Source organism: Allomuricauda sp. ARW1Y1, from assembly GCF_013407935.1.
In the GTDB taxonomy this organism is placed as follows: Bacteria; Bacteroidota; Bacteroidia; order Flavobacteriales; family Flavobacteriaceae; genus Flagellimonas.
Genome location: NZ_JACBZU010000002.1, coordinates 634,072 through 749,414 on the forward strand (window position 1 = coordinate 634,072; position 115,343 = coordinate 749,414).

Annotated in this window: 108 protein-coding genes, 2 tRNA genes and 1 other RNA gene; 45 read left to right on the forward strand and 66 right to left on the reverse strand. The window is 43.6% G+C overall.

Going from position 1 to position 115,343, the window contains the following annotated elements; genetic code table 11:
* Window positions 1-87 precede the first annotated feature (87 nt).
* The 4 genes from GGE08_RS07710 to GGE08_RS07725 form a co-directional block, all read right to left on the reverse strand.
* Window positions 88-687 carry a methyltransferase domain-containing protein gene (locus GGE08_RS07710; protein WP_179384318.1) on the reverse strand — a complete coding sequence of 200 codons (600 nt, stop codon included), beginning with the start codon at window positions 685-687 and terminating at the stop codon, window positions 88-90.
* 21 nt (window positions 688-708) lie between these two features.
* Window positions 709-918 (reverse strand): hypothetical protein, encoded by a 210-nt coding sequence (locus GGE08_RS07715; protein ID WP_179384319.1) that lies wholly within the window; start codon window positions 916-918, stop codon window positions 709-711.
* A 21-nt stretch (window positions 919-939) separates the two neighbouring features.
* Window positions 940-1,104 carry a hypothetical protein gene (locus GGE08_RS07720; protein ID WP_179384320.1) on the reverse strand — a complete coding sequence of 55 codons (165 nt, stop codon included), beginning with the start codon at window positions 1,102-1,104 and terminating at the stop codon, window positions 940-942.
* 224 nt (window positions 1,105-1,328) lie between these two features.
* Window positions 1,329-1,853, reverse strand: coding sequence for a hypothetical protein (locus tag GGE08_RS07725; protein ID WP_179384321.1), 525 nt, complete (start codon window positions 1,851-1,853; stop codon window positions 1,329-1,331).
* Between the two features lie 47 nt (window positions 1,854-1,900).
* On the opposite strand from GGE08_RS07725, the gene GGE08_RS07730 reads away from it, so the two are divergent.
* Complete coding sequence (locus tag GGE08_RS07730) at window positions 1,901-2,095, forward strand: hypothetical protein (protein ID WP_179384322.1); 195 nt, start codon at window positions 1,901-1,903, stop codon at window positions 2,093-2,095.
* On the opposite strand, the gene GGE08_RS07735 is transcribed toward GGE08_RS07730, so the two are convergent.
* The 10 genes from GGE08_RS07735 to GGE08_RS07780 all read right to left on the reverse strand — a co-directional run bounded on the left by GGE08_RS07735 (window position 2,080) and on the right by GGE08_RS07780 (window position 9,534).
* On the reverse strand, window positions 2,080-2,376 hold the full coding sequence (locus GGE08_RS07735; RefSeq protein WP_179384323.1) for a hypothetical protein: 297 nt from the start codon (window positions 2,374-2,376) through the stop codon (window positions 2,080-2,082). The two genes, GGE08_RS07730 and GGE08_RS07735, sit on opposite strands and share 16 nt — an antisense overlap.
* Window positions 2,360-3,436: an RNA-directed DNA polymerase gene (locus GGE08_RS07740; protein ID WP_257023970.1), complete on the reverse strand. Its 1,077-nt coding sequence runs from the start codon at window positions 3,434-3,436 to the stop codon at window positions 2,360-2,362. Before GGE08_RS07740 ends, GGE08_RS07735 begins: the two co-directional genes overlap by 17 nt.
* Window positions 3,437-3,540: 104 nt before the next feature.
* Window positions 3,541-3,909, reverse strand: coding sequence for a hypothetical protein (locus tag GGE08_RS07745; RefSeq protein ID WP_179384324.1), 369 nt, complete (start codon window positions 3,907-3,909; stop codon window positions 3,541-3,543).
* Between the two features lie 9 nt (window positions 3,910-3,918).
* The gene (locus GGE08_RS07750) at window positions 3,919-4,374 is read right to left on the reverse strand and encodes a hypothetical protein (RefSeq protein WP_179384325.1); all 456 of its coding nucleotides are present in this window, start codon (window positions 4,372-4,374) and stop codon (window positions 3,919-3,921) included.
* 11 nt (window positions 4,375-4,385) lie between these two features.
* Complete coding sequence (locus GGE08_RS07755) at window positions 4,386-7,424, reverse strand: CHC2 zinc finger domain-containing protein (RefSeq protein ID WP_179384326.1); 3,039 nt, start codon at window positions 7,422-7,424, stop codon at window positions 4,386-4,388.
* Between the two features lie 164 nt (window positions 7,425-7,588).
* On the reverse strand, window positions 7,589-7,984 hold the full coding sequence (locus GGE08_RS07760) for a hypothetical protein (RefSeq protein WP_179384327.1): 396 nt from the start codon (window positions 7,982-7,984) through the stop codon (window positions 7,589-7,591).
* Window positions 7,965-8,360, reverse strand: coding sequence for a hypothetical protein (locus GGE08_RS07765; protein ID WP_179384328.1), 396 nt, complete (start codon window positions 8,358-8,360; stop codon window positions 7,965-7,967). Before GGE08_RS07765 ends, GGE08_RS07760 begins: the two co-directional genes overlap by 20 nt.
* Window positions 8,361-8,365: 5 nt before the next feature.
* Entirely contained in the window at window positions 8,366-8,632 is a 267-nt protein-coding gene (locus GGE08_RS07770; protein ID WP_179384329.1) for a hypothetical protein, read from the reverse strand.
* Entirely contained in the window at window positions 8,632-9,228 is a 597-nt protein-coding gene (locus tag GGE08_RS07775; RefSeq protein ID WP_179384330.1) for a helix-turn-helix transcriptional regulator, read from the reverse strand. The genes GGE08_RS07770 and GGE08_RS07775 overlap by 1 nt, the downstream gene beginning before the upstream one ends.
* A gap of 51 nt (window positions 9,229-9,279) precedes the next feature.
* The gene (locus GGE08_RS07780) at window positions 9,280-9,534 is read right to left on the reverse strand and encodes a hypothetical protein (protein WP_179384331.1); all 255 of its coding nucleotides are present in this window, start codon (window positions 9,532-9,534) and stop codon (window positions 9,280-9,282) included.
* A 126-nt stretch (window positions 9,535-9,660) separates the two neighbouring features.
* Here GGE08_RS07780 and GGE08_RS07785 point away from each other — a divergent pair, with 126 nt between their 5' ends.
* Window positions 9,661-10,074, forward strand: a complete 414-nt coding sequence (locus tag GGE08_RS07785) for a helix-turn-helix domain-containing protein (protein WP_179384332.1) — start codon at window positions 9,661-9,663, stop codon at window positions 10,072-10,074.
* Here GGE08_RS07785 and GGE08_RS07790 read toward each other — a convergent pair.
* From GGE08_RS07790 to GGE08_RS07800, 3 genes are read right to left on the reverse strand one after another with little or no spacing between them, the layout of a single operon-like run.
* The gene (locus GGE08_RS07790) at window positions 10,067-10,267 is read right to left on the reverse strand and encodes a hypothetical protein (protein WP_179384333.1); all 201 of its coding nucleotides are present in this window, start codon (window positions 10,265-10,267) and stop codon (window positions 10,067-10,069) included. The two genes, GGE08_RS07785 and GGE08_RS07790, sit on opposite strands and share 8 nt — an antisense overlap.
* Window positions 10,267-10,740 (reverse strand): hypothetical protein, encoded by a 474-nt coding sequence (locus GGE08_RS07795; protein WP_179384334.1) that lies wholly within the window; start codon window positions 10,738-10,740, stop codon window positions 10,267-10,269. Before GGE08_RS07795 ends, GGE08_RS07790 begins: the two co-directional genes overlap by 1 nt.
* The gene (locus GGE08_RS07800; protein WP_179384335.1) at window positions 10,733-10,903 is read right to left on the reverse strand and encodes a hypothetical protein; all 171 of its coding nucleotides are present in this window, start codon (window positions 10,901-10,903) and stop codon (window positions 10,733-10,735) included. The genes GGE08_RS07795 and GGE08_RS07800 overlap by 8 nt, the downstream gene beginning before the upstream one ends.
* 1,085 nt (window positions 10,904-11,988) lie before the next feature.
* Here GGE08_RS07800 and GGE08_RS07805 point away from each other — a divergent pair.
* The 8 genes from GGE08_RS07805 to GGE08_RS07840 all read left to right on the forward strand — a co-directional run bounded on the left by GGE08_RS07805 (window position 11,989) and on the right by GGE08_RS07840 (window position 20,174).
* Window positions 11,989-13,764, forward strand: coding sequence for a tetratricopeptide repeat protein (locus GGE08_RS07805; RefSeq protein ID WP_179384336.1), 1,776 nt, complete (start codon window positions 11,989-11,991; stop codon window positions 13,762-13,764).
* Between the two features lie 96 nt (window positions 13,765-13,860).
* Window positions 13,861-14,964: a serine hydrolase gene (locus GGE08_RS07810; protein WP_179384337.1), complete on the forward strand. Its 1,104-nt coding sequence runs from the start codon at window positions 13,861-13,863 to the stop codon at window positions 14,962-14,964.
* Window positions 14,965-14,987: 23 nt separating this feature from the next.
* Entirely contained in the window at window positions 14,988-15,854 is an 867-nt protein-coding gene (locus GGE08_RS07815) for an SDR family oxidoreductase (protein WP_179384338.1), read from the forward strand.
* A 12-nt stretch (window positions 15,855-15,866) separates the two neighbouring features.
* Window positions 15,867-16,247, forward strand: a complete 381-nt coding sequence (locus GGE08_RS07820; protein ID WP_179384339.1) for a hypothetical protein — start codon at window positions 15,867-15,869, stop codon at window positions 16,245-16,247.
* Window positions 16,247-16,864 carry a CatB-related O-acetyltransferase gene (locus GGE08_RS07825; RefSeq protein WP_179384340.1) on the forward strand — a complete coding sequence of 206 codons (618 nt, stop codon included), beginning with the start codon at window positions 16,247-16,249 and terminating at the stop codon, window positions 16,862-16,864. Before GGE08_RS07820 ends, GGE08_RS07825 begins: the two co-directional genes overlap by 1 nt.
* Window positions 16,865-17,111: 247 nt before the next feature.
* Complete coding sequence (locus GGE08_RS07830; RefSeq protein WP_179384341.1) at window positions 17,112-17,756, forward strand: hypothetical protein; 645 nt, start codon at window positions 17,112-17,114, stop codon at window positions 17,754-17,756.
* Window positions 17,757-17,782: 26 nt separating this feature from the next.
* Window positions 17,783-18,919, forward strand: coding sequence for a serine hydrolase domain-containing protein (locus GGE08_RS07835; protein WP_179384342.1), 1,137 nt, complete (start codon window positions 17,783-17,785; stop codon window positions 18,917-18,919).
* Window positions 18,920-18,923: 4 nt separating this feature from the next.
* Window positions 18,924-20,174 (forward strand): S41 family peptidase, encoded by a 1,251-nt coding sequence (locus tag GGE08_RS07840; RefSeq protein ID WP_179384343.1) that lies wholly within the window; start codon window positions 18,924-18,926, stop codon window positions 20,172-20,174.
* Window positions 20,175-20,431: 257 nt separating this feature from the next.
* On the opposite strand, the gene GGE08_RS07845 is transcribed toward GGE08_RS07840, so the two are convergent.
* From GGE08_RS07845 to GGE08_RS07860, 4 genes are read right to left on the reverse strand one after another with little or no spacing between them, the layout of a single operon-like run.
* Window positions 20,432-20,872 (reverse strand): DsrE family protein, encoded by a 441-nt coding sequence (locus GGE08_RS07845; protein ID WP_179384344.1) that lies wholly within the window; start codon window positions 20,870-20,872, stop codon window positions 20,432-20,434.
* 21 nt (window positions 20,873-20,893) lie between these two features.
* Window positions 20,894-22,663, reverse strand: coding sequence for a carboxypeptidase-like regulatory domain-containing protein (locus GGE08_RS07850; RefSeq protein WP_179384345.1), 1,770 nt, complete (start codon window positions 22,661-22,663; stop codon window positions 20,894-20,896).
* A gap of 11 nt (window positions 22,664-22,674) precedes the next feature.
* A complete protein-coding gene (locus tag GGE08_RS07855; RefSeq protein WP_179384346.1) occupies window positions 22,675-24,003 on the reverse strand; it encodes a DUF4249 domain-containing protein in 1,329 nt (442 codons plus the stop codon).
* A complete protein-coding gene (locus GGE08_RS07860; RefSeq protein WP_257023972.1) occupies window positions 24,003-26,795 on the reverse strand; it encodes a TonB-dependent receptor in 2,793 nt (930 codons plus the stop codon). The genes GGE08_RS07855 and GGE08_RS07860 overlap by 1 nt, the downstream gene beginning before the upstream one ends.
* 173 nt (window positions 26,796-26,968) lie before the next feature.
* Here GGE08_RS07860 and GGE08_RS07865 point away from each other — a divergent pair, with 173 nt between their 5' ends.
* Window positions 26,969-28,576, forward strand: coding sequence for an amidohydrolase family protein (locus GGE08_RS07865; protein WP_179384347.1), 1,608 nt, complete (start codon window positions 26,969-26,971; stop codon window positions 28,574-28,576).
* Between the two features lie 55 nt (window positions 28,577-28,631).
* Here the strand turns inward: GGE08_RS07865 and GGE08_RS07870 are convergent, their stop codons facing one another.
* From GGE08_RS07870 to GGE08_RS07900, 7 genes are all read right to left on the reverse strand, one after another.
* Window positions 28,632-29,234, reverse strand: a complete 603-nt coding sequence (locus tag GGE08_RS07870; protein WP_179384348.1) for a hypothetical protein — start codon at window positions 29,232-29,234, stop codon at window positions 28,632-28,634.
* Between the two features lie 151 nt (window positions 29,235-29,385).
* On the reverse strand, window positions 29,386-29,661 hold the full coding sequence (locus GGE08_RS07875) for an ATP-dependent Clp protease adaptor ClpS (RefSeq protein WP_179384349.1): 276 nt from the start codon (window positions 29,659-29,661) through the stop codon (window positions 29,386-29,388).
* A 23-nt stretch (window positions 29,662-29,684) separates the two neighbouring features.
* The gene (gene prmA, locus GGE08_RS07880; protein ID WP_179384350.1) at window positions 29,685-30,512 is read right to left on the reverse strand and encodes a 50S ribosomal protein L11 methyltransferase; all 828 of its coding nucleotides are present in this window, start codon (window positions 30,510-30,512) and stop codon (window positions 29,685-29,687) included.
* 10 nt (window positions 30,513-30,522) lie between these two features.
* The gene (tpiA, locus tag GGE08_RS07885) at window positions 30,523-31,272 is read right to left on the reverse strand and encodes a triose-phosphate isomerase (RefSeq protein WP_179384351.1); all 750 of its coding nucleotides are present in this window, start codon (window positions 31,270-31,272) and stop codon (window positions 30,523-30,525) included.
* Between the two features lie 164 nt (window positions 31,273-31,436).
* The gene (locus GGE08_RS07890; protein WP_179384352.1) at window positions 31,437-31,790 is read right to left on the reverse strand and encodes a four helix bundle protein; all 354 of its coding nucleotides are present in this window, start codon (window positions 31,788-31,790) and stop codon (window positions 31,437-31,439) included.
* Between the two features lie 37 nt (window positions 31,791-31,827).
* Window positions 31,828-32,922 (reverse strand): BT_3928 family protein, encoded by a 1,095-nt coding sequence (locus GGE08_RS07895; protein ID WP_179384353.1) that lies wholly within the window; start codon window positions 32,920-32,922, stop codon window positions 31,828-31,830.
* The gene (locus tag GGE08_RS07900; protein WP_179384354.1) at window positions 32,919-33,461 is read right to left on the reverse strand and encodes a DUF1599 domain-containing protein; all 543 of its coding nucleotides are present in this window, start codon (window positions 33,459-33,461) and stop codon (window positions 32,919-32,921) included. Before GGE08_RS07900 ends, GGE08_RS07895 begins: the two co-directional genes overlap by 4 nt.
* A 95-nt stretch (window positions 33,462-33,556) precedes the next feature.
* Between GGE08_RS07900 and folP the strand changes: the two genes are divergently transcribed.
* Genes folP through GGE08_RS07915 form a run of 3 tightly spaced genes read left to right on the forward strand, consistent with a single transcriptional unit; the run spans window position 33,557 to window position 35,984 of the window.
* Entirely contained in the window at window positions 33,557-34,390 is an 834-nt protein-coding gene (folP, locus tag GGE08_RS07905; protein ID WP_179384355.1) for a dihydropteroate synthase, read from the forward strand.
* Between the two features lie 44 nt (window positions 34,391-34,434).
* On the forward strand, window positions 34,435-35,223 hold the full coding sequence (gene cdaA / locus GGE08_RS07910; RefSeq protein ID WP_179384356.1) for a diadenylate cyclase CdaA: 789 nt from the start codon (window positions 34,435-34,437) through the stop codon (window positions 35,221-35,223).
* Window positions 35,220-35,984, forward strand: coding sequence for a DUF3667 domain-containing protein (locus tag GGE08_RS07915; RefSeq protein ID WP_179384357.1), 765 nt, complete (start codon window positions 35,220-35,222; stop codon window positions 35,982-35,984). Before cdaA ends, GGE08_RS07915 begins: the two co-directional genes overlap by 4 nt.
* 293 nt (window positions 35,985-36,277) lie before the next feature.
* Here the strand turns inward: GGE08_RS07915 and GGE08_RS07920 are convergent, their stop codons facing one another.
* Together GGE08_RS07920 and truA are read right to left on the reverse strand one after the other, a co-directional pair.
* Window positions 36,278-38,050, reverse strand: a complete 1,773-nt coding sequence (locus tag GGE08_RS07920; RefSeq protein ID WP_179384358.1) for an ABC transporter ATP-binding protein — start codon at window positions 38,048-38,050, stop codon at window positions 36,278-36,280.
* Window positions 38,034-38,789: a tRNA pseudouridine(38-40) synthase TruA gene (gene truA / locus GGE08_RS07925; RefSeq protein WP_179384359.1), complete on the reverse strand. Its 756-nt coding sequence runs from the start codon at window positions 38,787-38,789 to the stop codon at window positions 38,034-38,036. Before truA ends, GGE08_RS07920 begins: the two co-directional genes overlap by 17 nt.
* An 88-nt stretch (window positions 38,790-38,877) precedes the next feature.
* Between truA and GGE08_RS07930 the strand changes: the two genes are divergently transcribed.
* Together GGE08_RS07930 and GGE08_RS07935 are read left to right on the forward strand one after the other, a co-directional pair.
* The gene (locus GGE08_RS07930) at window positions 38,878-39,372 is read left to right on the forward strand and encodes a metallophosphoesterase family protein (RefSeq protein ID WP_179384360.1); all 495 of its coding nucleotides are present in this window, start codon (window positions 38,878-38,880) and stop codon (window positions 39,370-39,372) included.
* 2 nt (window positions 39,373-39,374) lie between these two features.
* Complete coding sequence (locus GGE08_RS07935) at window positions 39,375-40,322, forward strand: MBL fold metallo-hydrolase (protein ID WP_179384361.1); 948 nt, start codon at window positions 39,375-39,377, stop codon at window positions 40,320-40,322.
* A 67-nt stretch (window positions 40,323-40,389) separates the two neighbouring features.
* On the opposite strand, the gene GGE08_RS07940 is transcribed toward GGE08_RS07935, so the two are convergent.
* Window positions 40,390-40,800 (reverse strand): DUF4293 domain-containing protein, encoded by a 411-nt coding sequence (locus GGE08_RS07940; RefSeq protein WP_179384362.1) that lies wholly within the window; start codon window positions 40,798-40,800, stop codon window positions 40,390-40,392.
* A gap of 191 nt (window positions 40,801-40,991) precedes the next feature.
* On the opposite strand from GGE08_RS07940, the gene rho reads away from it, so the two are divergent.
* The 4 genes from rho to GGE08_RS07960 all read left to right on the forward strand — a co-directional run bounded on the left by rho (window position 40,992) and on the right by GGE08_RS07960 (window position 44,874).
* Window positions 40,992-42,605 (forward strand): transcription termination factor Rho, encoded by a 1,614-nt coding sequence (gene rho / locus GGE08_RS07945; RefSeq protein WP_179384363.1) that lies wholly within the window; start codon window positions 40,992-40,994, stop codon window positions 42,603-42,605.
* Window positions 42,606-42,735: 130 nt separating this feature from the next.
* The gene (locus GGE08_RS07950; RefSeq protein ID WP_179384364.1) at window positions 42,736-43,383 is read left to right on the forward strand and encodes a hypothetical protein; all 648 of its coding nucleotides are present in this window, start codon (window positions 42,736-42,738) and stop codon (window positions 43,381-43,383) included.
* Between the two features lie 10 nt (window positions 43,384-43,393).
* The gene (locus GGE08_RS07955; protein ID WP_179384365.1) at window positions 43,394-44,083 is read left to right on the forward strand and encodes a hypothetical protein; all 690 of its coding nucleotides are present in this window, start codon (window positions 43,394-43,396) and stop codon (window positions 44,081-44,083) included.
* A gap of 104 nt (window positions 44,084-44,187) precedes the next feature.
* Window positions 44,188-44,874: a hypothetical protein gene (locus GGE08_RS07960; protein ID WP_179384366.1), complete on the forward strand. Its 687-nt coding sequence runs from the start codon at window positions 44,188-44,190 to the stop codon at window positions 44,872-44,874.
* 65 nt (window positions 44,875-44,939) lie between these two features.
* On the opposite strand, the gene rpsT is transcribed toward GGE08_RS07960, so the two are convergent.
* The 4 genes from rpsT to proS all read right to left on the reverse strand — a co-directional run bounded on the left by rpsT (window position 44,940) and on the right by proS (window position 46,995).
* Complete coding sequence (rpsT, locus tag GGE08_RS07965) at window positions 44,940-45,191, reverse strand: 30S ribosomal protein S20 (RefSeq protein ID WP_179384367.1); 252 nt, start codon at window positions 45,189-45,191, stop codon at window positions 44,940-44,942.
* A 35-nt stretch (window positions 45,192-45,226) separates the two neighbouring features.
* Window positions 45,227-45,298, reverse strand: a tRNA-Glu gene (locus GGE08_RS07970).
* A gap of 68 nt (window positions 45,299-45,366) precedes the next feature.
* Window positions 45,367-45,438: transfer RNA gene (locus GGE08_RS07975), tRNA-Glu, on the reverse strand.
* Window positions 45,439-45,519: 81 nt separating this feature from the next.
* Window positions 45,520-46,995: a proline--tRNA ligase gene (gene proS / locus GGE08_RS07980; RefSeq protein WP_179384368.1), complete on the reverse strand. Its 1,476-nt coding sequence runs from the start codon at window positions 46,993-46,995 to the stop codon at window positions 45,520-45,522.
* 94 nt (window positions 46,996-47,089) lie between these two features.
* Between proS and GGE08_RS16170 the strand changes: the two genes are divergently transcribed.
* Window positions 47,090-48,415, forward strand: coding sequence for a hypothetical protein (locus GGE08_RS16170; protein WP_179384369.1), 1,326 nt, complete (start codon window positions 47,090-47,092; stop codon window positions 48,413-48,415).
* A 39-nt stretch (window positions 48,416-48,454) separates the two neighbouring features.
* Window positions 48,455-49,957 carry an OmpP1/FadL family transporter gene (locus GGE08_RS07990; RefSeq protein WP_179384370.1) on the forward strand — a complete coding sequence of 501 codons (1,503 nt, stop codon included), beginning with the start codon at window positions 48,455-48,457 and terminating at the stop codon, window positions 49,955-49,957.
* 52 nt (window positions 49,958-50,009) lie between these two features.
* On the opposite strand, the gene GGE08_RS07995 is transcribed toward GGE08_RS07990, so the two are convergent.
* A complete protein-coding gene (locus GGE08_RS07995; protein ID WP_179384371.1) occupies window positions 50,010-51,452 on the reverse strand; it encodes a T9SS type B sorting domain-containing protein in 1,443 nt (480 codons plus the stop codon).
* 115 nt (window positions 51,453-51,567) lie between these two features.
* Window positions 51,568-53,370, reverse strand: coding sequence for a T9SS type B sorting domain-containing protein (locus GGE08_RS08000; protein ID WP_179384372.1), 1,803 nt, complete (start codon window positions 53,368-53,370; stop codon window positions 51,568-51,570).
* Window positions 53,371-53,503: 133 nt separating this feature from the next.
* Between GGE08_RS08000 and folE the strand changes: the two genes are divergently transcribed.
* Together folE and cysS are read left to right on the forward strand one after the other, a co-directional pair.
* The gene (gene folE / locus GGE08_RS08005) at window positions 53,504-54,184 is read left to right on the forward strand and encodes a GTP cyclohydrolase I FolE (protein ID WP_179384373.1); all 681 of its coding nucleotides are present in this window, start codon (window positions 53,504-53,506) and stop codon (window positions 54,182-54,184) included.
* A gap of 15 nt (window positions 54,185-54,199) precedes the next feature.
* Entirely contained in the window at window positions 54,200-55,681 is a 1,482-nt protein-coding gene (cysS, locus tag GGE08_RS08010) for a cysteine--tRNA ligase (protein WP_179384374.1), read from the forward strand.
* Here cysS and GGE08_RS08015 read toward each other — a convergent pair.
* Window positions 55,678-56,589 (reverse strand): AraC family transcriptional regulator, encoded by a 912-nt coding sequence (locus GGE08_RS08015; protein WP_179384375.1) that lies wholly within the window; start codon window positions 56,587-56,589, stop codon window positions 55,678-55,680. The genes cysS and GGE08_RS08015 overlap by 4 nt on opposite strands.
* 210 nt (window positions 56,590-56,799) lie before the next feature.
* On the opposite strand from GGE08_RS08015, the gene GGE08_RS08020 reads away from it, so the two are divergent.
* From GGE08_RS08020 to GGE08_RS08050, 7 genes are all read left to right on the forward strand, one after another.
* Window positions 56,800-58,323 carry an aldehyde dehydrogenase family protein gene (locus GGE08_RS08020; protein WP_179384376.1) on the forward strand — a complete coding sequence of 508 codons (1,524 nt, stop codon included), beginning with the start codon at window positions 56,800-56,802 and terminating at the stop codon, window positions 58,321-58,323.
* 1 nt (window position 58,324) lies between these two features.
* Entirely contained in the window at window positions 58,325-58,711 is a 387-nt protein-coding gene (locus tag GGE08_RS08025) for a DUF779 domain-containing protein (protein WP_257023973.1), read from the forward strand.
* A gap of 62 nt (window positions 58,712-58,773) precedes the next feature.
* On the forward strand, window positions 58,774-58,995 hold the full coding sequence (gene yidD, locus GGE08_RS08030) for a membrane protein insertion efficiency factor YidD (RefSeq protein WP_166248910.1): 222 nt from the start codon (window positions 58,774-58,776) through the stop codon (window positions 58,993-58,995).
* Window positions 58,996-59,064: 69 nt separating this feature from the next.
* Entirely contained in the window at window positions 59,065-60,027 is a 963-nt protein-coding gene (gene lgt, locus GGE08_RS08035) for a prolipoprotein diacylglyceryl transferase (protein ID WP_179384378.1), read from the forward strand.
* A gap of 3 nt (window positions 60,028-60,030) precedes the next feature.
* Window positions 60,031-60,516: a DUF192 domain-containing protein gene (locus GGE08_RS08040; RefSeq protein ID WP_179384379.1), complete on the forward strand. Its 486-nt coding sequence runs from the start codon at window positions 60,031-60,033 to the stop codon at window positions 60,514-60,516.
* Between the two features lie 47 nt (window positions 60,517-60,563).
* Window positions 60,564-61,814 carry an ATP-binding cassette domain-containing protein gene (locus tag GGE08_RS08045; RefSeq protein ID WP_179384380.1) on the forward strand — a complete coding sequence of 417 codons (1,251 nt, stop codon included), beginning with the start codon at window positions 60,564-60,566 and terminating at the stop codon, window positions 61,812-61,814.
* A gap of 82 nt (window positions 61,815-61,896) precedes the next feature.
* Window positions 61,897-63,360, forward strand: a complete 1,464-nt coding sequence (locus GGE08_RS08050; protein ID WP_179384381.1) for a glycosyltransferase — start codon at window positions 61,897-61,899, stop codon at window positions 63,358-63,360.
* Between the two features lie 58 nt (window positions 63,361-63,418).
* On the opposite strand, the gene secDF is transcribed toward GGE08_RS08050, so the two are convergent.
* Both secDF and mdh read right to left on the reverse strand, forming a co-directional pair.
* A complete protein-coding gene (gene secDF, locus GGE08_RS08055; RefSeq protein WP_179384382.1) occupies window positions 63,419-66,385 on the reverse strand; it encodes a protein translocase subunit SecDF in 2,967 nt (988 codons plus the stop codon).
* Window positions 66,386-66,608: 223 nt separating this feature from the next.
* Window positions 66,609-67,535, reverse strand: a complete 927-nt coding sequence (gene mdh / locus GGE08_RS08060) for a malate dehydrogenase (protein WP_179384383.1) — start codon at window positions 67,533-67,535, stop codon at window positions 66,609-66,611.
* 246 nt (window positions 67,536-67,781) lie between these two features.
* On the opposite strand from mdh, the gene GGE08_RS08065 reads away from it, so the two are divergent.
* A complete protein-coding gene (locus GGE08_RS08065; RefSeq protein ID WP_179384384.1) occupies window positions 67,782-68,153 on the forward strand; it encodes a hypothetical protein in 372 nt (123 codons plus the stop codon).
* Window positions 68,154-68,233: 80 nt separating this feature from the next.
* Here GGE08_RS08065 and GGE08_RS08070 read toward each other — a convergent pair whose 3' ends face one another.
* Together GGE08_RS08070 and gyrB are read right to left on the reverse strand one after the other, a co-directional pair.
* On the reverse strand, window positions 68,234-69,244 hold the full coding sequence (locus tag GGE08_RS08070; RefSeq protein WP_179384385.1) for a DUF6588 family protein: 1,011 nt from the start codon (window positions 69,242-69,244) through the stop codon (window positions 68,234-68,236).
* 73 nt (window positions 69,245-69,317) lie between these two features.
* Window positions 69,318-71,258, reverse strand: coding sequence for a DNA topoisomerase (ATP-hydrolyzing) subunit B (gyrB, locus tag GGE08_RS08075; protein ID WP_179384386.1), 1,941 nt, complete (start codon window positions 71,256-71,258; stop codon window positions 69,318-69,320).
* Window positions 71,259-71,575: 317 nt separating this feature from the next.
* On the opposite strand from gyrB, the gene GGE08_RS08080 reads away from it, so the two are divergent.
* Window positions 71,576-72,109, forward strand: coding sequence for a hypothetical protein (locus GGE08_RS08080; RefSeq protein WP_179384387.1), 534 nt, complete (start codon window positions 71,576-71,578; stop codon window positions 72,107-72,109).
* A 119-nt stretch (window positions 72,110-72,228) separates the two neighbouring features.
* Here GGE08_RS08080 and asnB read toward each other — a convergent pair whose 3' ends face one another.
* Entirely contained in the window at window positions 72,229-73,899 is a 1,671-nt protein-coding gene (gene asnB / locus GGE08_RS08085; RefSeq protein WP_179384388.1) for an asparagine synthase B, read from the reverse strand.
* Between the two features lie 238 nt (window positions 73,900-74,137).
* Here asnB and GGE08_RS08090 point away from each other — a divergent pair, with 238 nt between their 5' ends.
* Complete coding sequence (locus GGE08_RS08090; RefSeq protein WP_179384389.1) at window positions 74,138-74,671, forward strand: DUF2911 domain-containing protein; 534 nt, start codon at window positions 74,138-74,140, stop codon at window positions 74,669-74,671.
* A 50-nt stretch (window positions 74,672-74,721) separates the two neighbouring features.
* On the opposite strand, the gene GGE08_RS08095 is transcribed toward GGE08_RS08090, so the two are convergent.
* The 5 genes from GGE08_RS08095 to GGE08_RS08115 all read right to left on the reverse strand — a co-directional run bounded on the left by GGE08_RS08095 (window position 74,722) and on the right by GGE08_RS08115 (window position 82,818).
* Entirely contained in the window at window positions 74,722-75,153 is a 432-nt protein-coding gene (locus tag GGE08_RS08095; protein WP_179384390.1) for a hypothetical protein, read from the reverse strand.
* Between the two features lie 24 nt (window positions 75,154-75,177).
* A complete protein-coding gene (locus GGE08_RS08100) occupies window positions 75,178-76,797 on the reverse strand; it encodes an amidohydrolase (RefSeq protein ID WP_179384391.1) in 1,620 nt (539 codons plus the stop codon).
* A gap of 42 nt (window positions 76,798-76,839) precedes the next feature.
* On the reverse strand, window positions 76,840-77,934 hold the full coding sequence (locus GGE08_RS08105; RefSeq protein WP_179384392.1) for an OmpA family protein: 1,095 nt from the start codon (window positions 77,932-77,934) through the stop codon (window positions 76,840-76,842).
* Between the two features lie 102 nt (window positions 77,935-78,036).
* Window positions 78,037-79,782 (reverse strand): TonB-dependent receptor, encoded by a 1,746-nt coding sequence (locus GGE08_RS08110; protein WP_179384393.1) that lies wholly within the window; start codon window positions 79,780-79,782, stop codon window positions 78,037-78,039.
* A 12-nt stretch (window positions 79,783-79,794) separates the two neighbouring features.
* Entirely contained in the window at window positions 79,795-82,818 is a 3,024-nt protein-coding gene (locus GGE08_RS08115) for a tetratricopeptide repeat protein (RefSeq protein WP_179384394.1), read from the reverse strand.
* A 258-nt stretch (window positions 82,819-83,076) separates the two neighbouring features.
* On the opposite strand from GGE08_RS08115, the gene GGE08_RS08120 reads away from it, so the two are divergent.
* From GGE08_RS08120 to ppgK, 4 genes are all read left to right on the forward strand, one after another.
* The gene (locus GGE08_RS08120; protein WP_179384395.1) at window positions 83,077-83,622 is read left to right on the forward strand and encodes a LemA family protein; all 546 of its coding nucleotides are present in this window, start codon (window positions 83,077-83,079) and stop codon (window positions 83,620-83,622) included.
* An 11-nt stretch (window positions 83,623-83,633) separates the two neighbouring features.
* Window positions 83,634-84,761: a DUF3137 domain-containing protein gene (locus tag GGE08_RS16225; RefSeq protein ID WP_179384396.1), complete on the forward strand. Its 1,128-nt coding sequence runs from the start codon at window positions 83,634-83,636 to the stop codon at window positions 84,759-84,761.
* A gap of 77 nt (window positions 84,762-84,838) precedes the next feature.
* On the forward strand, window positions 84,839-85,522 hold the full coding sequence (locus GGE08_RS08130; protein WP_179384397.1) for a cell division ATP-binding protein FtsE: 684 nt from the start codon (window positions 84,839-84,841) through the stop codon (window positions 85,520-85,522).
* A gap of 96 nt (window positions 85,523-85,618) precedes the next feature.
* Window positions 85,619-86,377 carry a polyphosphate--glucose phosphotransferase gene (gene ppgK / locus GGE08_RS08135; protein WP_179384398.1) on the forward strand — a complete coding sequence of 253 codons (759 nt, stop codon included), beginning with the start codon at window positions 85,619-85,621 and terminating at the stop codon, window positions 86,375-86,377.
* A gap of 116 nt (window positions 86,378-86,493) precedes the next feature.
* Here the strand turns inward: ppgK and typA are convergent, their stop codons facing one another.
* Window positions 86,494-88,293 (reverse strand): translational GTPase TypA, encoded by a 1,800-nt coding sequence (gene typA / locus GGE08_RS08140; RefSeq protein ID WP_179384399.1) that lies wholly within the window; start codon window positions 88,291-88,293, stop codon window positions 86,494-86,496.
* A 97-nt stretch (window positions 88,294-88,390) separates the two neighbouring features.
* The gene (locus tag GGE08_RS08145) at window positions 88,391-88,948 is read right to left on the reverse strand and encodes a hypothetical protein (protein ID WP_179384400.1); all 558 of its coding nucleotides are present in this window, start codon (window positions 88,946-88,948) and stop codon (window positions 88,391-88,393) included.
* A gap of 118 nt (window positions 88,949-89,066) precedes the next feature.
* Between GGE08_RS08145 and GGE08_RS08150 the strand changes: the two genes are divergently transcribed.
* The 5 genes from GGE08_RS08150 (at window position 89,067) to GGE08_RS08170 (ending at window position 90,902) form a co-directional block, all read left to right on the forward strand.
* Complete coding sequence (locus GGE08_RS08150; RefSeq protein WP_179384401.1) at window positions 89,067-89,411, forward strand: hypothetical protein; 345 nt, start codon at window positions 89,067-89,069, stop codon at window positions 89,409-89,411.
* A gap of 94 nt (window positions 89,412-89,505) precedes the next feature.
* Window positions 89,506-89,751: an AbrB/MazE/SpoVT family DNA-binding domain-containing protein gene (locus GGE08_RS08155; protein ID WP_179384402.1), complete on the forward strand. Its 246-nt coding sequence runs from the start codon at window positions 89,506-89,508 to the stop codon at window positions 89,749-89,751.
* Window positions 89,742-90,065, forward strand: a complete 324-nt coding sequence (locus tag GGE08_RS08160; RefSeq protein ID WP_179384403.1) for a type II toxin-antitoxin system PemK/MazF family toxin — start codon at window positions 89,742-89,744, stop codon at window positions 90,063-90,065. Before GGE08_RS08155 ends, GGE08_RS08160 begins: the two co-directional genes overlap by 10 nt.
* Before the next feature lie 239 nt (window positions 90,066-90,304).
* Entirely contained in the window at window positions 90,305-90,586 is a 282-nt protein-coding gene (locus tag GGE08_RS08165; protein ID WP_179384404.1) for a type II toxin-antitoxin system RelE/ParE family toxin, read from the forward strand.
* Between the two features lie 13 nt (window positions 90,587-90,599).
* Window positions 90,600-90,902 carry a HigA family addiction module antitoxin gene (locus tag GGE08_RS08170; protein WP_179384405.1) on the forward strand — a complete coding sequence of 101 codons (303 nt, stop codon included), beginning with the start codon at window positions 90,600-90,602 and terminating at the stop codon, window positions 90,900-90,902.
* 101 nt (window positions 90,903-91,003) lie between these two features.
* Here GGE08_RS08170 and GGE08_RS08175 read toward each other — a convergent pair whose 3' ends face one another.
* Entirely contained in the window at window positions 91,004-91,579 is a 576-nt protein-coding gene (locus tag GGE08_RS08175; protein ID WP_179384406.1) for a hypothetical protein, read from the reverse strand.
* 73 nt (window positions 91,580-91,652) lie between these two features.
* Here GGE08_RS08175 and kdsA point away from each other — a divergent pair, with 73 nt between their 5' ends.
* The gene (gene kdsA / locus GGE08_RS08180; protein WP_179384407.1) at window positions 91,653-92,471 is read left to right on the forward strand and encodes a 3-deoxy-8-phosphooctulonate synthase; all 819 of its coding nucleotides are present in this window, start codon (window positions 91,653-91,655) and stop codon (window positions 92,469-92,471) included.
* A 4-nt stretch (window positions 92,472-92,475) separates the two neighbouring features.
* Here kdsA and GGE08_RS08185 read toward each other — a convergent pair whose 3' ends face one another.
* The 5 genes from GGE08_RS08185 to GGE08_RS08205 form a co-directional block, all read right to left on the reverse strand.
* The gene (locus GGE08_RS08185) at window positions 92,476-92,844 is read right to left on the reverse strand and encodes a DUF1801 domain-containing protein (RefSeq protein ID WP_179384408.1); all 369 of its coding nucleotides are present in this window, start codon (window positions 92,842-92,844) and stop codon (window positions 92,476-92,478) included.
* 20 nt (window positions 92,845-92,864) lie between these two features.
* Window positions 92,865-93,734, reverse strand: a complete 870-nt coding sequence (locus GGE08_RS08190) for a DUF808 domain-containing protein (RefSeq protein ID WP_179384409.1) — start codon at window positions 93,732-93,734, stop codon at window positions 92,865-92,867.
* 106 nt (window positions 93,735-93,840) lie between these two features.
* Window positions 93,841-94,320 carry a COG2426 family protein gene (locus GGE08_RS08195; protein ID WP_409553488.1) on the reverse strand — a complete coding sequence of 160 codons (480 nt, stop codon included), beginning with the start codon at window positions 94,318-94,320 and terminating at the stop codon, window positions 93,841-93,843.
* 83 nt (window positions 94,321-94,403) lie between these two features.
* The gene (locus GGE08_RS08200) at window positions 94,404-94,673 is read right to left on the reverse strand and encodes a hypothetical protein (protein WP_179384410.1); all 270 of its coding nucleotides are present in this window, start codon (window positions 94,671-94,673) and stop codon (window positions 94,404-94,406) included.
* 82 nt (window positions 94,674-94,755) lie between these two features.
* On the reverse strand, window positions 94,756-95,961 hold the full coding sequence (locus tag GGE08_RS08205) for an NAD(P)-dependent oxidoreductase (RefSeq protein ID WP_179384411.1): 1,206 nt from the start codon (window positions 95,959-95,961) through the stop codon (window positions 94,756-94,758).
* Between the two features lie 331 nt (window positions 95,962-96,292).
* Here GGE08_RS08205 and ssrA point away from each other — a divergent pair.
* Window positions 96,293-96,691, forward strand: a transfer-messenger RNA (tmRNA) gene (gene ssrA, locus GGE08_RS08210).
* A 216-nt stretch (window positions 96,692-96,907) separates the two neighbouring features.
* On the opposite strand, the gene GGE08_RS08215 is transcribed toward ssrA, so the two are convergent.
* The 10 genes from GGE08_RS08215 to GGE08_RS08270 form a co-directional block, all read right to left on the reverse strand.
* Window positions 96,908-97,540 (reverse strand): flavin reductase family protein, encoded by a 633-nt coding sequence (locus GGE08_RS08215; protein WP_179384412.1) that lies wholly within the window; start codon window positions 97,538-97,540, stop codon window positions 96,908-96,910.
* 134 nt (window positions 97,541-97,674) lie between these two features.
* Window positions 97,675-98,583, reverse strand: coding sequence for a glycosyl hydrolase family 17 protein (locus tag GGE08_RS08220; protein ID WP_179384413.1), 909 nt, complete (start codon window positions 98,581-98,583; stop codon window positions 97,675-97,677).
* 14 nt (window positions 98,584-98,597) lie between these two features.
* The gene (locus tag GGE08_RS08225) at window positions 98,598-100,163 is read right to left on the reverse strand and encodes an MFS transporter (RefSeq protein ID WP_179384414.1); all 1,566 of its coding nucleotides are present in this window, start codon (window positions 100,161-100,163) and stop codon (window positions 98,598-98,600) included.
* Window positions 100,164-100,174: 11 nt separating this feature from the next.
* On the reverse strand, window positions 100,175-101,689 hold the full coding sequence (locus tag GGE08_RS08230) for a glycoside hydrolase family 30 protein (RefSeq protein WP_179384415.1): 1,515 nt from the start codon (window positions 101,687-101,689) through the stop codon (window positions 100,175-100,177).
* A 9-nt stretch (window positions 101,690-101,698) separates the two neighbouring features.
* Window positions 101,699-102,991: a glycosyl hydrolase family 17 protein gene (locus GGE08_RS08235; RefSeq protein WP_179384416.1), complete on the reverse strand. Its 1,293-nt coding sequence runs from the start codon at window positions 102,989-102,991 to the stop codon at window positions 101,699-101,701.
* 33 nt (window positions 102,992-103,024) lie between these two features.
* Window positions 103,025-106,495, reverse strand: a complete 3,471-nt coding sequence (locus GGE08_RS08240; protein WP_179384417.1) for a hypothetical protein — start codon at window positions 106,493-106,495, stop codon at window positions 103,025-103,027.
* Between the two features lie 92 nt (window positions 106,496-106,587).
* Complete coding sequence (locus tag GGE08_RS16100) at window positions 106,588-109,629, reverse strand: carbohydrate binding domain-containing protein (RefSeq protein ID WP_257023974.1); 3,042 nt, start codon at window positions 109,627-109,629, stop codon at window positions 106,588-106,590.
* A gap of 14 nt (window positions 109,630-109,643) precedes the next feature.
* The gene (locus GGE08_RS08260) at window positions 109,644-110,492 is read right to left on the reverse strand and encodes a family 16 glycosylhydrolase (RefSeq protein ID WP_179384418.1); all 849 of its coding nucleotides are present in this window, start codon (window positions 110,490-110,492) and stop codon (window positions 109,644-109,646) included.
* Window positions 110,493-110,524: 32 nt separating this feature from the next.
* Complete coding sequence (locus GGE08_RS08265) at window positions 110,525-111,931, reverse strand: glycosyl hydrolase family 16 (RefSeq protein WP_179384419.1); 1,407 nt, start codon at window positions 111,929-111,931, stop codon at window positions 110,525-110,527.
* 12 nt (window positions 111,932-111,943) lie between these two features.
* Window positions 111,944-115,129: a glycoside hydrolase family 2 TIM barrel-domain containing protein gene (locus GGE08_RS08270; RefSeq protein ID WP_179384420.1), complete on the reverse strand. Its 3,186-nt coding sequence runs from the start codon at window positions 115,127-115,129 to the stop codon at window positions 111,944-111,946.
* Window positions 115,130-115,343 lie beyond the last annotated feature (214 nt).

Sequence of the window (115,343 nt, forward strand, 5' to 3'; positions counted from 1 at the left end):
GCGCAAGTGATGATTTCAAGAATCCAGGGAACTATCTGGAAAATGGGGGAGGCAACTTTTGGAAATAAAAAAACCGCCATTGGGCGGTTATTGTTTGGGTCCTTTTATAGTTCTCTTTGGCGGTGGTTTCGGAGGATTTGTCATCCTAGGCACTCCAGTTTTCTTTTTAGCTTCTTGCCTTAATTCATCTTCAATAATGCCTTGTTGATTTTTCATAAAGCAAATCCAATGTGTTTTTTGGGTCTTTCCTGAAGGATGTCCAAATAAAGGTGGTATTGGTGCACACTTTAAAACTTCGCTAACTTTAATGTCATGCTCATTCCATTTAAAAATTAAAATGCCATTTGGCTTTAAAACACGAAAACATTCGTTAAATCCTTCGGTCAAATCCTTTCTCCAGGTTTCTTTATCTAACATACCATATTTTTTAGCCATGTAACTTTTTTTACCAAGAGACGTCAAATGAGGAGGGTCAAAGACTACCATTGTAAAACTATTGTCTTTATATGGCATATTTCTAAAGTCGGCAACCACGTTAGGAGAAACCTCAAATTTTCTTGAGTTTCTTCCATTCCCTACCATAGTTGTTTTAACCACCCTAACATCTTGGAATAACACATCAGGATGATTTTTATCAAAAAAAAACATTTTTCCACCACAGCAAGCATCTAAAATTGTTTTTTTCATATTTCTATTTTAAAGATTTAACTAATGCTTTTTTCTAAATACATGGCTCGGTTCTTCGAATTCATCCGGGTCCACGGTCACTTCGATTTTGATTTGTGCCTTGCGGCCATCCATCAACTTAAAGATGTCGCTATGGCTTCCGGTTCCCGAAAAGAAAGGGTTTTGTAAAAGCCTCCGAATGGACAGGTTGATTTCGTCCAGGATAATCTTGTTTCGTTCTTCGTTTGTCATAAAAGTAAATTTTGATTTTTGTTATTGACTTGATCTCGCCATTTGCATGGCCTCAAAATGAAGCTTAAGGATATGCACCACTGTGTTGTGATTTGTCCTGTGCTCCTCTTGCGCTATGCCTTCCACCATTTCTATGATTTCAGGGTCCGTAATCTTAATGCTGAGCTGTTCTTTTTTATCGGCCATGATCTTGATTTGTTAAATGGGTTAGTAATTGGGGCATTTCCGAATACTTGCCCCTATGCTCACTATTTTCTTTATGCCGGTAATGTTCGTCTCTACAGTTCCAACAAACCAGCTGCCCCGTATCCGCATCCAAAAATCCATTGAACAAAACGGGGTTGGACGGCTTGGGAGCAATTTGGCAATATGTGCAACATGGTAGGTGGGAAAACAGGTTTGGCATTATGTCAATATTTTAAGTCCGTCCAATGGATAATTTTACCAGTAAAGTCCTTATCGAACCATTTCAAAAATTGTTCAATGGAATCAAAACCATCGTTGACGGCCAGCTCCCTTATACAATTGTGATATTCATATACCATATCGAGGCCATGGTGGAACACATTTCCAAAAAATTTATCATCGATAATAAATTCAACATGGTCAGAAAAATGGCTTATCTCTATTTTTTGAACTCCGGTGCATTTTGTTATAGGTGCAAACTGGAACCGTTCAGGAGTTCTGTTATTTATGACGGGATGGATAAGGTTGCCAACTTTCCAACGGTTTTTTTTGTCATCTCTAATCGTATGTTTTTTAGGATTTAGATCCTCATAATCTGAGGAATTTATATAATCGCACCCGTGTTTACCGTTACAAGCAGAAAATGAAGCTGCTTTGTTCCAAATATCCGTTCTCCATCCTTTAATTATTTTTTGCGGAAAATAATTAGGTGTTCCGTCCTTTAATTTTGTACTGAATGCTAATGTCATATCCGTTAGTTATAAAGTTTTTCCAGTATTAAATCCATCAGTTCATCATGGCATTTTACCAACCAACTCTCGAGTATATTCTGGTGAATGTGCTGGGTTCCCTGTCGTATGCCGGTTTTAAAAAGTCTCTTGCCCTTATCCGTGATATTGATAATATACCGGCCGTTGGACTGGAGCTCGGGCTCCAGTTCAAATCCGTGGTATTGACAAAAGTCCCTGGGCCTCATCACGTGAACTCGTAGTATTCGTTCTCCTTTACAATAGTGGTCACAAAAGGAAATTCGCCCTTTGGAACCTTTTGTATCATCTGTATCAATATCACTCCACCGGTAAAGAGCACATGCTTATTTCCATTCATTTCGAATTCTAAATGAAGGCATTGGGAGTTCTCTTGGTGCTTGCTTGGTCCAAGCTTATAATTTGTCACCAAAATCTCCCGGTTCAATACTCTCGCAATATTTATCTTATCGCCGACCATACTGCTTATTTCCGGCTTTATTTTAAAATCACTGAATTTTTTCATCTGGTAAAAGTGTTTTTAAAAGGTTAGTTGAATCACAATGCTTTGCCCATCCCATGTAGCTGGCAATGGATGCAGGATTGGGATTGTTGGCCAACATCCGGGCAAAGTTCTGTTTGATGCTTTTTCTAAGTAGGGTATGGGTATGGTAAAACCTGTAACCAACAAAATCGATTCCCCTAGATTCCACTGGAAAGACTTGATAGTTGCCCTTGATGTTCAATGCCAGTCTTTCCTTGAGATAGTTTCTTATTTCAGATAGCAACTGATGTAGATAGGCCTTATCGCTTCCCAGGACTACGATATCATCCGCATAACGGAAATAGTACTTCACCCTCTTCTCTTCTTTCATCCAATGATCAAAGTAGGTCAGGTAAAAGTTGGCCAAGTATTGGCTCAAGTAGTTACCAATAGGAAGTCCTGACGCACTATCGATTATTTCATCAAGCAACCAAAGAAGGTCATTGTCCTTGAATTTTCTCCTTAGTAGTGTTTTTAGTGTGTCATGGTCTATGCTAGGATAGAACTTGGTCACATCCAATTTGAGACAGTAACTTGTGTTTTTTCTATCGGTGAGGGCCTCCTTTACGGAATTTGCAGCAGCATGTATACCACGCCCCTTGATGCAGCTGTAAGTGTCAGCGTTGAACGTCTGGACCAGAATAGGCTCCAGTATGTTCATTATGGCATGGTGGGCTATCCTATCAGGGAAGTAAGGAAGCCTGTAAACTGTTCGTTCTTTTGGCTCGTAGACTTGGAAAACATCATACTCCGATGTTCTATATTCTTTGTTCTTTAATAGCATGTGCAAACATTGGATGTTGGCATCCCTATTGCGGTTGTGCAATTTCACACCGTATTGATTGGACTTGCCCTTTTGGGCCTTTTCGTCCGCAAGCACCAGGTTATCGATGCTAATAATTTTTTGATATAGGTTTCCGATTCGTTTCATGCCTTTGCTTTTAAAAGGTCGCCTTCCACTTTGGTACCAACGCCCTTTTTTATTGTCGTTATCTTTTGCCATGTCGGCAAGGTCCGCAATGCCCAATATTTTCATTTGCATAGGTGGGAGCTGCAATTCGAGTTCGTATTCCAGTTATCGTAGTCGTTGTACGCAAACCCGGAACCTGAGGAACCGCAACCAAGGCACTGCACCACCCAATCATTTTACATCAAATAATAATCTTTGTACAGATCAGTGAACTGTTCTCCAGCGTACTCCGCTAATTCCCTGCTCTTAAAGCAAAGGCGGGAGCCGCAATTCGAGTCCGTATTCCAGGCAGCGTAGCCGTCGCACGCAAACCCGGAACCCGAGGAACCGCCCATGTAGAACCATGGCTCATATTTATACTCACTGCTATTGCCCCAATCTGGTTGCCAACCTTCATTAAGAGCCTCGGCGATGATTACTAATTTGGAATGTGCTACCATTGCCTTTTGGTGTTTTTCTGGATACATGGAAAAGTCCGGTACCACTTTTTTGCTGTCCAGTTCCAAAGCCTCACAGGCTTCCTCAAATGTTTTAATCTTGCTCATATTATAGTTTTAACTAGTTAGAAAATCCTTGTAAATGTCTGTGAACTGCTCCCCGGCATGTTTTGCCAGTTTGCTGCTTTTGAAGCAAAGGCGGGAGCCGCAATACGAGTCCGTATTCCAGTTAGCGTAGTCGCCGTACGCAAACCCGGAACCCGAGGAACCGCCCATTTTAAACCAGGGAAAGTATTTATATTCACTGCTATTTGTCCAATCGGGCTGCCAGCCTTCATTGAGTGCCTCAGCAACGAGCTTTACCTTTCTATATGCCACTTCATCAGTGGACATAGATTCTAGTTCCTCTTCAAATTCCTCTTTTTCGAGGCCATGGTATCCTAGTACATCATCAAAGCTCTTGATGCGCTCGGTGATGTCCTTTGGCTTTTCCCTGAACTTGATTTCTCCAGTGCTCTGGTCAAAGCTCTCTACTTCGTACCCTTTCGGGATTTCAATTTTTAGTGTTTGCATACTATTTTGATTTACATTGATAAACTGTCCGATTCCGTACCATAAGCCGTTAGCTTTTCATATTTTTCTTCTGGCAGGTATACCGCAAAGTATTCCTTACCTCCAGTCTTGATGTCCTCTCCATTCTTGTCCGGATTAAACTCATATCCGTGGTATTCACAGTACATCTTGATTTTGTACTTGAATTTTTGGATTGTCGTATACCGTCTCTGTCCTGGATATTTGGTAAGGAACCCATCTCCATGTTGGATATGGTCAGTATCCCCTTGGCTACCTTGGTACATAAGGTCTTTCAATACCCTTTGATTGCAATTGTTCGCATTGCTGAAGTATTCATCGGCCCAATCCAAAAAGGGTTCACCCATCTGCTGACGAAGTTTTCTTTTGTGCAATTTTTCATTTGGGGCCTCGATAAGCCCGTATTTGAAGTAGAAATGAAGCGCCATGGCCGCGAAGTTGTAGAAGAGGTTCCATTGCTTTTCGTCCCATTCATCAAAGAACATCACCTCAAAATCATCCGTTGGTTTATAATTCGCGTTGTACCAATCACTGAATCCAAGAACAAACTGCCTGTCCTCAAAGCTGCTCCCTTCTCCATTGATAGCGTGGTTGGTCGCGATATAAAACTTGATTACATATTCTGGAGGCAAGGTAGTTTTGCCGATTCCCTTTTTCTCGACCGTGAACTTTCCTGTGATATACGGGAACAAAAACTCAAAGTCAAAATTGGTGCGAACGTCATCAAAGAATACCGTCGATGTGCGTTGGTCAACTTCTTCAAAAAGATATTTGTCGTCCAATAGGTCACGCTTCTTTCCGGGGATGGTTATAGTTGGCTGCAATTGCTCCAAAGCAGTGCCAAATAAAGACTTACCGGAACGGCCGTTACTTTGCCCTACCTCGCTCATCGTACCGTCCATTCCTATTACTGCTTTCATACAGCTCGGGTTCCGGTATCGGTGAAGCATATATCCAAAAGCGGTAATCTTGCTCAACAAGTGCCTTGAGGTTTCAAAGCGGTCTGAGAATGAGACATCCTCAAAACTTTTATCTTTCCCAAAATATGTGCTCGTGTTCAGAAGGAACTGTAAGAAATGGCAGTCCAATCCTTCTTTTGAAAACTCAATGGCATATTCCCCTACATGCTTGGAGAGCTCAGGGTTGTCCTTTACATCCTTGCTGGTCAACTTGTGTACATTGCTAATCAATAAATTTGTTTTGGTCGGCTTAAAGTCCTTAATGTTGTCCTGCCATACCTGTCCATTCAGATTTTTGATTTCCTGAAGTTCAATCTCTTCGTCCGTGATTTTGAAGTAACAATCATTGAAATACAAGTATTGAGTGTTTTTACTTGGTTCGTGAAGGGTCAGATCCGTATAGTTAAGGTTCCCCATGCTTTGAGGTCCCAAGTACATTTGACCGCCCTTGTAAAGCATGTTTTCGACATCTTCCTTGTTTAATTGGGATGTAAAATCGACAACGAAATCCTTGATTTGAAAAGGTTCCACTTGTTTGACCAAGTTCTCCTTGATGTGTATCCAGATGAAGCTGTTACCGGGCTGGGGCAATCTGTAAAACCCACGGTTTTGCAAAAAAGTATAACACCTTTTGTAATTAAAGGTCACCCTATTATCAATGATATTCCCGTCTTGGTCGCGCTTTTTATTCTCTGACCAGAATGTCTCATCCGGGAGCAGGGGTTGTGCAAGCTCCACTTCTCCCTTTTCGTTAAACCTCCATTCGATTTTACCAATCCTAAATTTTGGAAGGTTCCGAAGCTGGTCGTGATATTTTTCGATAAAAGCATCCTTGTTCTGAAGCCCCCAAAAGTTCTTGAGCTTGTGCTCCCCCATCGTAGTAATCTTATGGAACTGGAGGTACTTTGCATTCCCCTCTGGTTCTATAAGCGCCTTTTCACACAATGGCTTTAACTCGGATTCTTTGTCCCTAAGAGTATTAACCAAAAGATCATCGATACCCTTGTCCTGCTCGATATTGCTCTTGACGTAAGCGAAGTATATTTGGAGATGTATGTCACTGTGGGTGAACGCGTAGAAGTGGTCCCTAAAATTCACAACTGCCCGGTAGAAACTCTTGGGCCTTTGGTCCGCCGCATGGTTGCTATCTATTTTTGAACTCAGATTATCCCAATCGCTGTCCAGGACAAAAACAACGTTCTCCACTTGGCACCGTTTGATGATCATCTCGAACTCCATCGGCAACCTTTTGTTGTAGGCTATGTTGTGAATGCCCATGATTCCGACGGATATCAATCCATGTTTAGTAGCTTTATCGGCCTTTTTCTCACCCTCTTGAACATATAAGGTTTTGATCTTGGAGGATTTCTTATACTTTTCCCGGACCCATTTGTTTATGTAAATTTTGGTGTCGCTGCCGTAGGGTGATCGATATTTAACCGGGTCCTGGTTTCTGTCAAGGTGTAGGTCAGGGTTTTGATATCTGACCCTGTAGAAGTCAAGCTTTCTCCCCGTAGCATTTCCCTTTCTGTCCTTTTTGTAATACTGCATGGGCCTTCCGTGCAGGTCATAATAATGGATTATTACATCATCACCAGGAACAATTTCAAATTTGCTGTCGACGGTGGCCGATTCATAGAGCCTTTTTTCTTTTACCGTATCGGTATCAACATAAACCCTATCGGTTACATCTTGAGTATTGAGTCCCGAACCTGCCAAAAATGTTTGAAGATAAGGTACTTGTGAGTCTTGGCTCCTTCGTTTTGATTCGCTTTTATTGGGAATGGTGATTCCCTCAATCCTTGCAAGTTCATGAAGGGCCTGACCGTAGGTAAGGCCTTGAAATTTCTGTAGATAATTTATTGGTGTTTTAACCCCTAAATCACAATGAAAACATTTGGCAATTTCCTTTTTCTCATTGAACTCAAGTTTATCCTTACCGTGGCAAACTGGACAATCCATTACATGGTTTGAGCCTTTCTTTTTACTGAATCCGTGGTAATCCTTAAGAACATTGTACAACGTAGAATTGTCGAGAATGCTTTTTTTTGTGTCTTCCGGTATGTGCTTCATGGATGAAGGTCGGGTAGTTTAAGTTGTTTATTTTTTTTCTTGGCAAAAGTGTTTGGCTATTCGCATGAACAAGCAATTGCAAATGGCCCCTAGTGCATATCCAAATGCCAAAATGATGTAAAAATGGAATGGATATCTATCGATTAGTTGGGTCAGTTCATCAATCATGTCCTATAGAAATAAGAACCGTTTTCTATGAGAAGCGGATAGACAATACCGTCACCATGTTTGATAGGGGCGCCTATTTTTGCCCTCAATGTCTTGTCGGGGTCGTTCTTTGTGCTTTTTTTAATCTGTTTTGCTATGCTCGAAGAACTTACCATTGGGCCTTTTTCGTCACCATAGTACCGAAGCTTAAGTTCGCCTGAATCATTTATGGCGATAAACCAGTTTTGAGAATCTTCAATGTCCTGGAAAAAGTCTATGCGTTTATTCCCTTCCATATTAAGTTCTTTCAAACATGGCTTACTAAATGAAAAGGAACCCGACTTATTAATGCTGACATAAGTTTCCAATGAGTTGCCCCTGTTACTGACCGGCTTAATTTTTTTTAGATTCATTTTGAGAAATTTTTAGATGAATGTTTCCAAGTGTGATTAGTGGCTTGTCAGATGGCAGATTGTGGGCAAACAACCATACATAAACCACCTCTTTATCCGTAAGACAGCTCCTTTTATAGGTAATGCCGCTCAATTGTAGATTAATGTATGTGTAGTAGTGCGATGCGATACGATTGCACCTTAAAAGATAGTCAAGGTCAATTGATGGCTTGATGGGAATTTTTGAAGAGTTTCTCTTCAAGGCATCAAAATAGTCCACCAATCGATGTGTCGTTTCTAGGGCTTCCTCGGTATCAATCGGCTTCCCGTAAAAGGGACCAGAAGTACCATTTGACCGTAATCTTGTTTTTAAGTTCATGGCTTTCAAAATTGTCATTAACATTAATCAGGGTTTTTAAGTTCCTGGACACCTGCTTTTCTGTAGAATTCCGGTAATGGCACTGTTCTACCAATCTTGCAGTTAAATACTCTCTCTTGATTGTTTCCAAGTAGTCTGGCTTTTTCTGAATCAAGTTTTTGCTTTTGAACGGCGAAGCCTTCGATGATAACTTTTTTGTCTTTTGGTGACATTTTGCCATTAAGCGTGGCTTCGATTTGCTGGCACAATGTGTGGATGTCCCTTTCAACATGTTCTATTGTCCTTATCATTATTGAATTATTTTGGCGTCAATGGCCTTTATCACCATTTCGGTTTTGTTAAAGACATTGAAAATTTCAAAGAGCCTCTTTTTATGGTTGTTCAGTGTGGGAGCTTTAATCCCCAAGTTCATTGAGACATTGTAATCATCATGACCTTTCCTGTATGCCAACAGGACTTGAAGCAACCTTCCTTTTATTACCTGGCCATCGTATTGTATTTGCTTGCTTTTCCAGTTCATGCAGTTACACCCCGAAATACCACATATGAAATTGTCGCTCCCGTTTAGCATTCCAGTTTTAGTTACATCAGGATTATGGTCAAGTGTTCCGTAAAGGCAGTAGGTATACCTTTCGAGGGCATCATTAACGGGCATATGGGCAAGGTCTTTTCTTGCTACTTCATCGTTCATTAGCTGTTCTAAAAGCCGTGACCTAACCCGTGATCCAATTTCCCTAAATGGAAGGGTCTTTCCATTGTGCATAAAGAATACTTTCATGTTTCTTCTGTCACCGAAAAACTCGGTACCATTATCCCCGGGTATAATTCCCGCTGGAATTTTGTGAATGACTTTACTGAAGTCTTTTTTTTCTGTAGTTTTGATCATCTCTAAAAAATTGGTTAATAAATCATTTCCCGGAGTGGCTGCTCCGGGTTTTTATTTTAAAATGGCCTCTCTTATTGCCATTTCCTTTCTTCTTTTTTCTTTGGTTAAAGCAACTAGCTCAATAATTGCATTCTCTAGAATCTCATTTTCCCTATCGGTACTCATGATGTTATAAATGTCTTGTCTTGAATATGGTTCACCGCTATCTCGAAAAATTTCATTATCAAGTAGGTGGTCCAAAATCTTTTTGGCGTAGTTTCTACCAAGTATTTGTTTTATGGTATCGGCCTCTTGCTGGGTTATCATAGAAATCTATTGTTTTTAAAAAGGGGGAACTACCTTATATTTGTTTCACAGATATTTCACATATATTTCACGAATGTATCATTAAATATTGACATCGTCAAATTTTATTGATATAAAAATTAGAGTATGTCAATTTTCCTTGAAAGAATTAGGGCTTTTGCCGAGAAGAAAAAAATCAGTCTCAGGCAGCTAAGCATGAGTGTAGGATTATCCGGAGCCTACTTGAGCAATTCGCTTAAACAAGGTTCCGCACCATCCGTTGACATAATATCAAAAATTATTGATGAATACCCTGATTTAAATCCGTATTGGTTGTTGACCGGCAAAGGAGATATGATTACCGATTTGAAAGAAGAGGACAGAAATGAGGATAATCAATGGCAAAATCAATCAATTGATGAGATTATTGATAATAAAATTGACATAAGATTAAAGGGGCTTAGTGGAATAATTAGGGAGTTGATAATAAACGAAATGGAAGACGAGCTCGAAAGAGCAAAAAAAGATGTTGAGAACACCAATGGGGACCATATCAAATAGAGGTCTTTTTCTCCAAAAGATTGAACAATGTTCTCATCTCCTCCTCTGATAGCTCCGGAGCCGAAATATCCGCCTTGATGTTCTCAAGCCTTAACTGAAGTTCTTTGATATAATGCTCCCTGGTGAATTTGTTCCGATTTTTTTTTAAGTCTCGGAATTCCTGAAATTGTTTTAAGGTATTCTTAGTTAACATCAGTTTTTTTCGTTGCGTACATCCTGTATTTCCTTTTCAAGCTGTTCCTTTAAATCTAACCCATAAGCATATGGTCTCATTTTTTTGGCCATTGCCAATAGAACAACTAAAACAGGTATAACTATGGGTATTGAATACCAGAAGTCAAATTCATCAATATATTCGATACTGGTATTTACCAGACCAGCCATTTGAAATACCAACATACTGATAGGAATCAATATGGCATACTTCCACCAATGATGGCAAGTTAGAAACCAAAGAATAAATGCAATTAAAAAAGAGAATTTACCAAGAAAATAGTATGCGTAGTAGTTCATGTTTCCATGTGCCCCGGCCTCAATGGTAAAACCGAGGATATTGAAACCTGTCGTATCGGTGGATATCAGACGGTATGCGTAAAAGATAAAAGGAACGGCCGATAATATCAGAAAAGCGGCCGTCCCATGTAGTAATTTTTTTCTCCTATCCATTTGGCGGTGGAGGGGTTCCTTTGTCGACACCGTTGATAGGCGGTTCTTTCCCTTTCTCAATTGCTTTGTAATTTTTTTCAACATCTGATGTACTTTCCGTTGTACAAGAGTTCATTGCTAAAACTAGGATCAAAAATCCAATTGCAAAAAAAGCTTTTTTCATCTCTACTGATTTTTAAGATTAATAATCTCAAAAGTAAAATGTAAGAAAGCTCATTTAGCCAAAACCACAACTTCTTATAAACTAGGTTATTAACGAAAAAAGTTTTTTTATAAAGATTCTTTAGGGGAGCACACAATATATAGGATTTTGATTTAAAATAATTGTAGGAAATCCTTAAAAATTCTGGGGTTTTTCCCCAATTGTAAAAATGAAAGAAAACATAAAATATCGGGTCGTTACACTAATACAAATCCTTGCTCTTAAAAGAGGCAGATCTTTGTCGATTAGAAGCTTTTGTCTGGAACACGAAATAAATTACAAATCGCTCCACAATGCATTTAAAGCGGACTCCATGGGTATAGGGCTTGTTGACAAGTTTAAATCCGCTGTACCTGAGCTTAACATGAATTGGTTTCTTTATGGCGAGGGAAAAGCGTTGATTGACCCAGAAACTACCCAGTAAAATTATAATCATTTGAAGAACAGCTTAATATAAAATAATCATGATCCTGCCGCGGTCACGAATACATAGTTCAAATAAGGAAAAACGCCAAGCTTGCTTGAGCGTTTTTTTGTTTGGACTATTTTCAAAGCGGAGCTTTGTCAGGAAAGGCGAAGCAAATCCTGCCGCGGTCACAGGGCAGCAATGCCAAAACAACGAAACTTGCAAATCATAGGGGTACCCTCCAAAATATGGGAAATTGGACTTAATACTTTCTTTTATTTCATTGTAACTAAAATTAGATTCTTCATCCTATTCCTTTACTTCAACTTAAATCTGTGCTCCACAAATACTGAATTAATACTGACTAACAACTTTTTAAGATCACTATTTATCCGTTAGGTCTATATGGGAATCAAGCACAAACAACGCAATTTGGCTCATCAATATTTAAGACTGCCCATTTTAATACATGTATAACATTTTGCGGTAATACCCCTTGAAAAAATTGCAGATAGCCAATAATTAATGTGAAAATTAAAAACAATGTTTAACTTGCCCATCTGCCAAAGCTGGCAGATGATATAACCTGAAGGTTGGCGACAATTCGAGACCGCTTTAATCATCTCGGCGGTCCAAATTAATGAGCACTACACAGTCCATAGCAGTCCTGCCTTTTGTCAATATGAGCAATGATATTGACAATGAGTACTTCTGCGATGGAATCACAGAGGAAATTATAAATGCACTGACAAAAATCGACCAGCTTAAAGTTATTGCAAGAACTTCTTCCTTTGCCTTTAAGGGAAAAAACATCGATGTTAGGGAAGTTGGCAAACAACTGGGCGTGCATACGATTCTTGAAGGAAGTATTAAAAAGTCCCAAGAAAGAGTCAGAATCACGGCACAATTAATTGATGTAGCGGACGGAACGCATTATTGGTCGAAAAGGTTCGACAGGGAATTGATCGACATTTTCGAACTAGAAGATGAAATCAGTCTGGGCATTGCTGAAGAAGTCCGCAACAACTTTGGGCATTTTGAAATTCAGGAGCGGTTGATCCAAGAACCTACCAACAGCATTGATGCCTACCAACTTTTTTTAAAAGGCCGTTCCTTACAATTAAAATGGACCCCTCAAAGTATCAACGAAGCGATATCTTATTACGACCAAGCCATTGCTTTGGATAAAAATTACGCCAAGGCGTACTATGCAAACCTACAATGCTATGGCCTACTGGCCATGTGGGGTTATATTCCATATCAAAAAGGGATAAACCTAGCGATAAGCAATTTATTGATAGCCAAGGAACTGGATGCCTCGTTACCTGAATATCCATTGTCATTTGTTGGCAAATTCTTTTGGGAAGAATGGGATTTTAAAAATGCCTATGTTCATATCAATAAGGTACTGGAAATCAATCCGAATCATATCGATGGTTTGGAAGCCATGGCAGAACTGTTCATGGCACTTGGTTTTTTTGACCAAGCACTGGTACACGCAAACAAGCTATTGGAAGTAGACCCCCTTTCGGCAAACAACCATTATACCTTGGCCCATATATACTATTACCAAAATGAATTTGAGAAGGCATTGGAAGTGGTCAATTACGCGCTTACCCTGAATCCCGAACTAGAATTAGCGCATCATTTAAAATGTTTTTGTCTCATATGGCTCAACAAAAGAGCTGACTTTCTCGAATTTATCCGAAATACACCATTAGTTGAAGAAAAACAGCTTTTGTTTAAAATCATAAATGAAAAGCATACGGAAGTTCCCCACGAGATGATTGAACATTGGGCACGACTTGGAAACGACCAAACGATGCTGGTTCCATATGATCTGTTTATTTTAAGCAGTTCAGACCTCAAAGAACAGGCCTTCCAACGCTTAAGGGAATTGATAGACCAAAGACGCGGCCAGGTCATTAATTATAGGCAAGAGCCATTTTTGCAACCATTGCAAAAAATAAAGGCTTTTAAAGACCTACATCATTCCAGTTTATGCCTTTCGGATATTAAACCAGAAAAGGATGACGGAGAGAAATCAACATCAGCGGTTTTGGATAATGGTCAAATAGCCTCCTTAAAAGAAGAACTCCTTTCCTATTTTATCGAAGAAGAGCCCTATTTAAACCAAAATTTGAGTTTAAAATTTGTAGCGGAGGTCTTGGGATTAAACACCAATAAAATGTCCTTTCTGATCAACAAAGCCTTTGATACCAATTTTAATGACTTTGTGAATTCCTACCGCTTAAAGCATTTTAAAACCATAGCGCTGAATCCTAAAAATGCGCACCTTACCATTCTCGGGTTGGCCTATGATAGTGGTTTTAATTCCAAGAGCGTGTTCAACACCTACTTTAAAAAAACAGAAGGAGTTACACCTAGAACTTGGATGAAATCCAATCTATCCTAAACTCCCTTAGTTCGTTTCAGATTATAATTTAGAACGATTGACTAATCAATCCGGTTAATCTTTGCACCAAAATCAATAATCAAAAAACGAACAGTCATGAACGCATCAATCAAACCACGTTACAATTCAATCTCAAAACTCCCATTACTGCTATTGCTTACGATAGCTATGCTAGTATCGTCCTGCTCCAATGATGATGATACAAGTTTACCTTCTACAGACTACAAAAGCATAAAAAACTTATTGACCGAAAGTGATTTTCAAGGGTATGCCATTGTTACGAAAAACGGAAATGACTTGGTGCGCCAAGGCTTTGGCTTGGCAAATCAAAGTAAGGACCTACCACAAAACCAAGAGCTCGCCTATCGCATCGGTTCGGTCAGCAAGACATTGACCGCAGCGGCCATAGTGGGATTAAAGCGGGATGGTCTTATTACTGGTTTTGACCAGACTTTGGATGAGTTTGACCCTGAATTTCCAAACGGGGACCAGATTACCATTGGGCACCTATTATCGCACCAATCCGGGATTCCTGAGTACCATTTAGTGGCGGAACAAGCTTTTGAAGAAGGTTTGGTTTTGGATCGAATGGATATCTACGCTCTCATTAAGGAACTGATTTTAGTAAACGGACTCAGCTTTACACCAGGCTCAAATAAGCACTATTGCAATTCCAACTATCTTATTGCCGCTCTTTTGGTGGAGCAATTGTCCGGCATTTCGTACCATCAATACATCCAACAGCATATTTTTAATCCGTTAGGCATTGCAAATTCATACAAAGGCACCGATGAAATTGATACCAACACCCACGCACAAGGGTATCTAAATGGAAGTCCCAACAGCACATATCCAATGGCCCTTGCATTTGGCGCCGGTGATTTTAGCAGTACACCAAAGGATATGGAAACCTGGACCAACGCAGTAAAAAAAGATTGGTTTACCGAAGCTGAAAAAGCAGAAATATTTGCCCAAGATGTACCTAGTGGCTATGTAGATTTTGGTATGGGATGGTTTACGACCCAAGCGGGAAACACAACAATGTACTGGCATGGTGGTGATATTAACGGCTATTGGAGTATGATCGGTTTTATACCGGCATACGATGCAACCATTGTACTCTTGAGCAATCAGCAAGATGATACAGGAGAACAACGCAATACCATTATCCAACACTTGTTAGCCAACGAGTTTAATTGAAATAACTTTAAAACGAATTGGCTATGAAACATACCAATGTATTACTTGCGGGTGCAACGGGTTATTTGGGCAGATATTTGTTGGAGGTTTTGATCGAAAAAGAAAATCAGGTCGTTGCCATTGCGCGCAATCCGGAAAAAATAAAAGCCTTCAATGAAAACTATTTAGAAATCAAACAGGCCGAGGTGACAGATCCGAAAACCTTGCGGGACATATGTAAAGGAATCGATACCGTTATATCCACGGTTGGCATAACTCGACAGAAAGATGGACTCACTTATATGGATGTAGATTATCAGGCGAATATGAATTTACTTGACGAAGCCAAAAAAGCTGGGGTCAATCACTTTGTTTATGTTTCTGCGGTCGATGGCGACACATACAGAAATTTGAAGATCTTTGAGGCCAAAGAGAAGTTTGTTGATGCTTTACGTTCCTACGGAATGAACTACACGATTGTTAGGCCCAATGGTTTTTTCTCGGATATGAACGACTTTTTACAAATGGCCAAATCGGGTCGTGTGTATGTGTTCGGTTCCGGCCATCAAAGATTCAACCCTATTCATGGTGAAGATCTAGCAAGAGCCATTGTTGATACTTTAACTGATTATAATAAAGAAATGACCATCGGGGGCCCTGATGTACTGAGCCTCAACGAAATTGGAAAACTTGCATTCACCGCTTTGAACAAACCTATAAGAATTGTTCATTTACCCGATTGGTCCCGAAAACTGACCCTGTGGGCATTAAGAACGTTCACCAGCGTCAAAACCTATGGACCTATCGAGTTCTTTTTAACTTTAATGGCAAAGGACCATATCACACCAACTTATGGGGAACATCGCTTAAAAGAGTATTACATAATAGAAGCTAAAAAACTGCAAACTTAACTAGGACCGACCATGAGAACTTGGGAAAAAGGGATGTTAATTATTGTATTGGGTTACTGCGTTATGCATTTATCCATTCTTCTGCAAATAGTACCTCATCATATTGTATGGGGTGGTAAAATCGATTCCATCGATAAACTTTACCTATTGGAAGGATTTGCATTGGCAACAATGCTTTTTCTAGGGATGGCCCTCGCTATGAAAATCAAGATTATAAAACCTATTTTTACAGATAAGGCTATAAAAAGGATATTCATGGTTTTTGCGGTATTTTTTGTGTTAAATACCCTTGGTAACCTTCTAGCAGAAACCTTGATAGAGAAATCTCAGGCTATAATAACCTTGTTTTTTGCTATCACACTATTTAAATCATCACAACAAATCAAATCCTAATGAACATTCCAGATCCAAATACCGTTTTTCCATTAGCCAATTACAAAAACCTTTGCTTTCTAAAAAACCTGGTCAACAATCCCAACATTATTGTAGGGGACTATACCTATTACGATGATTTTGAGGACGTTTCCAACTTTGAGAAAAACGTGAAATACCATTTTGATTTTATTGGGGACAAGTTGATTATCGGCAAGTTCTGCATGATTGCATCCGGCGCCACTTTCATAATGAACGGTGGAAACCATTTAACAGAAGCAACATCAGCATATCCGTTTGCCATATTTGGAGGGGCCTGGCAAGATGCCATGAAAGGGAAAAGCTACCCAACCAAAGGTGACACGGTCATCGGGAATGACGTATGGATAGGTCATGACGCAACCATAATGCCAGGGGTTCAGATAGGTCATGGGGCCATCATTGCCACCAAGGCGGTGGTGACCAAGAATGTGGAACCCTATACCATAGTTGGTGGAAATCCAGCGAAAGAAATAAAAAAGCGTTTTTCCGAGGATAGCATTGCAAGATTATTGGAAATGAAATGGTGGGATTGGGACTTGGAAAAAATCACCCAGAATGTAGCTAAGCTGACCTCCAATCCAGAAGAGTATTTTTAAGACTGAAATCGCAGTTTAAATAATTCTCCCCTTTTACAAGGCTTAACATTAAAATGTTGAGCCTTTTTTATTTCCCATTCAATTGCTCTGTGAGATCAAAAAAAAATAAGGCGCTCCCCTAGCCTAAAGAACAAAAAGGTTTCAAATCATAATTCAGTACGACCAGCCTTTCCTTTCCACATTTCTTTGCATCATCAAATTAAGTTATTGAAACATCAAAAAACGAACAATCAAACAAATATCAAAAATGAAAAAACTAGCAATCATCGGATTAACACTTGGTACCCTCGCCTCATTCGCACAGGACAACAATGATTCATTGACAAACAATGGCTCAAAATTCAAGTATCGGGTCAGTTTCCCCGCCATTATTTTGGCCAACATTGGTGAAGGAGGCGAACGGACGAATACACAGCACATTGAGCTCCATGTAAAGCAAGAATTGGATTCCAAGAATATCATAGGGGTGAAATTTGCGACGTGGAGACTGTTTCAACCCATGGGTATCCAATGGTGGGATGGCCTTTTGGACAAAATAGATTCTGAAACGGAGTTCTATCCCGGTTATCTTAGAGAAACAGGAATTGGCGTATCTTACCAACGCATGCTTTGGAAAGGATTGTTTGCCTCCGTGGAGGTCTTGCCACAATACAAAACGTATTTGGACTTGGACAACAAAAAAATAGCAAATGGATTTAAGCTCTATACCTCCTATCATCTTGGGTATCACTTTGCTTTTGGGAAAAAGAAACGAATCTTTGTTGAACCACAAATTCATTGTCAAAATTGGATGATCGACACCAATACCCCTGATGAATTCAAACGGTTGGACAACAAATGGAAAAACTATTTCCTTTTTGAACCCAACCTATATGTGGGCATTAAATTTTAAAAAAACCTACGTTATAAAACCATATCATGAGAGATTGTTTACACTTTCTTACCGTTATTTTTATCGCAGTAAACAGCTATGGACAACAACATTTGGATACGGGCATTAAACAATTGTTTGATGCCCAAATGGAAAAAACGGAAGTCAAAAATGCTTTCTTACAGGTGTACTCCAAATCTAAAGGTATCAATATTCAATTTGCCGATAGCGATGATCATATGGAAGATGCTCCAACGATGGACAATCCCATTTATACGGCCAGTATCACCAAGATGTTTACGGCCACTGCCATAGGCATCCTAAAGGATAAGGGGAAATTAAATTTTGAGGACCAAATATACCGGTACTTTCCAGAGCAATTGATGAAGAACCTGCATGTGCTAGATGGCGAAGAATATTCCAAGGACATTACCATTGCCCATTTATTGCAGCACACTTCAGGATTGCCAGACTATTTTACGGGCACCACCGTTGATGGAAGTCCAAATATAATCAATCAGCTACTGGTGGATACGGACAAATATTGGTCCCCTCAAGAAATGATTGCCTTTAGCAAAGAGAAAATGGAGCCCCATTTTGTACCCGGTCAAGGTTACCACTATACCGATACGGAGTATGTGCTTTTGGCCTTGATCATTGAAAATGTGAGCGGCACCACTTTAGATCTGTTCTTTCAACAGTACATTTTTGAACCTTTGGGTATGGATGCGTCCTATATCAATTTAAAATCGACCCCAATAAAAAAACAATTACCAATGGCCAAGTTTTATGCCGGCGATATTGCGTTATCGTCCATTCAAAGTCTGAGTGCCGACTGGGGCGGTGGTGGTTTGGTATCCACAACACAAGATCTCATACAATTTCTAGTAGGCTTCCAAGAAGATAAAATCATAAAAAAAGAAACCCGTTTGACAATGCAACATTGGACGCATGAAACCAAAGGAATGGAATATGGTTTTGGGATACGAAAAGTATCTTTCAATAATCTTTTTGATACGGATACACACCTAGAGGTTATCGGGCACACCGGCAGTACAGCATCCTTTTTATGGTACTGTCCACAATTGGATACGTATATTGCAGGTACTTTAAATCAATTGGAAGCTTCCAAAAGCACATTGAACTGGGTATTTGAGATCCTTTCATTGATCGATCAACACTAATCAGATGAATGTCGCCCAAAAAGTACTAATCTATTTTTTTATGTATGTGCTGGCATCGCTGGCCAATACATTATTTGCCCAATCAAAGGAAGATATTGACTGGAAAAAGGACCTTTCAATATATAAGTCTTCGTTGGAAGAAAAACATATTAACCTGTACCATTCGATTACGGAAGAAGAATTCGCAAAGGATTGGAACCGTATATATGATAGTGTAGCAGTCTTGAATGATTTCGATATCACGGTAAGATTAATGCGTTTAACACGACGTATAAATGATGGCCATACGGCTGTATCCTTAAGGAATGTCCCCTTACATCGATTTCTTTTCGAAGTGGAATATATTGACAATCATTGGAGGGTGGTCAAAGCCAGTAAAGTGTATGAGGACCTATTGAAGCTTACCTTGGCAGGGATTGATGGTGTTCCCATCGAAAAGATTGCGAGCAAAGTCGCCAAGACAGCACAATTTGTGGAAAACGAATACTCACAAGTCATCAGAACAGGAAGTTATATGAACATCAGTGAGTTGCTCTTCGCACTTGGCATTATCCAAAACCAGCAAAAGGCAGTCTTCACATTTGTAGACCCAAATAATAAGGAAGTAAAATTAACCTTGGAAGCTTTAGATGAAGCGGTTTACAACAAAACAACGGATTTTGTTCATGTAAGCGGTGGAGTGCCAGAAATCACAAAACCAAAAAACGCCAAATTTCCCTATTTATGGTACGTGCCCATTGAAGGCACCAAGGCGGTCTATATCAATTTTGAAAGCTATCCAACCTTTGAGGAAATGCAAGGCTTTGGGGAAGAACTGATGGGCTATATTTCGGCGAACCAGATAAAACAAGTGGTGATAGATATGCGCCACAATGGTGGCGGCGACCTGTATGTCGGGGTGATATTGGCCTATGCCCTGAACCTTGCGGATTCCATAGACTGGGAAAACGGGGTATTTGTATTGACAAGTAATCGAACTTTTTCCGCAGGAACGAGCAATGCGGCTCTGTTCAAACAATTATTGAATGCAAAAATTGTGGGCCAGCCTACAGGTTCCAATCCAAATGGATACCAAGACATGGACAGTTTTATGCTTCCTGGCTCCAAATTGACCATCACCTATTCGAAAAGGCTTTTTCGTTTATCAAATCAAGAAAATACCGCTCTACAACCAGATATGATCATCAATCAACAAGAGCAACATTTCTTGGAGGGAACCGATACGGTTTTAAAACAATTGATTGAACGGTTGTAACGGCATGGCAAACGGTATTTGTACCAAGTGAAACCATCCTACAACCAATCTTTGTCAACAGCATTTTTCTTCAAGCATCAGGTTATAAGCATTTTATAATAGAGATTATTTCTTTAAATTCAACTAATCCGAATATGGAAGTCATTAATTTATAAAGAATCACATCATCAAATTCTCAAGAATATATCCAGGTATATTGACGCTAAGGACGTGGAACCATCCTGCCGCGGTCACGAATATGGGTTCAACCCCATCTGCTAATAGGTCAGCGTATTATACCCTCTTGCCTGCAACTGTAACATTCGAATGGAAGCTGTTTCCACGGGAATCAGGCCCGGAATAAGTTCGTCCGCGCTAACACCTAATTTCGACATGGCAACGCTACATACGCTTACCCGCACCTTATCCTTATACTTTTGATACAAGGACTCCAGTTCAGAACCTTTCTTCAGCTGCAAGACCACCTTGCCCTTTACAACAATTTCATAGTCGGTAATGGTCACACCGTTTACTTCCAATGTATCGTACATAGACAAAACACCCCTAAAATGTCGCTCTTCGGTTAAAACAAAGGCATATTGGGTCGTTTTTTGAAGGTCGGATACCACCTCGGCACTCAGTTGTTGCTGACCGGACACTTGATTCGTGGCAAAAACCAACATCAAAAGGAAAAATGAACAATGGCGTAAGTACTTCATCGGATGATATATGAATTTAGGTTATTGGCTGTCATCTTGCACCAGAATGGTCTCATACACCGAAATCGGCTTTCCGTAGCTGGTGAATCCATCCAAAACTACTTCAAATTCCCCGGAAAGGTCCGAAGTGTAGAACTCAAACTGCAGCTCCGCATCCGAAATCTCCACCTGTGGTTCCCATAAGAGAATCCGTCTGTAGTCGGGGATATGATTTTGGTCGCTTTCTTCGACGCCGTAGCGTTGTTCAAAATAATTTTTTTGCGGCTGGGCCTTTTTTATGGGCACATTGATCCCATATTCTGGGGTGTACTCTTCAAAATAATCGCCCGCAATGGTCTTGACCGACATAATCCCTTGGTAATCCTTGCCCGCCATCACAAACTGATCAGGAACGGTACTGATGGATTCAATTTTACGGGCATCAAAGTTCTTTATCTTTTCATGGTCGGGAATATATACCCCATCGATCAGCACAATGGCCGGGTAACTATTGGCCTCCTCGGTATACTTCTCAAAATCCTGTGCAATCCGGATATAATCACTGCCACTACTACTGTTCCTGTAGCCTGCTAAATTAAAGACTTCCACTAAGGTTTCCTGAAAGGTGGGGAAACGTGTATAATCGTCCAAATAAATGGTATTGGGTATTCCCCCATCAAAAGGGTCTACAGGGTCTCCCAAAAGAACGGAATCCGGTTTTGCAGAAAAGAACTGGTTTTCCAGTTGATTGTAAATACTGCGCTTTTTTATCGCTTCAATAGCACTGGATTGTAAGCGAAAATCACCAAATACAAGTCCCGAAGCATCCAGATTCGGCAAGGTACCGAAGGATACCCGAACATCCTGTGTATGATCGGTGGGCTGGATAATGGCCCTGTCCTGCTTATAGTCCTTTCTCAGATAGGTATAAAAGCTCCCCTGTGCATCGGTGGTGGCGAATTTGAGCAAGAAACCCTCACCCGGCACGGAAACCACTATTTTGGCATCGGGCAATGGGTTCCCCTGTGGGTCGGTCACCTTGCCGAACAAGAGTTCCCCGCGCTGCTCGGGCAGGAAAAGACTGTCGCCCACCTTCTTGTCCAGCTCGCCCTTCACATCAAAATAGGAACGGGCATAGGAAATGGCGTTTTCGGCCGGCCCTGTTCTGATTTCATCCTTTTTTCGAACCTTTAAGGTGTAAGTCCCATGACCCAGCTTGGCCTTGTAGTTAACCAACTGTAAACTGACTTTTGTTCGGGTGCCCACCCTTTTTTCTGACAGTTTTATCTGCACCATGGAGGAATCCACAGGTCGTGTTGTTTCTATAACGCGCCTTTCCTCTTCCAAGGAAGTGGACATCAGTTGTGACTGATCTTGTTGGTAGGGGTTGATGATGACCAGATCATCCTTGAAGACCTGTTCCAATCCGTTGTTCTTCATCCATTGGGTATACCCTAACAGTTTGTAGTTTCCCGAAGGAACATCGGTGTTGACAAAAAAGTCGCCGTGGGACAGGCCATTCTGCAACCGCACCTTTTGTTCCAGCACGTATTCCCCTTTTTGATTGACCAAGGCCACGTAGCCTGTAAAACTGATGTCACTGGCCCGGTTGTTCTGCGCATTAAAACAATAAAAAGCATAATGCAGATACTCTCCCGTAAACACGATGGGGCCTGTATGGTGCAGATAGACCTTTTCCTGCGGCAGACTTTTGAGATTATTTAATTCTTCCACACTGCCTATGACATATTGTGCCTTGACTTGAAAGGCCAAGGATGCGATAACCCAAAAAAGTATCCATTGTGTTTTCATAATCTTCGCGGTTATTCTATCCAAAAATCAGGTTCAACATTACTGCCCAACAGTGTGCAGTCACCGCATATCCGTGGAACCACCACATAATCGCTGGGACAGGACGCGAAGGGCACCAAGGCTTCATCATAGGTTGAAAAATAGCTGATGGTTCCCAGATCTACTCTTTCTATAATAGATAGCGGACATGGATTGGGCCCCGGATTTTGACTACAATAGGAAGGATGTGACTCCGGTGGGGATTGATAAACACAATTGAACGGAAATTCCGGAAGCTCATCGTCAGGGAAAAAATCTTCAAAATTAAAGAACAACCGCTGGTCCGATACCCCAACGGCACTTACATAGCCCAATACATTCTCGGTGGTCCCGTCCTTTCGGAACACATTGGCATAAATGGCCCCGGGCTGTACCTGGGAAAATATATTTTCCGATTGTGAAAAATTGTTCAGATTGGAGTAAAAGGAAAAGGCATCGGCAGATTGTACCTGCTGCTGCACCAGAATACTGTAACGTTCCGAAATGATAAAATTATCCTTTCCGATAAAACGGACCATATGTTTGGATATATCACCTCCTGGATTGCCAGCAGTACTTAACTGTATAATGGTGTTGGACGCAACGGTATTGTAGCAAACCCTATTTTCCACTTCCTTGGGTACGACCGATAGATTATAAGTAGGACTGGGCAATGCACACGGGTCATAATCCGTTAACCTGAACTCGTTAGCCGACCAAAGTGGTGATACGATTTTATAGGTTTCCTCATAAGCGTACCTGTAAAACTGGGTATCGCCTTCTCGTGGTTCACTGTCCACATAAATGGCAATGCCCTCTTCCCCGTTGTCATTGGTGGCCCTTTCCGCATATAGATTGGTCAATTCGGACCTTCCTGGAACCGTAATAGGGTCCGATGCATACTCGTTTCCATTTCGGGTTATGATCTCTAAGGTATAATCGGTCCCCAATTGCAGCGCGAAAGCTTGGTCGGACTGGTACAGGCCAGCTTCACTCTCAAAAAAATCATATGTCGTTCCATCATCGCCGAAAAGGCGCACTGTGGCCCCGCTTTCCGCATCCACGGAATCCCTAGTGCCCCTGCCAAGGGGAACATTCGGGTTGTAAATCGTATCTGTCTCCAAATCCAAGCGTTGGCTGCTCCTGCTCAGAAATACTTTTTGGTTGATGACCTCATCGGTAAGAACAGCCTCTATGACCAGAGGAGGTGCCTCCTCATCATTGCCCAAGGACTCGATCTCCAATTCGTCCACACAGGCACCCAAAAGCAACAAAGGAACCCAGCTCAACATGATTCGATATATGATCTTAGCGCGATTCATCAAAACTTGAAATTATAGGTTATGGAGGGAATGGGCATGGCAAAAATGGAGCTTTGCAGGGCCTTTACCTCCCCGTTTTCGGTCACAAAAAATACGGAATATGGATTGTTCCTGCCCAGCACGTTGTACACCTGAATGGTGATAAAACTGTGGGCCAACTTGTTCTTTTTATGGTTGCCCTCAATATTGATGCCCAGGTCCAAACGGTAGTAATCGGGTATCCTGAACGCATTCCGATCGCTGAAAGCCACAAAGTCGGCATTGTTGAACCTAAAGGTTCCCACCGGAAAGGTCACCGGACGCCCGGTCTGATAGGCAAAGTTCATCGAAACGCTGTACCTCCGGGTAAACTTATAGTTGGCGATGATGCTCAGGTCGTGGGGCTTGTCAAAATTGGACGGAAAAAACTCGCCGTCATTGATGCGCTCCTCAGGAGTACTGCCATCGAACCGATATTTGGAACGGGAGTAGGTATAACTGAGCCACCCATTGAAATCACCACGGTTTTTCCGCAACAGGAATTCGACACCGTAGGCTTTCCCCTGGCCTTGGAGCACCTCGGTCTCCACATTCTCGTTCAGCAAAAGGTCGGCTCCCGTTTTAAAGTCCAGCACGTCCTCCATACGCTTGTAATATCCCTCCAGGCTGAGTTCGTACATATTGTCGTTGAAGTTTTTGAAGAATCCCAAGGTGGCCTGATATCCCCTTTGGGGCGCTATGTTCAGGTCCGATAGTTTCCATGTATCGATGGGCGATACCGTGGTATTGTTGGACAGCGTATGTATAAACTGATAGGAATTGTTGAAGCTGGTCTTTACCGAAAAATCGTCCGTTATCAAGTACCGTGCGGAAAACCGTGCCTCTGGCCCGCCATAGGTTTCAATGAATTCTCCTGAGCCGTAGGATATCGTGTCCTGAACGGTGGACCGGTTTCGTGGGGCACCATCTTGATAGGTATTTTGAGTTCCTTCGCCCAAGGCCGCATAAAAGGCATAGCGCACCCCGACGTTGAACAACAGCCTGTCCGATGCCCGGAACTCGTCCCCAATAAATAGAGCGCCCTCCAGAGCCTGCTCCCTGTCTATGGAAACGGGGGCTATATTGGAATTCTCCCCTGATGGCCTCACATCGCCCGGCAGTGAGGAATAAAATTTTGCCGAAAGACCATAATCCAACGTATGGGCACTGTTCAATCGGGTATTCAGTTTGTACCTGAGCTCGGATTCGTTGATGGTATAGTCCAGCTCAAAGTTCCCGTTCCCTTCGCCTTCGTAGTCAATCCCAAAATTATAGCTGCTAAAGCTTCCCGTAAGTACCCCAGTGGTGTTCTGGTTGAGCTTGTGCGCCCAGCGGAGCGAGCCCAATCGGTTGCTGTAATTGTACAAGGAATCGGAAGTGATGCTGAAATTGTCACGGCTGTAGTAAGCGGTGCCCCTGATCTCGCTGTTCTCGTTGAACTTATGGTGGTATTTAACGATGCCGTCAAAGAAAGAGGCTTCGCTGTTGCTCAATGACTCTTCGTCCAAGGACCTCAATATCCAATCGGCATACACGCCCCTGCCTCCTATCACCAGGGAAGAGACGTCCTTTTTCAATGGAATCTCCAGGGCTAGGTTTCCGGTCACGGGCCCAATGGAGCCCTCCCCTGATATTTTTTCGGTATTCCCGTTCTTGGTCTCGATATCCAGCACGGAGGAAAGCCTTCCCCCGAACTCCATGGGCGCGGCGCCCTTGTAGATGTTCACCTTTTCGGTGGTGAACGGATTGAGTGCCTGAAAAATGCCAAAAAAATGGGTGGGGTTGTACAGCACCGCATCGTCCAGCAGCACTAGGTTCTGATCGGTCTTGCCCCCTCTTACGTTCAGGCCCGTGGCCCCCTCGCCTGCCGATGATATGCCGGGAAGTGCCTTGGCCACTTCCAAAATGTTTCTTTCCCCGAGCACCAACGGAATGTCCTTGGCTTCTTCGGAGTTGATTTCCTCGCTGCCCGAAATGGCATCCTCCACGTTGCTCACCGCATCGGCCTCCACCACCACCTCTTCCAACTGTTCCAAACTTTCCTGTAGCACAAAATCCAAGGTGCCATCGTTGTACATGATCACCTCGCGCTCCGAATCCTGGATTCCCATCGCACTGGTGGAGACCAGATTGTATCCTGCGGGAAGTTCCAGTTCATAGGCCCCACGTTCATCGGTCACGGCCACTCGTCCGCCGCTCCTTATGGCAAGGTCCGGGATGGGCGCACCATTTTCCGCATTGAGCACACGGCCCGATAAGCGGTAGCTCGACCTCAGGTCCCGTTCGTCAGCACGCCCCACACGGGCAACGGGCAATTGTTGTTGCCGTTGTACAACTTCATCCTGAAAAAAGGTCGGGGGCGGAAGGTTGCCCCGGGTCTCGGCGGTCTGGGACTGTAAAATGGTATCGCTCTGTTGATAGAAACTTAGGGGCAGTTCATCATAAATGATGGTATTCTGCAACAGGAACACCCGTTTTTCTTCTTCCAAGATGTAATAGTTCAATGATGTATCGGATAAAAGGGTGTCCAAAATCTCGGATAGGGAAGCGTTGGGGATATTTTCCGGCAGTTCCAACCCATCGATCCAATCTTGGAGATAGAAAAAGGTATATCCTGATTTTTCCTGTAATTCTTGGAAGAATTCCTGAGGGTTTTGTGTTTCCTGCGAAACACTGATCTCCGTGTTTTGGGAAAACATCGATTGCACCATCAAGAAAATGGCAAACCAACTTCCCTTTTTAAAAAAAGAGTACAATTTGATACGAAGTCCCAAAGAATTATCGAATTAGCTTTGATGAATTTAAAAATAAATCAATAAGTTGTTTAATTTAGTTTAGAAAAAATTGAGGATTTCTTTAAAAAATTGAATTTTCACACCTTTTGGACCAAATAATTTAGAAGTTTATCAAATAGCGCTACTGCATATAGCACCAATCAACCCAACCTATGAAAACAATTCAACTACACTCCCTTTTATGTATCTGCCTTTTGCTTGGACTCCATTCCTATTCACAAATTGAGAAAGCACCTCCAAGAGCGGAAGGAGAAGGACCTTGGTCGCAACTCATCATTCGCGGCGTTACGGTAATCGATGGTACCCTGTCCCCGCCTATTGGTCCCGTGGATATTGTAGTGGAGAACAACCGCATTGCTTCTGTTAAGGTTGTCGGTTTTCCCGGAATGGCGATTGACCCAAAGGGCAGGCCCAAACTCAAAGAGGGCGGCAAGGAGCTGAATGCCGAAGGCATGTACCTACTACCGGGGTTTGTGGATACCCACGCCCATATTGGCGGGAGTTCGCAAGGTACCCCTGCAGAATATGTTTTTAAACTTTGGATGGGCCACGGTATCACGACCATTTGTGATCCTGGTTCGGGAAATGGCATTGATTGGGTGCTGGACCAAAAAGAAAAAAGCAATAAAAATGAAATCACAGCGCCGCGGATTGAGGCGTATACTTGGTTCGGTAGCAGCTTGACCGGTGAACGCACCAGAGATGATATTACAACCCCCGAAGCGGCTCGGGAATGGGTGCGCGCCAATGCCAAAAAAGGTGCGGATGGCATCAAGTTTGGCGGAGGACTGCCCGAGGTCATGACCGCAGCGTTGGACGAAAACAAAAAATTGGGCCTACGTTCCAAAACACACCATGCCCAACTGTATGTGGGCCGTTGGAACGTGCTGAACAGTGCCCGGGCTGGACTTACCTCCATGGAGCACTGGTACGGATTGCCCGAAGCTTTGTTCGACGACAGGACGGTACAGGACTATTCCCTGGATTACAACTACCAAAACGAGCAAGATCGTTTTGGGGAGGCAGGACAACTATGGGCACAGGCGGCCCAACCGTATTCTGACAAATGGAATGCCGTAATGGATGAGTTGATCTCGTTGGATTTCTCCATCTCCCCCACCATGGTGATCTACGAAGCCAATCGCGATCTGCAAAGGGCAAGGCGGGCAGAGTGGCATGAGGAATACACCCTTCCCTCCCTTTGGGAATTTTATGCACCAAGCAGGCAATCCCATGGTTCCTACTGGCACTATTGGGGCACGGAGCAGGAAATGGACTGGAAAGAAAATTACAGGCTTTGGATGACATTTTTAAACGAATACAAAAATCGGGGCGGACGTATTACCGTAGGCACCGATGCCGGTTTTATCTACCAATTGTATGGGTTTGCCTACCCACGGGAAATGGAACTTTTGCGCGAGGCTGGTTTTCATCCGCTGGAAGTAATCAAGGCTGCTACCCTGAACGGTGCCGAAGCACTTGGACTGGAAGATGAGATCGGAACCATTAAAGTAGGGAAACTGGCAGATTTTGTGATTGTTGAAGAGAATCCGTTGGTCAACCTGAAGGCACTCTATGGTACGGGTGCCATCCAACTGCAAGAAGACAATACGGTGAAAAGGGTTGGTGGGGTAAAATATACCATTAAAGATGGCATTATTTACGATGCCAAAAAACTATTGGAAGATGTGAAAAAAATCGTGGAAAAGGCGAAGGCCGAATCCAATTATAAAATTGTACAGCCCGGAATGAAGCCCTAAGGCAATATGCACCAAAAAAATAGGCCGTGGACTTTCCCCACGGTCTTTTTTTATCCTATTTTTCCAACGAGTCCAACACTCGCTGGGCCTCCCTAAGCTCCAACTTAAGGCGTTCGTTTTCCAAGATGTACTGCTCTTGCAATTGATTCATTTTTCGTTGAAACTCATCCGCAGGAACGTATTCCGGTTTTAACAAGGTTTCGTTGAAAATACTTATCAGTGTAAACAAGAAACTGATGGCCACGGCACCAATTAGACCAAAAAGCATAAACTTTTCCCTTTTAAGTTGAGGGTTATTTTGTTTGAGGAGCTTTTTTTCTGATTTGGTCAATTTGGGCGTACTGGATAAGTGTTCCAAAAACGTATCCCACTTTTCTTCTTCCTTTACATAAAGATGCATAAAGCCCCCCTCCTCCAAAAAGTCCTGGGTGGTTGCCGTGGAAGCCAGCATAAAAATATCCGAACCATTGCCCCCCATTACATCCAGTAGGCTCTCATCGTACTCTTGTATTTCCTTGACCAATTTCTGCACATAGTCCAGACTATAATTGGGACGCAAAAATTCATCATAGAGGGTCTGGACTTCAAAATAATCATTGCGGTCCAGGGCATATTCCAAAAAACGGTCTTTGAGTTCAGCCTTAAAAAATTCACTCATCTTGCAGAATGGGTGGTTATCGGGTTGGTTTTTGATTGTTTAGGCTATATGTAAAGACTGGGACGGCAAGATAATTCAATTCAAGCTAAAGAATACATGAATTTTTGGTTTGCAGTATTAATTTATGGAAAAGCTACAACTTAAAAATGTATTACACGATTTCTGCACTCAATCCTGCCTGTAACAACTTACTGCACTTGGGTTTCAGGAATGAGTATTCGCCGGTCTTTACCGTGCATTTTCCATTGTAATGCACAATCAACGAGCATTGCTCTGCCTGTTCGGGCGTGTGCTCGCACACATTGATAAGGGTTTCTATAACGTGGTCAAAAGTGTTGACGTCATCGTTAAAAAGTACTATTTCGTGCTCTTTAGTGATTTCTTCTTCCAGAAGAACATCTTCCAACTCTTTTTCTCTAGTGCCCATAATCTATTGCAGTTTATGTCTTTCTAATTTACATATTTTGCCGCAACCCAGTTGTTCTTCTCCAGATTTTTTTCAAATTCCAAACCATATGCAGCACATTTTGAGGAAATTGCATCCAAATCCGCCAAATAAAAGCCACTCAAAAATAAGGTTCCGCCGTTTTTGAGGCAATCTGCATAGATAGGGATATCCTCCAAAAGAATATTCCGGTTGATATTGGCCAGGATGATGTCGTACTTTTTGCCCTTAAGCAAACCTCTGTCCCCTTGAAATGCCTTGATATCCGAACAATCATTGCGCTCCACGTTTTCTTGAGTATTCAAAAAGCACCATTCATCAATATCGATGGCCTCTACGTCCGTTGCTCCCCGTTTTTTGGCCAAAATGGCCAGCACTCCGGTGCCGCAGCCCATGTCCAATACAGTTTTTCCTTCAAAATCATTGTCCAATATATGCTGAAGCATCATGTGGGTGGTTTCGTGATGTCCTGTACCAAAGCTCATTTTTGGTTCAATAACAATATCGTAATCCACTTTCAAGGGTTGATGAAACGGTGCGCGCACCATACAGCGGTCCCCCACGAGAATGGGATGGAAATTCTTCTCCCACTCCGCATTCCAGTTTTGCTGCTCAATTTCCTTTCGGGTCCAGCTAATCTTTACTTCTGGGATTTGGAATGCAAAAAGGTCTTCCAAGCTGTGGTCCTGCCATTCAGATTTGAGCATATAGGCCAAAAGCCCTGTTTCCGTTTCCACAAAACTCTCAAAGCCCAACTCCCCCAACTCCGCAATGAGCATATCTGTTGCGGGTTGGAGCGGACTGACCTTAAAATCGTATTCGAGATAGACCAATGTTTAAGTATTAAATGGCCTTGATAATATCCGTAAAGTCTTTGGCAACCAATGAAGCACCTCCAATGAGTCCGCCATCGACATCGGGTTTGGAAAATATTTCCTTCGCATTCCCTGGTTTCACACTACCACCATATAAAATGGAAACATCCTCGGCGATAGACGAATTGAACCCATCGGCAATGGTTTTTCTAATAAAAGCGTGCATCTCTTGCGCTTGCTCGGGACTTGCGGTCTCTCCCGTACCAATGGCCCAAACAGGCTCGTAGGCAAGCACAATCTTGCTCCATGCGCTGGCTTTAAGTTCGAACAATGCATTTTTTAATTGGCTTTCCACTACGGAAAAGTGATTACCGGATTTCCTGTCGTCCAATTCCTCCCCGAAGCAAAAAATGACCTTAAGTCCTTTTTCTATAGCCGTTTTCACTTTTTTGGCCAAAAAAGCATCATCCTCGCCAAAATAGGCGCGCCTTTCGGAGTGCCCAAGAATGACGATATCCACATCCAAGCCCAACAACATATCGGCGGAGATTTCACCGGTGTACGCACCACTTTCAGCGAAGTGCATGTTTTGTGCCGCCACCTGAATCTTTGAATCTTGTAAGGCCTGCTTTGCAGCTTGAAGATTCACAAAGGTCGGTGCCACAATTACGTCAGCATCGGTATCGGGTAGTTTGGCGGAGAGCTCGGCCAGCAGTTCCTCGGTTTGCTGAAGGTTCTTATTCATTTTCCAGTTTCCTGCCACAATCTTTGTTCTCATGATATCTGTTATTATGTTATACGGTTTGGTTCTTTGTTTGGTGTTTGGTGTTCGGTGTTTGGTGTTTGGTGTTTGGTGTTCGGTGTTCGGTGTTTGGTGTTTGGTGTAAGTTGCTATTCTTTTGTTCTATTGTTGAATTTTTGTCCTTTGATCTTGCTATTTCTTTAATAGTACATCAACGCACCGATTTTGTTCGTACAATGGTCTGTCATGGCTAAAGCTTTTTGAAAGTCTTCCTCACCAATCAACTTTTTGTCAAAAGAGCGGTAAAATTGGGATTTCAACTCTGTGCATGAACCCTTTGAAAAACTCAGAAAATTATGAAACTCCTTATTGCCACCTCTTCCAAAACCTTCGGCAATATTGTCCATGACCGAACCTGAACTTCTTTCCATTTGATTGCGCAACGCATAGTTGTTTCCTAGCTCGGTGGTTTGGAAAAAATCTTCAACCAATCGACATAGCTCTCTCGAAATTTGCCAAACCTCTAAATCTTCAAATCTATCTATCCTACCCATTTTACATCAGAACATAATAACAGAACAACAATAAACATCAAAACTTAAGCTCGTCAAAATCGTTATAATGTACTTTTTGCTTAATGGTTCCTTTGTGGAGCACCAGAATGGCCGGATTGGATCGGACAATGGTCTTCAAGGTGGTCTCATCGGTGAAAAAGAACTTGAAGTCCAGTCCGTAGGTATCCACAACCCGATTGGCCATATCACTACTTGAAGCGGACATACCAATGACCTTATATCCCTTTTGTTTGGCTTCTGAAGTCACTTTGGCCACCTCTTCAAAAGCATCCCAATTGCTCTTGGCCAAATCGTAAGCGATGACCATTACCAATTTTTCCACTTCCAAAACCCGTGAGGCATAATCCTGTCCTTCTTGCTCAATCGTGAAATCGTGAATGGGGGGCTCATACCCTTTTTGGATTTCGGTGGTTTCCACATCAATAAATTCTCCATCCACAGAAGGGTAATCCCCTTGGGTAATGTAAATCTGTTCCTCTCCGTTCACCTTAAATCGCCAGGCATATTCGTACACGGGTTGGGGTGCATCTTCGGGAACTGACATGCCTTCTTGGATATTGGCACCAATTTTATAGGGTCTAAAGTCTACAACAGGCAAATGGGCCAATACATGGTTGGCGAACAATATACAAGCCAATAAAGCCACGCCTCCAATGGACCAGTTGATTTTTGGGCCGAAAAGGGGCGTGATGTACTTTCTACCGTAAAAAAGTATCAGAATGAACACCAGCAATATGACATCCTTAGTAAAAGATTCCCATGGTGTTAGTTTGATGGCATCCCCAAAACACCCACAATCCGTCACTTTATTGAAATAGGCGGAATAGAAGGTGAGGAAGGTGAAGAAAACAATCATCAACAACAGACTCCAAACGGTAAACTTTGGTTTAAACCCAATCAACAGCAAAACACCCAAAATAACCTCAACAATGACCACAAAGATGGAAATCCCCAAGGCCAAGGGCGTTAAAAATGGCAAATCCAGCACGCTGGGGCTAAAGTATTCTTCCAGTTTGAATGAAAACCCCATAGGGTCGTTCAACTTGATGAGACCGCTGATAATAAACAGCACACCAACAATAATCCTTGATATCCAGACCAAATATTTCATTCTTCTTCGTTTAAGTGAATCATAGCAAAAACCGCATAGTTGACCATATCCTGATAATTGGCATCCACCCCCTCGCTTACCAAGGTGGCGCCCTTGTTATTTTCAATCTGTTTTACACGGAGCAATTTTTGCAGAATCAAATCCGTGAGTGAACTGACCCGCATGTCGCGCCAAGCCTCCCCGTAATCGTGATTTTTGTCCTCCATCAACTTTTTGGTGATGGCCACCTGTTCATCGTACAAGGCAATGGCCTCTTCTGCCGTTAGGTCTGGCTGCTCCACTACTCCTTTTTGTATTTGAATCAAAGCCATAATAGCGTAATTAATGATTCCGATAAACTCGGAACGCTCATCTTCGTCCACCTTGCGTACATCATTCTGCTGAAGACCTCGAATCCGTTGCGCCTTAATAAAAATCTGATCGGTGAGCGAGGGTAACCTTAGGATGCGCCATGCGGTGCCATAATCCTTTGCCTTTTTTGAAAACAATTCCCGGCAGGTTTGAATCACCGCGTCATATTGTTGGGAAGTCTGCTGCATGTATTGTTGCTAATTTGCGTAAATTTCGTCCAACTTGGCCATCGCCAAGCGCATTTTGCCAAAGATAATGAAACCCAACAAAGCAGATATTTTTTATGACCATAAACTGCAAAGGCGAACTGGTAGATCTTACAAGACCTAAAGTAATGGGCATCCTCAACCTTACGCCCGATTCTTTTTTTGATGGGGGCAAGTATAAGGACGAAACTTCCATTCTCCAGCAAGTGGAATACATGCTGAATCACGGTGCCACCTTTATTGATACGGGCGCTTACAGTTCGCGCCCAGGGGCCGAACATGTTACAGAAGATGAAGAATTGCTACGGATGCTTCCCGTGATCGACCTTATCTTAACTAAATTTCCGGACACCTTGATTTCTGTGGACACTTTCCGAAGCAAGGTAGCTGCGGAGAGCATTGAACACGGCGCTGCCCTCATCAACGATATTTCGGCAGGGAATTTGGACGCTGCTATGTTTGATACGGTAGCCAACTATCAAGTGCCCTACATTATGATGCACATGAAAGGTACCCCACAGTCCATGCAAAAACAGGCGACCTATTCGGATGTGATCAAGGATTTGAGAAGCTATTTTTCCGAGAAAATACGGGAAACCACCTCCAAAAAAATCAACGACATCATTATTGACCCTGGGTTTGGTTTTGCCAAGACCACCGAACAGAACTACACCTTGCTGAACCATCTGGACCTGTTCCAAACCTTTGGTTTGCCCATTTTAATCGGTCTGAGCCGGAAATCCATGATCTATAAGGTTTTGGAATCTTCTCCACAGGAAGCGCTTAACGGCACCACGGCACTGCACACCATAGCCCTATTGAAAGGTGCGAACATAATTAGGGCACACGATGTAAAAGAAGCCATGGAATGTGTTAAACTTGTGGAGGTCTTAAAAGAGAATTCACTCTAATTTGAGGTTCTGCTATTTTTGCTAATTTTACAAAAACGCTGCCATTGGATTTTCTAAATTTTCTCGAGTTCAAGATTACGGATATCATCGATATTGTCCTCGTGGCCGCACTCCTCTATTACATCTACAAACTGGTCAAGGGCACGGTTGCCATCAATATTTTTATAGGGATTGTGATTGTTTGGGCGCTTTGGAAACTTACCGAACTGCTCCAAATGAAAATGATCAGTAGCATGGTAGGCGGGTTTATGAATATTGGTTTGATTGCCCTCATCATCGTTTTTCAGCAAGAAATACGCAAGTTTTTATTGATGATCGGCTCCACCAACTTTGCCTCGAAACGGAATATTTTCAAGCACTTTAAATTCCTGAAGCAGGAGGCCATTTCCACCAACACCGATGTGGAGTCCATTATCGGGGCCTGTGAACGTATGGCCACATCCAAAACAGGTGCACTTATTGTAATCGAGCGCAACAATTCCATGGACTTTGTAAAATCCACCGGGGATGCGATGGATATTAAAGTTACCCAGCCCATTCTCGAAAGCATTTTCTTTAAAAATAGTCCCTTGCACGACGGTGCCATTGTGATTCAGGATAACTCGATAACCGCGACCCGGGTGATATTGCCCGTGTCCAACGACCGTAATATTCCCCTCCGTTTTGGACTGCGACACCGGGCGGCCGTGGGCATCACCGAAAAAACGGATGCCCTCTGCCTAGTGGTGAGCGAGGAAACAGGGTCGATATCCTACATTAAAAATGGAGATTTTGTACCCTTTAAGGGACGGGAGGAATTGATCAAACGCATTAAAAAGGATTTGGAGCAATGACCTGCAAAAATTGTGACAATAACTTAAGAACGGATTTTGGTTATTGCCCTACTTGTGGAGCGAAGGTGGTCCGCAGCAGATTGACCCTAAAAAATGTTTGGGAAGATATCAGTTTTCAAGTTTTTAACCTCGATAACACCTTACTTAAGACCATCAGGCACTTGTTTACCCAACCTGATGAAGTAATAAATAGTTATGTGAACGGTACAAGAAAACGATATATGAACCCCATCAGTTTCTATGCCATTGGTGTTACACTTTCTGGAATTATGTTTTACGTTCTTCAAAACATATATGAAGTTAAACTTACGGAAACAAGTTTTTCAAATGGGAATGCACCAAACATGGATTATGTTTTTGACTACCAAGGCATACTCTCCTATCTAATCATGCCCTTTTATGCCTTACTTACTTGGATCCTGTTTTTGGACAAGAGAGTATTGAACTATACTGAACATTTGGTAGCCAATGCCTACATATATGGACAGGTGACCTTTGTTCAGTTTTTGATATGTATCCCTTTGTTCGGCTTATTCGATGTGAGCTACGAACCTGTTAATGGGTTTATCCTATTGTTCATGGTAACCTATCAATTCTACGTGTTAAAAAAAATACACAAAACTGGAATCTTCAATACTATTATTCGTTGGTTCGCTTATCTAGTATTGCTGTTAGTTTTAATGATTGGCATTGGAATAATTTTCGCATTGATTGGGTTTTTGACTGGGGCCATTAAGCTCGAGGATTTTGCACCAAAGTAAAGCACTGAAAAAGGGAAGATAAATTCTTCCCTTTTAATGTTTGATTTAAACTTTAAAAAATTAGGCTCACCACCAATTTGATATAGCCTTAAACATAGGTTGAGCAAGGACAATAGCCGCTATGACCGATTTGCGAACGTAATGCTGAGCTACGATATGCTCTCCCGGGCCCATTCCTCCGTTAACTTGTTTCAACTCGTTCAAACTTAATTCTTTCATAATTTTAAATTTTACGATTAATATTTCACAATTATAAAAGAACAGACTCTCAAATTTTGAGAGTGGGAAAAAAATTAAGCCACTTCCTCCGCCAAGAACTGTGCATTGTAAAGGTCGTTGTAGTAACCGCCCTTGTCCAACAATTCCTTGTGGGTTCCAGTTTCTATGATTTTTCCTGCGTCCATCACTATGATTTTATCCGCCTTTTTAATGGTCGCCAAACGGTGCGCTATAATAATAGAGGTCCTACCTTCGGTTATTTTATCGGTAGCTTGCTGGATCAATTGCTCGGAATAGGTATCTACTGATGATGTAGCCTCATCCAAAATCAAGATACTAGGGTTGCTCACGTAGGCACGTAAAAAGGCAATCAATTGGCGTTGGCCACTGGAGAGCATGGTGCCCCGTTCCTTCACGTTGTATTGGTAGCCCCCTGGAAGACTCGAAATAAACTCGTGCACACCAATCTGTTTGGCCGCGGCCTCTATTTGTTCGGTTGTCACCTTCTCGTCACGGAGCGAAATATTATTGGCAATGGTATCGGCAAATAGGAAAACGTCCTGCAACACTATCGCAATATGGGAACGCAAGGATTTTAAGGTATAGTCCTCCAAGCTTACATCATCCACCAAGATCTTCCCGGAATTGATTTCATAGAATCGGTTGAGCAGATTGATGATCGTGGATTTCCCCGCACCCGTAGCACCAACTATGGCAACAGTTTCCCCTGCCTTTACCTTAAAGGAAATCCCGTGCAGTACTTCCTCATCGGGCACATAGCCAAAATGGACATCCCTAAACTCGATATCACCTTTCACATCTTTCTTCTCCACGGTTCCATTGTCGTCAATATGGCTATCGGTATCCAAAATCTTGAACACACGGTTGGCCGCTACCATTCCCATTTGCAGCGTATTGAACTTATCCGCAATCTGGCGCAATGGACGGAACAAGAGATCCATCAAGAAAAAGAAGGCGACAATAGCTCCTTTGTTGTCCATTCCCACATTCTGGATGTTTTGGATGACACCAAAATAGACCACCAAGCCAATCCCAATGGAGTTGGATATTTCCGCTACAGGAAAAAATATAGAGTTGTACCAAACGGTCTTCAACCAGGCGTTTTGATGCTTTTCGTTGATAACACGAAACTTTTCCTTTTCAATTTCCTCGCGGTTAAAGAGCTGCACGATCTTCATCCCTGCGATACGCTCCTGCACAAAGGAATTTAAGTTGGACACTTGGGCCCTCACCTCGATGAATGCAACTTTCATCGCTTGTTGAAAAAGACGCGTTGCTATCAAAATAACGGGGAGAATAGCGAACACGATCAACGCCAATTTCCAGTTGATCACTACCATGATGATGGCGGCAGATAACATCTTAAGGACATCGGCAACAATCATAAAGAATCCTTGGCTAAAGATTTCACCGATACGCTGCATATCGGCGACCGCTCTCGTGACCAATACGCCGATAGAAGAATTATCGAAATAGGTCATTTTGAAGCTGGTCATCTTCTCAAATAGGTTGATTCGAATATCGCGTATGACCGATTCGCCCAAAAGGTTGGCATAATAGTTAAATAACAACTGCGTGACTACCTGCCCCAAAAGAAAGGCCAACATGTAAAGTACATTGGTGAGCAATTGGCCACCATCCTTACTTTCCAACGATTGGTTGATAATGGTTTTTACCAACAAGGGTATCCCAATAGCAAATGCCGCGGAGAGGATAGCCACGATGGCCACCAACCAAAAAATGCCCCGATAGGGCCTGGTCCGTGAAAAAACCCGTTTAAAAAGGCGAAAATCAAACGCCTTGCCTGCATCATCCTTTTTGCTCATCAAAAATTTCTTTTGGGTAGCTAACCTTGGTCAAATATAATCCTTTTGCGGGGACGGAGACGCCTGCCTCTCCCCTATCTTTACTTGCAATTACGTTGTGGATGTCTTCGGGCGACATTTTCCCCGTGCCAACATCCAACAGTGTGCCCACAACTGCACGAACCATATTCCGTAGAAATCTATCTGCCGTGATCGTGAACACCCATTTTTCAGAATCGACTTTCCAGTAGGCTTCCCTAACATCACAGTTAAAGGTTTTCACATCCGTATTGGATTTGGAAAAACATTCAAAATCGGTATGGTCCAATAGGATTTTGGCTGCTTTGTTCATAGCATCCATATCCAAAGGATACTTTACCCAGTGGGCGTAGTCCCACAAAAAAGGGTTCTTTTCCTTCACCACCCAATATTCGTAAGTCCGTTCCACAGCATCAAAACGGGCATGGGCATCCTCTGGAACCTGCCGTAGGTGCTGCACCGCAATATCATCGGGCAAAAAGGCATTCAAACGGTACGCCAGCTCTTCCACATCCGAAATACGTTCTACATCAAAATGTGCGAACATCTGCTTGGCATGGACCCCGGCATCAGTCCTTCCGGCCCCCACTACCTCGATAGTTTCACGGAGCAAAGTGGAAAGGGCCTTTTCCAGTACCTCTTGCACTGTAATGGCATTGGGTTGATTTTGCCAGCCGTGGTACGCCTTTCCGAAATAAGAAAATTGGATAAAATATCTCAATGGGATCCCTTACTTTTAAGCCCGTAAAGATAATTGAATCCTTTCCAAACCGAATCCGACCTCGGGTTTTTAGCATATTTTTAGCGAAATGACAAAGATTTTATTGCTTTCCGATACGCATGGACATATGGATGAGACCATTCTGAAATATGCCGCTCAGGCCGACGAAGTTTGGCATGCGGGCGATATTGGGAACCTTTCTGTCACCGATAGATTGAAAGCGTTAAAACCTGTTCGGGGAGTTTATGGCAATATTGACGACCACGTGATTCAAAAAGAGTTTCCGGAAAATAATCGATTCATGTGCGAAGGGGTCGATGTATGGATCACGCACATTGGCGGATACCCCAATCGGTACAAAGTTCGTGTGCGGGACGAAATTAGGAGCAATCCGCCAAGACTTTTTATTTGCGGTCATTCCCATATCCTAAAGGTGATGCATGACAAAAAATTGGGGCTTTTGCACATGAACCCCGGAGCTTGCGGAAAGCATGGTTTCCATCAAGTGCGAACCATGTTGCGGTTTGTAATCGATGGGGAAAAAATCAGTGACTTGGAGGTGGTTGAACTTGGAAAAAGATGAAAATGAAATACCTGATAATTCTTTTTTTTGGTATTTGGGTCAGTTGCAATAGTGTAAATGCCCAAAAGGACACCTATGGTCATTCCAAACATCCATCGCTTTATATTTTGGGCACGGTTCAGGATGGAGGAAGCCCTCATATTGGGTGTCAAAAATCGTGCTGCGAAGGGCTGTTTAAAAATCCTGACCCTACACGTAAAGTAGTATCCTTGGGTGTGGTAGACCATCTAAACCAAAAAAGCTATCTTTTTGAAGCTACCCCAGATTTACCCTCCCAATTAAAATTGTTGAAAGAGAGGAGCAACCTCAACCAAGAGGTTCCTGATGGCATTTTTATTACCCATGCCCACATTGGCCACTATACCGGCTTAATGTACTTGGGCCGAGAGTCCCTTGGTAGCAAGAGAGTTCCCGTGTATGCGATGCCCAAAATGAAACGGTTCCTGGAAACCAATGGACCATGGAGTCAGCTTGTAAAATTGAACAATATTTCCATTCAGTCCATTCAGAATGAAAAAACAATCCAACTTACCCAAGATTTAAGTGTGATTCCATTTACGGTTCCGCATAGGGATGAATATTCGGAAACGGTGGGTTTTAAAATCATCGGTCCCAACAAATCTGTCTTGTTTATTCCCGATATTGACAAGTGGTCCAAATGGGAAAAGGACATATTGAATGAAATCAAAGCTGTAGATCTAGCATTTCTGGATGCTACCTTTTTTGATGGCCCAGAAATCAATTCGAGAAACATTGCAGAAATCCCGCATCCCTTTGTCGTGGAAAGTATGCAATTGCTAAAGGATTTGCCCCAAGTGGAGAAATCCAAGGTATACTTTATACATTTTAACCATACCAACGCACTTTTGGACACCACTAGTCCAGCTTATAAAAAAGTAATTGACTCTGGTTTCAACATGGCCACTTTTGGCTCAAGATTTAAACTGTAACCCAACAACATAAAAACCCTGGCCAAGGCCAGGGTTTTTTCGCACTAATACTACTAAGATGTTAGGTTCAACGTAAGCGATCCACAGATTTTACAAGATCTTCATCCTTTTTGATAGCCCTGTTGGCCAGGACCAGAAAAACGATAGAAAATACAGGAATCAGCATCCCAATACCCTTCTCAGAAACCACAGTTTCTCCGGATAAGCTTAGCGATCGATAAACGAAAAATCCTAGTAAAAAAAGGTTCAATATCATATTCAATCTGTTTACCACAAATTGATTTTGTCTTTTCTTGTACATCACAATCGACACAACGGCCAAAACGGTCACTATGTAAAAAACAAGGCTCACCAGCACTTCGTCTTGGGCAAACACCTCTTTTCCGCCAACTTCCACCCATAAATTCAAAAAGAACGGCAGTATGCCCGAAATGAGGCCTACTATGAGCAAATATAACGTCTGGATTCGTTGAATCATTGCAAAATTTGATTTCCAATGGCAAAAATAGGCGTCTTTTTGAGAAATGAGGGCTTATTCTTGAAAAATAATTTGTATTATTGTGCAGTTATTAGCAAGCACCTACCAAGAAATTCTTTTCTCCAGTAGCATCCAAAATAACCCTTACTTCATATTAAGAATCACACAAGTTTAACTTATTTCTTTACTTAATGTTCGAGATTTCAGATCTAAAAGCTAAAAAGCTTCCTGAGTTGCAAGAGATTGCAAAAGAACTCAATGTTCCCAAATTCAAAACCTTGAAAAAACTGGACCTGGTATACCAAATATTGGATGTACAGGCCTCCAACCCAAAAGCCGTGGCAGAAACCGTAGCCACAACAACTGCGGACGACAAGCCAGAGCCGAAACAAAAAAGAGCCAGGACCCCTCGTCCGAAAAAGACCGAGGCAAATGACAACAAAGGGGATGCCCCCGAAAAAGCTCCACAGAAAAGAGAGCCTCGAAACAAAAAGGATGACTCCAAAGGGCAAAGTCCACAACAAAAAAAGGACAACAAACCCCAGAACAACAATAATAACAACTCCCAGAAGAACCAAAGCAACAGGAGAAGCAACAATAACAACCAACAAAATAAGGGCCACCACGACAAAAAGAACAGCAATTTTGACAAGGACCTGAAAAATAGGTACAAAGAGCCTGAGTTCGAATTTGACAGCATTATCGAAAGTGAAGGTGTACTGGACATTATGCAGGATGGGTACGGATTCCTAAGGTCTTCCGATTACAATTACCTTTCTTCTCCCGACGATATCTACGTTTCCCAATCACAAATACGATTGTTCGGACTAAAATCCGGCGACACCATTTTGGGGAACATCCGCCCTCCCAAGGAAGGGGAAAAATATTTTCCATTGATCAAGGTGAACAAAATCAATGGCCTAAATCCCCAAGTAGTAAGGGACAGGGTAGCATTTGAGCACCTTACGCCATTGTTTCCTAAGGAAAAATTCAAGTTGGCGGAAAAACAGAGCACGATTTCAACCAGAATCATGGATTTGTTCTCCCCTATTGGAAAAGGACAAAGGGGAATGATCGTTTCCCAGCCCAAAACGGGTAAGACCATGTTGTTGAAGGATATTGCCAACGCTATTGCCGCTAACCATCCAGAGGTATATCAAATCATCCTATTGATTGATGAACGCCCAGAAGAGGTAACCGATATGCAACGTAACGTGCGTGGCGAGGTAGTAGCTTCTACTTTTGACAAAGAGGCCACCGAACACGTTAGGGTTGCCAACATTGTTTTGGACAAAGCGAAAAGATTGGTGGAATGCGGTCACGATGTAGTAATCCTTTTGGATTCCATCACCCGTTTGGCGAGAGCCTACAACACCGTGCAGCCAGCTTCTGGTAAGGTTTTGAGTGGTGGTGTAGATGCCAATGCACTGCATAAACCCAAACGTTTCTTTGGAGCTGCCCGTAATATCGAAAATGGAGGTTCACTATCCATTATTGCTACAGCGCTTACAGAGACCGGTTCTAAAATGGACGAAGTTATTTTTGAAGAATTCAAGGGTACAGGTAATATGGAACTTCAATTGGATAGAAGAATTTCCAACCGAAGGATTTTCCCTGCCATCGACCTTATTTCTTCATCAACGCGGAGGGACGACCTTCTGTTGGACGAAAATACGATTCAACGTATGTGGATCTTGCGCAAGTATCTTGCCGACATGAACCCAATTGAAGCCATGGAGTTTATGGAGCAGCGCATAAAGCAAACCAAGAACAACGAGGAGTTTTTGCTCACCATGAACGAGTAAAAATCGTTCCATAGCAACTAAAAATCATAGACCCTTCAATTTGCTTTGAAGGGTTTTTTGTTGAGTCAATTTATAGAAAAGGCATATCTTTATTTCGGTTTCCTCAAAACTGAACTTAAAACACTTTACTATGAATCACAACAAAAAGGCCTTGCTTGCTATTTTTGGCGCATCATTGCTATTCATCGGGTCCTGTCAACAAGGTCCAAAAAAGGATGAGCCTACCGAACCGACACCTGAAAAAGTATCGCCTCCAGAGGGCATCATATCCCTGGAAGAATCCAAATCCCTTTACGACAATTATACCCGGAACAGGGTTAGTATGATCGAACAGTTTGAAATGGAGCAAAATCCGGACGAAAAGTTTATTCCCGCCCGTTTCACCGCTTTCACCTATGCCGACATGAAAAAATACATGGCCTATGTGGAGCAGGAAGCTGAAGCTGCCGGAGTTGAAGTAGCTTCGCTACGCTTGTATTTTGCCAATTATCCCAACAAGCCCGATTTTCCCGATGGAAAAAAGGTCGTACATCCGAGACAAAATTCCATTTTTATAGTACCTACCACTATGATGGATGGTAAGGAATATGGCTTTTACATTGCTGCGGATGGAAAGGCAAAACCCATCAAAGATGTGGTGGGAAGCCCGGAAGACGGCGGAATGCAAGAAGCCAACACTTCCAAGGCAAGTATGGTGCCCGCTCTATTTCAAAATGGTGACCGAAGCTTGAACCTTAACCATGGAGGTTCTGGACCGCCCCCATACACCGATTTTTAAATAAGGGAACATGCCTACAGAGCTCCTGGATTATCTGACCGAGCACTTCTATGTACCGCTATACCTCGTAACATGGATAGTGGCCATTGTACGGTACCGAAGGTATTTCGACACCCCGTTGAAATACTTCCCGATGATTATCATTTACACTTTTTTTACAGAGCTCTTAGGCGTGCTCATCAAGTACAACAACAATTTCCAATTTTTCTCAGATGGAAGGTATGCTTGGCACAATGTCATTATTTACAATGTGTACCAGCTCGTTTTCTTTATCTTCTTTTTTGGGGTTTATCAAAAGGTACTTCATAACCGAAGTCTAAAGAAACAGATCGGATATTTGATGGGAATCTGTGGATTGGCATACCTTGTAAATGCCATAGCCTACAATCCATTGCACAATCAAATGACCTATGCACATATCATCGGCTCGGTAATGATGGTCTACATCGTACTTTCCTACTTCAGGGAAAAGCAGTTGGAGCAGTTGCTTCAGCCCTTAAAATATAATTTAATGTTTTGGGTCAGCACAGGTATTCTCGTTTTTTATTCACTTTTCCCGATCATTTCCACTATTTATCTTTTGGACCTCAACATTGGGGTTCAGGTATACTTTAGACCCTTGTTACTTACCGCAATAGCCCTAATGTACCTAATTATCATATTTGGGCTAATGATAGGCAAAAGAAAGGCTTTTCGATAAGCATAATGATACAAGTTCCAGAAGAAAGCCTCCCTCGTGGAGGCTTTTTATGTATTTTTACGAGCACAGAAAGCTACTGACAGCCAATCAGGTAGCCCATACCCATGGAGGAACTATTTAAATTTCTTAGCGAGCAGTACATCATTCCCTTCTACCTGATTGTGTGGCTTGTGGCCATGTCCCGTTACCACACGTATTTTGACACCCCCATGAAGTATTACCCCATGTACCTCATGTACACGTTTTTAACAGAATTGTTGGGGTATTTCATCAAATTCCATGATGAGTTTCAAGTGGTGAGCGACAGTAATTACGATTGGTACAACGTAATCATCTATAATATTTATTCCGTGATTTCCTTTGCGTTTTTCTATTACCTCTATTGGCGCTTGGTAAAAACTGACAAATACAAAAAATGGATCATTGTAGGTGCCGTGACGAGCCTTGGTTCCTACGGACTAAGCCTTTTCTTTCAAGATCCATTTTATTCCAACCTCTACTACGCAGATCTCGTGGCGTCCATGATACTTTTATTTGTGATTTGGCTCTATTTTAAAGAAAAAAGGAACGAGACCCATACTCAACCTATGAAGTATAACTTAATGTTCTGGACCAGTTTGGGACTGGTGGTTTTCCATGTCTTCTTTCCCTATCTCATCCTGATTGGGTACGAGGCACCAAAAATATGGGTACAATATCGTTTACGAAGCATACTATGGGTATTGATACTGTTTATGTACGGCTCCTTTCTAATCGGGGTACTCACTCATAAAAGGAGGGCGTTCAGATAACATCATAACAAAAAAAGCGCCCCCATTATGGAGACGCTTGATCCTATTTAAAAAATGATTCAAGATTACATTCCTGCAACCTGGGTCATTAATTTGCTCTTAAGGTTGGCCGCCTTGTTGCTGTGAATGATATTTTTCTTGGCCAATTTATCGATCATGCCAACAACAGTAGGCAACAAAGCTTCAGCAGCTTTCTTGTCTTCTTCGTTACGCAATTTTTTGATGGCATTACGCACGGTTTTGTGCTGATACCTGTTACGCAAACGTACTGCTTCGTTTCTTCTGATTCTCTTTAATGCTGACTTATGGTTTGCCATTGCTTACAATTAATTCTTTCTAAAAACTTTCTTTGTAGCCCGTAGGGGAATCGAACCCCTGTTACCAGGATGAAAACCTGGCGTCCTAACCCCTAGACGAACGGGCCATTATGTCAATATAAAGGTTTGAACGTTAAGGCTCAAAATAAGCAAATTTCGCTTAAACCTTCTTTTGTAGCCCGTAGGGGAATCGAACCCCTGTTACCAGGATGAAAACCTGGCGTCCTAACCCCTAGACGAACGGGCCATTATGCTTGCATAATTGCGGATGCAAAAATACAACTATTTTTAAGTCTTGCAACAGTATTTTTTATTTTTTGCAAGCTGCTTAATAGGCTTTGGCAAACAATACCCTCCGAACCGATGGCTTTCCTGTTACCATACACTTACCCACTTCCTCCGACGCATCCAAGGGAATGCAACGAATCGTAGCTTTGGTGTCCTCCTTAATTTTATCTTCCGTTTCGGCGGTACCGTCCCAATGCGCGGAAACAAATCCACCTTTCTCCTCGATTACCTTTTTGAATTCTTCATAGGAATCCACTTCGGTAATATGTTCTTGTCTGTAGTCCAATGCCTTTTTAAAGATGTTCTCTTGGATTTCATCCATTAAGGCCACAACTTTGTCCACCACCTCATCGGCTTTCACGATTTCCTTGGTCAAAGTGTCCCTTCGTGCCACCTCAAATGTTCCGTTGGCCAAGTCGCGCTGACCCACTGCCAATCGGACGGGAACCCCTTTTAATTCGTACTCGTTGAATTTAAAGCCCGGTTTGTGGGTATCGCGGGTATCGTACTTCACCGTAATTCCCCTGCTACGAAGTTCCTTTACCAAAGGCTCCACTTTTTCGGAAATCGCGTCCAATTGATCCAGTCCTTTATAAATGGGAACAATCACCACCTGTATCGGCGCCAACTTGGGAGGAAGCACCAAACCATTATCGTCGCTATGGGTCATCACCAAGGCGCCCATCAATCGGGTGGAAACACCCCAAGAAGTGGCCCAAACATAATCTTGGGAACCTTCCTTATTGGCAAATTTCACATCGAATGCCTTGGCAAAGTTTTGCCCCAAAAAGTGGGAAGTACCCGCCTGCAATGCTTTACCGTCCTGCATAAGGGCTTCGATACAATAGGTTTTCTCTGCTCCGGCAAAACGTTCACTTTCGGTTTTGGTTCCCTTGATCACGGGCACGCCCATGTAGTTTTCAACAAACTCGGCATACACGTTCATCATCAATTCAGCTTCTTCCAAAGCTTCCTCGCGCGTGGCATGGGCCGTGTGGCCTTCCTGCCATAAAAACTCTGCCGTCCTCAAGAAAAGACGGGTTCGCATTTCCCAACGCACCACATTGGCCCATTGGTTAATTTTCAACGGTAGATCGCGATAGGATTGAATCCATTTTCGATAGGTATCCCAGATAATCGTTTCGGATGTTGGCCGAACAATAAGCTCCTCTTCCAATTTGGCATCCTCGTCCACCACAATACCACTGCCATCTTCCGCATTTTTTAAACGGTAATGGGTAACCACGGCACACTCCTTGGCAAATCCTTCCACATGGCTGGCCTCCTTGCTCAAATAGGATTTAGGTATGAACAGTGGAAAATAGGCGTTCTCGTGGCCCGTTTCCTTGAACATCCTATCCAATTGTCCCTGCATCTTTTCCCAAATGGCATATCCGTAGGGTTTGATAACCATACAACCCCTGACCCCCGAGTTTTCGGCCAAATCTGACTTTACCACCAGTTCGTTATACCATTTGGAATAATCCTCCGCTCTGCTCGTTAAATTTTTACCCATTAATTGAAGTTTGGCACAAAACTTGTGTCTTTAATAGTGAAATGATTGGGTAAAACTAATTATTTTTAGTATGTTCAACAATAAAAATTGCACCATGTTACAGTCTTTACTTCACAATAAATTACGAACCCCCGCCATATTGATGGTTGCCGCCCTCTTTATGGCCTCCTGTGGTTCATATCAGCAGGCTTCCTATTATGATGATGGCATATACACTCCCAATAATCGTGTAGTGAGCGTAGAAAAGAGAAATGCACAAGCCGAAAGGGTGGAGCAGCAGGAAAATAATATCTACGGGGATTATTTTGGTGATAAAGCAAATGAATACGGTGAAATTTTGGACAGTGAGGTTTTTACCGATGTTGACAGTTACTCCAGTCAAACACAAAATGATACCATTCCCTATGGTGAGCAAACCGATTATTTTGCCTACAACAATAACTATAATGGTAATCCCGGTTGGGGGGACAATCCTTCCAATATTTCCATAAATGTTTATGACAACAGCTGGGGCTGGGGTTGGAACGACCCTTGGCTATGGAACGGCGGTTGGGGCTGGAACGCTGGCTGGGGCTGGGGCTGGAACAACCCATGGAGATGGAACCGCTGGGGCTGGGGAGGCCTTGGTTGGGGCTGGAATGCCGGCTGGGGCTGGAACGACCCTTGGTTATGGAACGGTGGCTGGGGCTGGAACGCTGGCTGGGGCTGGGGAGGCCTTGGTTGGGGCTGGAATGCCGGCTGGGGCTGGGGCGGATATTGGAACCGTCCGTTCGTTGGAAGAGGATATTACGGCAGAAATTACGCTCGCATCTCGGGCAGACGTGGGTATTCCTATCTACCTGGAACTACCATCGCTTCGCGCACCAACAGAAGATATGCTGATGGATTTAGATATAATAGCGGCCGTTCCAACAGAACCGTTGGTCGAAGCAATAATCTGGCAAGTCGCAGTGCCCGTGGCTACAGTAATCGCTCCAATGTGCGGAGAACGGTAAGTGCCGATGCCTTGGCCAGAAACCGCAATTACAGAACCAGTAGAAGTACACGAACATCGCCCGGCTACAATAGAAGTTCAAGATCATATAATAATAGGTACGGAACATCGCCTTCCACTAGAAGCAACCGAAGCTATAATGGCAGTAATGCGACCCGAAGCTATAACAGAAGTTCCGGAACACGGTCTTCGAGAGGCTACTCGCCCAGCAGAAGCTACAATCGTTCTTCGAGCGGTGCGAGCTCCCGAAGCTATCGTAGCAGTGGATACTCTAGGAGCAGTAGGTCTAGCGGAAGCTACCGTAGCTCTGGAAGCAGCTCTAGAAGTTCCGGCGTTAGCAGATCATCAGGAGGTTCACGTTCCTCTGGAGGAGCCTCACGTTCTTCTGGCGGTAGTAGAGGCGGACGCGGTGGCGGAAGACCATAATCATTCCATAAATTTATCGATTAATCTAAATCACAAGAAATGAAAAGAATCTCAACTTTCATCATGGTATTGGCATGCACTTTTGCAAGCGCACAAACCATTGATGACGTGGTACGCTATAGCACCGAGAACCTACAGGGAACCGCAAGGTTTCAGGCTATGGGCGGGGCGTTTGGAGCCTTAGGTGGCGATTTGTCCGCCCTTAACGTGAACCCAGCAGGTTCAGCCGTGTTCAACTTTAGTGAAATCAGCATTACAGGTTCCAACTATCATAGGAACAATGATGCCCTATACGGTGGTACCCTAACCAACACCACGGATAATTCCTTGGAATTTAATCAGGTTGGGGGTGTACTTGTATTTAATTCGTCCAACGATAGCCCTTGGAAAAAAATAGCATTGGCCTTTAATTATGATTTGGCACGAAATTTTGACAACACCTATTTTGCATCGGGTAGTACCGCTGTTGGTGTCGATAATTACTTTCTCAACTTTGCACAAGGCGAACCATTGGGTCCCTTGCGCACACAGGAAGGTGAATTTGTGGAAGATGCTTATCTGGATATCGGAGCCAATTTAGGGTACTCCGCCCAGCAGGCTTTCTTGGGCTTCCAAGCGGGTATCATTGAACCCGTAGATGATGTCGACCAAAACACAGACTACTTCTCCAATGCCCAATATGGAACGGTTAATCAGCGGTATCAACAGAGCACCTCTGGATTCAACAGTAAATTCACGGCCAATTTTGCCACTCAATATGAAGACAATTTGTACTTGGGAGCCTCATTAAATTTTCACAATGTACTCTATGAAAGAGTTAGCCTTTTGGACGAACAAGGTTACGATGCAGATTCCCCCATACAGACCATTGCGTTTGACAACCTCCTACGTACAGAGGGAAATGGATTCTCCTTTAGCCTGGGCGCGATTGCAAAATTGAATCAAACCGTACGAGTGGGTGCCAGTTATCAATCCCCTACTTGGTATAGGCTTGCAGACGACACCTCGCAGCGCATCAATTCCAATTTAGCGGTCCCGGACATCGACTTTATAAATTTCAACATTGTGAATTTGTATGAAGAATATCGCATAAAGACTCCTGAAAAATATACGGGAAGTTTGGCTTTGGTATTTGGTCAGGATGGCTTGATAAGCTTTGACTATTCCTATCAAGATATGTCCAAAGCTGAACTGCGACCTACTTCCGACCCAAGCTTTGCCGATGAAAACGAATTCATAGGCAACACCTTGGGAGCGGTGAATGCATTCCGTTTGGGTGGGGAATACCGAATTGAGCAGGTAAGCCTTAGAGCTGGTTACCGGTATGAGCAAAGCCCTTATGAGGATACTGATTTTGTGGGCGACCTTAACGGATTTTCAGCAGGTATTGGTTATACCTTTGGTGCCAACCGTTTGGATTTGGCCTATAGCCGCACTGAGCAGGATACCAATTCCTTCTTTTTTGATGGTGGTGTGGACAGTGCCGCCCTCATTAATCGTGTAAACACGAATATTGCCTTGGGCTATACCTTTAAATTCTAGAAAAAGAAAATATAATGCGATAAGGTCGGAAGAAATTCCGGCCTTTTTTTATCTATCGTACCAGCGAAAAATGTCTTCGCACGGACCTGGCAACAATAACATTTTCATCGTTGCGCTCATATTCCAGTCGGAACCAATAGTCGGATGAAGGCATATCCCTTCCATTAAAGGTACCGTCCCAACCGATGTTTACATCAATCTGCTTAAGCAACTTTCCGTAACGGTCGAAAATATACACCACAGGATTGCCCAACTCCTCTACCCCATACACGGTCCAATTATCGTGGGCACCATCACTATTGGGCGTAAAAAATTTGGGATAGCCAACGACCAAAAATTCGATAGGTTCAGTGGTCCCACAGCCATTCTTATCGTTGATGACCACAGTGTTTATTCCAGGGGGCACATCCAAAAACACAGGGTCGTCCTGATATTCCCCTCCGTTGATGGCATATTCATAATTTCCGTCTCCTACGGGAACAATTTCAATATTATAAGGGTCCGTCTGGTCGCTGTTGACCAAATCGTCGATGACCCGAACCTCATCCAATTCGGGAGTACCGTAAAAGGTAATCAATACATCGTCCGTTATAATGGTGGCCTGATTGGTTTCAATGGAAACAAAATAACGTCCCGAATTAGGACTTGAAACGGTCAACTCGGTTTCCGTAGCTCCATTCGCCAAAATTTGGTCGATAACACCGTCATCATCAAAATCAACACTCCAAGTAACATTGGCGATATTGGGACCAGCAGGTGAATTAAGGGCAGATAAAACAATATCCGGGTCGCCTTCGCAGGCAACGATATCAAAGCCTAAAAACTCATCGCGCAAACTACAGTCCAGTGCCGTATTTTGGTCTTCATCCACAGAAGTTCCCGTAAATGTGAGGATAAAGTCCTCCGGTTCATCATCAAAATTGGTATTGTAATTGTTGATGTAGAGGTAGTAGATTTCACCTTGTCTTACATTTAGCCATTCATCATAGGTGTTTTGACTCCCTTTTACGAACGGGGCTCCTTCCCTGCCATTTACGGGATTGACTCCAATCCCCGTGAACCCTGTTTCGTTGTATTCGTAATTGCAGCGAATGGGCTGTGCAGTCCCATCCCCAACTATGGTGCAAAAATTCTCATTGGAAGTTTCATCAAAAGGACCGTATAACGCAAAATCCCATTCGGCGGTAATTGGACTTCCCGGGGTAACCGGAAGGGCCTCTATGTCAAAACCGATTTGTCCGTCGGTGCCAGCCCTAAACACATACCAAGCGGTGTTGTTTTCGATATTGGCCGAACTTACACTTCCCTTTTCCAAGCAGCCCGTCTGGGTGATGACCTCAGGGTCGAAATCGTCAATATCCCCCCCTCCGTCCGTGGTTCCCAAAATGGGAGCATCGGCACAAACAGGAATCGCTGTTCTACAATCTGGGGAGTTTTGCGCGCTGACCAACTGGCATACAAGAAAAAAACAGATAGCGCTGAATAGAGCTCTCATAGAATTTTGGGGCTATTGATTATGCTGCTTATTAGCAGTATAACTCGCTAACCTACGGTTTTAGTATACGGTCATCGAAGAAATTTACCGTTAATCGACAAACGGTAACACTTAGCTATCGCCTTAAGGAAAAATGGCTTTGCAAATATTTGGCAACGGTACGGTTACCATCTGCATCAATGTAGGACAATTTGAACCAATAATCGGTTGATGGCAGCGGCTTACCTTGAAAATTGCCATCCCAACCTGCATCAAACTCGTTCATCTGCTTGATGAGTTTACCATAGCGGTCATAAATGGTAACAATAGGAGAGTTTAAAGTAGAAAGTCCCTCAATCTGCCAAGTCTCATTGAGAACATCGCCATTGGGCGAAAAAGCGGAAAGAAAGCCCACGACCACAATTTCTTCTTCTACCTCACCACAGCCATACAGGTCTCGCATGCGTACCGTATGCAAACCGGGAGGAACACCTTGGAACACATTGCTGCTTTGAAAATCTGTACCATCCAGGCTAAATTCATACGTTCCATCACTCTCCGTATTGATGGTAACCGAATTATTGACGCTCATATCGGCTATATCGATACTGGAGATTTGGGGCATGGTCGATATCTCGACCACCACCGTTCTGGTAGCCTCACAAACAATTCCATTGGATTGATGGGTTGCCGTTAAGACATATTCTCCTGCTCCGGATACCAAAATGGACGGGGTTTGCTCTCCCGAACTCCATTGGTAGGTGTAGTCAGCATTGGGCTGCGTTTCCCCGATTTCCAGGGTTCCGACGGCTTCACAGATGACAACCTGCTCATCAAAAGTTAAAACTGGAGTGGTTATGGCGTTGATGGCAAAGCTTTGGGAGGCATCGTAGCAATCTGGGTTTGCCAAGGAGGTTGTCCTTACGTAAATGGTTTCCGAGCCAGCGGACAGCAAATGATTCCGATCTAGAGGGGCTACGCCAGCATTCGCATCGGCCTGGGTACCATGATAACTCACGATAACAGCATCAGCATCCATTCCTCCAATAGCTTCTGCATTTTTGACATTCAAATCAAAGGTCATGTCCGGTTCAAAACAGAGGGTCTCATCTGTCAACATCCCTGTAACCGGTACTTCATTAAATCCGACTTGGACATCACTTACTATATTTTCTGCTGAAGTAAGGACCACAACGCGGTACGTGCCCGAATCCGGAACGGTATACGTAGCACCAGCAGCACCTGATATCAACTGAAAGCCAGTCCCACCATCACGATACCACTCGTAACCCGAAGCTCCAGAAGTTGTGGCATCCAAGACTACGGTTTCTACTTCGCAAACGGTAATGGGCGGACCCAACAAATTGCTGACAATGGAACAATCCAAAGCACTGTTGGGATAATCTACCCATACGTTTCCGGTGAACTGAATGGAAAAACCAGAATTGATATTGCTAAAATTATTGATAAAGAGATAATAATCCTCCCCAGCCTCTACCTGTAGCCAGTCTTCATAGTGTACGGAATCTTCATCGCCCGTAGGGTCCTCTCCCACCCCAATAAAACTGGTATTCTCGCTATTGTCGAAAAAATTACATCGAACGGGATCACCCAAATTGTTGCAATCGGTAGCACGGTAGAGCGCAAAATCCCAATCCTCGTTGCTATTATGCCCAATATTAAAGCCCAATTGACCAGCTTCGGCCGTTCTAAAACGGTACCAAGCCGAATTGGATTCTATGGCTCCTGTGGTGGTCTGCTCCAAGCAACCGCTGGAGGAGGCGCCATTGAAGTCATCGGTACCAAAACCATTGGTCCCGCCATTAATTGGGGTATTGCTGCAAATGGGAATGGCCTGGGAGCAATCTTGGGCCACCTGCCCTTGTGCAGTTTGCCAGAACAGTAAAAACAATAAGGTCCTTAAAATAGGTTTCCACATAAAAGACTGTAGGTTTGGGCATTATAAAGGTACCGCACGCCTTGCCTTAACAATAATTTATGTTGTCAAACCCCAGATACCAGATGTTAAATCGTTCATTAATGTATATCTTTGCCCTCCACAAGCAGTACCTATGAAATTAGAGCAGGCATTGGAAGAACAATATGAAGAAAGAGGGAACGACCACGTAGGTTCCTCATCGGATACCCCTTTACGAGAGGATGCTTTTGTATTGAGCGACGAAGAAAAAATCGAAAGAATACAAAAAAGCGTCAGGGAAATTATGCTTACGCTGGGTCTTGACCTAGATGATGACAGTTTGAAAGGTACCCCAAAACGGGTGGCCAAAATGTACGTACAGGAAATTTTTGGAGGATTGCATCCGGACAGAAAACCAAAATCGTCCACTTTTGACAATAAGTACAAGTATGGCGAAATGTTGGTCGAAAAAAATATCGTAGTGTATTCCACCTGCGAACACCACTTGTTGCCCATTGTTGGGCGGGCGCATATTGCCTACATCTCCAACGGGACCGTTGTGGGGCTTTCCAAAATGAACCGAATTGTGGATTATTTTGCCAAGCGTCCACAGGTGCAAGAGCGAATGAACATCCAAATCGTCAAGGAGCTTCAAAAAGTGTTGGGCACAGAAGACGTGGCCTGCGTTATCGATGCAAAACACCTTTGTGTCAACTCCAGGGGCATCCGCGATATCGATAGTAGCACCGTAACCGCAGAGTATGGCGGCAAATTCAAGGAAGAAGCCACAAGAAGGGAATTTTTGGACTACATCAATCTGGATACCGAATTTTAAACACCAACCGTTTAAATGCAATTGTATAAAGACCAAACCTTACGCATCCATAACTCGCTTACCGGAAAAAAAGACGTGTTCCAGCCCATAAACGAAGGCCACGTAGGCATGTATGTTTGTGGTCCAACGGTATACAGCAATGTGCACTTGGGGAACTGTCGCACCTTCATGTCCTTCGACATGATTTTTCGGTATTTCAAGCATTTGGGATACAAAGTCCGTTATGTTCGGAACATCACCGATGCCGGACATTTGGAAAACGATGCGGATGAGGGTGAGGACAAAATTGCAAAAAAGGCCAAATTGGAGCAGATTGAACCCATGGAGGTAGTGCAACGCTACACGGTGGATTTTCACAATACCTTGCAGTTGTTCAACCTGTTGCCACCAAGTATTGAGCCTACCGCTACGGGACACATCATAGAGCAGATAGAAATTATCAAGGATATTCTTGAAAAAGGCTATGCCTACGAAGCCAACGGTTCGGTCTATTTTGATGTGATCAAGTTCAACAAAGATCACGATTACGGAAAATTGAGCGGCAGAAAGTTGGAAGATATGATCACCAACACCCGCGAGCTTACCGCCCAGGACGAAAAAAGAAACCCACAGGATTTTGCGCTTTGGAAAAAAGCCGAGCCACAGCACATCATGCGCTGGCCGTCCCCTTGGGGCGATGGTTTTCCCGGTTGGCACTTGGAATGCACGGCCATGAGCACCAAATATCTAGGCGAAACCTTCGATATCCATGGCGGCGGAATGGACCTTAAGTTTCCGCATCATGAATGCGAAATAGCCCAGGCAGAGGCCAGCACTGGCAAATCGCCCGTAAACTATTGGATGCATGCCAATATGCTGACCTTGAACGGCAAAAAAATGTCCAAATCCACGGACAACAATATTTATCCTGCGGAAATCTTCAGTGGTAACAACAACATTTTAAGCAAGCCCTACACCCCTGCAGTGGTTCGTTTTTTTATGATGCAGGCCCATTATACCAGCATTTTAGATCTTAGCGATGAAGCCTTGCAAGCTTCGGAAAAGGGCTATAACCGCTTGATGGACGCCTTGGACAGTATCGATACTTTAAAAACAGGGGCGAAATCGGATTTTGACGTAACCGTATGGAAGCAGAAATGCTATGATGCCATGAATGACGATTTTAATACCCCGATACTAATCGCTCATTTGTTCGAGGCCGTGAAGCACATCAACCTTATCAAAGAGGACAAGGAAACCCTTTCTGCCGAAGACAAGGAGGAATTGAAGAAATCATTGGAGGCCTTTGTTTACGACGTACTGGGCATAGAAAATCAATCCATGGCGAAAGATGACTCCAACACCTTGAACGGTGTCATGGAATTGTTGATCGATATCCGGAACGAAGCTCGTGCGAAAAAGGATTTTGCCACCTCCGATAAAATCCGAGATCAACTGGTCGCCTTGGGAATTCAGATTAAGGATGGCAAGGACGGGACGACCTTCAGCGTTAATTAGGCGTTTTTCATAAATTTTGACTGGTACTCTCCGGGCGAAACATGGATTTTTCGTTTGAACAACCGGTTGAAATAGGAACGGTTCTCGAAACCGCATTCCAGATAGATCTCCTTTATTTTTTTATCAGGGTCCTTCAATAACTTGATGGCCATTTTAATGCGCTCACTATTGATGTAGTCAATGGGTGTAATTCCCAACTCCTCCTTAAAGGTTTTATGAAAATGGGATTCGCTCATGCAGGCTCTTTTGCTCAGGTCACTTACGGATATCGGTTCGTGCAAGTGATTGGCAATATACTCCACCACATAGGCCAAGCGATTGTTGGAGCTCAACTTGGATGCATTTTGGGTATAGTTTTCACGTCGGTTGCCCTGCAAAATGCGGATGATCAACTCTTGGAGCATGTTATCCACGAAAAAGTCCTTGGAAGGGTGGTTTTCGGTAAATAAGTACAAAAGCCGCTGAATAATTCCATAAATGCTGGCATCGTTGGTAAAGTGGTAGTTGTAATCCATCAAGGCCCATTCGGAGCCATCATGCTTTGGCATGGATTCATTCATTAGGTTGATGACCTTATTGATTTTTTCATCAGAAATCGCCATGGCGAGACAACGGGTCGGATTCTCTTGGTTGGCCTCGGGGAAATCGATACACATTACTTCGTTAGAGGGCAAGATCAGGGATTCACCTGGCAAAAAATCAAAAGAATTCTTGTCGCGCAAGTGCATGACCTTTTTTCCGATCAACATGGAAGCCAACACGGGTTGGTCAAATTGCAGCAATACCTTTTCTGCCTGCAAATGCGTTTCAAAAACATGCATGGCAGCATTGTTCAGCGTGTAGGACGTTTGGTTTTCTACCAAATGCTCCAATTTTCTTTCCTTAAAAAATCGTTCGGATAACTGCATACCCAGTGTTTACTCCTTAATATTTTAAACAAAAACTTATTAAATATAAAAAATACAATGGTGTTTTTTGTTAAAAATATAAATTCAAAGAGGATTGGTCATGTCATTAATAGAATACGTCAGATGTACAGCGCTCAAAATCAATACTTTTAGAATCAGTCACTTAAAAAGTGATGGTGCACATAACAATTAACTAAAACAACGTGTATTATGAGCAATGTACAAACTACGGAACGAAACGTTCTGGAAAAACCTAAGTTTAAGGACCAATATGAAAATTACATTGGTGGCAAATGGACCCCTCCAACCAAAGGAGAATATTTTGACAACGTATCCCCTGTAGACGGAAACGCTTTCACCAAGATAGCCAGGTCTACCTCAGAAGATGTGGACAAGGCCATTGATGCAGCCTGGGCAGCAGCTCCAGAATGGAACAATTCTTCCGCCACTTACCGTAGCAATCTGTTATTAAAGATTGCAGATGTGATGGAAAACAATTTGGAAATTTTGGCCCGGGCCGAAACTTGGGACAATGGTAAGGCCCTTCGCGAAACCCGTGCGGCCGACATGCCCTTGGCCATTGACCACTTTAGATATTTTGCAGGGGTTATCCGTGCCGAAGAAGGCTCCGTAAGCGAATTGGATGCCAACACGGTTTCCATGAATATATTGGAACCACTGGGGGTCGTGGGACAAATCATTCCTTGGAACTTCCCAATTTTAATGGCCGCTTGGAAAATAGCACCGGCCTTGGCAGCAGGCAACTGTGTTGTTCTAAAACCTGCTGAGCAAACACCTGTAGGTATTTTGATTTTAATGGAACTGATTGAGGACATTCTTCCAGCTGGGGTGCTCAATATCGTCAACGGATTTGGTTTGGAAGCAGGAAAGCCCTTGGCGTCCAGTCCAAGAATCAACAAAATTGCCTTTACCGGGGAGACCACTACCGGACAATTGATCATGCAATACGCATCCAAAAACATTATTCCCGTCACCTTGGAATTGGGAGGAAAATCCCCAAATGTATTCTTTGAGAGCATTATGGAGGCCGATGACGAATTCTTTGACAAGTGTTTGGAAGGTGCTGTGATGTTCGCATTGAACCAAGGCGAAGTGTGTACTTGTCCATCCCGGATATTAGTGCAGGAAAGCATTTTTGATGCCTTTATTGAACGAGTGGTGGAACGCACAAAGGCCATTAAGCTAGGACATCCTTTGGATCCAAATACCATGATGGGCGCACAGGCTTCAAATGACCAGTACGAAAAAATACTTAATTACATCCAAATTGGTAAGGAAGAAGGCTGCGAAGTACTCGCGGGTGGCGAAGCCGCCTACAATGAAGGACTTGAAGGTGGATACTACATCCAACCCACCATATTGAAAGGAAACAACAAGATGCGGGTGTTCCAAGAAGAGATCTTTGGTCCCGTGGTCTGTGTTACCACCTTTAAAGACGAAGCTGAAGCCTTGGAAATTGCCAATGATACCCTTTATGGATTGGGTGCCGGGGTTTGGACCCGCGATATGCACCAGGCCTACAAAATTTCACGACAGATACAAGCTGGCAGGGTCTGGGTAAATTGTTACCATGCCTATCCTGCACATGCTCCGTTTGGTGGTTATAAGAAATCAGGTATCGGAAGGGAAACCCATAAAATGATGCTCAACCATTACAGACAGACCAAGAACATGTTGATTTCTTATGACAAGAACAAACTGGGCTTTTTCTAGGATGGAGCAGTTGATAAAACGTGTATTGGTTTCGGACAATGCCATAAAAATCATTGACCAACTCAGGGAACGCCATGGTGAGCTCATGTTCCACCAAAGTGGGGGCTGTTGCGACGGTTCTTCGCCCATGTGCTTCCCCAAAGGTGAATTAATGCTCAACGAGAACGATGTGAAACTGGGCACCATTCACGGTTGCGATTTTTTTATGAGCAAAGACCAGTTCGAATACTGGAAGCACACACAGCTTACGGTGGATGTAACCACTGGAAGAGGTGCCAGTTTCAGCTTGGAAATTCCATTGGGAATCCGTTTTGTCATCAAGTCTCGACTCTACACGGATGAAGAACGGGACCATCTGGAACCTGTGCAATCTGGCGAAGAAGTTTAAAGCAAGCCCCGATTTATCGGGGCTTTTTGTTACCTTGTTCCTTCGTATCAGTCGAAGATGCCATGAAAAAAATTTTGATAGCACCGTTTGTTTTATTGGTGCGGTTTTACCAACTTTTTATCTCTCCCATGCTCCCCTCCACATGCCGCTATTCCCCTACGTGTTCCCAATATACCTTGGAGGCCTTAAAAAAGCACGGTTTGTTTAAGGGCGGATGGCTCTCCATCAAACGAATCGCCAGCTGTAATCCTTGGGGCGGAAGCGGATACGATCCTGTACCTTAAAAAATTGAAGTTTAAATAACGTCGAGCAACCGCTCAAAGTAGTTATATTAGTCCCTAAAATTTATGCACATGTACTTTCTAGGATTTGACTGGAACCCCGAAGGAACCCTTTTTAAACTGGGTTTTATACAGATAAAATACTACAATCTGCTCTGGATAGCGGCCTTTGTCCTGGGCTGGTTCATCATGAAAAAAATATTCCTGAACGAAAAGAAGTCCATGGAAAAACTGGATTCCCTTTTCATCTACACCGTAGTTTCCATTATGCTGGGAGCTCGGTTGGGACATGTATTTTTTTATGATTGGGAGTATTACCAAGACCATTTGGCGGAAATCCTTTTACCGATACGTGAAAGTGCCAACAGCTCCCTTTTTGGCCTTATAAATGGGTATGAGTTCACAGGTTTTACAGGTCTCGCCAGTCACGGGGCCACCATTGCTGCCATTATAGGAATTGGATTGTACTCCTTAAAATGGAAGGACATGAAAATGCTCTGGCTGTTGGACCGATTGGTAATCCCTTCGGCCATTGGCGCCGCCTTTGTGCGGTTCGGAAACTTTTTCAACTCCGAAATCAACGGAAGAAAGGTGGATGAATCCTATTTTTTGGCCACCCGATTTATCCGCGACTCCGACGATATGCCAGCCTATAAAGCCATGGCCCTGACGAAGGAAGAAACTCCAAATGCCGCTTACAAAGCCATTCAGCATAATCCTGAATACGCTAATATTTTGGAGGCCATCCCGTATCGACATCCCGCACAACTCTACGAGGCGTTCGGTTATATTTTGATTTTCTTGGGACTCTATCTGCTCTACTGGAAAACGGATTGGAAAAACAAGTCAGGATTCCTTTTCGGACTCTTTTTGGTGCTATTGTTTGTGGTCCGGTTTTTTGTGGAATTTTACAAAAAAAGCCAAGGTGGCTTCGAGGAATCGCTGGGATTGTTGTCCACCGGACAATGGTTGAGCCTTCCCATGATCATCATCGGTTTCTATTTTATGGCAAAACCCACCCCAGTAGAAATTTAAATTATGGCTTACCTTAAAAGCATCGGATTATTGGTATTTATATTTGCTTTTGGCTCGTGCAAAACCGAGTCAAAAAGTGCCCTAAAAACCGAGACCATTTCTTTTACCAAAGAAGGGGAACTCAAGGTATTGTCCACCGAAACGGACTCCATCAAGGCCAATTTTGATATTGAGATTGCCGAAACGGAATATGAGACCCAAACCGGTCTCATGTACCGAAAATCGATGAAAACCGACCGGGGGATGTTATTTGTGCAACCCACTGAGGCATTGCAGTACTTTTACATGAAGAACACAGAAATTCCGTTGGATATTATTTACATCAACTCAGGGATGAAAATTGTGAGCTTCCAGAAAAATGCGCAGCCGTTCAATGAGAACACTTTGCCATCCAATGTTCCTGCGAAATATGTGCTCGAAATCAATGCTGGCCTTTCCGACCAACTGGGGCTACAGGTCGGGGATAGCATCAGTTTTTCAAGATTATAGTCCAAACTGACGGATAATCGTAATTTTGGGAAAAGACTTTTACCCAAATGAGGCCGACCAAAAGCTACGCGATTCTCATACAAAACAATTCCAATACTGAGCCTTTGGTGCAGCGGTTACTTCAAAACAAAGCCGTGAAAGGACTGACGGATCTGCAGGGCTTCAATGGGCTGCTATTTTCCCGTTCTGAAATCCATCGGTACATGAATGAGGAAGATCGGCACGATATCAAAATTTTGACAAAGGATGGCGACCAACCGCTCAAGACCATGAGCAGTGGGGAGCAAAAAAAGGCCCTACTCCACTATTTGCTGCAACAGAACCCCGACTTTATGGTATTGGTGAATCCGTTTGATAATTTGGATGTTGCTACCCAAGACAAGCTTAAGAATCAATTATTGGAAATCTCCAAAACCAAAACCCTAGTGCAGGTCGTTAGTCGATTGGATGATATTCTCCCATGTACAACCCACTTTTTCAAATTGGAAGGGGAGCAACTTCTGCCCTACCCATCCTCAGATGATTTTTGGAACGACACCCAATTGACATCGGACCCCTTTCAGGGAAACATCCCATCACCGTTGAAGCCCCTAGAGGTAGACCATCATGAAATGGTCCGTTTTAGAGGAGTATCCGTGAGCTTCGATGGTAAATCTGTGCTCGATCAGATTAACTGGACTATTAAGCGCGGTGAATTTTGGCAACTGATTGGACCTAACGGCAGTGGAAAATCTACCCTCCTCTCTATGATTACCGGTGACAGCCATAAAGGGTACGGACAAGATCTCACCATTTTTGGACAAAAGAAGGGAAGCGGGGAAAGTGTTTGGGACCTGAAGCAGAAAATTGGCTACTACACGCCGGCCATTACCGATAAATTTCGCGGCTACCATAGCTTGGAGCACATGATCATCTCTGGGCTACACGATTCCATTGGGCTTTACGTGGAGCCTACGGACAGTGAAATCAAGCTTGCCCGCCAGTGGCTCCAACTTTTGCAATTGGAAGAAAGAAAAAAAGAACATTTCAGGGACCTATCCGACGGGGATAAACGTTTGGTCATGATGGCACGTGCCATGGTGAAACATCCACCCTTATTGATTCTAGACGAGCCCACAGCTGGTCTGGACGATGCCAGTGCCTCACTCTTTGTAGCCTTGGTGAACAAAATCGCCAAAGAAAGCGAAACAGCCATTGTTTTTGTTTCCCATCGCAAAGAGCCCCAACTGAAACCAACGTTCATTTACGAACTATCCCTTGGTGAAAAGGGCTCAAAAGGGACTCAGGTTCAATTATAAGAATCTCATAAACAACAATTTAGCAACCTCACCCGATTTTTTGTTATCTTATAAGGAAATCAAACAGTAACCCTTCCCTTACATGCAAAAAATCAATGTAAAGCCAGGCGCCAAACTTGTAGACTACAAGGCGTACGGCTCGCTCTATTCTTCTGTTCTGGACTTTATGGAACAGGCCCAAGACCCTATTGAATCCCTTAAAGGCAGTACCATTTGGATGATCAACTCCACGGCCATTGGCGGTGGGGTGGCCGAAATGCTCCCCAGTCAAATGCGGATATTGCGCGAACTTGGCGTATCCATCGAATGGCTGGTCATCGAAGCCAAAAAAGAGGCCTTTTTTGATTTGACCAAGCGCATACACAATGCCATACACGGAAGTGGTACCGGTGCTTTTACCGGGGAAGACCGCAAGATTTACGAAGAAGTCAACCGAAACAATCTCGCAAAGGCATTGGAGCTCATCAAGGATGGTGATATTGTGGTGGTGCACGACCCACAACCCATGCCCCTTGCGGCCATGATCAAAAAAGAGAAACAGGTTTCCATTATTTGGCGATGTCATATTGGTTTGGAGGAAGACACCAAAGTGACCGATGCCGTATGGAAATTTTTGGAACCTTACACGGACGATTATGATCATTTTGTGTTCAGTCTCCCCTCTTACGTGCCCAAGCCTTTGAAAAACCGTACCTCCATTATCCCTCCAGCAATCGACCCCTTGAGCCATAAAAACCGGGAACTACAATTGCACAAGTGTATTGGTATTCTGTATCAATCCGGTGTACTGGACGATCACAAGGCGATTTTGTACCACCGCTACGAACATTTGGTTCGCAAGGTGATGCCCGATGGCTCTTTCGATGTGTTGGATGCAGGCCAGAACTTGGATTTGATCTACCGGCCGATTATCACGGAAATATCGCGCTGGGACCGCCTCAAAGGTTTCAAGGAGTTGATGGAGGCTTTCATCAAAATGAAACTGGACAACAGAGAACACGGCGATCCGGATAGTTTGGAATACAAGCGGATTGAAATGACCTTATTGGTGATGGGAGGACCCGACCCAGCCTTTGTATCGGACGATCCTGAAGGCAAAGAAGTGCTCCAGGAACTCACAGAAACCTACAAACAGGTGGACCCTAGCATGCAAAACGATATTGCCATTCTATTGCTGCCCTTGGACAATCCCAAACAAAATGCGCTCATTGTAAATGCGCTCCAGCGCACCTCGAGCATTATTGCACAAAATTCCATTCAAGAAGGATTTGGGCTTACGGCCACAGAGGCCATGTGGAAAAGAAAACCTGTTTTGGTATCCAATGCTGCGGGACTCAAATATCAAGTGGTGCATAACAAGACCGGTCAAATTAACCCTGACCCTACGGACATTGATAGTTTGGCGAAAACCATGGCCTATATGCTCAATCATCCCAAGGAGCGGGACAAATGGGGCTTTAATGGACAATTAAGGGTCATACAGAATTTCACCCTATTCAGTCAGTTATTGTCCTGGTTAGGAACATTGTCCGCCAACAGAATATAAAAACAAAGGCCCTTAAAAAAGGGCCTTTATTGTAAAGTGTAATATAAAAAACGAAAAACTATGCTCCTGTAGCAGCAGCAATTTTCTTCTTCAAAGAATCGAACATGATTGGTGTTGCGATAAACACGGAGGAATAGGTACCCACAATCACACCAACAATCATTGCAAACATAAATCCTCTTAGGCTTTCACCTCCAAAAATGAAGATGGCCAACAATACAATTAATGTAGTAAGGGAGGTATTCAATGTTCGGCTCAAGGTGCTGTTCAAAGCGGAGTTGATATTTTCCCCGTTGTTAAATCCTTTCAAACCAGTGATTTCACGGATACGGTCAAAAACAACCACCGTATCGTTAAGCGAGTAACCGATTACCGTAAGTATGGCCGCAATGAAGGCTTGGTCAATTTCCATATTGAAAGGCATAATACTTCCTGTCAATGAGAAAATACCCAATACCACCATAACATCGTGGAAAACCGCAACAACGGCACCCAAGGAGAATTGCCATTTTCTGAATCGCAAAAGGATATAAAGGAACACCACTGCCAAGGAGGCAATAATGGCCAAAATAGCTCCTTTCTTGATATCATCCGCAATGGTAGGACCTACCTTTCGATATTTCAACACCCCTAAATCCTCTGCTGTACCTCCTGGCTTAAAGTCGTCATAGGTGGTACCATCAGGGAAATATTTTTGGATTTGGGTGAACATTTCGTTCAGGATCTCGGTATCCACTTCTGGACCGTTTTCTTCAAATCTGTAATTGGTGGTGATGATAATCTGATTGGCGGCACCAAAGGTCTTTGCATTGGTTCCACTTCCAAATACAGAGGTCAAATCACCGGCAATTTCGGATGGATTCACGGGATCTTCAAATCGAATTTGATAAGAACGTCCGCCTACAAAATCAACACCCTGCTGAAGTCCCTTGGTTGCTAAAGAGAACACACTCACAGCAACAAGGATTCCAGAAACAATGTATGATATTTTGCGCTTGGACAAGAAATCGATGCTCAAGTTCTTGAACAAGTTCTTGGTGATTCCTGTGCAGAAATCCAATCGACGACCTTTTTTACTGGTATAGGCCTCGATCATCAATCGGGTTACAAAAATAGCGGTGAACAAGGACGTTACAATACCAATCATCAAGGTGGTAGCAAAACCTTTAATGGGTCCTGAACCAAATATAAAGAGGATAATCGCTGTAAGTCCTGTAGTAATGTTGGCATCCAAGATGGAAGATAGTGCATTTCCAAAACCATCGGCGATGGCTTGGGCCTTTCCTTTTCCTCTATCCAGTTCTTCCTTGACCCTTTCAAAAATAAGTACGTTGGCATCCACCGACATACCAATGGTCAATACGATACCTGCAATACCGGGCAAAGTCAATACCGCACCAAGGCTCGTCAACACTCCAAAAATCAAAAGAATATTGAACAAAAGAGCGATATCGGCAAAGGCACCTGCTCTACCGTAGTAGAAAATCATCCATACCAAAACGAAGAGCATGGCAATCACAAAGGACATCAAACCACTGTCGATAGCTTCTTGACCCAATGATGGGCCTACTACAAAGGAATCGATAATCTCTGCGGAAGCGGGTAATTTACCAGCTCGCAATACGTTGGCAATATCCTTGGTTTCGTTTACGGTAAAGGTACCAGTAATCTCTGAACGGCCACCGGAAATAGGTCCAGAGGAAACTCCAGGCGCTGTATATACTTTATTATCCAGAACAATGGCTATCCCTGTCTGGTTGTTGTAGGCATCACCGGTCAATTCTTCCCACTCCTTAGCACCACGAGTGTTCATCGTCATGCTTACAGCAGGCTTATTGAACTGGTCAAAGGTATCCTGTGCATCGGAAACCACATCTCCACTGATTCGTGGTGTGCCTTCCCTGTTGGATTTCAATGCATACAGATCCACGATTTCAGCATCTTGGGACGGTCTTTCCCAAAGGAATTTGGTGAACTGAATATCGTTTGGTAATAATCTTTTGATCTCGGGCATTCTCAGGTAGCTACCCAACTCGGCCGTATCCGAAACCATGGCGCGTGCAATGGCGTGGCTGCCTGGGTTTGCTGGAAGCAATTTCCCTAATAGTGGATTGGCCTCTGCGGTCATATCCAATGAATCCTGAGCAACGTCCGAAAGTAGGGAATCAATCTCAGATTCAGGTTTTGCCACTTCTTCTTCGGAAGTCGATGGCTCCAAAATCTCTTTTAAACGCTCATTGGCATTTACAAAGAAAGTACCCAAACTTTGGTTGCTCTGCGGATAGGTTTCCCAGAACTCCAATTGTGCCGTACTGGACAACAATTCTTGGGCACGGGCGATGTCCTTCGCTCCTGGAAGCTCAACCACGATTCTTCCCGAATTTCCTTCCCGCTGAATATTGGGTTGGGTAACCCCGAAACCGTCAATACGCTCACGGAGTACCTCAAATGCAGAAACAATGGATTCATCAATTTTTCTTCGGATGATGGGCTTCACCTCCTCATCTCCCATTTGGAAATTGATATCGTCGCTAAGTCCTTTGTTGGCAAAAATATCGGGCGATGCCAGTTTTGTATCTCCTTTGATATTGTCAAAAGCATCAAAAAACAATTCCAAATAGGTGGCGTCACTACTGGTAGAAGCTTGGTCGGCATCGGCCAATGCTTTGTTGAAGACCGGATTTTTGGTATTGTTGGCAAGGCCTTTCAAGATATCCTTCACGGAAATCTGCAAGGTCACGTTAATACCCCCTTTAAGGTCCAATCCCTTGTTCAACTCTTTCGTCTTGGCTTCCCCATAGCTCGTATAGCCCAAAACAGTGTTGTCACTGATGGAGTCCAAATACGATGCCTCTAAAGCTTCACGCTTTGCAACATAGTCTTCCTCAGCCTCCGAAATTTGGCTAACTGCGTAAGCTTCAGCATCTCCCTCCAACTTGTTAGTGATGAAAGTATAAGACAACTGATAGATGCTCACCAAGCCAAAAAGGATAGCGAAAAGCCTTATAAGTCCTTTATTCTGCATTGATTGTTAATTTTATAGAAGTTTTCTTAAACAGCGTGCAAATATATCATTTCCGATAAGATTTGACAATAGAATTTGATGTAATTGCAATTCCTGTTGACGGTTATGCGCCAAAAAAGAAATTGCCATTCCCGACAAACCTTGGAATCTCCCAAAAACCGATGGGCAATTTCCTTAGGGGTTACGTCAGAAATGGCAATTCAGTAACTTATTTCGAAATAGGCTACACGTCTAGCAGTCCGTTGGTTTTTTTAACACCTTCGGCACTTTCTTGCATTTTGGCCTTTTCGGCATCAGATAGTTCGATTTCCACGATTTTTTCGATACCGTTCTTGCCCAAGATTACGGGAACTCCGATACAGATATCGTTCAAACCGTACTCGCCTTCCAACATGGTAGAGCATGGGAACATTTTCTTTTGGTCACATGCAATGGCCTGCACCAAACCAGAAACAGCAGCTCCAGGCGCGTACCAAGCACTGGTTCCGAGCAATTTGGTCAATGTGGCCCCTCCTACCTTGGTCTCTTCCACGACCCAGTTCATTTTTTCTTCGGATAGGAATTCGGAAACCTTTACGCTGTTACGGGTGGCATGCCCGATCAAGGGAACCATTCCGGTATCGCTGTGCCCACCGATTACCATACCGTCCACATCGGAAATAGGCGCTCCCAAGGCTTCGGCCAATCTGTATTTAAAGCGTGCACTGTCCAAGGCACCTCCCATACCGATGATTCGGTTTTTTGGCAAGCCTGTGGCCTTGTGCACCAAATAGGTCATGGTGTCCATAGGGTTGCTTACCACAATAATGGTCACGTTTGGGGAATGCTCCAAAAGACTGGTGGATACCGTTTTTACAATTCCAGCATTGATTCCGATCAATTCCTCACGGGTCATACCGGGTTTACGTGGTATTCCAGAGGTAATCACTGCGATATCGCTGTTCGCAGTTTTGCCATAATCGTTGGTGCTTCCTGTAATTTTGGTATCAAATCCGTTCAACGAGGCGGTTTGCATCAAATCCATGGCCTTTCCTTCGGCATAACCTTCTTTGATATCCAATAAAACAACTTCTGACGCAAAATTTTTCATCGCTATGTATTCAGCGCAGCTTGCTCCCACTGCACCAGCTCCAACTACGGTAACTTTCATGTGTATAGATTTAAATTTTAGTCCTCAAAAATAAGGCATTTGCATCAGAAAAAAGCTGACTTTTACCAGTTTTAGGGGCTTCTTCTGTACAAATGACAGCTTGTTCCCATCAATTTGGATTATCTGCTCCAATATGACCTACATCATTGTCCAAAACCAAATGCAACTGTTTTCCATTTTTCACACAATACATTGTCACAAACCAACGTTCTAATAGTCCCAAATTTAACGTAACCTACTTGACCTATGAAAAAGCTCTTTTCATTGTTGTCGATCGTTGGCATCATCGCCATCAGCAACTGTACTCGCGTACCCGAGAACCACGACCCTATCTTGGGCATCTGGTCAAAAACTGAATCTGCTACCCTTGAAGGCAAGGGAACCAACACTACTCGCGAAGAGTGGATTTTTAACGATGTTTATTTAGGTAGGTACCAGACCTACTCCAATTCCAAATTGACTTTTTATACCGATTTTAAATGGTCCGAAGAAAACGGAACCTACACCATTATATATGGCGATCCCCAAGTGAAAGATATCACTGTAAGCTTGGAAAAAGCCAAAAAACCAGAAATCTTAACCTTGGACAATGGCTCGGTCTTCGCCACCAGGGAGTAACGTGAAGGCTACATATATGAAAATAGGAGGCCCCGGGAGCGGGGCCTTCTTTATTTTTGGTCGGTCAGTTGGGTTGCTCGTTACCTAAATCCAAAGTTGACACCAAAGGTGAAGGTGCTGAATTCGGCAATATTGTATTCGGCATTCAGCCTAAAAAAGCCCAATTTTATCTTAGTACCCAGATTGGCGTTAACGCCACTTGCGTTTTGGGACACTGAAAAAGGATCTGTTACGGTTTCGGTGAAGAAAGGTCCATTTGCCTCGTAGGTTCCCAATAAATCGATGTCCGATTTTCCCGTAATGTAACCCAATCCTCCATAAAAATTGATGACAGGAATATTTTTGGTAGAAACCACAGCGCTAAAGTTCCAAGTTCTAAAGGATGCATCTAGGCGCTGGTCACTCCCCTGAATGGTAGAAGAGTCAGTAAAATCATATTCACCGTTCAAATTTGTATAGCCGATAACCGCAGAAATGGCCACAGGCAGCACTTTGTCTGCCGGTAGCATCTTGGTGAAATCGTACTGCAAACCTGCACCGAACAATCCTATTTTGGCATCGTCCTCAAATTTGATCTGTGGCAGAAAGCGTGCTTTCACCTCTAACCCTTTGATCAAACCTACGCTGGCCTGAAGATATCCCGAAGGGATAAAATTGAGATTTTCGCCTGCAAGTCCCGATGGAAGTTCAAATTCCTCCCGGAACAAACCACTTTCATCTTCTACGAACACATCGACTCCGTCAATGTCGCCCAAAGCGGTAGACACTAGTCGAGGTTGGCCGGGGTTGCTCACAAAATCAAGGTTTTCATAATCCGCTGGATCTAAAAGGAATGCTTTTTTGTCGTCCTTATTTTTAAATCCGGTCAGGTTTCCAACCAGTGAAATTTCAAAGCCTCCCAAGGGCTTTGCATCGGCAGTATTGTACCAACCAGTGGAAATACTGTAAAGGGTTCCTTCGGAAACGGGCGATAGATAAGCATTGGCAAATCGTTCGGCATCTGTCACGCCCGATACGAAAATATCGTTTAGATCCTGGGCGTTTGCCATGGTCATGGAAACCAGTGCTAAGCCTAATACTATTCTTTTCATATGATTGAAGTTTTAACCAAAACTAAAAAACTCGCCTTTGTGGGGCGAGTTTTTGTTGTGAAACCTTACTTATCTATACATCTATATTGGCATAGACGGCATTTTTCTCGATAAATTCTCGTCTTGGCGGCACTTCATCCCCCATCAACATGGAGAAAATACGGTCGGATTCCGTTGCATTGTCAATCTGTACCTGACGTAATTTTCTAAAATCTGGATTCATGGTGGTATCCCAAAGCTGCTCGGCATTCATCTCACCAAGACCCTTGTATCGTTGGATGCTTGCCCCACCACCCATTTCTGCATTGATGGCGTCCCGCTCCTTATCGTTCCACGCATAGCGTTTTTTGGCTCCTTTTTTCACCAAGTACAATGGCGGAGTCGCAATATAAACGTGCCCTCCTTCTATCAACTCCCTCATATAACGGAAGAAGAAGGTCAAAATAAGGGTTTCGATGTGACTACCATCGACATCCGCATCACACATGATGACTACTTTATGGTAACGTAGCTTATCCAAGTTCAAAGCCTTGCTATCTTCCTCCGTTCCGATGGTTACTCCAAGAGCGGTGTAGATATTTTTGATTTCCTCATTTTCAAACACCTTGTGCTGCATGGCTTTTTCCACATTCAGGATTTTACCTCGCAATGGAAGAATCGCTTGAAAATTCCGATCTCGACCTTGTTTGGCCGTCCCCCCTGCGGAATCTCCCTCTACTAGGAACACTTCGCATTTGGTCGGGTCTTGCTCGGAGCAGTCGGATAGCTTTCCTGGCAAACCGCCTACGCTCATCGGGTTCTTTCGCTGGACCATTTCACGGGCCTTGGCAGCGGCATGTCTTGCCTGTGCGGCCAGTTTTACTTTTTCCACGATTTGTTTGGCGTCATCTGGATTCTCTTCCAAATAATCGGTCAACATCTCGGAAACAGCCTGACTCACGGCGCTGGTCACCTCTCGGTTACCCAATTTGGTCTTGGTCTGACCCTCAAACTGAGGCTCTGCAACTTTAACCGAAACAATAGCGGTTAGTCCTTCCCGGAAATCATCCCCGGAAATTTCAAACTTAAGCTTGTCCAACATCCCGGAGTTGTCCGCGTACTTTTTCAAAGTTGTGGTCAATCCCCTCCTAAAACCTGATAGGTGCGTACCCCCCTCGTGGGTATTGATGTTGTTCACATAGGAGTGCAAGTTTTCGGTGTAGCCGGTATTGTAGACCATGGCCACTTCTACAGGGATGCCGTTCTTTTCACCTTCCATGGAAATCACGCTTTGGATCAAAGGCTCACGAGTGCCATCCAAAAACTTGATAAATTCCTTTAAACCTTCATCGGAATGGAATGTTTCGGAAATGAACTCTCCTTTTTCGTCCTTGCGCCTTTTATCGGTCAAGGTTATGGTCACCCCTTTGTTAAGGTATGATAGTTCCCTCATCCTGTTGGCAAGGGTTTCGTAACTATATTCTGTGGTTTGGGTAAATATGGTATTATCAGGAACAAAGGTGACAATGGTACCCGTTTCGGAGCTTTCGCCCACACTTTTTACCGGATAAAGGGTTTTTCCCCTTTCATATTCCTGTTCCCAAATTTTCCCATCGCGGTAAACGGTAGCTTTTAAATGGGAGGACAGGGCATTCACACAAGAAACGCCCACACCGTGAAGTCCACCAGAGACTTTATAAGAATCCTTATCGAACTTACCCCCTGCACCAATTTTGGTCATGACCACCTCCAAGGCGGAAACACCTTCCTTTTTGTGCAGGTCTACGGGGATTCCCCTTCCGTTATCTTTTGTGGTTATGGAGTTGTCTTCGTTGATGATCACATCAATCCTATCACAGTGGCCCGCCATGGCCTCATCAATGGAGTTATCCACTACTTCGTACACCAAATGGTGCAATCCACGGACCCCTACATCTCCAATATACATGGAAGGTCTCATACGTACGTGTTCCATCCCCTCAAGGGCCTGGATACTATCCGCCGAGTACTGTTTCTTGTTCGCTTCTTCGCTCATATATTTATCGGTATTTGGCTCAAAATTTCAAATCTTACAAATATAGTGAATAGCCAGTAGAAATAGGCGATTGAAGCCTCTTCGACCATCTAAGTTATCAACAAAAACCTGTGGAAAACACAGTTCTTTTCATCCTTAATTTCCATATCCAGTGATTTCTATAAAAACCACATTCTTTTTAAGTTTTGTTCAGGTGAAACAACGTACTTACTGCGTCGATTTGAACAGTGCTAAATATGCATTTACAATTTTCAAAAAAAATCATCGAGCATTGAAAAAAGTTATACTTTCGGACCTTTAATCCTAAATTTTACATGATGAAAAAAACAATTATTATGATTGCTGTGGCAATCGGATTCACCTTTACAAGTAACGCACAAGATGGAACCCAGACCGACAAAGGCAGCTGGTTAATAGAAGCCAATACAGGTTTTGGCGGTGGGGATACCGGTGTTGCGCATACGGCCAATACCGGTTTTGGACTTGTTAGCATTGACGACCTTACCATTTGGAGCATTGGGGCCGAAGGTGGATATTTTATTGCAGATAACTTAGCTGCCAAGGTTGGACTTGGGTACTCCGATTTTGATGGAACAAGCATTTTCTCATACAAATTGGGTGCTAAATATTACATCACCAATACCATCCCCGTTCAATTGGATGTTACCGGAGCCAGCCTGCAAGATGCAACCGAAAATCCCCTATGGTTGGGATTCCAAGGAGGTTACGCCATCTTTATTGGCGATATGGTTAGCATTGAACCTGGTTTGCGCTATAACCTGAGCCTTAACGAGGATTTTACAGAAGAGGGCATGTTTGAGTTCCGTATAGGTTTTGCACTTCACTTCTAGTTAGAACACAACATTTTTGATACAACTAAAAAGCCCCTTGGATAAGGGGCTTTTCGGACTAATTAAAAATGAAACAAATGTTAGATTTACTGCTTCATATCGTTGGTTGGTAAAGGGGGCTATTTCACATATGCATCGGTATGAACCTTAGCCACTGCTCTTCCCGATGGATCATTCATGTTTTTAAACGCTTCGTCCCACTCCAGGGCAATCTTGGTACTACAGGCCACCGATGGTTCCTGTGGAACGCTCAATGCCGCAGCATCCGAAGGGAAATGGCTTTCAAAAATGGAACGATAATAATATTCTTCCTTTGATGTTGGCGTTTGAATTGGAAACTTGAAATGGGCGTTTTGTAACTGCTCATCGGTAATTTCCTCTTCTACCAGTGCTTTTAAGGTGTCTATCCAACTATATCCAACACCATCCGAAAACTGCTCTTTCTGTCTCCAGACCACACTTTCTGGCAAATAATCCTCAAAAGCCTTGCGCACCACCCATTTTTCCATGCGTTCTCCATTGATCATTTTATCTTTTGGGTTGATGCTCATTGCTACATCCATAAACTCTTTATCCAAGAAAGGCACTCGGCCTTCTATGCCCCAAGCGGCCAAAGATTTGTTGGCTCGGAGACAGTCGTACATATGAAGTTTATCCAATTTCCGAACGGTCTCATCATGAAAATCCTTTGGGCTTGGCGCCTTATGGAAGTATAGATATCCTCCAAAAAGTTCATCTGCTCCTTCCCCGGACAATACCATCTTTATACCCATGGATTTAATGACCCTTGCCATTAAATACATTGGTGTCGAGGCTCTTATTGTCGTAATATCGTAAGTTTCTAGATTATATACAACATCTTTTATGGCATCCAGCCCTTCTTGGATGGTAAATTTAATCTCATGGTGCACGGTTCCTATATGGTCTGCCACCTTTTGGGCCGCGGCTAAATCCGGGGAACCTTCCAGTCCCACGGAGAACGAATGTAGTTGTGGCCACCATGCATCGGCAGTGTCACCAGACTCGATTCGTTTTTGGGAATATTTTTTGGCAATGGCCGATGTTACCGAAGAATCCAAGCCTCCGGACAACAATACACCGTAAGGCACATCGGACATTAACTGACGGTGTACCGCAGCTTCCAAGGCGTCCTTTATTTTTTGGATACTGGTTTCATTCTCCTTAACGGCATCATATTCCATCCAATCGCGTTTGTACCATCTCACAAATTCCCCATCGGAACTGTGCAGATAATGTCCCGGAGGGAACAACTGTATCTTGGAGCAAGTGCCTTCCAGGGCCTTTAACTCGGAGGCAACGTAAAACGTACCGTTCTTATCCCACCCAATATATAAGGGAATGATGCCCATATGGTCGCGGGCAATAAAATATTCGTCCTTTTCGGAATCATAAATGGCAAAACCAAAAATTCCGTTCATTTCGTCGATGAAGTGAACACCTTTTTTTTTGTAAAGGGCCAAAATTACTTCGCAATCCGACTGGGTCCTGAATTGATATTCTCCTTCGAACTGTTTTCTCAACTCTTGATGGTTATAGATTTCACCATTGGCGGCCAGTACCAATTTGCCATCCGCACTCAATAGCGGCTGCTTACCCGAAGCTGGGTCCACAATAGCCAATCGCTCATGGGCCAAAATGGCTTTTTCATCAGAGTAAATCCCACTCCAATCTGGCCCACGGTGTCTAACCTTCTTCGACATCTCCAACAATTGGGGCCTAAGTACTTCTGTACTTTCCTTCACATCAAATGCGCATACAATTCCACACATATCATTATAATTTGTAACAATTTTAAAACAAAAATGAATTTTAACATTAAAAAACAAAAGTATATATCCAATTTGGCTTATATTATTATACATTAAACTGCCCATTTATTATTAATTGTAACCCATATTTGCTTTTATGCTTTTATTCCGAACGCATTGTAAGGTTGCTTAATTTTCTCGTCTGTATATTTGAATATCATTTAATCAACTCCTTAAACTAGGAACTTAAATCACAATCATGAAGAAATTAACCGTATTATTAGTAGTGCTCTGCACCAGTTTGGTATTTACCACCGATGCCACGGCACAGAAATTTAGCGGATTGGACAAAAGTCCGGCCGATATTGCCTATTACCCAGCGAGCTCAAGGGAAGCAAACAAAATGGCACGTGTTATTTACAGTCGTCCACAATTAAAGGGACGTAGTCTTGCCGAATTGGCCCCTGTGGGAAAAGTTTGGAGAACCGGAGCCAATGAGGCCACCGAAATCACATTTTATACAGATGCCATGATCGGCGGAAAAACCATCAAGGCAGGTTCTTATTCCTTGTTCACCATACCTGGGGAAGATGAATGGACCGTTATCTTGAACAACAACCTGCACCAGTGGGGTGCTTACTCCTATGATAGCGATGCCGACGTGGTGCGCGCTATGGCCACCCCTTCCATGGACAGTGAGGAATTGGAAGCCTTCGGAATTGCTTTTGATGACGATGGAAACTTGGTTATGGGATGGGGAACCACAAGAGTTACTTTGCCTATTAGTTACTAATCTAGTAGGATATCAAATCAGAAAAGCCCCGATTCGGGGCTTTTTTATTGCTATTCCACACCATAATATTTCACACCATTCTCCTTTGACTTTTTCAAATATCGTTCAAGAATTTTCTCATCCTTTGGCAATAAGTGGGAGCCAGCAATAAAACTGATTCCCTTGTCTTTTTTATGGACAAAGATGTAAAACCCATCACCTTCATTGAGTGCTAAGTCAATATCCATTTCCTTTCCAACTAGAATTGAATCAGATTCAAGGTTGTAAGCATAGTACACATTGAATTTATCCCATCTAAAATGTGATTTATTTCCAACGACAGGTGTTCTTGTAATTTTAGTCACAACCGCAGGCACCTTAAGGAAATCGTCTTCATCAAAATCCTCGTATTTTGGAGTTACATCATGTTTGCAACCAGAAAAAAGAAGTAACAAAACCCCAATTGACAAAAAACGAGTTATAGATTTTGATAGATTCTTCACCTTGTTTAGAATGACAACGAGATATTATTTCTTCTGAACCCCTCCCAAGAAAACCTGCTCGGCGGTTACGTTGGGAATCTCTTCCGATGGAATGGTCATCAAATCATCGCTCAACACCACAAAGTCCGCGAATTTCCCTGGTTCAATGCTTCCCTTTTCATCTTCCTCAAAATTGGAATAGGCCGCCCAAATGGTCATTCCCTTCAAGGTTTCTTCCCTGCTCAGGGCATTTTCCATTTGAAAACCACCTTCGGGATATTGCTCCAAATCCTGACGAGCCACCGCTGCGTAAAAGGTTAAAAATGGACTCACTTGTTCCACCGGAAAATCGGTTCCCAAGGCTACCAGTCCGGCTTTGTCGAGCAAATCCTTAAAGGCGTAGGCTCCTTTAACGCGTTCCTCGCCCAATCTATCCTCGGCCCAATACATATCGCTGGTAGCGTGGGTAGGTTGCACGGAGGGTATGATTCCATTTTCAAAATAATCAAAATCGGAGGGCGTAATCACCTGGGCATGTTCCACTTTCCATCTACGGTCGCTTTTGCCCTCCAAGGCTTTTTTGTAGGCACGAAGCACCACGATATTGGCAGAATCGCCAATGGCATGGGTATTCATCTGGTAATCGGTGGCGGCAATACGTTCTGCCAAGGCTTCAATCTGGTCCACTGGAGTGACCATCGCCCCAAAATGTCCCGGTTTATCAGAATATGGTGCTCTCAAGGCCGCTCCTCGTGAACCCAAGGCCCCATCGCCATACACTTTTACGGAACGAACATTCAATTCATCGGTTTTAATAATGCCTTTGTTCAGGAAATAATCCAGATTTTCTGGATAGTTGGATACCATGGCGTACACCCGAATCGACAATTCATCGGCTTGCTGTAAGCTATCGATGAGTTCGATGATATCCCGGGGCAAACCTGCATCGTTTACGGTGGTCAGTCCGTAATCCAATGAGATTTTCTCAGCATCTTTTAGTGCCTGTATTTTTTGTTCCAAGCTGGCTTCGGGAATCACCCTATCCACCAAAGCCATGGGGTTATCCACCAATACACCAGTAATCACACCATTTTCCTTTACGATTTCACCTCCTTCGGTTTGGGTCTCGGTAGTAATCCCAGCCATATCCAATGCTTTCTGATTGACCAAATAGGCATGGCCATCAACGCGTTCTAGCGCTACGGGGGTGTCGGGAAACAATTCATCCAACTTGTCCTTGGTCGGGAATTCTTTCACTTCCCAATCGTTTTGGTCCCAACCCCTACCTCGGATAAAATTTGAAGGCCGTTCTTTTTGAAATGCCACAACCCGTTCCACAACTTCGTCAAAGCTTTGCGTACCCACCAAATCCACTACTTGTTGGTTTTGTCCCAATCCATAAAAATGGCAATGGGCATCAATAAGGCCCGGAACTATGGTCTTGCCTTCGGCATCCAATTGTTCGGCAGCATCATATTTTTGTGTAATTTCTTCGGAATCACCTACAGCAACAAACTTTCCATTCTTGACGGCAAAGCTGTTCGCTTTGGAAAAATTGGCATCTACGGTGTAGATATTTGCGTTGGTGACAATCAGGTCCACCTCTTCCTTAGTAGTACAAGAAAACACTAGAACTACGGTGGCAATTAGAAGTAACTTTTTCATTTATGAAGGTTTCCTTCAAAAATAGAAAAAGCAGGGATATGTTTAGGGGTTTTCGTCCTCAAACTTTGTCATCACAAACTCCACACGACGGTTCTTTCTTCGGGCTTCATCGGTGAGGGTGGTGTCCAACGGTTTACTGTCTCCGTACCCTTTTGATGTAATCCGATTTTTGTCCAGTCCAAGATCAATCAGATACTGCGCTACGCTACTCGCCCGCTCCCGTGAAAGGATATCATTGTAGGCATCGGAACCTAAATCATCGGTATGTCCGCTAATGGCGACCTTTAATTCAGGATTTTTCATCAAATATTCATAAATATCCCGAAGGCTTTGCTCAGCTTTGGGCTGCAAATCGAAACGGTCAAAGTTGAAGTTAACGTGGTCCAGCACGTATACCTCGTCTGTTTGGTATTCTGGACCAAGGTAGGTCAATGAGATATCGTCTAGATAGTAGTAGGCATAGCCTTCGTTTGGTTTGGATACATCGGTATTGTCCAAGTAATTGGTCCCGGCATTACTTTTGAAATTTCCTAATATCAGATAGCGTTCAAAACCCTTGGCCACCATATCAAAACTGAGTTCCATCCATTCTTGTTTGTCCTGATAGTACCCTGTGACTGGGAATTGTTTGATTGGGGTAGTTTGGATGGCCGATGCCAAAAGTTCTCCTTGCGAAAGTTCCCGTTTGGTGTGCACCGAAAGCAGTTTTTCGGTAAATACTGCACCCATATCCATTACGGCTCCATCGGATTTTTCGGAAAGGCTTATAAACAAGGTCAATCGATACCGACTTCCTTTTTGAAGAGTTTCCGTTAGGGGAACCTGGATATATTCCCGGTAATCTCTAGGCGCGTACAGGTACATCCCAGCGTATCCTGATCCCTCATAAGGTTCCTGCCTTCCTTTAAAGTTCATGGGAACGCCCAACTTGGTACGACTACATTCGTTAAAATAATCTGTGGTTCCCAAGGTTGGGGCGCTCCAATACTCGGCATCCTTGTTAAGATTGCTCATTTTAATGGGACAGGATACATAGTCCTCAAATCCACCATTCTGCACCAAATTCTGGCCAAATCCCAACGAGAAACTCGTTAAAACAAGGCATAAAAATAGGTTTTGTAATGGTCGTGGTTGCATGGTTTCCGTTTCAATGGGAACGGTCAACTACTGAACAATCAATAAATTGACCGAAAATAATGAACGGTATTTTTAACAATTTATTGCCTATTTCCCTACAGGCTAGAAATCGAACTTATAGGATACACCTGCCAACGCTTGGAATCCTTGCACCCTAAAATTGGCCCAACGTTGGTAATTGTTGTTGGCGATATTGGAAGCTTTCACGAAAATGGAAAGCTGGTCGTTGAATCGATATCCGACATGGGCATTCGCATCAAAAAATCCATCGAGGGTCACTTGATCGAATTGCAATTGCGAATTAAGCGGGTCAATTTGGGACAATAAATCCTCCCTTTCGCCCACATAAAACAAATTGGCCCCCATGTACCACTGCTCGCTAATTTGGTAGTCCATAAAAACGGAGCCTTTAATGGAAGGCAAGTTCCACGCAGGATTGTCCGTTTCGGTGTCATAATCGTAAAATTCCGCATTCACGCCCAAGGAAAAATTACGGTTCACATCCACATTGATTTCACCAAAAACACCCAAAGTTTTTACATCATCATAAAACACCTGAAAGGAATTGCCGAACGTATAGCTTTTCTCATCGTCCCTTAAGGTGTTGATTGGGTTGTGAATGAACAATGGTTTCCTGTTCTCTGCCATATACGACCCTTTGATATTGTATCCCACATTGGAAGTCAACTGGCCCTTCAATCCCAAATAGCCCTCGTACTGTCGATCGGTAGGGGTAATATCCAAAGTTGGTGAAACAAAAGGGTTCTCATTTACAAAATCATGATAGGAATTTTGAGCCAACTCCCCTTCAATACCCCCGTAGGCAATCACATTTTCATCCAATACACGATATGATGCGGTAACCGCTGGGTAGATATAAAAGTTGTTCTCGCTGTTTTCCATATCCAGTCCGTAGACGATGTTGGCCCCCAAATTCAAGGTCAGGTCATCCCGAAGAACCAACAAACTTGGTGTGACTCCTGCTTGCAGATGGCTATAGTTTTTCTGTCCTTCATTGGTCGTTTCGGTAATCGAGCCATTTTCAAAACTGCCGCCTACATAATCGACCTTTGCTCCGATGGTAAGCAACTCCTGCGTAATTGGAAGTTCAAAGGTGGGGTTGATAACAGCCCGGTTCTCCGTAGATTCCGTAGCGTCCCAGAATCGTCTCAACAACACATTTCCACTTTTGAAATAAGAATCTTCCATGTTGAAGTGCGCTTTGACCTCCGCATTGAAATAATTTTGCTGCTCGTCCATCGCATTGATCTCATCCTCGGTAAAGAATTCACTTTGGATGCCGTACCAATTGTACAGTTGGTGCTGCAAACCGATGTCCGCTCCCCAATCCATGTACCTGTCCTTTTTGGAATAGGATGCGTTTAACTTGGTATCGTAAAATTCCGTATCCAGCGGGGTTGAATCCAAATCGCCACGTGATGAGTTATGGGTAAGTCCAAAATCCAACAAATCTTCGCCACGATTGAACTCCCTACTGGTGTAAAAATCCACCAAAGCGTTGTTGTAATTGCCCAAACCTACCGATGCGTATGAATTGTACAAGGTGGGTGGTGGTGTTTTTTCCACTCCCGATGCTTTTCCTTTCGCCGGGGTAAAGGTGGATGCTACGGGCACAGAGAATATGCTGTAATTGATTTTTTTCTTTTGTAGCACAATGGAATCGTTCAAGCTGGGCGACGATTTGATCTTAAAGGCATCAGAAACGGTTGGGGAATATGGTTTTACCACCGTTACCGTTTCCGTACCGATATTATCCTCTTCCTGGGCGATTACCACTCCGCAAAGGCTCAAAACAACTAGTGAAAATATATAGGTTCTCTTTTGCATGTTGTGTCTCGTTTAGTTTTGATTGGGGTCTACGGATGAATTGCTTTCGGCTTCTTTTGCCTTGATGGTGGCCAACTCACTTTCTGCTTCTGAAACGATTTCGTCAAACTCGGAAAAATTGGAAATCACGCTTTCCAAAATGTAGGTGGCCTGGAAAGCATCTCCCAAACGATAGAAGTTCTTGGCCATGATCACCAACCCTTTACCGGCCCACTCCTTGTAAGCAGCGTAGTCCTTGGCCAACTTTTGTACGGATTCATTGGATGCCTCAAAATCCTGTTCCTTATTTTTAAAATAGGCATCGTAGTACCACGCTTCGGCTGCGAGCTCTCCCGATGCAATCTGTTTCACATCCTGATAGGCCGTTTTGGCCAATGCTTCATTGTCCGTAGCAATGGCAGACCGTGCTATCATGACCTGGGCGTCACTTTTGATGCGATCATCAATTTTAGGGGCGTTCAATACCTTTTCGGCATAGGCAATGGTCTGGGCATAGTCTTTTTGACCGTAATATCCCTTCATCAAATTGGACTGTGCGAAGGTCTTGTTCTCCGAAATATCCGCGGTGTTTTCCAATCTTTTCAGATAAGGAATGGCATTGGCATAATCTTGTTTTTCCACATAAATCTCGCACACGCGGGTCAGGGCCTGTTCGGTATATTCCCCATTCCCGCCATCGGCAACAGCTTTGTATTTGGGCAAAGCTTTGTCCTTTTCGCCATTGGCAAAGTAGAGTTGTGCCAAGGCAAAGTTGGCATTCTGTGCGTGTAATCCGTTGGGGAACTCTTTTAGGTAATCCTCGTATCCACGAATTGCAGCAGCCGATTTGCCCTCAATTTGTTTTCTTTCGGCGGATTCAAAACTGGCGTTGTCCAGCTCCGTATCGGTTACCTCCACAAAGTCGAGATTTCGGGCCCATGCAGCATATTCGCTTACCCTGCCCTCATCCACATAAACCAATTTGGCCGTAGCCATGGCTTGTTTGGCCTCTTGGGTGTTGGGATATTTTTGTACGACTTCCTTCAACTTATCCAAGGCTTGTTGGTTGCGACTGGAGTTGTAGTAGACCAAACCGGAACGCAACAATCCACGGGGCGCGAACTTGCTGCCCGAGTACTCCTCCACGATACGGTCGTAGGTCTGCAATCCCAAATTTTCTTGATTATTGTTGATATAGGAGTTGCCTAGTTCAAACAAGGCATCATCCCGTAAAGTAGAGGTTGGGAACATGGTCAAAAATTCGTTGAGACCATCAATTTTGGCAGTATTGTTGCCCAAAAAGCCATCACACAGCGTTTTTTGGAATGCCGCGTAATCTCGTTCAGGGCCGTTCATCTTTGATGATGTATCGTAGGCCTTCTTCGCCAACTGATATTTACTGTTCACAAAATAGCTGTCGCCCAACCGCAGATAACCATCATTTTTACGTTGATCATCAATGGCATTGGAACCTACCACATTCTGAAAATAGGAAATGGCATTGTTGTAATCTTTCAATTTGAAATAGGTATACCCCAAATTATAATCCAGTTGCTCATATTCCGAAAGCGATTTGGCCGCTGGAGCTTTCTGGAACCGCACAAAATCCACCAAAGCTTCCTCAAAACGGTTCAAACGATAGGCTGATTCCGCCTTCCAGTACAGCGCACGTGCCTCAAAATTAGGATTGGCAGCACTTTTGACAGATTTGTCAAAACGTTCCCAAGCTGCTTCGTAGTCGCCGTCAATAAAAAGTTCCACCCCACGATAGTAGGCTACCTTTTGATAGGTTTCCTTGCTGGCGTAGTTCTGGTTTTCTTCCAACAACTGCATCGCACCTTCAAAATTCCGGGAGGTGATGTACGAATCCACCAACAGTTCCTGAATTTCCATTTGGTGCTCATCCTTCGGATAGGTTTCCAAATAAGTGGTCAACACTTGCGGAACGGGTTCGTAGGCATTACCGATTTCGTAGCTCAAACGGGCATAGTTCAACCAAGCATCTTTCTGGATTTCGGGGCTGTAGTCCATTTGCGAAGCATTTCGGAACGCATTCAAGGCCTCGGACTTTTTATCGAGCTTTAAATAACATTCCGCCAAATGATAATAGGCGTTTTGGGAAACGGCATTGTTTCCACCAATAATTTTATTGAATTGCTGAATGGCCTTTTCGTAGTCGCCCAATTTGTAGTGGCTATATCCCAACAAATAATAATCGGTATTGTTCCATTTGCCGCGTTTGCCCCTGTATTCTTCCAAATAGGGAATGGCTTCTGCATATTGTTCCAGGTTGAAATAGCTCTCACCAATAATTTTATTGAGTTCAGAAACCTCTTCGCGGTTCGATTTGGGCAGCTGCTTTTTGGCCATGGCGATGGCTTCCTCAAACTTGCCCAGCTTAAAATTCAGGTCGGCTTGATAGTACGAAAGCTTTTCATTGAGCAACTCCGGGTCCTGAATTTGGTCGAAACGTGCGCTTGCCGAATTGTAATCGTCCTGTTCGTAAGCGATATACCCTAAATAATATTTGGCCTGTGAGCCATATTTTTGGGAAGTCGTAACCTTGTTCAAATAACGCTCGGCCTCCTGCGGACGTTTGGATGCATAGAGCGCGTAGCCATTGTTGAAGTTAAAGCGGTCCCGCTCCGAGTAGGGCATGGAATTCTCATCCACCTTTTTGTACCACTTGAGCGCGTAGGGATATTTTCCGGTTTCGAAATAATAGTCGGCCACATCCAAAAAGGCGGAATTCCGCTTGGTGGACGTAGGATAGCGCTCCACAAAATCCTCCATCATTTTGTCGGCACCACGCTGGTTCAACCGAATAGCGGCATTGGCAGCATAGTAGGCACTATTGGCCTCGGTTTCGCCATCTTTGGTGTTGGCCTTGACCGATTCGAAAATGTTTTGTGCGGCTTGATACTGACCATTGTTGTAGAGGGCCAATGCATCTTGATACGCTTTATTTTCGTGGGTGTATATTTTGGTTTCCTGTGCGGAAAGCACAAAAAAAGTTCCCATTAAAATGGGAAACAGTAGGAGGTTTTTTCGATTCATAGTGTTCTACGCTCTTCTCGATTGACTGTACTCATAACGTCAAAATTAAGGCCAAAGTATATTTTTAATGTCATTTGACGAAATTTACGATGCGCTGTTGGACGAATCAGGCCGAATTGGTACTTTTGATTGGTCTGTGAATAAATCTTGCTTCTCACAGCGATTTCAACCTCAACATACTAGGACCCAACAGGGTCAGAAATAAAAATGGCCATGCCTTTGGGCGTTGTCCAACTGTTTAACTTTAATTTGGTTGAAATGACATATTTGATTGCCCTCCCCATGCTGATTTTGTTGCTAGGAATTCTACTGTTCAACAATCTCATCAGCAAAAAAAACAAGGTCGAAGAAGCGTACAGTGGCATTGATGTGATGCTTAAAAAAAGAACGGACTTGATTCCCCGCTTGGTCAATACGGTGAAAGGCGCCATGCAACACGAGCGTGAAACGCTTACCGAACTCACCCAGCTACGGGAAAAACTCTTGAATAAGGAAACCTCGCCCAATGACCGGTTTACGATGGAAAACCAACTAGGAAAGCTTTTGGGAAACATACAGCTACGGGCAGAAGCTTATCCTGAACTCAAGGCCAATCAGAATTTTGCGCTGCTGCAAAACAGTCTCAACGAAATGGAAGAACAATTATCCGCAGCTAGGCGTGCCTACAACGCGGCGGTGAATTCATTTAACAATGGTATGGAGATGTTCCCTTCCAATATCGTTGCAAAACTGATGGGCTATACCAACAGAACACTTTTCACCATCGAACCTGCAGAGGCTAAAGCCCCTGAAGTATCGTTCTAAAACAAGGGATGGTGGAAAACAATCAGAAATTGTTGGACAAAGTGGCTCCTTTGCTCCAAAAAGCTGAGATTGTCAGAAAAAAGTATCGATTTTACCAAGCAGTTTACAACAAGCTAATCCTCATGTTTTTACTGGGCATGCTGAGTTTGGTCTTGATGGTTTTCTTTAACAATATCGGTTTCAGCAGATGGATGGCGCGGGTTATGCCTGCTCAAAATTTTGGGGTCATACAGTTTGCCATGATTGCCTATTGGCTTCTGTTCTTTGTTTTGATGATAGCCTCCTATCGCTTCAAAAACAAGTTCAAACAAGCTGAACGGGAGATTCTAAAAATAGCTTTGGATGACATCGCCCCCGAATTCAAATTTGAGTCACATCAACAAATCCCCCCACAACACATTGCCGAGAGCAAGCTGCTTCCTGGTTTCCCCCCAGCAAAGAGGAATAAAAAGTTGCCCAGCCTTCATAACCTCAACTTTGGAGTATTACGGGGAAAAGTCGGCAATTCTTCTATTCTGATGGGAGATGTCAACATCATCAACCAAGGGACTTACAATTCCTACCTCATGTTCATTCCCTTGCTCCCGCACTTATTGGTCACTTATAATTTAGTAAGGCCGTTGTTTTCTAAACACCGTTCCACAGATTATTTCGGAAGCCATTTTGTGGGGATGTTTGCCGTGGTGGATTTCCCCAAAAAATTCAAGGGCCATACCGTAATCCTACCCGACACCTTGGAGAAACGGGTTGGATATGTAGCCCATACCCTCCAAAGTCTCAACCTAACCAGAGGCCAACTGGTGAAGATGGAGGATCCTGAATTTGAAAAGCATTTTGTAGTCTACGGTACGGACCAAATTGAAGCGCGCTACCTCCTTTCACCCTCATTGATGCAAAGGATAACACAACTTTATCAGAAAATAAACAAACCCATCCTGCTATCGTTTCACAAAAACAAATTGTATATGGGGGTGCGACATGCCCATGGTTTTTTGAGCTTGGATAAGAAAAAAAACCTAACCGAAACAGATGTGTTTGGCATACTGTACGAAGACATCACCACGGCCGTGGGCATTGTGGAAGATCTAAACCTCAATAGGAATATCTGGAACGCCGACACTCCGGTAGCTTCCAATTAAAATTATGGATAAAGGTTGCATTTTGATAGGGCGTACCATATTTTCAAATACTTTTGTATAACCATTGAAATGAAAATATGCCCGAGACCATCGTAAAATTACAAGACGTCGCCGTATTCCAAAACGAGAACCTAGTCCTTAACCATATTGATTTAGAGGTGAAAAAAGGCGAGTTTGTCTATGTGATCGGAAAAACGGGGAGCGGGAAAAGTAGTTTTATGAAAACCCTCTATGCCGATCTGCCGCTTAGGCAAGGAACAGGGCAGGTGGTCGATTTTGATTTAAAAACCCTAAAGGAACGCGACATCCCTTTTTTAAGGCGAAAGCTAGGGATTGTTTTTCAGGATTTTAAGTTGCTTCCCGACCGAAACGTGAACAACAACTTAAAGTTTGTGCTGAAGGCTACCGGGTGGAAAGACCCCAAAAAGATGGACGATAAGATCGAAGAGGTGTTGAACAAGGTGGGTATGAAAACCAAAGGTTTTAAATTTCCCCACGAACTTTCCGGGGGCGAACAACAACGTATCGCCATTGCAAGGGCCCTTCTAAACGACCCCGAACTTATTTTGGCCGACGAGCCTACCGGAAACCTCGACCCACAGACCAGCGTAGAGGTAATGAAGGTGCTACAGGATATCAACCAGAACGGACGCACCATTATTATGGCCACGCACGACTACGCCTTGATCCTCAAGTATCCGCACAAAACCCTAAAATGTGATGGCAGCAAGGTATTTGAAGTCATCCAAAAGGCTGTGTAACGGGCTATTCCATTGCTTGTCAGACGATTTCCAAAACAATTACGGGATGCGCAAAAGTTTTTGTTACTTTGTCTAAACTAATTTTGCTTCCCATATATGGAAATTCTTGGAATTGATATTGGCGGATCGGGCATTAAAGGTGCCCTCGTAAACGCCGAAACCGGAGAAATGTTGACAGAGCGTTTCCGAATCCCAACCCCAAAATCCAAAAAACCCAAAGATATGGCCAAAGTAGTGGCCAAAATTGTGGACCACTTTAATTATGAAGGTCCTGTTGGGTGTGGATTTCCATCCATAGTCAAAAATGGGGTATGCAAATCTCCTGGAAACTTGGATCCCAGTTGGGTAGGTGTCAATATCGACGAATTGTTTACCGAGTATACGGGACATGAATTTACCGTACTCAACGATGCCGATGCTGCGGGCTATGCCTCTATGAACTACGGTGTGGGCAAGGGCAAGGATGGCTTTGTGGTAATGATTACCATAGGTACCGGTCTCGGTAGTGGTGCCTTCTATAATGGCGTTTTGATCCCAAACTTTGAATTGGGCCAGATTCCCTACAAAAAATTCAAAAAAATTGAAAAATGGGCCGCTGCCTCTGCCAAGGAACGCGAAGATTTGAGCTTTAAAAAATGGGGTAAGCGCTTCAATAAATTTTTGGAACTCGTAGAGCTTATCGTTTGTCCAGATTTGATTATTGTAGGTGGGGGAACTTCGAAAAATTGGGAAGAATTCAGTCATCGCATCAAAATTGATACAGAAGTGGTCAAAGCCGAGTTGATGAACCACGCAGGTATCATCGGCGCTGCGGTAGCTTGTTTGCGCGAACAGCACCACGGGCATTTGCATTGATCTTTGGATTCAAGACCATAAGATTCAAGAATCAAGACTTTTTAGATAAAAAAAGAAAAAGCGAATGAAGATTGCTCCTCACTCGCTTTTTTTTATGCTCAAAAGTAATCTACAATTTAGACCACTTTATTTCTTTTTCTGTCCACCTCTTTTAGATAGATTTTTCGAATCCTCAAGTGGTTTGGCGTTACCTCTACATATTCATCCTTTTGGATGTATTCCAAGGCTTCTTCCAATGAAAACTTGATGGCCGGAACGATTTTTGCCTTTTCATCGGCACCGGACGAACGCACGTTCGACAACTTTTTGGTCTTGGTCACGTTCACGGTCATATCATCTTGGCGGGAGTTCTCCCCGATTACCTGCCCTTCGTAAATTTCCTCTCCCGGGTCGATAAAGAACTTTCCTCTTTCCTGAAGCTTATCAATAGAATACGGAATTGCGGTTCCATTTTCCATGGAAACCAACGACCCGTTCAAACGCTGGGCGATATTTCCTTTCAAAGGTTGATATTCAAAGAATCGGTGAGCCATAATGGCCTCACCAGCCGTAGCGGTCAACAATTGGTTTCTTAGCCCTATGATGCCCCTCGATGGAATGATGAATTCACATACCATTCGGGAACCACGGGCTTCCATACTGGTCATCTCCCCTTTCCGGATGGATACCATCTCTACTGCTTTTCCGGATACTTCTTCAGGTAAATCGATGGTCAAATGCTCCACGGGCTCACATTTTACCCCATCAATCTCCTTGATGATAACCTGTGGCTGTCCAATTTGAAGCTCATACCCTTCCCTACGCATGGTTTCAATCAATACAGAAAGGTGCAATACCCCACGACCGTATACTAAAAACTTGTCCGCGCTATCGGTTTGTTGAACCCGAAGTGCCAAGTTTTTCTCCAACTCCTTATCCAAACGCTCCTTGATGTGACGGGAGGTAACAAACTTTCCATCCTTACCAAAAAACGGGCTATCGTTAATGGTGAAAAGCATACTCATGGTAGGCTCGTCAATGGCGATGGTCTTTAGTTTTTCAGGGTTTTCGATATCGGCAACGGTATCACCGATTTCAAATCCTTCCATTCCTACAATGGCGCAGATATCACCGGCCTTCACTTCTTCAACGCGCAAACGGCCCAATCCTTCAAAAGTGTAGAGCTCCTTGATTCTTGACTTGACAACCGAACCATCCCGTTTGACCAAGGAAACTTGTTGCCCTTCGCGTAAAGTTCCCCTCTGCAATCTTCCAATGGCGATTCGTCCCGTAAAGGAAGAATAATCCAAGGACGTGATCAACATTTGGGTAGAGCCTTCCTGAGGTTTAAATTCAGGAACGTGCTCAATCACCATATCCAATAAGGGTTCAATACTGTCGGTCGGCTTTTTCCAGTCCTCGCCCATCCAGTTATTCTTGGCAGAACCATACACTGTTGGGAAATCGAGCTGCCATTCCTCGGCGCCCAATTCGAACATCAAATCGAACACTTTTTCGTGGACTTCTTCTGGAGTACAGTTTTCCTTGTCCACTTTATTGATCACCACACAAGGCTTCAATCCAAGGTCAATCGCCTTTTGAAGCACAAAACGGGTCTGTGGCATGGGCCCTTCAAAGGCATCTACCAACAACAAAACCCCATCGGCCATGTTCAATACACGTTCTACTTCACCACCAAAATCGGCGTGACCAGGAGTATCTATAATATTGATTTTAGTGTCTTTGTAAACAACGGAAACGTTTTTGGATACGATAGTGATCCCACGCTCCCTTTCCAGGTCGTTGTTGTCCAAAATAAGGTCGCCCTTGTTCTCGTTTTCACGGAACAATTGGCAGTGGTACATAATTTTATCGACCAAGGTAGTCTTACCGTGGTCTACGTGAGCAATGATTGCGATGTTTTTAATTTTGGACATAACCTAAATTTTAAGCCCGCAAAGATACTCCTATTTTTCATTGGGCAATACACCCAAATGTTATTTTTATCTTATTGATTTTGTGGGAGTTCCAAACTTATAGACCCACACACCATCGCTTTTCGCTGATAATCCAGCCGATACTGAGGTTGACTACGGGCTGAATACTGCCTTTAAAGGGTCCGACGTAGTACCCTGCACCAGCATCGATGGAAAAACTAAAGCCGGAATCAAAACTGCGCTGAATGCCGTAGACCAGTCCACCGTAGCCATGAACGCCTTCCACCAAACGGCCTTCGACCACGCGACTGCCGGGTGAAAAAATGGCAGCGGATGGTGCAATATAGTTTCCGGAATTGCCGTAAATAGAGCGGCGTCTTCTTTGTCGACTATTGAGGTTGTGGTAGTATCTGTTCTGAACGGTGATGGCCGGGAAAAAGTCGAAATCATCCAAGGGCTGGGAGCTTGCGGGTTCCAAAGCGGCCTGATACGCCACTCGAATATCCAAGGTACTGTTGACCCCAAGGGCCATTTCGTATTCGATACCGGGGTTAAAGGCATTGAGCTTGAACTGACGGACCTCGCAATTGGTCCCGTATTGGGCAGTTGCATAACAGCTTGCGAAAAGCCATGCCAAAAGTAGGAATCGGCGCATGTAGGTTAATTTGGTACTAGTATAACCCCTAGTTTACTGAAAAAGTATGTTATAAAGGTATAATTCTGTTATGATGGGTAAAATCTGTTATTTTAGAAGTTTTAACCTTGTGCTCAACATGAAAAAAACAATTCTATACATTTTTGCGATTATTGGAATTATAAGTTTGATTTCAAAAATGGTCGGATTCTATCAGACTGAAAAACTGACTCGTGAATACTGGAAGAATTGTGAAAAGGTTGAAATTGGAATGACATTGAATGAGGCTCGTGAAATAATTGGTGATTTGAAATACAAATATTGGACTCAACACCAAAATTCTGGTGGAATAATGGTTTCTGAAATTCAAGGTGAACTTAAATATACATTGGAATATCCTATGGTATTTGCTGGTTCAGATAATATGCGATTGGAATTTGACCCTAATACGTTACGAGTGACAGATATTTTTTGTGGAGAATAAAAATCAATCACTTGCCGTAGCCAAGGTGGCAACCACCAAACAAATTTTGAAGCCTCAATAAAATGTATTTACTTTGTAATAACATTTTAGACTTATGGAAACATCAATCATCAAAATAGGAAATTCAAAAGGACTTCGTTTAAGCAAGACCATTTTGGAAAAATATAATATTAAGGACAAGGTGGAACTTATTCTTGAAGAAGAACAAATCATTCTCAAACCCATCGCTTTGCCACGCAAAAATTGGGAGAAAGAATTTAAGAAAATGAGTGAAAACGGGGACGATAAATTACTTATGAACGATGTGTTCGATGACGAAAGCCTTGAGGAATGGAATTAAGGCAATATGCAATCGTTCTTGTCAACCTTGACCCGACCATCGGAAGCGAGATAAAAAAAACAAGGCCTTGCGTCATCATTTCGCCAAATGAAATGAACAAATACCTCAACACCATCGTGCTTGCTCCCATAACAACCAACCTTAAAAAGTATCCAACACGAGTTGCCGTAAAACACAACGAAAAAAAGGGAATGATTGCCATTGACCAGATAAGGACAGTGGACAAAATCCGAATCATCAAGGTTTTTGAACCTCTTTCAAAATCCGAAATTGAAAAATGTAAGGAGGTTATCAAAGAAACTTTTGTGGACTAACTTGCCGATGACTAAGCAAGAATGAAATGTCAGCAAAATGATCTGAAAATCAGCTGTCGGGTATAAAAAATCGTTTCAAAAAACACTTTTACCCTAAAATCGGTTCTTTTTCTTCCGTTTGGTGGCTACCCATCCAAAAGTCACATTGATTAAGGGGTCATACCTTGGTGGCCCTTAAGCAACATTTGCATATACAAAATTTTTACTTACTTTTGACGTTAGTAACGTAAAGCAAAAGTATGGTTATTTCATTTGGCTCGAAAGAAACCGAAATGATTTGGAACGGTGTCCGAGTTAAAAAAATACCTATTGAAATTCAAAACGTTGGACGTCGGAAATTGAGGATGCTCAACAACTCGCAAGACACTTTGGATTTGAGAGTTCCGCCTTCCAACCGACTTGAAAAATTGTCCGGAAATCTAAAGGACTTTTACAGTATTCGAATCAACAAACAATGGCGAATCATCTTTAAATGGAACAACGGTAACGCAAGCGAAGTGGAAATTATCGACTATCACTAAAAAAAAGAACAAAATGGAAAAGTTGGCCAACATACATCCCGGAGAAGTTTTGAATCTGGAATTTCTGGAACCACTGGAAATTTCGGCTTACCGGCTTTCAAAAGACCTGAAAATTCCTCAAACTAGAATTTCTGAGATTATTAAGGGACGTCGCAGAATAACAGCGGATACTGCACTTCGACTAGGTAAATATTTTGGAAACTCAGCTAAGTTTTGGCTAGGGTTGCAAGATGATTTCGATATCGAAGAAGAGCGAGAAGAAAAGAAAGCGGAGCTGGATAGCATCGAAAAGTTTGACAATAAAAATGTTGCCTAACACGGTATACCATTATTGCTAAATGGAATAATTGGCGAATTAATTGAGTACTAGCAGAAATCCCAACTTCGAGAAAAAATATTCTAGGGAGAATTTTAACCCTAAAAACGATTCTTTTTCTTCCGTTTGGTGGCCACCCAGCCCAAAGTCACATTGATCAGAGGGCCATAGCCGCTCGGTACACCATCGCCCCGATAATACCCGGCACCAAGCTCCACGTTAAAATTAAAGCCCTTTTCGTAGGTACGCTGAATGCCGTACACCATTCCAAAGAATCCGAGATTAAAGTCACCTACGGCGTCAACATTTGTCGAAATCTGTAATTGCGAAAAGAAAATCGCCTGCGCTGCTGCAATGTAGTTGCCCGAATTGCCCGAAGTGTTTTTGTCCAGTCTTGCCCTTCGATTAAAATTATGGTAGTATCGGTAGCGGTTGTTCATGGCCAATCCGAACACATAACCTTCTTCATAGGTGGCAAAACCAAAACCAAGGTTGGTGGAAACACTTTGGTTCCTAAAAAGTCCCAATTCATAGGTGAATCCCGGGCTCAATAAATTCAATTGAAATTGGTGCCGCTCCAGATGTACCAAATCAAATGTACCTCCCCGCTCCTGCCATTGCGCATTGGAAAGTAATGGAATCAAACAGAGGGTCAGCAAAATTATTTTGTATTTCATAGTTGATGGTTTATCTAGATAAATCTAAAAAGGATGCCACGGTTAAATACTATCTTTGTGCAAACTTTAAGAAATGGACATCACAAAAATCCCACAGCTAAAACATACGGACAGTAATAATTTTTTCTTGTTGGCGGGCCCCTGTGCCATTGAGGGCGAGGACATGGCCATGCGCATTGCAGAAAAAGTGGTCGGCATTACGGACAAGCTGCACATCCCCTTCGTTTTTAAAGGAAGTTTTAAAAAGGCCAACCGTAGCCGGATTGATTCCTTTACGGGGATTGGTGATGAAAAAGCCTTGAAGATCTTAAAAAAGGTATCGGACACCTTTGGTGTCCCTACCATTACGGATATCCACGAAATTTCCGATGCCACCATGGCAGCAGAATATGTGGATGTGCTCCAGATTCCTGCCTTTTTGGTGCGACAAACTGATTTGGTGGTGGCCGCCGCCGAAACGGGCAAGGTGGTCAATTTAAAGAAAGGGCAATTTATGAGCCCCGAAAGCATGAAACATGCCGTAGCAAAAGTAATCGACTCGGGCAATGAGCAAGTTTGGATAACGGACCGTGGCACCATGTTCGGGTATCAGGATATGATTGTGGATTTTCGCGGTGTTCCCACGATGAAGCAATACGCTCCCGTGGTGTTGGATGTGACCCATTCCTTACAACAGCCCAACCAATCTTCCGGGGTAACGGGCGGTAGGCCAGCACTCATAGGCACCATGGCCCGCGCTGGAATCGCTGCGGGTGTGGATGGACTTTTTATGGAGACCCATTTTGACCCGGCCAACGCGAAAAGTGATGGCGCCAATATGTTGGATTTAAGTTTATTGGAAAAATTATTGACCGATTTAACAGCCATCCGAAAGACCATTAATTCACTATAACCCTTTATCGTTTATAAAAACCTTTGTGCTTTTGGGCGTAACATTCCTGCAATACGTCCACCAACACCTCTTGGTCGATTTCTTCCAAGGTAGCATACCGTAGGGATTTGACCACTTTTCGGTTCTCCGTAACCATTTTATCCAAATGCAGGGTCAAATGGGCCGAGTTCCAAAATGCGATGTCCACATAGCGTTTTTTTTGGGAAACATTCAAGTAGCAAATGGGCTGTTTACCCGCATAAAAACAAGGAATATTCCATTTATACTTCATATCCACTAGGGGCACTACTGATTCGATTACCGCTTTTAGGTGCAATAAAATGCTTCTAAAAGGTTCTTTTTGGTTGATAATATAGTCTTCGGCTGGATTCATAATCGTCAACTACTACGCCTTTACTTACGTTTGAACAATTTCTTCACCAACTGCATCAACAGCACGGCCACAAGACCAATCGCCAATCCCAGTACAAATTCCTTTAACATGGTGGGCCAGGAAGGAACTAAATGATGAAAAAAGTCGATGTTATGGTTAAAAATTCCACCCGATACCAAGAGTAATGCCAAGGTACCTACAACGGATAATCCTTTAATGATCTTGGGAAGTGCATTGACCAACACTAGGCCTACCTTATCTGAAAAACTATCCGTTCGCTCATTTAGGTTGATGAGTCGATACCCATAATCATCCATTCTGACGATCAATGCCACAATACCGTATACGCCAACAGTGGCCAACAGCGCCACCACGGAAACCGTCACGATTTGAATGGTCAGGGTTTCATTGACCACGGTACTCAATGCAATTATGACAATTTCCACGGAGAGGATAAAATCTGTAATGATGGCCTGTTTGATTTTTTTCTTTTCCAGCTCGGGCAATTCCTCCTCTGGAACTTCCGTGGGATCGTCATACTGCTCTTTCTCCTTTCGATGGAATAGGTACTCGTATACTTTTTCCGCTCCTTCATAAGCCAAATAAATACCGCCAAGGATAAGAATGATGGTGATGGCTGTGGGCAAATAAGCACTAAGCAAAAAAGCCACGGGGAGAATGATCAATTTGTTCAAAAAAGAGCCCTTTGTTATGGCCCAAAGCACGGGAATCTCCCTGCTGGCCAAAAAGCCTGTCGCTTTCTCTGCATTTACGGCCAGGTCGTCGCCCAAAATGCCCGCTGTTTTTTTGGTCGCTACCTTGCTCATGGTCGCCACATCGTCCATGAGGGCGGAGATATCATCCAATACTGCAAAAAATCCAGAAGCCATAGTAATATTTAATGGTTAGTGTATTCGTCTTCTTTGAAGACAAAATAAACAAATACCTCACTAACAAACTGTATGGGTTATCTTAAAAAATTAGAAACTTAGGGATTTAAGCGCCTTCCATGGACAACAAAGTGGCTGCCCAAATGATTAAGGAAGAAAAGAAGATTCCGATGGTATTGGCTGCAAAGGCTTCGCGCTTCTTCATTTTAAAAAGATAGGCGGCGATACTCCCGGCATAGACTCCGGTTCCCGGCAAAGGTATCATCACAAAAAGTACAATCCCCAAAAAACCAAAGCGCTGTATCTTTTTTCCTGAGCCCTTTTTGGCACGTTGCCCAACAAAAACGGCCGACTTTTTATAAAATCGCCATTTGATCAAGTGGCGGTTGATGTATTCCAGAAAGAACATCATGAGGGGAAACACCAGCACATTGGCTCCAAAGCAAACGATAAACACCAGATATTCATTGGCACCTTGGTAAATCCCGTAGGGAATACCAACTTTTGCCTCTCCGAATGGGGAAAGGCTCCAAAGTGCCGCTATGAGTAAATCGATATGCAAGTTGTACAGGTTTAGAACTTGCAAAAATATTCAGGTTTAAGCTAACCTGCCCTCTCAAAACCCTTAAATATTTACTAATTGTGATTTTAGAATCGGCCCATGGTGATTTACGCCACCGAAGAGAAAGGACCTCCATTGATGACCACATCAAATTCGGGCAGCAGTTGGCGAATATATTCGATGGGTGTTTTTTCGGAAATATACCCCCATTTTTTATCCACGTTCACATCAAAATGAAAACTGGTAAAGTCGGTATCCTCATCCAAACGGGACAACAAAAACCTTGTGATTTTTGGCCGTAGGCTGTATTCCATATCGATACAGGTCCGTTGCATTGCAGGACTGTCGTCCCCAGAAAATACCCAATTGAACTTCACGTGCCTTTAAAAAGTTTAAGAGATACAATATACTAAAAAACAACCCATTACCAACTTTTCGGGAATGTTTTTGGATATACGATCACCCTTGTCCGTCCACATAATCCTGAAGGTAGGCGTAGCGGGGGGTCAGCCTTCCATTTTGGGTCATGCGGGCCCTATGGAGAATGCCATCCTTATCGCTGTTAAAAAAGGAAGGGATAACGTGTTTGGAGAAGGCTTCTCCAAAACCAACGCTGGCATCCCGTGGCAACTCGCAGGGAAGGTTGTCCACGGCCATTACGGCAATGGCATTATCTGTCTTAAAATCTGTTTCCGATTCGGTTTCCGGGTCATAGCCGTAAATGGGCTCCGCTATGGTGGAGGGACGAATGGTACTGGCCACGGGACCATCGATATCGCAACTGATATCGGCCACTACTTTTATCTTAAAATCGGGATGTTTGGCATCTTCGCGTGTGTACAGGTAGGGTGCGCCATCCCCATAAAAATGCCCAGCAATATAAAAATCGGTAACCTTGGCGTAGCGAAAAAAGTCGGACTGATACTCTCCCGGATTTTGAAAAAAATCGGCTTTGTTACCTTTTATCCCATCCTTGCGTTTCACATAGTAAGAAACATCGATTTGGCAGTACACGGGTTCTTGAAAATTAGTTGTAAGGTATTCGTTCGAAGAAACCTCCCTCAATCCCATGGCGTCCAACATTTCTTTGGCGCCGTTGCCCACACGACCTCTGCCCGTTAGCAATATCTTAATGTTGGGCAGTTGTATTTTCTTGAGTTCCGCAATCAACGCTTGTTGGTCCAAAAGTGATTCGGCCTTGGGCAATTGGTAGCGGTCGTATTTAAGACCATAGGCCCTAAAGCCGTTATAGGCACCAACAATACCAGCATACCGGCCAAAGGCCACCAATCTTGCCCCTTTGGAATTGGTGATGACCTCGTGGTCGTACAATTCGATGTTCTTTTCTAAAATGGCTCTTAGCAAGTCCCGATTATAGGGCTGCTTTTTGATGGTATGGGAAAAGAAAAAGTATTTTTTGTTGGGAATCAGTGCATCGATAGGAACTTCCTTTACGCCGAGCAGCACATCGCAGGAATCCATATCGGTTACCACAGGGATACCTTTTTCGGTATATTCACTGTCCGAAAACACCCGAATTGGGGAAGATTCCACGTTAATTTCGGCGGCTGGGTATTTGGAAAGGACATTTTGGCATTCTGCTGGTGACAGGACCACCCTACGATCGGGCGGATTTTTGCGCTCCCTGATGATTCCGAACTTCATATGGTATTTTTGGTATAATTGTTGACCAAAATAAGGGGAAAAGGTTGGGCAAGCAAACTTTTTATGGTTTGATGGTTATGCCTTACCTTTGCCGACCGCGTTAGGGATAGAGGAAGGTACCATGTACGGCCGATAGCCCGACCCAAATATGGCTTTGGCCAATTTGGGTAACGCCCAAAAATTATATATGTTCGGTAGGAACAGAGTTCTTTGATAAAAAGGTGAGTTTAATTTAGGATTATTGGCCCTTCGACGTAGTTTATGCTGAGCGTAGACGAAGTACTCAGGGCATAATTCGATAACGCAAATTGGAAATTTGCTATCTCATTACGGGGCCGACCGGTTTTGACAGCAAGACCAATGGCGATGTAAGCATGCCGAGCGCTGGGATATAGCTCGTTAATCTCATGTTTCACACTTTTAATTGGCGAAAATAATTACGCTCTTGCCGCATAATCTGAATTATAGTAGGATATGCCTCGTCCCTACAAGGTAGGGAAGCGAGATGTTCCTGAATAGCCCTTGTTGACGGCGATTCGTTTAGGAGCACCAAAAAAGTCAACAAAAGGGTGTTCGTTCGCTTTGGCGACACCTCTAAAACCAAAGAAGCTAAGTGTATATTAGGCCGTATCTGGTCAGGTATGCATCGAAAATGAAGCAGATACTAAGCATGTAGAAAGCATGGTTATTGCTTGTTTGGACGAGGGTTCGAATCCCTCCGGCTCCACTACACTCAAGAAACCACGCCAAGGCGTGGTTTTGTTTTTTATGGAATGTCAAAACGAAGTTTTGTAAATGAATAAAATACAAAACATGGAGCTTCTGCTTCGTGGTTTCTTATTTGCAACATTGGTTAGGAGGAAGGAACGAAGTTAATCCCTCCCGCTCCACTAAATCATTATCAAAACAACACATTAAACCTGTAAATTACTGATTTACAGGTTTTTTATTTTTTGAAATTGGGCACCTCTTCTACCCTTACATACGGATATTGCGCCACTTTTTTAAGTTGGTAATAACTGTTAAGACCCGAAATACCGGTGCTCTGTAGTTGTTCCAAATCAATATCGCCAGATTCCATAGCCGCATCTGGCAAAATAAGATGGGCTATCTCACCGATAACCAAGGTTGTCCCGTTCATAGGAATAGGAATCATATCCTTTAAGCGCATTCCCATTTTAATTGTGCTTTCCTTTACAAAGGGAGCTCCGAAGTCTTGAATATATTCCTCTGTGAATCCACATCGCTCAAACTCGGAGACAGCGCGATCAAATTTGGCCGAAGTATAATGGGCCCGTTCGATAAAATCTGGATGGATATGGTTAATGGTGTACATGCCATTTTCTTCAATATTCCGCAGCGTATGCCCAGAATCTTCAGTTTTGGGCCTGGCCACAAAACCCAATAGCGGCGGCTGACTTCCCAAATGCACCACCGAACTGAAAACTGCCAAGTTGGTGGTTTGATTTCCATCCATGGTACCAATGAGATTGGCGGGTTTGATTCCCGTTATGGAATTAATGATCTTGAGACGAACCACTCGGTCCAGCTCCAAAATATCCTTATTTGAATACTGCATCCTTTTTGTTTGACGATTTCGGATTGACGACCACCATTGCTTCTTAGCTACATGATCCTACCAATCGAATGAAATCCTTTTCTCAGACAAAGATACTTTGGAATTTTGGACCGATAAACCGAGTCCTATCCCAATTAGAATTTAAGTTTCCCGTCCTTGTCCCACAAACCCCAATACGCACCTACATCACCTTCGTCACCAATTTTCCAAGCTTCATCAAAAGAAGAAAAATAGAAGACCTCGATATTGTTTTTTTGTGACCAGACTTGGGTGTCAATAAAATACTTCATGGCATTTGCCGCAGAGGGATGTGCTCCCTTGAGTCCTTCACCTTGACTGGGCCATCCTGTTTCGGTAATGATCACTTTTTTTCCCTGACCTGCATCCGAGGCCTGACCATACATTTGTTGCATATGGTTCAAGGAATATTCAATGGGACAGCCTTCCCAATAAGGATAGCAATTGGAAAGGATGACATCGCAGGCGTTGGTAATGTTAGGTCTGTGGGAAAACTCGTAGTAGGCATCCACATAACCCACGGTGACATCCGGGAGTGCCTCTTTTACCGTGTGGATGTATTCCAGCAATTGCTCCTCCGTCAAATCTCCTCGATACATGACCTCGTTGCCTACTGCAGCGATATCCACATAACCTTCCTTGGCCAGTTTAATGAGACCTTCCACTTCTTTGGCGTTCAATTCCATATCCGAGCCCAACCAGGCGCCCACCAAGGTTTTCATGCCCAATTCTTTGGCTACTACAGGAACATGTTCATTCCCTTCAATACAGGAAAACGAGCGCACCCATTGGGTATATGGCCTTATGATTTGCATCCTCCGTTTAACCTGTTCCTTGGAAATAATATCACCGGGACTTTGTCCGTCCTCGTAGATACTGAAGCAAAGCCCGTGCATTCCGCTCTGCACTGTTTCCAACCATAGCTCCCTAAGCTCCTTTTCGGTTATTTTATCCAAATCCAGTCCCAAACCGTCGGTATACCCGGCTTTGGACAACGAAAATTGATGTTCCTTTCTGTATGACATATGCTATTTTTTGATTAGAGTTCGCCTCTGCGGGCTACAAGCTGCTCCTTGATTTCCTTGGCTCTCTGTTCGGATAAACTGTACTTCCACATCACCCAAATGGCAACTGCGGCCGTGGATGACGGTATAATGATATCGGCAATCCTCAGTCGGTTCATGGTTTCCAAAGTCTGTTCTGTAATATTCGGGTCAAAGCCCACGATTTTTAGGATAACACCTCCCAACACAAGAGCAATGGCTTGTCCGAGTTTCACCATCCACCAATAAATGGCACCAAAGGTGCCTTCCTTACGTGGCATACCATTTTCCAATTCATCCAAATCGCATACATCGGCGGTCATGGACATCATCAAGGTAAAGAGTCCTCCCATTCCGAAGGCAAATAAAGGTATGGGAACAAAGATGAGCCATGGGATATCGTTATCGGGGTTGATGGAGAACCAAGACATTCCCACATCGTTCAATATAGGGTTTAGGTACTCAAAAAGTGACCCTACTCCCGCAGTCAAGCTTTTACCAAAGCCTGTTTCATTGAATTGATTGTTCAGTTCTTTATCAAATCCCCACCACTTTAAAAGATAACCAACAACGGACAATGCGGTAGAAATGATGAAAGCTCTCTTTTTACCCCATTTGTTGGACATTTTAGTGATAATGGGTATCACCAAAAACGCCGTGATCATCGCATTAATGGTATTGAACCAAGCTGGCCAAGTCCCTGCCATTTCATAACTCCCACTGTACATGTAGAACACGATGATAAAAACCCCGAAAGCGGCTACCAATTGGAAACCGTTAAAAACCAGAAATGTGGCACCGCACAACTTCATAAAGGGCTTGTTTTTGGAAACCTGCACTATACCCCTGAACAGTTCTTTCATATTGGACCACAAGGTTTTAAAATTGATTTCTTTTCTGTTTTCCATGTGGGCCGCATCAATCCCCTTACAGAACAAAGCGGGCAGGATGCCGAACACCACACACATGGTCCCCACTATCAATGCCATGGTCCTTACGCCCTCTGTCTGTGTATTGAAGGTATTGGAGTCAGGAATGATGACATAAAGCCAAGGAACAATCATCCATGCAATTTGCCCCATACTGTTGGCAAAACTCATTAACCTCGTGCGTTCGTTGTAATCGGAAGTCATTTCATAGCCCAGACCCACCAATGGGGTGGCAAACATGGTATTTCCAACCAAAAACAGTATTTGAATGACCATAACATGCCAGATAATGTACGTTTGGGAGGCATTATCATCCAACTGCCACATTAAAAAGAAAAGCACACCACTGATGATGGCTCCTAAGAAAATGTAAGGCCGGCGTCTTCCATATTTTGATTTTGTATTGTCCGAAATGAATCCCATAATAGGGTCGGTGATCGCATCAAAAATTCGCGGTAGACCTCCTAAAAGTCCGGCCCATAAGGGGTCTACCCCCCACGCGGTCAACAAAAAGAACTGTATGAACACTCCTAGCGTACCCGGTAGGATATTCAAGATGAAATGACCTGCCCCAAAAGCGGCCTTTTGCCCTACCGGGACTTTGTCCTTTGAAAGTTTTTTTACGATTTCCATGATTGTTTGGTTTAGTCAGTTTTTGTGCTTGTCTGTGGTTTTTTATTGATGGTCAGTGTTTGTATGGCATTGGCTGAGATACGTATATTTTTGCTCGCTCCGTTCAAGGATAGCGCAAACCGCTTCTCCTCGGAAGTTTGGTTGAGTACCACGGCAACAATAGACCCATCGGGATTCTGTGCTGCTGTTACCTGTAAGGTTTCATCGGAATTTTCAAACCCAATACGAAAGGCTCCGGGACGGATATACCTACTAAAATGTTGTAGCGTATGGAGCAGGGGCGTAAAATAAACCTCATCTTGGTCAGGATCTACAATCACAGGGGCCACACACCAATTTTCGAACCAATTGGGGCCTCCTTGCCTATCCAAAACCATGTTCCAATCTACCCAACCGTCTACCCAATTGTTCAGGCAGCCAATAATATCCCGGGCATACCGATAGACCGGAACGTATTTGGGATGTAAATGTTTTTCGCTTTCAGGGGCCCAATCCCAACCCCAATCGGTTGCCTCTTTGCTCCAATACCAAGCATCATCTTTCCATTTGGGAATTTCGGCATCCACGCAGGCTTCCGTTTGGATCAAATGCTTATCAGGTGCCTTTTGATGGGCATATTGCAATGCATCAGGAAACACTTCGTAGGTACTGGCATACCAATGTATGGCGGTCCCATCAAAATATTTGGAAGTGGATTCGTCACGATACATACTGTCTACCCAAGTATCCAAATGCTCCCTATTCTGATCATACCCCAATATTTTGACCTGATGTCCATCCTTTTCCAATTGTGGGCCTAAATAATCCCTTACAAATGCGGTCATTTCATCTGGGGTAAAATGCATACTCTCCCAGTTGTTATCGTTGCCCAAGGGTTCGTTCTCCACGGTAATTCCCCAGATAGGGATGCCTTCCATGGCGTAAGCCTCCACATATTTTGAAAAGTAGAGTGCCCAAGTGCTTCTGTATTCGGGCAGCAACTTTCCTCCTCTCCAATCGTTGTTGTCCTTCATCCAAGGCGGTGCCGTCCATGGTGAGGCGATAATCTTGAATCCATCTTTGGAGATGGACATGGCCTCTTTGATCATGGGCACGAGGTCGTCCCTATCCTCATCAATGGAAAAATGCTCCAAGTTTACATCATCCGCCGCATTGGCGTAGGCATAATTGCCAAGGGAAAAATCGCAGGAATTGATGTGGGTTCGGGTCAATGAGTATCTTGCTCCGTTTTCGCCAAAATAGGCTTCCAAGATTTTCCTTCTATTATCTGTTCCCATACGGTTCAGCAAATGGGCCGAGGCTTCCGTAAAAGAACCTCCAAAACCGGTTATGGTTTGGTATTTTTCATTGGGAAGAATGCGAATCTGTGCTTTGGGTTCAACCACCTCATCCATGGAAACAGTCTCCAGCTTATTTCCGTTTGCGGAGGTTTCAACGACTTGAACTTCTAAGAGTTTCTCTTTATCCCCACAGCTTATAACGAGTGCTATCATAACCGCCCATATGTAGTGTTTTCCCAATTCCATAACTTGATTTTAATGTGACTCCATCTCTGCCTTTGTTGGCGGCACAGAAACGGTTTCCATTAAAGCTTCCAAATTGCCATCATAGGTTTTGACAATAGGGTTGCCATTTCGAGTGAGCCCTTTAAAAACGCCTTGGTCCACCATATCCCAAAGCGGATACTTCGCTTTTCCATCAACCGTGAACAACCCGAAATGATTCTCCGATCCATTCGGATTTTGTGCATCTTTCCATGGTTCGTTGAAGGCTTCAAAATAAAAACAGGATATGTTGGCTTCTGTGGTCCAGTCGCGCATCAACTTATGGTACATGGCCTGTTTGTATTCGTCCGTCGCCCTGGAACCTTTTGGCCCATAAAAGCCATTGGAAACCGAGGCCCAACCTGTTTCGCCAATATGTATGGGTTTATCCACGCCCAAGCTTTTCATGTAGCTGGAAACACTGTCATATTGTTTTTGGGCAAATTCGAGGGCACGTTGCATGGCCGCGTCCACTTGCTCCTTTTCAGAAAGTTCGGAGTGCTGCTCGTCCTGCAACCAAAATTCAGGATTGTAATGGGTATTGTGATATGGGTAGGTATGCATGGAAATGTAATCTACCGCCTTGATCAACGCCTCTAGGTCGGGGGTATGATATGCTGCATCGCCACCTCCCCATGATGCAAAATCGTCGGAGCTGGTAATCCATAAGTCCTTGGAAAGTTCACCATTGGCTTTAAGTTCTTGCAAGTGGTTGACCCATTTTAAGATCACATCGGGCTGCACGTAGTAGCTTGTTGCCCATTTGACCATGGCCTCATTGCCCACAGCCAATACTTTGACGATATCCGGATACTGATTGGCCAAATTCACCGCCCGTTCAATTTCAGCAGCGTTGGCTTCACTTTCCACATTATGGTCCGGCTCTTGCCCTGTCCAAGCGTTTTTACAATCGATCCAAGCACCCAACATCACATACATTTCAAAGTTGGGATCTTCTTGTTTGAGTTCACGAATAGCTTTGAGTACATTGGAGGCGTGGGGCAGTTGCACATTATAGGTACGGATGATCCCAATACCCATAGCGGCCAATATTTTCATATCCTCCTTAAGCTCTGCCACGGTAGGCTGGGCTTCCCTTGTAGTTTTGCGATATCCACCATACGAAATGGCCGTATAATCAGGGTTTCCCAGAATATCCGCTGCGGTCAGTTTTGTTTCTTGGTTCACTGTATTGTCTTTATCTGCTGTTTTGATTTGGTCTTTACATGCGAAGCACAATAAAACCATCAATATCAAACTGCCTGTTTTTAATTGTCTTCCCATGAAATCATATTTTATAGTTAATGGATGATGTAGCTATTTTAATCGCTTTTCAGTGATGCCCACCTTGATCAATTTGATGTGCCCAGTCCTGCCGAATAGTTCCGAACTATGTTCTTTATCCAAAGTCAAACCATCAAGTTTCATTTGTGAATCATCTCTGAACACCAATTGCACTTCTTCCTTTTCCGCAATAATATATTGGATTGGAACTTGGCAATAGGTGAAGCCCAACGAGTTTTTTTCAAGTTGGATATGCGCCGTACTCCCGTCCAAATCCACATATTCAAAAACTGCAAGCTGTTCCAAAAATTCGGTCTTTCGAAGCATGCATGGGTCAAAAAACAGTTGCCCATCGGAGACAAAAACACCCAATTCCCCAAAACGGCTCAAAATATCTTCCTTCACTTGACCTGTCATTCCAGGCTGTTGTGCTCCCTTACCTGCTGATGTGTGTGAATAGGGATCGGTTGGAAATGCCCCATAAAGTTTCGGTGGCTTATGGACCCCGATTCCCTCCATGATCTCATAAAAATGCTCCAACAACTTGCCAACGGTGACCTCATCATCATCGTTTCTGATGGCCTGCAGACAGGTTTCCTCTACGCTCAACAACAATTTGGAAACCATGTGCCAGTAAATGGAGCCAAGTCCTTCATAGCCATAAAATGTTCCTGACCTACCTGTAAAGGACTTGTGGTCAAATAACTCCTCGAATAGATCCAATATTTTTTGACGGTCTTTTTGGACCAAGTGCCCATATGCTTCTACAGGCAACGCTGCCAAGGCTGCTTTAAGGCTTTCAGCATTGTTGAAACTTCCATTAAAATGATAGGTTCCCTCCACACTTTTGCCGATGACCGCTGTGTTTTCATCCTCCACCAGTTTCTGCAGGAGATCAGATTGTTTGACCTTTTCCGGCGGAATGATGTTTTTTTCGCAGAATCGGGGCAGTTCCTTGTTGGGATAAAGCAGGTAACTGTATTGGTCTTCCCGAAAAAGCGCGCTGCTTTTTAAGGCATCCAGCACCTGAAGTGATGCTTTCCCATCAAGATAGCCCGAACTGAGCACAGCGACCTGCCCTTCCAACATTTCAGACAGATAGGAAATGGAAACCTCCTTATCATTTTTGATGGTTATCAAATTGTAGGCGTGATACAACTTATCTTCCCGTTGATTGGCCTGTATGCTATGCTCCAAATATTCCAAGGATACTTCTATGAAAGTCCCGAGTTTGGCCTTATCAATTGGTTTGTTCTTTTGTTGAAAGCCATTGTTGTAGATGGCACTTCGGAATCTGCTTCCTGCCATGCCCAACCCATCCATCATCGCCCTTCTATCGGTATCGCTTAGGTTAGCTTTCAGTTTGTTGTGGTCTTGCAACAGGGTCTGGGTCACGGATTCAAAGAAAACTACAAGTTCTTCCGAAACGCTGAATTCCGCTTCCTCAAGATTGGCAACCATTCCTTGGAAAAACTTCAAGAAACGCCTCAAATAATACAGTGTCACCATGGATACCCCATTGCCCACCAAGGCATTGTTGGCATCGTTCCACTCCGGTCGTTGGGTATTCATCCAAATACCCGCTTCAGGAACAAAGTTTGACATTTTGGAAAGTACGGTCGCCAATATTTTCTCCAGCAGATTCACGTGGTAAATGGAGTCTTCTTTACCCATTAGCAAGGCCGCATCGGCTCCAATCCTTTCTCGCTCCTTGTTGATATGATGGTCCAAATCCTCATCAAATACGATGGTATCCTTCGGGTTCTTCAAAATCTCTTCGTACGATTTGATTTTGTAGGGCACATTGGCATACACAAAGATTTTTTCGCTAAAAGATTTTCCAAGGGTCTGTGGATAATGGCTTTCCATCAACTCCAATAATTTGAGCAAATAGATGATTTGATGGTCGCCCCAATATCCAATATAGGACCAAGGGTCGTCCGGTTCAATGATCTCCCAGTCAAAACCGTCCTTGGTTACTCTATAGGGGTTATAACCATCAAAGGTCGAAGCGTTCAAAAATTTATAGATCATGCTTTCCAAAAAGCCGGGGTAAGAAACGGCCAGGGCCTCCCAGTTTTGGAAAATGTCCCTCCAGTTGCCCTCATAATCCAGGAGTTTTTTACCATCATCCCCGCGGGTATTGATGGAAAACTTGTTCCATGGCCTACTCGGGTCACCATGCCGTCTACTAAATTTGAGCGGCAAGTATTCCATGGCCAACCTCTTAAAATCGGGGTTGTCATCCGTACCTACCTTTTCCCGTAAAAACGCCAATGAAAATTCTTGGGGAAAACGCTCCAACAATTCCTTTTTAAGGTCGAAAAGCGGCTTATTGGCTTTGCGGATATAGGAACTAAAATCGTCACGTTCCATTTGGTAACCGTTATCAAAAATACCGCCCCGCATAATATTGAACAGCGTATTGGAGAAATGACGGGCATCCCGCATACTATCGGCCGTACACTGAAGGGCATCGGAGGCGCCTGCCAATTTCAGGAGCTGTTGTGTTCCTTTATCAATGTCGGTTTCTATTTTGTTAACGAGGTCACTTTGGCTTTTTAGGTTTTGTTTGATGGCACTGACATCGATTCTGGATTGGTTGACCTCTGCAACCAACATCCATTGCTTCTCCGCTTTGGGATTTAAATGGATTTCCGTGTTCACAAAATAAGCCCCTTTCTCTGCTTTTACATCCGTTTCCTCTTCCAAGGGCATTCCATTTCTAAAGGCATCCAATTGGAGTGACGATACCAGGTGCTTTGCCTTGTCCAAGCCTACGGACCAAACCGTTGTGGCTTTCAATGCTTCACTGGGCTCCGCTTTATCGACAATGATGGCACTCAGGGCAAAAATTCCCAACCCAACGTCAGGTTCCAGTTGGTTCCTCTTATAGGCATCGACCAAATTACTACTGCCATTTTGGGTTGCAGAAGGCACACCGTAGGGCAGTACATTTTGGATACCGTCCAACAACTCACAGGACAACTCGTGGTCTCCATGGTTGATCAAATGTGATTTCTTTACAAATCCATAGGTCTCACTAAAGCTCCATTGATATCGGAACGTAAGCCCTAAATCGTTATTGATTTCCTCAAAAAGGATTTTATTCCCATAGTTGCTCTTGTACAGGTTTCTTTGGATTTGGTATTGACCTGAAAAACAGTTGGAAAACGGTTCCCAGAGGTATTTTTTTGATTCTGACCGAACCCGTATGATGGTTTTGCTTCCTGTGATGGCAGCGGATTCGGTGATTTTATCGTCCGTGTAATATGGAAAAAGGGCCGATTCGGCATTCTTGCGTCCGGCTGTGAGTGCACCGTTGCTGGAAATAAACATCCAGTGATCGGAATGGCTCACGATACTCATAAAAAATGGGCGCATCCCATCGCAGTTGGAAATTTTATAGTACGCCTCATCACCCAAGGTCACCGATGTACCTTCAACAGCTTTAGCTTCCGTTTTTAATTTTGTTCCTGCTATGTACATATCCTTTTGGTCCATAAATCCATCACACCTTTATTAGTTCTGATATATGTAGAAAAGCTGGCAAGTAAAAATGGTTTTGCCAGCCTTTCCTTCTCAATCCGAAACTTTTAGTCCAGTCTTAAATTGTCAAAGTAGAAAATACGTTCCTCTGTGGTCAACTCACCATCTGACCCCGTAGGGTTATCCGGTTTGATGACCAGTTGATTGTAGGTTGTTGGTGAGGCAGGTAGACCCGTAAACGTAAATTCTATTTCCGTCCAAGTGTTCGCTCCTCCCGAAACCTGTACAAAGGTTGGTGGAGGATTACCTGTCACGGGATCGGTTTGTGGGTCGAGCGCCAATTCAAATCGATAAGTGACATCCGGCACACTGGAATACACCATCACCTTAAAGGTTTGGGTAGTGATATCGATGGTTCCAGCAGGGAAGGAATTTTGAACTCCGCCCCAACGATTGATACCACTGGCACGTACCACCTGCAACACATTGTCGGATGTATTGATACCGGATGGATCGGGATTTGCTGCCAAACTAGGCACCACACCACCATCACCGATGCTGGAGAAGGCGCTCAAGAAGGTTTCACAGCCTTCAAAATCCAAAGGCAATGAGGTTGCCGCCACGGGAGTTCCGGTACAGCCACTTGTGGCACCGCCACCACCGCCTGAACCTCCTACAACAAGAGAGACATTATCAATATTCACCAATCCAGCTGCTCCATTCAAATCAAAGAGCACTCGTGCGTCTGGAGCACCAAAGCCTGTCGCTGTCAAGACAACTGAATAGGTCTGTCTGGTTGTATTGATGTTCACCGTCTCGGTAGTGTTGGCAAAACTGCCCCCGCTCAAGCCAATCCCAGCTATGATAGGCCTATCTGTATCCGACCATGCGTCAAATGACAATGTATAGGTTTCATCTTGGATGATTTCCAATTTCTGACTTAGGTTGACCAAGAATGGTTGACCTGGGTCTGGGGTGGTTACGTTTACGGAGTAAAATGAATTTCCGTTTTCCGTGGTCACAGGTGCCGCAGCGGCATCATCCACGCCCAATATCCATGGGGCACTTCCGTTCTCAAAGTCTCCGTTGGTCAACAGTCCATCATCAAAGGCAATTACATTTACTGTTCTGGTTACTTCGGTTGCAGCATTACCTGCTGCATCGCTTACGTTATAGGTCACGATATAGGTGCCTGCAACACTGGTATCCACTGTATCTCCACCTACCACAATGTTACCCGAGATGTCCCCGTCTGTATCATCGGTGGCGGTTGCCCCTGCTTCTGTATAGCTATCGCCCACATTTAAATCTACGATGGCGTCTCCATTAAGGGTAATCATCGGCGGGGTAGTATCTTCTGCTGCGGTTCCTCCTACAACCAGTGAAACGTTGTCAATGTTCACCAACCCGGCTGCTCCGTTCAAATCAAATAGGACACGTGCATCCGGGGCACCAAAGCCTGAAGCAGTCAGTACGACAGAATAGGTCTGCCTTGTTGTGTTGATGTTGACAGTCTCCGTAGTGTTCGCAAAGCTACCACCACTTAAACCAATCCCGGCAATGATGGGACGGTCGGTATCGGACCACGCATCAAATGTCAAGGTGTATGTCTCATCTTGTATGATTTCCAATTTTTGGCTCAAATTCACCAAAAAGGGTTGACCTGGGTCTGGAGTCGTGACGTTCACGGAGTAAAAAGAGTTACCACCTTCGGTGGTGACAGGTGCCGCAGCGGCATCGTCCACACCCAAGATCCATGGTGCACTTCCGTTCTCGAAGTCACCATTGGTCAACAATCCATCATCAAATCCACTACCACCACTTCCTCCTCCGGAAGTACCTAGAGTAAGGTCATCTATGTAATATGTTCCTCCCTCGGTGATTGCGCTATCCACCTCATCGTTGTCGGGCTTAATGACCAATTGGTTATAAGCCGTTGGTCCTCCAGGCAGGTTGGTAAAGGTGAACTCTACTTCTGTCCATTCATTTGCGTTGGGTATTGTAACAAATACGGGCGCAGGATTTCCAGTAACCGGATCGGTTTGTGGGTTCAGTGCCAGCTCAAAACGGAAGACCACATTGGCCTTGGTAGAGTACACTTTTAGTTTAAAGACATCTGTAGTGGTAAGGTCAAAATTGTTTTCAAAGGTATTTTGAATCCCTGCAAAGAAACTGGAACCTGAAGGTTTGTCGACTTGCAGGACAAAATCTGAAGTATTTATGCCAGCTTTGGAAGGGTTTTCGGCCAAACCTGAAGTGATACCATCGCCAAAGTTTTCCGAAGAAAGAAAAGTTTCACAACCTTCAAAGTCCACAGGAAGTGCTGTCGCGGCCACTGGTGTGTCCACACATCCACTTGGCGTTGTAGCGGTTTCGACCTGTTCCACATCATCAATAAAGAAATCACCTGCGGTGGTTCCAGGGCCGTCAACGAACAACGTTATTCTGGAGTAGCTCTCCGTAGAAGCAAAATTGAAGGAAACTGTTTCCCAACCTGTTCCACCGTGACTTGCCGATACTTCGGTATCGCTTCCTGTTCCAAGCTCCAATTTCATCAAGATATCGATGGGCTCCTCTGACCAGAAATTTGCGGTTATGGTTTGTTCTGTGGATAAATCGACCGGTGTTCCCAAGTCAAAAAAGATGCCTTCAAAAGCTGCTCCGCTATTGGTTATCTTCCCAACCTTTGAGCTCTTGTCATTGGTTCCGGATACATCAGGATTATCTAAAATTTCGAAAGCTGCACCATTGAATGTGCTCACCCCCAAGTCATAGTTTACATTGTTGTTGTCAAAGGTTATGGGCAGGGTAATAGGTTCTTTGATTACGATAGTGATTTCATCTTCAAAGGTGGAAGTTGCCCCCGCCGTATTGCTGGCCGTTAAAACCACAGTATAGGTTCCACTGGCCGTATAGGTCTTAATCGGATTGATCTCGGTGGACGTATCCCCATCGCCAAAATCCCATTGATAAGAGGTTGCCTTTTCCGAAATGTTGATGAATTCCACCGTTCCGGTATCTTCATCGAGCGTAAAGGTAAAATTGGACAGTATGGTCGGCAAAAGGGTACTGTCGTCCGATTCACACCCGACCAACAAGGCCAGTACAAACACGGATACCAGCTTGAATTTGGTTATTAACTGCTTCATAATCAATAGTTAGTTTAGTTTATTTCTAGTTCTTTATATACTCTAACGTAGTCCACCAACATGGTTTGTGGAAATACGGTCTCTTCATCGGGTGAACCTACAAAAGTGCCCCCAACAGCGACGTTCATCAATATGTAAAATGGCTTATTGAACACCCAAGGCCCTGGTACGTCCTCCGGGGTGATTTGATTGTAGAGGACATCGTCCACATAAAAATTGACGTATTCCGGCCCCCATTCGATGCCGAAAATGTGAAAGCCTGTATCGAATCGGTCATTGGTCAGTTCGTATTCCTTTGAAATGGCTTCCCCTGCTGAATATCCCGGGCCGTGCATGCTACCGATCAAAACGGTTGGCTCTTGACCGCGATACTCCATAATATCTATTTCTCCAGCTCCGGGCCATGGATTTTCGTCAATATCGGCGCCCAACATCCAAAATGCAGGCCATATGCCCTGACCGTAAGGCAAACGGATTCTCGCCTCAAAACGGCCGTATCGTTGCTCGAACTTATCCTTTGTTATCAGTCTGGCCGAAGTGTAAGCGGAGCCCTCGAAGGATTCCTCTCTTGCTGTAATGAGCAATACACCATTCTGAACCGTTACATTATCGGACCTATCGGTGTAGTACTGCAATTCTTGATTGCCCCAACCATTTTCGCCGGTGCCGATTTCGTATCCCCAAATGGAAGGGTTGGGTTGTCCGTCCGTATCAAACTCTTCGGAGAGCGTCAATTCGGTAAATCTGGCCACGGTCTGTTGGTCGTCGGTTTCACAACCTAATAAAGCAATGGCAAAGACCAGCAAAGGGTATTTGAAAAATACATGACTACTGGATTGAAGGTGCTTATGTTTCGTATTCATTGTCATTTTTTTTAGTTGATGGTAGGACATTGTTATTCTGTGTAGAAATAAATATTATCCAGGATGAAATTGGGACCGCCCACCAAAATCAGTGCTCCCAAATTATTTTTTTGAGTTGCCAAATCTCCACCGAGTGGTATATCGAACGAGGTCCATTGGCCAACAGCGAGATTGGTCAGGTCAAATCTCAAGTCCCTATCATCGCCTATGGGAAGTCCAGTGTTTACATCTGTTTCAATAGTTTGATTGGCTCCTACATCCCTGATTTGAATGCCAACTTCGGTGCCCGATTGTTGAACATACACATCGATATGTAAAAAGGATAGACCAGAGGCATCCACAGGACTATTAAATAAGATTCCTGTAAAATTGTTGTTCACGTAAGACACCACAGCGTTATCATTAAGTGTTGCAATTGAAGTTTCTGTGGTAGACCCACCAAAACCAGGTGAAAAATTGCTCTCGGTGGCATTCGCATAGGCATCGCTAAATATCGATGCCACGTTTGCCTGTGGCTGTGTTGGTGTGGGAGCAGGCTGCAAGACACCATTTGATACGATTTCCAAAGAACCCTCTGCACGTACCCCGGCCAAAATAGCCGTAATGTTAGCAGTCCCCTCACCTAGAACATTTACTCGTCCAAGTTCATTTACAGTTGCTACTCCAATATCCGATGATTCAAAATTGAAGTAGGATGGTGCAATACTTACAGTTTGATTGGTCCCATCAGCTAGATTAAAGGTCTGGGTAAGTCCGTTCAAGGTAATACTGGAACCGATAAAGGTTTGTTCGGAGATGGCTTCACCTCCCAATATGGCAGGTTGTGGCTGTGCAACGGTTCCCAACTTTTCGAACTTTATTTCGTCCAGCCAGAGCACGTAGCCACCTTCGTCTCCCTCAAAAGAAGCCCCTTCTGCAATCCAGAACAATCCTGTTTCATTAATCAGTTTTGAAGGGTCCGGGATAGGAATCACATATTTCTCCCATCGCGTACTTACATTCAAATTATTGGCAGTCACCTGAAATTTGTTATTGGTCTCTCCAGAGATACCATATCCTATGGAATTTATACTTGCTGCCTGCGAGGCCTTCGCGTAAAATGTCAGTGCATCGAAACCTGAAAGATCTCGCCTAGCTGTGGTATTGAAGGTAGCTCCTACGAAACCGTTACCAAAAGCTGGCACATCGAATCGCATGGAAGCTTCTCCTTCGAAAGCCTCATTGGTATCTACACTAAATGCTTCTGGGTCTGCCCCTGCATCCACAAATGGGAAATAGTTGAGTCCGGCAGAAAAGGTATCGAGAAACACATCGCCATTGGGCGGGAAGGATGCGAATTCTACATCCTCTGAAAACTCTCTTTCGCAGCCCATCATAAGTGTACATGCAAGGCTCAAAAGAAGTATGGAACGGAAATTTATTGTCTTGTAGTTTTTCATTGCTCAATCTTTTTATTTCCCGATATTAATGTGCACATAAGTCATAATCTCCCATTCATGTCCGTTATCGAAACCAACTGGACTCAAAATAGGCTCGTTGGCAAATTCCTGAGCTACGTTGGGCAGATATCGTGGCGAGAATTCGTTCAAGGATCTCCAAATTCCACGAATTCCAACTTGTGTGCTTGGAAGAATGAACCAATCGGGTTTGCCCAATGTGGTAGAAATATCCAGCATTAACTGCACGGGAAAAGTGAGGTTGAAATCCCTGTGGTAATCATAAGGACCCCAATCGTTTATTTTTTGCGTGTACTGTATTTTGAAATTCTTGTAAAGCATCCTCACATCACCTCCAAAACGCCGGATCAAACGATCGGAATCACCATTACCTTGTCCATTTCCATAGTAGAAATTACCGATGATGCCCAAATCCGGTCCGAGCTTGGAAACCATTCGTGAGTGTACTTCCCAAAGATCTTCCGCTGGTGCAGAATTAGGAAATGCAAAAAATTCCCGATTGGCATTAAAACCGATATGCGCATCCATCCGTGTGGGTAGACGGCGGTAGACAAAGCCTAAATTCATGGCGAATTTGGCGTCTTCTGCCCTATCGTTATCCCACTCGTACATCCAGGTACCCGGGGTAGGGTCATAGGTCAGTAGGATTTCACCTGCAGTAGTTTTCCTGTTCGCCCTTACTGCAAAAGGATCGTCGATAATATTTCTCAATCTTCCTGGACCTCCTACATCATTGGGCATCGCATCTACCAACGGCTCCTGCCACATAAAGTTGGGGGCTATCTGAAAATTGTCAAAAGAATAGGTGAATCCTGTTAAAAAATTGACTTGGTTACCGCTTCCGGTATCCCTAAGTTTCCAGCCGGTAAAGGTCAACGTCTGATCGGCACCACCATTTGCGATCAATCCCATGGCCGCGGTTTGACCGTACCAATTAAATTTTCCTCCTTCGTAGGTGACCTTGAATTTTCCTCCCCAATTATCACTGGCTTGGATTCTATCCTCAAATACCACATAGTTACCAGGAGTACCCCTCACATCCTGAAAGGAAATTCCATTGAGTGGACTTCCTGACCATATTCCTCCTACTTCAAATCCAAATTTTCCAACTTCGCGCTCTATGGCAATGGCCGCTCTCTCGGTTGGCCAGGGTGGTATCACACCACTACGAACTTGGTTGATATCCAAAACTCGACGTCCATTTTCATCCAATACAATATCAGTTTGAAAATCCCTATGATAAATACCGGTAATATTGAAGTTGGCTATATTTTTTCTGTACTTAAACAACATTGTTGGGTTGGCCCCCCACCACAATTGTGGTCCTATTGCCACTTTCAAACCGTCAAACATGCCTTTTCCATCGATTTCCATACCCAGTATCTCACCATTGTAAATATCCAAGTTTGGTCCGTAGTTAGCTTCCGGATAGAACCCGAAGAAATCCCCTTCGTAGCCCCAATGGTAATGTCCGGTCCTGTAAAATCCTTTTAAATCAAATTGTTTGGCTTTCCATTCAAATTCCGCTTGGTAAACCCGAATACGGTTCACATCCTGAACCAATACATTTCCTTGGTCGGTGTTGACTTCAATGGGACGTGAATTGTTTTCGTAGAAGATTTCGTTGATCGGGTTTTGGGCCACATTACCGACCACGTTAAAATTGACCTCGGCACGCATGTTGGGTGCTGGATTACCTTCCACTCCCACAAAATAGGATTGCATATGGTCAAAGCCCAATTGGTTCGGAAAGGTGTTGGGATCATCGGGGTCCGCGTTTTCTGGTGTAGTGATCAAACTACCTCCCGTGCTAAAAGTGGAGAATTTCGCCGTTAGATTACTGATGCGGAGCAAATTGCTTTGTTCGCCCTGCAAGGCCGCCTTATCCCCCCTTGCCTTGAGTACCGCATCCATGATTTGAATATTGTCAAAATGATTCTGGACAAAATTCAAGTCCACACCATCGGCGTAAGGATCCAGTTGATGGGCTTGTTGCAAGGCATAGTAAGCAGCCCTTGGATATAGTTCATAGAGCCCTCTTGGGTCGGTGGCACCTTTGGCACATATCCCGAACCATTCTTCGTTCATATTGTTTGCACCGGGCTCGGCCAAGTCTCTCGAATATCCACCATTGGACCAAGAGGCGTTGGTATCGTGTATATCGGCATTTTCGCGGTCATCAAAACCGTACTTCCACCATCCGTCACTAAACTGAAAGGTAAATCCTCCGATAGAGTTGCCTGCTTTTCCCAGTCCTGCAGCATTTTCATAGATTTCTTCCCAATTTCCTACCATATAGTAAGCTTGGGAAAACTGATCTTCCCTGTTATCGATGGCGTTGAAGGCATCCGCTCCAAATTCAGTGAACATGACCGGCTTGTTGAGTTTATCCTTTACCACTTGGAACATATCTCCAAAGGAGACACCCCTATAGGTATTGGTTCCGTAGATGTCCACGTCCGGACATTCTTCGGCGATGATGTCTATAAAAAGTACATCCCCGTTGCAAATGGCTACGGGGTGGGAGGCATCCATCTCCTTCATCATTTTGGCAGCCTCGTTCATTAGGCGATACATTGGGCGTCCGCGGCTCTCCCCGATATAGTCTATCCGCTGCTGATCATCCGGGAAGTCTTCGGTTTCCGCTCCGGCCCAAAACAGACCGTAGTTGTTTTCATTTCCTAAGAGATACATTAATAGACCGGGGGTATTCTTGTACTCCCGTACCAAATTTTCCAATTCTGACATCAAAAGTGCTTGAGTCTTTGGCTCATCATAGATGGTAACAGGTGTCCAGACCCCGTCAATGGTAAGCCCATATCGCCCAAAAGAGTGGTTCAACATGGTGTAGATGCCATATTCTTCATAGATGTACCGTATCCATCTGGCTGGAACACCAGTATATTGTCGGATTACATTAACCCCCATGTTCTTTAAAAGCGACATCTCGGTGTCGAGACCCGCTTTAATGATTTCATCGGATTTTTCCCAGAATTGTGCGTTTACCGTATTGGTTCCAATGGGTATGTAATCCCAGTTCATACCGTTGATCATGAAGTCCTCTCCGTTCACGACCAATTTCATTCCTGCCTCGTTGCTTTCTACGGTTACCTTAGGCGTTTGGGCAGTTGCCCCAAAAACAAAGCATAAAAGGAACAGTGCGTGCAGCCAGTTTTTCATAGTGTTGTTTAGTTTTAGTTGAGTCCTACATCAAACCCTACCACATCACCAAAATTCATTTGGTTCAGGTATGCACGCAAAGTGCATTTTGTGATAGCTACTTTTTGTAGAAGGTTAAACTTAACTTAACAAAATGTGAATTCCTTAAAAACTACCTCAACAAAAAATATACACTATAAAATAAAGTGTCAATAATTAAGAAATCCTTATTTAA

What these genes read in the sequence shown, in the direction of transcription:
- GGE08_RS07710 (WP_179384318.1), bottom strand. Translation starts at nt 687, where the DNA reads ATGAAAAAAACAATTTTAGATGCTTGCTGTGGTGGAAAAATGTTTTTT.
- GGE08_RS07715 (WP_179384319.1), bottom strand. Translation starts at nt 918, where the DNA reads ATGACAAACGAAGAACGAAACAAGATTATCCTGGACGAAATCAACCTG.
- GGE08_RS07720 (WP_179384320.1), bottom strand. Translation starts at nt 1,104, where the DNA reads ATGGCCGATAAAAAAGAACAGCTCAGCATTAAGATTACGGACCCTGAA.
- GGE08_RS07725 (WP_179384321.1), bottom strand. Translation starts at nt 1,853, where the DNA reads ATGACATTAGCATTCAGTACAAAATTAAAGGACGGAACACCTAATTAT.
- GGE08_RS07730 (WP_179384322.1), top strand. Translation starts at nt 1,901, where the DNA reads ATGGCATTTTACCAACCAACTCTCGAGTATATTCTGGTGAATGTGCTG.
- GGE08_RS07735 (WP_179384323.1), bottom strand. Translation starts at nt 2,376, where the DNA reads ATGAAAAAATTCAGTGATTTTAAAATAAAGCCGGAAATAAGCAGTATG.
- GGE08_RS07740 (WP_257023970.1), bottom strand. Translation starts at nt 3,436, where the DNA reads ATGCAAATGAAAATATTGGGCATTGCGGACCTTGCCGACATGGCAAAA.
- GGE08_RS07745 (WP_179384324.1), bottom strand. Translation starts at nt 3,909, where the DNA reads ATGAGCAAGATTAAAACATTTGAGGAAGCCTGTGAGGCTTTGGAACTG.
- GGE08_RS07750 (WP_179384325.1), bottom strand. Translation starts at nt 4,374, where the DNA reads ATGCAAACACTAAAAATTGAAATCCCGAAAGGGTACGAAGTAGAGAGC.
- GGE08_RS07755 (WP_179384326.1), bottom strand. Translation starts at nt 7,424, where the DNA reads ATGAAGCACATACCGGAAGACACAAAAAAAAGCATTCTCGACAATTCT.
- GGE08_RS07760 (WP_179384327.1), bottom strand. Translation starts at nt 7,984, where the DNA reads ATGAATCTAAAAAAAATTAAGCCGGTCAGTAACAGGGGCAACTCATTG.
- GGE08_RS07765 (WP_179384328.1), bottom strand. Translation starts at nt 8,360, where the DNA reads ATGACAATTTTGAAAGCCATGAACTTAAAAACAAGATTACGGTCAAAT.
- GGE08_RS07770 (WP_179384329.1), bottom strand. Translation starts at nt 8,632, where the DNA reads ATGATAAGGACAATAGAACATGTTGAAAGGGACATCCACACATTGTGC.
- GGE08_RS07775 (WP_179384330.1), bottom strand. Translation starts at nt 9,228, where the DNA reads ATGATCAAAACTACAGAAAAAAAAGACTTCAGTAAAGTCATTCACAAA.
- GGE08_RS07780 (WP_179384331.1), bottom strand. Translation starts at nt 9,534, where the DNA reads ATGATAACCCAGCAAGAGGCCGATACCATAAAACAAATACTTGGTAGA.
- GGE08_RS07785 (WP_179384332.1), top strand. Translation starts at nt 9,661, where the DNA reads ATGTCAATTTTCCTTGAAAGAATTAGGGCTTTTGCCGAGAAGAAAAAA.
- GGE08_RS07790 (WP_179384333.1), bottom strand. Translation starts at nt 10,267, where the DNA reads ATGTTAACTAAGAATACCTTAAAACAATTTCAGGAATTCCGAGACTTA.
- GGE08_RS07795 (WP_179384334.1), bottom strand. Translation starts at nt 10,740, where the DNA reads ATGGATAGGAGAAAAAAATTACTACATGGGACGGCCGCTTTTCTGATA.
- GGE08_RS07800 (WP_179384335.1), bottom strand. Translation starts at nt 10,903, where the DNA reads ATGAAAAAAGCTTTTTTTGCAATTGGATTTTTGATCCTAGTTTTAGCA.
- GGE08_RS07805 (WP_179384336.1), top strand. Translation starts at nt 11,989, where the DNA reads ATGAGCACTACACAGTCCATAGCAGTCCTGCCTTTTGTCAATATGAGC.
- GGE08_RS07810 (WP_179384337.1), top strand. Translation starts at nt 13,861, where the DNA reads ATGAACGCATCAATCAAACCACGTTACAATTCAATCTCAAAACTCCCA.
- GGE08_RS07815 (WP_179384338.1), top strand. Translation starts at nt 14,988, where the DNA reads ATGAAACATACCAATGTATTACTTGCGGGTGCAACGGGTTATTTGGGC.
- GGE08_RS07820 (WP_179384339.1), top strand. Translation starts at nt 15,867, where the DNA reads ATGAGAACTTGGGAAAAAGGGATGTTAATTATTGTATTGGGTTACTGC.
- GGE08_RS07825 (WP_179384340.1), top strand. Translation starts at nt 16,247, where the DNA reads ATGAACATTCCAGATCCAAATACCGTTTTTCCATTAGCCAATTACAAA.
- GGE08_RS07830 (WP_179384341.1), top strand. Translation starts at nt 17,112, where the DNA reads ATGAAAAAACTAGCAATCATCGGATTAACACTTGGTACCCTCGCCTCA.
- GGE08_RS07835 (WP_179384342.1), top strand. Translation starts at nt 17,783, where the DNA reads ATGAGAGATTGTTTACACTTTCTTACCGTTATTTTTATCGCAGTAAAC.
- GGE08_RS07840 (WP_179384343.1), top strand. Translation starts at nt 18,924, where the DNA reads ATGAATGTCGCCCAAAAAGTACTAATCTATTTTTTTATGTATGTGCTG.
- GGE08_RS07845 (WP_179384344.1), bottom strand. Translation starts at nt 20,872, where the DNA reads ATGAAGTACTTACGCCATTGTTCATTTTTCCTTTTGATGTTGGTTTTT.
- GGE08_RS07850 (WP_179384345.1), bottom strand. Translation starts at nt 22,663, where the DNA reads ATGAAAACACAATGGATACTTTTTTGGGTTATCGCATCCTTGGCCTTT.
- GGE08_RS07855 (WP_179384346.1), bottom strand. Translation starts at nt 24,003, where the DNA reads ATGAATCGCGCTAAGATCATATATCGAATCATGTTGAGCTGGGTTCCT.
- GGE08_RS07865 (WP_179384347.1), top strand. Translation starts at nt 26,969, where the DNA reads ATGAAAACAATTCAACTACACTCCCTTTTATGTATCTGCCTTTTGCTT.
- GGE08_RS07870 (WP_179384348.1), bottom strand. Translation starts at nt 29,234, where the DNA reads ATGAGTGAATTTTTTAAGGCTGAACTCAAAGACCGTTTTTTGGAATAT.
- GGE08_RS07875 (WP_179384349.1), bottom strand. Translation starts at nt 29,661, where the DNA reads ATGGGCACTAGAGAAAAAGAGTTGGAAGATGTTCTTCTGGAAGAAGAA.
- tpiA (WP_179384351.1), bottom strand. Translation starts at nt 31,272, where the DNA reads ATGAGAACAAAGATTGTGGCAGGAAACTGGAAAATGAATAAGAACCTT.
- GGE08_RS07890 (WP_179384352.1), bottom strand. Translation starts at nt 31,790, where the DNA reads ATGGGTAGGATAGATAGATTTGAAGATTTAGAGGTTTGGCAAATTTCG.
- GGE08_RS07895 (WP_179384353.1), bottom strand. Translation starts at nt 32,922, where the DNA reads ATGAAATATTTGGTCTGGATATCAAGGATTATTGTTGGTGTGCTGTTT.
- GGE08_RS07900 (WP_179384354.1), bottom strand. Translation starts at nt 33,461, where the DNA reads ATGCAGCAGACTTCCCAACAATATGACGCGGTGATTCAAACCTGCCGG.
- folP (WP_179384355.1), top strand. Translation starts at nt 33,557, where the DNA reads ATGACCATAAACTGCAAAGGCGAACTGGTAGATCTTACAAGACCTAAA.
- GGE08_RS07915 (WP_179384357.1), top strand. Translation starts at nt 35,220, where the DNA reads ATGACCTGCAAAAATTGTGACAATAACTTAAGAACGGATTTTGGTTAT.
- GGE08_RS07920 (WP_179384358.1), bottom strand. Translation starts at nt 38,050, where the DNA reads ATGAGCAAAAAGGATGATGCAGGCAAGGCGTTTGATTTTCGCCTTTTT.
- GGE08_RS07930 (WP_179384360.1), top strand. Translation starts at nt 38,878, where the DNA reads ATGACAAAGATTTTATTGCTTTCCGATACGCATGGACATATGGATGAG.
- GGE08_RS07935 (WP_179384361.1), top strand. Translation starts at nt 39,375, where the DNA reads ATGAAATACCTGATAATTCTTTTTTTTGGTATTTGGGTCAGTTGCAAT.
- GGE08_RS07940 (WP_179384362.1), bottom strand. Translation starts at nt 40,800, where the DNA reads ATGATTCAACGAATCCAGACGTTATATTTGCTCATAGTAGGCCTCATT.
- rho (WP_179384363.1), top strand. Translation starts at nt 40,992, where the DNA reads ATGTTCGAGATTTCAGATCTAAAAGCTAAAAAGCTTCCTGAGTTGCAA.
- GGE08_RS07950 (WP_179384364.1), top strand. Translation starts at nt 42,736, where the DNA reads ATGAATCACAACAAAAAGGCCTTGCTTGCTATTTTTGGCGCATCATTG.
- GGE08_RS07955 (WP_179384365.1), top strand. Translation starts at nt 43,394, where the DNA reads ATGCCTACAGAGCTCCTGGATTATCTGACCGAGCACTTCTATGTACCG.
- GGE08_RS07960 (WP_179384366.1), top strand. Translation starts at nt 44,188, where the DNA reads ATGGAGGAACTATTTAAATTTCTTAGCGAGCAGTACATCATTCCCTTC.
- rpsT (WP_179384367.1), bottom strand. Translation starts at nt 45,191, where the DNA reads ATGGCAAACCATAAGTCAGCATTAAAGAGAATCAGAAGAAACGAAGCA.
- proS (WP_179384368.1), bottom strand. Translation starts at nt 46,995, where the DNA reads ATGGGTAAAAATTTAACGAGCAGAGCGGAGGATTATTCCAAATGGTAT.
- GGE08_RS16170 (WP_179384369.1), top strand. Translation starts at nt 47,090, where the DNA reads ATGTTACAGTCTTTACTTCACAATAAATTACGAACCCCCGCCATATTG.
- GGE08_RS07990 (WP_179384370.1), top strand. Translation starts at nt 48,455, where the DNA reads ATGAAAAGAATCTCAACTTTCATCATGGTATTGGCATGCACTTTTGCA.
- GGE08_RS07995 (WP_179384371.1), bottom strand. Translation starts at nt 51,452, where the DNA reads ATGAGAGCTCTATTCAGCGCTATCTGTTTTTTTCTTGTATGCCAGTTG.
- GGE08_RS08000 (WP_179384372.1), bottom strand. Translation starts at nt 53,370, where the DNA reads ATGTGGAAACCTATTTTAAGGACCTTATTGTTTTTACTGTTCTGGCAA.
- folE (WP_179384373.1), top strand. Translation starts at nt 53,504, where the DNA reads ATGAAATTAGAGCAGGCATTGGAAGAACAATATGAAGAAAGAGGGAAC.
- cysS (WP_179384374.1), top strand. Translation starts at nt 54,200, where the DNA reads ATGCAATTGTATAAAGACCAAACCTTACGCATCCATAACTCGCTTACC.
- GGE08_RS08015 (WP_179384375.1), bottom strand. Translation starts at nt 56,589, where the DNA reads ATGCAGTTATCCGAACGATTTTTTAAGGAAAGAAAATTGGAGCATTTG.
- GGE08_RS08020 (WP_179384376.1), top strand. Translation starts at nt 56,800, where the DNA reads ATGAGCAATGTACAAACTACGGAACGAAACGTTCTGGAAAAACCTAAG.
- GGE08_RS08025 (WP_257023973.1), top strand. Translation starts at nt 58,325, where the DNA reads ATGGAGCAGTTGATAAAACGTGTATTGGTTTCGGACAATGCCATAAAA.
- yidD (WP_166248910.1), top strand. Translation starts at nt 58,774, where the DNA reads ATGAAAAAAATTTTGATAGCACCGTTTGTTTTATTGGTGCGGTTTTAC.
- lgt (WP_179384378.1), top strand. Translation starts at nt 59,065, where the DNA reads ATGTACTTTCTAGGATTTGACTGGAACCCCGAAGGAACCCTTTTTAAA.
- GGE08_RS08040 (WP_179384379.1), top strand. Translation starts at nt 60,031, where the DNA reads ATGGCTTACCTTAAAAGCATCGGATTATTGGTATTTATATTTGCTTTT.
- GGE08_RS08045 (WP_179384380.1), top strand. Translation starts at nt 60,564, where the DNA reads ATGAGGCCGACCAAAAGCTACGCGATTCTCATACAAAACAATTCCAAT.
- GGE08_RS08050 (WP_179384381.1), top strand. Translation starts at nt 61,897, where the DNA reads ATGCAAAAAATCAATGTAAAGCCAGGCGCCAAACTTGTAGACTACAAG.
- secDF (WP_179384382.1), bottom strand. Translation starts at nt 66,385, where the DNA reads ATGCAGAATAAAGGACTTATAAGGCTTTTCGCTATCCTTTTTGGCTTG.
- mdh (WP_179384383.1), bottom strand. Translation starts at nt 67,535, where the DNA reads ATGAAAGTTACCGTAGTTGGAGCTGGTGCAGTGGGAGCAAGCTGCGCT.
- GGE08_RS08065 (WP_179384384.1), top strand. Translation starts at nt 67,782, where the DNA reads ATGAAAAAGCTCTTTTCATTGTTGTCGATCGTTGGCATCATCGCCATC.
- GGE08_RS08070 (WP_179384385.1), bottom strand. Translation starts at nt 69,244, where the DNA reads ATGAAAAGAATAGTATTAGGCTTAGCACTGGTTTCCATGACCATGGCA.
- gyrB (WP_179384386.1), bottom strand. Translation starts at nt 71,258, where the DNA reads ATGAGCGAAGAAGCGAACAAGAAACAGTACTCGGCGGATAGTATCCAG.
- GGE08_RS08080 (WP_179384387.1), top strand. Translation starts at nt 71,576, where the DNA reads ATGAAAAAAACAATTATTATGATTGCTGTGGCAATCGGATTCACCTTT.
- asnB (WP_179384388.1), bottom strand. Translation starts at nt 73,899, where the DNA reads ATGTGTGGAATTGTATGCGCATTTGATGTGAAGGAAAGTACAGAAGTA.
- GGE08_RS08090 (WP_179384389.1), top strand. Translation starts at nt 74,138, where the DNA reads ATGAAGAAATTAACCGTATTATTAGTAGTGCTCTGCACCAGTTTGGTA.
- GGE08_RS08100 (WP_179384391.1), bottom strand. Translation starts at nt 76,797, where the DNA reads ATGAAAAAGTTACTTCTAATTGCCACCGTAGTTCTAGTGTTTTCTTGT.
- GGE08_RS08105 (WP_179384392.1), bottom strand. Translation starts at nt 77,934, where the DNA reads ATGCAACCACGACCATTACAAAACCTATTTTTATGCCTTGTTTTAACG.
- GGE08_RS08110 (WP_179384393.1), bottom strand. Translation starts at nt 79,782, where the DNA reads ATGCAAAAGAGAACCTATATATTTTCACTAGTTGTTTTGAGCCTTTGC.
- GGE08_RS08115 (WP_179384394.1), bottom strand. Translation starts at nt 82,818, where the DNA reads ATGAATCGAAAAAACCTCCTACTGTTTCCCATTTTAATGGGAACTTTT.
- GGE08_RS08120 (WP_179384395.1), top strand. Translation starts at nt 83,077, where the DNA reads ATGACATATTTGATTGCCCTCCCCATGCTGATTTTGTTGCTAGGAATT.
- GGE08_RS08130 (WP_179384397.1), top strand. Translation starts at nt 84,839, where the DNA reads ATGCCCGAGACCATCGTAAAATTACAAGACGTCGCCGTATTCCAAAAC.
- ppgK (WP_179384398.1), top strand. Translation starts at nt 85,619, where the DNA reads ATGGAAATTCTTGGAATTGATATTGGCGGATCGGGCATTAAAGGTGCC.
- typA (WP_179384399.1), bottom strand. Translation starts at nt 88,293, where the DNA reads ATGTCCAAAATTAAAAACATCGCAATCATTGCTCACGTAGACCACGGT.
- GGE08_RS08145 (WP_179384400.1), bottom strand. Translation starts at nt 88,948, where the DNA reads ATGCGCCGATTCCTACTTTTGGCATGGCTTTTCGCAAGCTGTTATGCA.
- GGE08_RS08150 (WP_179384401.1), top strand. Translation starts at nt 89,067, where the DNA reads ATGAAAAAAACAATTCTATACATTTTTGCGATTATTGGAATTATAAGT.
- GGE08_RS08155 (WP_179384402.1), top strand. Translation starts at nt 89,506, where the DNA reads ATGGAAACATCAATCATCAAAATAGGAAATTCAAAAGGACTTCGTTTA.
- GGE08_RS08160 (WP_179384403.1), top strand. Translation starts at nt 89,742, where the DNA reads ATGGAATTAAGGCAATATGCAATCGTTCTTGTCAACCTTGACCCGACC.
- GGE08_RS08165 (WP_179384404.1), top strand. Translation starts at nt 90,305, where the DNA reads ATGGTTATTTCATTTGGCTCGAAAGAAACCGAAATGATTTGGAACGGT.
- GGE08_RS08170 (WP_179384405.1), top strand. Translation starts at nt 90,600, where the DNA reads ATGGAAAAGTTGGCCAACATACATCCCGGAGAAGTTTTGAATCTGGAA.
- GGE08_RS08175 (WP_179384406.1), bottom strand. Translation starts at nt 91,579, where the DNA reads ATGAAATACAAAATAATTTTGCTGACCCTCTGTTTGATTCCATTACTT.
- kdsA (WP_179384407.1), top strand. Translation starts at nt 91,653, where the DNA reads ATGGACATCACAAAAATCCCACAGCTAAAACATACGGACAGTAATAAT.
- GGE08_RS08185 (WP_179384408.1), bottom strand. Translation starts at nt 92,844, where the DNA reads ATGAATCCAGCCGAAGACTATATTATCAACCAAAAAGAACCTTTTAGA.
- GGE08_RS08190 (WP_179384409.1), bottom strand. Translation starts at nt 93,734, where the DNA reads ATGGCTTCTGGATTTTTTGCAGTATTGGATGATATCTCCGCCCTCATG.
- GGE08_RS08205 (WP_179384411.1), bottom strand. Translation starts at nt 95,961, where the DNA reads ATGAAGTTCGGAATCATCAGGGAGCGCAAAAATCCGCCCGATCGTAGG.
- GGE08_RS08215 (WP_179384412.1), bottom strand. Translation starts at nt 97,540, where the DNA reads ATGCAGTATTCAAATAAGGATATTTTGGAGCTGGACCGAGTGGTTCGT.
- GGE08_RS08220 (WP_179384413.1), bottom strand. Translation starts at nt 98,583, where the DNA reads ATGTCATACAGAAAGGAACATCAATTTTCGTTGTCCAAAGCCGGGTAT.
- GGE08_RS08225 (WP_179384414.1), bottom strand. Translation starts at nt 100,163, where the DNA reads ATGGAAATCGTAAAAAAACTTTCAAAGGACAAAGTCCCGGTAGGGCAA.
- GGE08_RS08230 (WP_179384415.1), bottom strand. Translation starts at nt 101,689, where the DNA reads ATGGAATTGGGAAAACACTACATATGGGCGGTTATGATAGCACTCGTT.
- GGE08_RS08235 (WP_179384416.1), bottom strand. Translation starts at nt 102,991, where the DNA reads ATGGGAAGACAATTAAAAACAGGCAGTTTGATATTGATGGTTTTATTG.
- GGE08_RS08240 (WP_179384417.1), bottom strand. Translation starts at nt 106,495, where the DNA reads ATGGACCAAAAGGATATGTACATAGCAGGAACAAAATTAAAAACGGAA.
- GGE08_RS16100 (WP_257023974.1), bottom strand. Translation starts at nt 109,629, where the DNA reads ATGAAGCAGTTAATAACCAAATTCAAGCTGGTATCCGTGTTTGTACTG.
- GGE08_RS08260 (WP_179384418.1), bottom strand. Translation starts at nt 110,492, where the DNA reads ATGAATACGAAACATAAGCACCTTCAATCCAGTAGTCATGTATTTTTC.
- GGE08_RS08265 (WP_179384419.1), bottom strand. Translation starts at nt 111,931, where the DNA reads ATGAAAAACTACAAGACAATAAATTTCCGTTCCATACTTCTTTTGAGC.
- GGE08_RS08270 (WP_179384420.1), bottom strand. Translation starts at nt 115,129, where the DNA reads ATGAAAAACTGGCTGCACGCACTGTTCCTTTTATGCTTTGTTTTTGGG.